The organism is Streptomyces chryseus, from assembly GCF_014650755.1.
GTDB classification, from domain to species: domain Bacteria; phylum Actinomycetota; class Actinomycetes; order Streptomycetales; family Streptomycetaceae; genus Streptomyces; species Streptomyces chryseus.
Genome location: NZ_BMVO01000014.1, coordinates 1 through 114056, shown reverse-complemented (window position 1 = coordinate 114056; position 114056 = coordinate 1). Strand labels below are relative to the sequence as shown.

At 72.0% G+C, this 114056-nt stretch carries 99 protein-coding genes and 2 pseudogenes (1 of these 101 running past the window's edge); 62 read left to right on the top strand and 39 right to left on the bottom strand.

The window, feature by feature from the left end; genetic code table 11:
* On the top strand, positions 1-281 hold the final stretch of the coding sequence (locus tag IE185_RS21170; RefSeq protein WP_138898366.1) for a calcium-binding protein. Its footprint begins 553 nt before the window's first position; only the last 281 of its 834 coding nucleotides appear in the window; its start codon lies off the left edge, out of view; its stop codon occupies positions 279-281.
* A gap of 22 nt (positions 282-303) precedes the next feature.
* On the opposite strand, the gene IE185_RS21165 is transcribed toward IE185_RS21170, so the two are convergent.
* Both IE185_RS21165 and IE185_RS21160 read right to left on the bottom strand, forming a co-directional pair.
* Positions 304-2694 carry a cation-translocating P-type ATPase gene (locus IE185_RS21165; RefSeq protein ID WP_189715736.1) on the bottom strand — a complete coding sequence of 797 codons (2391 nt, stop codon included), beginning with the start codon at positions 2692-2694 and terminating at the stop codon, positions 304-306.
* Between the two features lie 194 nt (positions 2695-2888).
* Complete coding sequence (locus IE185_RS21160; protein WP_189715734.1) at positions 2889-3176, bottom strand: DUF2530 domain-containing protein; 288 nt, start codon at positions 3174-3176, stop codon at positions 2889-2891.
* Positions 3177-3403: 227 nt separating this feature from the next.
* Between IE185_RS21160 and IE185_RS21155 the strand changes: the two genes are divergently transcribed.
* The gene (locus IE185_RS21155) at positions 3404-4861 is read left to right on the top strand and encodes an NCS2 family permease (RefSeq protein ID WP_138898142.1); all 1458 of its coding nucleotides are present in this window, start codon (positions 3404-3406) and stop codon (positions 4859-4861) included.
* Between the two features lie 42 nt (positions 4862-4903).
* Here the strand turns inward: IE185_RS21155 and IE185_RS21150 are convergent, their stop codons facing one another.
* Positions 4904-5086 carry a toxin-antitoxin system HicB family antitoxin gene (locus IE185_RS21150; protein ID WP_069930621.1) on the bottom strand — a complete coding sequence of 61 codons (183 nt, stop codon included), beginning with the start codon at positions 5084-5086 and terminating at the stop codon, positions 4904-4906.
* Positions 5087-5206: 120 nt separating this feature from the next.
* On the opposite strand from IE185_RS21150, the gene IE185_RS21145 reads away from it, so the two are divergent.
* Both IE185_RS21145 and IE185_RS21140 read left to right on the top strand, forming a co-directional pair.
* Positions 5207-5644 (top strand): MarR family winged helix-turn-helix transcriptional regulator, encoded by a 438-nt coding sequence (locus tag IE185_RS21145; protein ID WP_138898141.1) that lies wholly within the window; start codon positions 5207-5209, stop codon positions 5642-5644.
* 31 nt (positions 5645-5675) lie between these two features.
* Positions 5676-7064 carry an MFS transporter gene (locus IE185_RS21140; protein WP_138898140.1) on the top strand — a complete coding sequence of 463 codons (1389 nt, stop codon included), beginning with the start codon at positions 5676-5678 and terminating at the stop codon, positions 7062-7064.
* Positions 7065-7199: 135 nt separating this feature from the next.
* Here IE185_RS21140 and IE185_RS21135 read toward each other — a convergent pair whose 3' ends face one another.
* On the bottom strand, positions 7200-7571 hold the full coding sequence (locus IE185_RS21135; protein WP_138898139.1) for a fic family toxin-antitoxin system, toxin component: 372 nt from the start codon (positions 7569-7571) through the stop codon (positions 7200-7202).
* Positions 7568-7807: a hypothetical protein gene (locus IE185_RS21130; RefSeq protein WP_138898138.1), complete on the bottom strand. Its 240-nt coding sequence runs from the start codon at positions 7805-7807 to the stop codon at positions 7568-7570. Before IE185_RS21130 ends, IE185_RS21135 begins: the two co-directional genes overlap by 4 nt.
* Before the next feature lie 121 nt (positions 7808-7928).
* On the opposite strand from IE185_RS21130, the gene thpR reads away from it, so the two are divergent.
* The gene (gene thpR / locus IE185_RS21125; protein WP_138898137.1) at positions 7929-8498 is read left to right on the top strand and encodes an RNA 2',3'-cyclic phosphodiesterase; all 570 of its coding nucleotides are present in this window, start codon (positions 7929-7931) and stop codon (positions 8496-8498) included.
* A gap of 412 nt (positions 8499-8910) precedes the next feature.
* On the opposite strand, the gene IE185_RS21120 is transcribed toward thpR, so the two are convergent.
* Positions 8911-9909, bottom strand: coding sequence for an aldo/keto reductase (locus tag IE185_RS21120; RefSeq protein WP_138899533.1), 999 nt, complete (start codon positions 9907-9909; stop codon positions 8911-8913).
* Between the two features lie 319 nt (positions 9910-10228).
* Here IE185_RS21120 and IE185_RS21115 point away from each other — a divergent pair, with 319 nt between their 5' ends.
* Entirely contained in the window at positions 10229-11107 is an 879-nt protein-coding gene (locus tag IE185_RS21115; RefSeq protein ID WP_189715731.1) for a class I SAM-dependent methyltransferase, read from the top strand.
* A gap of 131 nt (positions 11108-11238) precedes the next feature.
* Here the strand turns inward: IE185_RS21115 and IE185_RS21110 are convergent, their stop codons facing one another.
* On the bottom strand, positions 11239-12075 hold the full coding sequence (locus IE185_RS21110; RefSeq protein ID WP_229843622.1) for a GDSL-type esterase/lipase family protein: 837 nt from the start codon (positions 12073-12075) through the stop codon (positions 11239-11241).
* Between IE185_RS21110 and IE185_RS21105 the strand changes: the two genes are divergently transcribed.
* The 3 genes from IE185_RS21105 (at position 12074) to IE185_RS21095 (ending at position 15202) form a co-directional block, all read left to right on the top strand.
* Complete coding sequence (locus tag IE185_RS21105; RefSeq protein WP_138899181.1) at positions 12074-13093, top strand: esterase-like activity of phytase family protein; 1020 nt, start codon at positions 12074-12076, stop codon at positions 13091-13093. The genes IE185_RS21110 and IE185_RS21105 overlap by 2 nt on opposite strands.
* Before the next feature lie 96 nt (positions 13094-13189).
* The gene (locus IE185_RS21100) at positions 13190-13381 is read left to right on the top strand and encodes a DUF6381 family protein (protein WP_138899180.1); all 192 of its coding nucleotides are present in this window, start codon (positions 13190-13192) and stop codon (positions 13379-13381) included.
* 531 nt (positions 13382-13912) lie between these two features.
* The gene (locus IE185_RS21095) at positions 13913-15202 is read left to right on the top strand and encodes an ATP-binding protein (protein WP_138899547.1); all 1290 of its coding nucleotides are present in this window, start codon (positions 13913-13915) and stop codon (positions 15200-15202) included.
* 331 nt (positions 15203-15533) lie between these two features.
* On the opposite strand, the gene IE185_RS21090 is transcribed toward IE185_RS21095, so the two are convergent.
* A complete protein-coding gene (locus IE185_RS21090; protein ID WP_138899024.1) occupies positions 15534-16316 on the bottom strand; it encodes a TetR/AcrR family transcriptional regulator C-terminal domain-containing protein in 783 nt (260 codons plus the stop codon).
* Between the two features lie 110 nt (positions 16317-16426).
* Here IE185_RS21090 and IE185_RS21085 point away from each other — a divergent pair, with 110 nt between their 5' ends.
* The gene (locus tag IE185_RS21085; protein WP_138899023.1) at positions 16427-17428 is read left to right on the top strand and encodes an ATP-binding cassette domain-containing protein; all 1002 of its coding nucleotides are present in this window, start codon (positions 16427-16429) and stop codon (positions 17426-17428) included.
* A gap of 107 nt (positions 17429-17535) precedes the next feature.
* Positions 17536-18303 carry an ABC transporter permease gene (locus IE185_RS21080; protein WP_229843625.1) on the top strand — a complete coding sequence of 256 codons (768 nt, stop codon included), beginning with the start codon at positions 17536-17538 and terminating at the stop codon, positions 18301-18303.
* A 98-nt stretch (positions 18304-18401) separates the two neighbouring features.
* Here IE185_RS21080 and IE185_RS21075 read toward each other — a convergent pair whose 3' ends face one another.
* Together IE185_RS21075 and serC are read right to left on the bottom strand one after the other, a co-directional pair.
* Positions 18402-19022 carry a DUF4360 domain-containing protein gene (locus tag IE185_RS21075; protein WP_229843621.1) on the bottom strand — a complete coding sequence of 207 codons (621 nt, stop codon included), beginning with the start codon at positions 19020-19022 and terminating at the stop codon, positions 18402-18404.
* A 413-nt stretch (positions 19023-19435) separates the two neighbouring features.
* Positions 19436-20554, bottom strand: a complete 1119-nt coding sequence (gene serC / locus IE185_RS21070) for a phosphoserine transaminase (protein ID WP_138899579.1) — start codon at positions 20552-20554, stop codon at positions 19436-19438.
* 382 nt (positions 20555-20936) lie between these two features.
* Here serC and IE185_RS21065 point away from each other — a divergent pair, with 382 nt between their 5' ends.
* Positions 20937-23708: an FAD-binding and (Fe-S)-binding domain-containing protein gene (locus tag IE185_RS21065; protein WP_229843624.1), complete on the top strand. Its 2772-nt coding sequence runs from the start codon at positions 20937-20939 to the stop codon at positions 23706-23708.
* Between the two features lie 93 nt (positions 23709-23801).
* On the opposite strand, the gene IE185_RS21060 is transcribed toward IE185_RS21065, so the two are convergent.
* On the bottom strand, positions 23802-24332 hold the full coding sequence (locus IE185_RS21060; RefSeq protein WP_138898422.1) for a hypothetical protein: 531 nt from the start codon (positions 24330-24332) through the stop codon (positions 23802-23804).
* 119 nt (positions 24333-24451) lie between these two features.
* On the opposite strand from IE185_RS21060, the gene IE185_RS21055 reads away from it, so the two are divergent.
* From IE185_RS21055 to IE185_RS21015, 9 genes are all read left to right on the top strand, one after another.
* The gene (locus IE185_RS21055) at positions 24452-25402 is read left to right on the top strand and encodes an EamA family transporter (RefSeq protein WP_138898421.1); all 951 of its coding nucleotides are present in this window, start codon (positions 24452-24454) and stop codon (positions 25400-25402) included.
* Between the two features lie 193 nt (positions 25403-25595).
* Positions 25596-26399, top strand: a complete 804-nt coding sequence (locus tag IE185_RS21050; RefSeq protein ID WP_189715729.1) for a TIGR03084 family metal-binding protein — start codon at positions 25596-25598, stop codon at positions 26397-26399.
* A complete protein-coding gene (locus IE185_RS21045) occupies positions 26396-28132 on the top strand; it encodes an acyclic terpene utilization AtuA family protein (RefSeq protein ID WP_268246670.1) in 1737 nt (578 codons plus the stop codon). The genes IE185_RS21050 and IE185_RS21045 overlap by 4 nt, the downstream gene beginning before the upstream one ends.
* Before the next feature lie 34 nt (positions 28133-28166).
* Positions 28167-29765, top strand: coding sequence for an acyl-CoA carboxylase subunit beta (locus IE185_RS21040; RefSeq protein WP_138898583.1), 1599 nt, complete (start codon positions 28167-28169; stop codon positions 29763-29765).
* An 11-nt stretch (positions 29766-29776) separates the two neighbouring features.
* Positions 29777-31762, top strand: coding sequence for an acetyl/propionyl/methylcrotonyl-CoA carboxylase subunit alpha (locus IE185_RS21035; RefSeq protein WP_189715727.1), 1986 nt, complete (start codon positions 29777-29779; stop codon positions 31760-31762).
* Positions 31759-32922 (top strand): acyl-CoA dehydrogenase family protein, encoded by a 1164-nt coding sequence (locus IE185_RS21030; RefSeq protein ID WP_138898931.1) that lies wholly within the window; start codon positions 31759-31761, stop codon positions 32920-32922. The genes IE185_RS21035 and IE185_RS21030 overlap by 4 nt, the downstream gene beginning before the upstream one ends.
* Before the next feature lie 44 nt (positions 32923-32966).
* A complete protein-coding gene (locus IE185_RS21025) occupies positions 32967-34565 on the top strand; it encodes a 4-coumarate--CoA ligase family protein (protein WP_189715725.1) in 1599 nt (532 codons plus the stop codon).
* Complete coding sequence (locus IE185_RS21020; protein WP_138898529.1) at positions 34562-35296, top strand: enoyl-CoA hydratase family protein; 735 nt, start codon at positions 34562-34564, stop codon at positions 35294-35296. The genes IE185_RS21025 and IE185_RS21020 overlap by 4 nt, the downstream gene beginning before the upstream one ends.
* Positions 35284-35979, top strand: coding sequence for a TetR/AcrR family transcriptional regulator (locus IE185_RS21015; protein ID WP_229843620.1), 696 nt, complete (start codon positions 35284-35286; stop codon positions 35977-35979). Before IE185_RS21020 ends, IE185_RS21015 begins: the two co-directional genes overlap by 13 nt.
* Positions 35980-36100: 121 nt before the next feature.
* Here the strand turns inward: IE185_RS21015 and IE185_RS21010 are convergent, their stop codons facing one another.
* A complete protein-coding gene (locus IE185_RS21010) occupies positions 36101-37201 on the bottom strand; it encodes a citrate synthase 2 (RefSeq protein ID WP_138898528.1) in 1101 nt (366 codons plus the stop codon).
* A 355-nt stretch (positions 37202-37556) separates the two neighbouring features.
* Between IE185_RS21010 and pdxH the strand changes: the two genes are divergently transcribed.
* Both pdxH and IE185_RS21000 read left to right on the top strand, forming a co-directional pair.
* Positions 37557-38183, top strand: a complete 627-nt coding sequence (gene pdxH / locus IE185_RS21005; RefSeq protein ID WP_138898531.1) for a pyridoxamine 5'-phosphate oxidase — start codon at positions 37557-37559, stop codon at positions 38181-38183.
* Between the two features lie 385 nt (positions 38184-38568).
* Positions 38569-39927 (top strand): PAS domain S-box protein, encoded by a 1359-nt coding sequence (locus tag IE185_RS21000; protein WP_138897269.1) that lies wholly within the window; start codon positions 38569-38571, stop codon positions 39925-39927.
* 202 nt (positions 39928-40129) lie between these two features.
* Here IE185_RS21000 and IE185_RS20995 read toward each other — a convergent pair whose 3' ends face one another.
* Positions 40130-40885: an SIS domain-containing protein gene (locus IE185_RS20995; RefSeq protein WP_138897270.1), complete on the bottom strand. Its 756-nt coding sequence runs from the start codon at positions 40883-40885 to the stop codon at positions 40130-40132.
* A 176-nt stretch (positions 40886-41061) separates the two neighbouring features.
* On the opposite strand from IE185_RS20995, the gene IE185_RS20990 reads away from it, so the two are divergent.
* On the top strand, positions 41062-41754 hold the full coding sequence (locus IE185_RS20990; protein ID WP_138897271.1) for an iron-dependent transcriptional repressor DtxR: 693 nt from the start codon (positions 41062-41064) through the stop codon (positions 41752-41754).
* A 501-nt stretch (positions 41755-42255) separates the two neighbouring features.
* The gene (locus IE185_RS20985) at positions 42256-43146 is read left to right on the top strand and encodes an alpha/beta fold hydrolase (RefSeq protein WP_138897272.1); all 891 of its coding nucleotides are present in this window, start codon (positions 42256-42258) and stop codon (positions 43144-43146) included.
* A gap of 99 nt (positions 43147-43245) precedes the next feature.
* Here IE185_RS20985 and IE185_RS20980 read toward each other — a convergent pair whose 3' ends face one another.
* Genes IE185_RS20980 through IE185_RS20970 form a run of 3 tightly spaced genes read right to left on the bottom strand, consistent with a single transcriptional unit; the run spans position 43246 to position 46502 of the window.
* Positions 43246-44952, bottom strand: coding sequence for a transporter (locus IE185_RS20980; protein WP_229843619.1), 1707 nt, complete (start codon positions 44950-44952; stop codon positions 43246-43248).
* Positions 44949-45770: an ABC transporter ATP-binding protein gene (locus tag IE185_RS20975; RefSeq protein ID WP_138897273.1), complete on the bottom strand. Its 822-nt coding sequence runs from the start codon at positions 45768-45770 to the stop codon at positions 44949-44951. The genes IE185_RS20980 and IE185_RS20975 overlap by 4 nt, the downstream gene beginning before the upstream one ends.
* 45 nt (positions 45771-45815) lie before the next feature.
* The gene (locus IE185_RS20970; protein WP_138897274.1) at positions 45816-46502 is read right to left on the bottom strand and encodes a bifunctional DNA primase/polymerase; all 687 of its coding nucleotides are present in this window, start codon (positions 46500-46502) and stop codon (positions 45816-45818) included.
* 322 nt (positions 46503-46824) lie between these two features.
* On the opposite strand from IE185_RS20970, the gene IE185_RS20965 reads away from it, so the two are divergent.
* Both IE185_RS20965 and IE185_RS20960 read left to right on the top strand, forming a co-directional pair.
* Positions 46825-48210: an NsdA family TPR-like regulatory protein gene (locus IE185_RS20965; RefSeq protein ID WP_138897425.1), complete on the top strand. Its 1386-nt coding sequence runs from the start codon at positions 46825-46827 to the stop codon at positions 48208-48210.
* A gap of 186 nt (positions 48211-48396) precedes the next feature.
* Positions 48397-50034 carry a hypothetical protein gene (locus IE185_RS20960; RefSeq protein ID WP_138897426.1) on the top strand — a complete coding sequence of 546 codons (1638 nt, stop codon included), beginning with the start codon at positions 48397-48399 and terminating at the stop codon, positions 50032-50034.
* Positions 50035-50133: 99 nt separating this feature from the next.
* On the opposite strand, the gene IE185_RS20955 is transcribed toward IE185_RS20960, so the two are convergent.
* Positions 50134-51468: an ABC transporter substrate-binding protein gene (locus IE185_RS20955; RefSeq protein WP_138897427.1), complete on the bottom strand. Its 1335-nt coding sequence runs from the start codon at positions 51466-51468 to the stop codon at positions 50134-50136.
* A 171-nt stretch (positions 51469-51639) separates the two neighbouring features.
* Between IE185_RS20955 and IE185_RS20950 the strand changes: the two genes are divergently transcribed.
* Entirely contained in the window at positions 51640-52086 is a 447-nt protein-coding gene (locus tag IE185_RS20950; RefSeq protein WP_189715766.1) for an SCO4402 family protein, read from the top strand.
* Between the two features lie 29 nt (positions 52087-52115).
* Entirely contained in the window at positions 52116-53006 is an 891-nt protein-coding gene (gene purU, locus IE185_RS20945; RefSeq protein ID WP_138897429.1) for a formyltetrahydrofolate deformylase, read from the top strand.
* 81 nt (positions 53007-53087) lie between these two features.
* Here the strand turns inward: purU and IE185_RS20940 are convergent, their stop codons facing one another.
* A complete protein-coding gene (locus IE185_RS20940; protein ID WP_229843618.1) occupies positions 53088-54443 on the bottom strand; it encodes a zf-HC2 domain-containing protein in 1356 nt (451 codons plus the stop codon).
* Positions 54440-55033 carry a sigma-70 family RNA polymerase sigma factor gene (locus tag IE185_RS20935; RefSeq protein ID WP_138897564.1) on the bottom strand — a complete coding sequence of 198 codons (594 nt, stop codon included), beginning with the start codon at positions 55031-55033 and terminating at the stop codon, positions 54440-54442. The genes IE185_RS20940 and IE185_RS20935 overlap by 4 nt, the downstream gene beginning before the upstream one ends.
* A gap of 244 nt (positions 55034-55277) precedes the next feature.
* Here IE185_RS20935 and IE185_RS20930 point away from each other — a divergent pair, with 244 nt between their 5' ends.
* Both IE185_RS20930 and IE185_RS20925 read left to right on the top strand, forming a co-directional pair.
* Positions 55278-55652 carry an STAS domain-containing protein gene (locus tag IE185_RS20930; RefSeq protein ID WP_138897565.1) on the top strand — a complete coding sequence of 125 codons (375 nt, stop codon included), beginning with the start codon at positions 55278-55280 and terminating at the stop codon, positions 55650-55652.
* A gap of 111 nt (positions 55653-55763) precedes the next feature.
* Positions 55764-56312: an EF-hand domain-containing protein gene (locus tag IE185_RS20925; protein WP_138897566.1), complete on the top strand. Its 549-nt coding sequence runs from the start codon at positions 55764-55766 to the stop codon at positions 56310-56312.
* Between the two features lie 18 nt (positions 56313-56330).
* On the opposite strand, the gene IE185_RS20920 is transcribed toward IE185_RS20925, so the two are convergent.
* Positions 56331-57899, bottom strand: coding sequence for a class I adenylate-forming enzyme family protein (locus tag IE185_RS20920; protein WP_138897567.1), 1569 nt, complete (start codon positions 57897-57899; stop codon positions 56331-56333).
* A 144-nt stretch (positions 57900-58043) separates the two neighbouring features.
* Between IE185_RS20920 and IE185_RS20915 the strand changes: the two genes are divergently transcribed.
* From IE185_RS20915 to IE185_RS20900, 4 genes are all read left to right on the top strand, one after another.
* Positions 58044-59282 (top strand): amidohydrolase family protein, encoded by a 1239-nt coding sequence (locus IE185_RS20915; protein ID WP_138897568.1) that lies wholly within the window; start codon positions 58044-58046, stop codon positions 59280-59282.
* A complete protein-coding gene (locus IE185_RS20910; RefSeq protein WP_138897569.1) occupies positions 59282-60445 on the top strand; it encodes an acyl-CoA dehydrogenase family protein in 1164 nt (387 codons plus the stop codon). The genes IE185_RS20915 and IE185_RS20910 overlap by 1 nt, the downstream gene beginning before the upstream one ends.
* Positions 60445-61410, top strand: a complete 966-nt coding sequence (locus IE185_RS20905) for an acyl-CoA dehydrogenase family protein (protein ID WP_189715723.1) — start codon at positions 60445-60447, stop codon at positions 61408-61410. Before IE185_RS20910 ends, IE185_RS20905 begins: the two co-directional genes overlap by 1 nt.
* Positions 61411-61900: 490 nt before the next feature.
* Complete coding sequence (locus tag IE185_RS20900) at positions 61901-62368, top strand: ATP-binding protein (protein WP_229843617.1); 468 nt, start codon at positions 61901-61903, stop codon at positions 62366-62368.
* Positions 62369-62625: 257 nt separating this feature from the next.
* Here IE185_RS20900 and IE185_RS20895 read toward each other — a convergent pair whose 3' ends face one another.
* A complete protein-coding gene (locus IE185_RS20895; protein ID WP_138897349.1) occupies positions 62626-63552 on the bottom strand; it encodes a cyclase family protein in 927 nt (308 codons plus the stop codon).
* An 84-nt stretch (positions 63553-63636) separates the two neighbouring features.
* Between IE185_RS20895 and IE185_RS20890 the strand changes: the two genes are divergently transcribed.
* From IE185_RS20890 to IE185_RS20880, 3 genes are all read left to right on the top strand, one after another.
* Positions 63637-64551 carry an SDR family NAD(P)-dependent oxidoreductase gene (locus IE185_RS20890; protein ID WP_138908823.1) on the top strand — a complete coding sequence of 305 codons (915 nt, stop codon included), beginning with the start codon at positions 63637-63639 and terminating at the stop codon, positions 64549-64551.
* A gap of 201 nt (positions 64552-64752) precedes the next feature.
* Complete coding sequence (locus IE185_RS20885; RefSeq protein ID WP_189715721.1) at positions 64753-65889, top strand: acyl-CoA dehydrogenase family protein; 1137 nt, start codon at positions 64753-64755, stop codon at positions 65887-65889.
* Positions 65886-66941, top strand: coding sequence for a Zn-dependent alcohol dehydrogenase (locus tag IE185_RS20880; RefSeq protein ID WP_138898604.1), 1056 nt, complete (start codon positions 65886-65888; stop codon positions 66939-66941). The genes IE185_RS20885 and IE185_RS20880 overlap by 4 nt, the downstream gene beginning before the upstream one ends.
* A gap of 8 nt (positions 66942-66949) precedes the next feature.
* Here IE185_RS20880 and IE185_RS20875 read toward each other — a convergent pair whose 3' ends face one another.
* Complete coding sequence (locus IE185_RS20875) at positions 66950-67930, bottom strand: GlxA family transcriptional regulator (protein WP_138898605.1); 981 nt, start codon at positions 67928-67930, stop codon at positions 66950-66952.
* Between the two features lie 116 nt (positions 67931-68046).
* Between IE185_RS20875 and IE185_RS20870 the strand changes: the two genes are divergently transcribed.
* Positions 68047-69273 carry an MFS transporter gene (locus IE185_RS20870; RefSeq protein WP_229843623.1) on the top strand — a complete coding sequence of 409 codons (1227 nt, stop codon included), beginning with the start codon at positions 68047-68049 and terminating at the stop codon, positions 69271-69273.
* 96 nt (positions 69274-69369) lie between these two features.
* On the top strand, positions 69370-70683 hold the full coding sequence (locus tag IE185_RS20865) for an MFS transporter (protein ID WP_229843616.1): 1314 nt from the start codon (positions 69370-69372) through the stop codon (positions 70681-70683).
* Here the strand turns inward: IE185_RS20865 and IE185_RS20860 are convergent.
* From IE185_RS20860 to IE185_RS20840, 5 genes are all read right to left on the bottom strand, one after another.
* Positions 70673-71275: a flavin reductase family protein gene (locus IE185_RS20860; RefSeq protein WP_138899111.1), complete on the bottom strand. Its 603-nt coding sequence runs from the start codon at positions 71273-71275 to the stop codon at positions 70673-70675. The genes IE185_RS20865 and IE185_RS20860 overlap by 11 nt on opposite strands.
* Positions 71276-71374: 99 nt before the next feature.
* Positions 71375-72205: an enoyl-CoA hydratase/isomerase family protein gene (locus IE185_RS20855; protein WP_229843615.1), complete on the bottom strand. Its 831-nt coding sequence runs from the start codon at positions 72203-72205 to the stop codon at positions 71375-71377.
* A gap of 151 nt (positions 72206-72356) precedes the next feature.
* Positions 72357-74591 (bottom strand): acetate--CoA ligase family protein, encoded by a 2235-nt coding sequence (locus IE185_RS20850; RefSeq protein ID WP_189715717.1) that lies wholly within the window; start codon positions 74589-74591, stop codon positions 72357-72359.
* A gap of 204 nt (positions 74592-74795) precedes the next feature.
* Positions 74796-75707, bottom strand: a complete 912-nt coding sequence (gene sigJ / locus IE185_RS20845; RefSeq protein WP_138898615.1) for an RNA polymerase sigma factor SigJ — start codon at positions 75705-75707, stop codon at positions 74796-74798.
* Between the two features lie 159 nt (positions 75708-75866).
* Positions 75867-77036, bottom strand: coding sequence for a flavin-containing monooxygenase (locus tag IE185_RS20840; RefSeq protein WP_138898616.1), 1170 nt, complete (start codon positions 77034-77036; stop codon positions 75867-75869).
* 178 nt (positions 77037-77214) lie between these two features.
* On the opposite strand from IE185_RS20840, the gene IE185_RS20835 reads away from it, so the two are divergent.
* The gene (locus tag IE185_RS20835; protein ID WP_138898617.1) at positions 77215-77670 is read left to right on the top strand and encodes a DoxX family protein; all 456 of its coding nucleotides are present in this window, start codon (positions 77215-77217) and stop codon (positions 77668-77670) included.
* Positions 77667-78089 carry a Zn-ribbon domain-containing OB-fold protein gene (locus IE185_RS20830; protein ID WP_138898618.1) on the top strand — a complete coding sequence of 141 codons (423 nt, stop codon included), beginning with the start codon at positions 77667-77669 and terminating at the stop codon, positions 78087-78089. The genes IE185_RS20835 and IE185_RS20830 overlap by 4 nt, the downstream gene beginning before the upstream one ends.
* Positions 78090-78143: 54 nt before the next feature.
* On the opposite strand, the gene IE185_RS20825 is transcribed toward IE185_RS20830, so the two are convergent.
* Positions 78144-78797 carry a pyridoxine/pyridoxamine 5'-phosphate oxidase gene (locus IE185_RS20825; RefSeq protein ID WP_138898619.1) on the bottom strand — a complete coding sequence of 218 codons (654 nt, stop codon included), beginning with the start codon at positions 78795-78797 and terminating at the stop codon, positions 78144-78146.
* 124 nt (positions 78798-78921) lie between these two features.
* On the opposite strand from IE185_RS20825, the pseudogene IE185_RS20820 reads away from it, so the two are divergent.
* Positions 78922-79047, top strand: a pseudogene (locus IE185_RS20820) (type II toxin-antitoxin system VapB family antitoxin); the annotation flags it as partial.
* Here IE185_RS20820 and IE185_RS20815 read toward each other — a convergent pair.
* Positions 79040-80218 (bottom strand): thiolase C-terminal domain-containing protein, encoded by a 1179-nt coding sequence (locus IE185_RS20815; RefSeq protein ID WP_138909141.1) that lies wholly within the window; start codon positions 80216-80218, stop codon positions 79040-79042. The pseudogene IE185_RS20820 and the gene IE185_RS20815 overlap by 8 nt on opposite strands.
* Before the next feature lie 138 nt (positions 80219-80356).
* Between IE185_RS20815 and IE185_RS20810 the strand changes: the two genes are divergently transcribed.
* Together IE185_RS20810 and IE185_RS20805 are read left to right on the top strand one after the other, a co-directional pair.
* Positions 80357-81595 (top strand): acyl-CoA dehydrogenase family protein, encoded by a 1239-nt coding sequence (locus IE185_RS20810; protein ID WP_138898697.1) that lies wholly within the window; start codon positions 80357-80359, stop codon positions 81593-81595.
* Positions 81595-82092, top strand: a complete 498-nt coding sequence (locus IE185_RS20805; protein ID WP_138898696.1) for a nitroreductase family deazaflavin-dependent oxidoreductase — start codon at positions 81595-81597, stop codon at positions 82090-82092. Before IE185_RS20810 ends, IE185_RS20805 begins: the two co-directional genes overlap by 1 nt.
* 202 nt (positions 82093-82294) lie before the next feature.
* On the opposite strand, the gene IE185_RS20800 is transcribed toward IE185_RS20805, so the two are convergent.
* Positions 82295-82942 (bottom strand): TetR family transcriptional regulator, encoded by a 648-nt coding sequence (locus IE185_RS20800; protein ID WP_138898695.1) that lies wholly within the window; start codon positions 82940-82942, stop codon positions 82295-82297.
* 333 nt (positions 82943-83275) lie between these two features.
* On the opposite strand from IE185_RS20800, the pseudogene kbpA reads away from it, so the two are divergent.
* Positions 83276-84073: pseudogene (gene kbpA, locus IE185_RS20795) on the top strand (AfsK-binding protein KbpA); the annotation flags it as partial.
* Between the two features lie 408 nt (positions 84074-84481).
* Positions 84482-86971, top strand: a complete 2490-nt coding sequence (afsK, locus tag IE185_RS20790) for a protein serine/threonine kinase AfsK (protein ID WP_189715713.1) — start codon at positions 84482-84484, stop codon at positions 86969-86971.
* Between the two features lie 40 nt (positions 86972-87011).
* On the opposite strand, the gene IE185_RS20785 is transcribed toward afsK, so the two are convergent.
* Positions 87012-87650 (bottom strand): hypothetical protein, encoded by a 639-nt coding sequence (locus tag IE185_RS20785; RefSeq protein ID WP_229843614.1) that lies wholly within the window; start codon positions 87648-87650, stop codon positions 87012-87014.
* A gap of 194 nt (positions 87651-87844) precedes the next feature.
* On the opposite strand from IE185_RS20785, the gene IE185_RS20780 reads away from it, so the two are divergent.
* Positions 87845-88483 (top strand): hypothetical protein, encoded by a 639-nt coding sequence (locus tag IE185_RS20780; RefSeq protein ID WP_138898384.1) that lies wholly within the window; start codon positions 87845-87847, stop codon positions 88481-88483.
* Between the two features lie 15 nt (positions 88484-88498).
* Here the strand turns inward: IE185_RS20780 and IE185_RS20775 are convergent, their stop codons facing one another.
* From IE185_RS20775 to IE185_RS20765, 3 genes are read right to left on the bottom strand one after another with little or no spacing between them, the layout of a single operon-like run.
* Positions 88499-89284: an enoyl-CoA hydratase/isomerase family protein gene (locus IE185_RS20775; protein WP_138898385.1), complete on the bottom strand. Its 786-nt coding sequence runs from the start codon at positions 89282-89284 to the stop codon at positions 88499-88501.
* Positions 89281-89739, bottom strand: a complete 459-nt coding sequence (locus IE185_RS20770; protein ID WP_138898386.1) for a Zn-ribbon domain-containing OB-fold protein — start codon at positions 89737-89739, stop codon at positions 89281-89283. Before IE185_RS20770 ends, IE185_RS20775 begins: the two co-directional genes overlap by 4 nt.
* 3 nt (positions 89740-89742) lie before the next feature.
* Positions 89743-90891, bottom strand: coding sequence for a lipid-transfer protein (locus tag IE185_RS20765; RefSeq protein WP_189715711.1), 1149 nt, complete (start codon positions 90889-90891; stop codon positions 89743-89745).
* Positions 90892-90986: 95 nt separating this feature from the next.
* Between IE185_RS20765 and IE185_RS20760 the strand changes: the two genes are divergently transcribed.
* Genes IE185_RS20760 through IE185_RS20750 form a run of 3 tightly spaced genes read left to right on the top strand, consistent with a single transcriptional unit; the run spans position 90987 to position 93286 of the window.
* The gene (locus tag IE185_RS20760) at positions 90987-92576 is read left to right on the top strand and encodes a FadD3 family acyl-CoA ligase (RefSeq protein ID WP_189715709.1); all 1590 of its coding nucleotides are present in this window, start codon (positions 90987-90989) and stop codon (positions 92574-92576) included.
* Positions 92577-92615: 39 nt separating this feature from the next.
* Positions 92616-92891 (top strand): hypothetical protein, encoded by a 276-nt coding sequence (locus tag IE185_RS20755; RefSeq protein ID WP_138896919.1) that lies wholly within the window; start codon positions 92616-92618, stop codon positions 92889-92891.
* Positions 92891-93286, top strand: coding sequence for a hypothetical protein (locus IE185_RS20750; RefSeq protein WP_138896918.1), 396 nt, complete (start codon positions 92891-92893; stop codon positions 93284-93286). The genes IE185_RS20755 and IE185_RS20750 overlap by 1 nt, the downstream gene beginning before the upstream one ends.
* Before the next feature lie 166 nt (positions 93287-93452).
* On the opposite strand, the gene IE185_RS20745 is transcribed toward IE185_RS20750, so the two are convergent.
* On the bottom strand, positions 93453-93617 hold the full coding sequence (locus IE185_RS20745; protein ID WP_167518298.1) for a hypothetical protein: 165 nt from the start codon (positions 93615-93617) through the stop codon (positions 93453-93455).
* 220 nt (positions 93618-93837) lie between these two features.
* Positions 93838-96894 (bottom strand): SARP-family global regulator AfsR, encoded by a 3057-nt coding sequence (gene afsR, locus IE185_RS20740; RefSeq protein ID WP_138896917.1) that lies wholly within the window; start codon positions 96892-96894, stop codon positions 93838-93840.
* Positions 96895-97062: 168 nt separating this feature from the next.
* Between afsR and IE185_RS20735 the strand changes: the two genes are divergently transcribed.
* Both IE185_RS20735 and IE185_RS20730 read left to right on the top strand, forming a co-directional pair.
* On the top strand, positions 97063-98283 hold the full coding sequence (locus tag IE185_RS20735; protein ID WP_138896916.1) for an amidohydrolase family protein: 1221 nt from the start codon (positions 97063-97065) through the stop codon (positions 98281-98283).
* 81 nt (positions 98284-98364) lie between these two features.
* The gene (locus IE185_RS20730; RefSeq protein ID WP_138896915.1) at positions 98365-98778 is read left to right on the top strand and encodes a PaaI family thioesterase; all 414 of its coding nucleotides are present in this window, start codon (positions 98365-98367) and stop codon (positions 98776-98778) included.
* Between the two features lie 17 nt (positions 98779-98795).
* Here IE185_RS20730 and IE185_RS20725 read toward each other — a convergent pair whose 3' ends face one another.
* Together IE185_RS20725 and IE185_RS20720 are read right to left on the bottom strand one after the other, a co-directional pair.
* A complete protein-coding gene (locus IE185_RS20725) occupies positions 98796-99647 on the bottom strand; it encodes a helix-turn-helix domain-containing protein (protein ID WP_138896914.1) in 852 nt (283 codons plus the stop codon).
* Between the two features lie 13 nt (positions 99648-99660).
* Complete coding sequence (locus IE185_RS20720) at positions 99661-100413, bottom strand: DUF6879 family protein (protein ID WP_138896921.1); 753 nt, start codon at positions 100411-100413, stop codon at positions 99661-99663.
* A 285-nt stretch (positions 100414-100698) separates the two neighbouring features.
* On the opposite strand from IE185_RS20720, the gene IE185_RS20715 reads away from it, so the two are divergent.
* The 7 genes from IE185_RS20715 (at position 100699) to IE185_RS20685 (ending at position 109378) form a co-directional block, all read left to right on the top strand.
* Positions 100699-101181, top strand: coding sequence for an ATP-binding protein (locus IE185_RS20715; RefSeq protein ID WP_138908404.1), 483 nt, complete (start codon positions 100699-100701; stop codon positions 101179-101181).
* Positions 101182-101250: 69 nt separating this feature from the next.
* Complete coding sequence (locus tag IE185_RS20710) at positions 101251-102198, top strand: LLM class F420-dependent oxidoreductase (protein ID WP_229843613.1); 948 nt, start codon at positions 101251-101253, stop codon at positions 102196-102198.
* A 15-nt stretch (positions 102199-102213) separates the two neighbouring features.
* Complete coding sequence (locus tag IE185_RS20705) at positions 102214-102999, top strand: SDR family NAD(P)-dependent oxidoreductase (protein WP_138898408.1); 786 nt, start codon at positions 102214-102216, stop codon at positions 102997-102999.
* Positions 103000-103093: 94 nt separating this feature from the next.
* The gene (locus IE185_RS20700) at positions 103094-104221 is read left to right on the top strand and encodes an LLM class flavin-dependent oxidoreductase (protein WP_138898409.1); all 1128 of its coding nucleotides are present in this window, start codon (positions 103094-103096) and stop codon (positions 104219-104221) included.
* A gap of 153 nt (positions 104222-104374) precedes the next feature.
* The gene (locus tag IE185_RS20695) at positions 104375-106114 is read left to right on the top strand and encodes an N-acyl-D-amino-acid deacylase family protein (RefSeq protein WP_138898410.1); all 1740 of its coding nucleotides are present in this window, start codon (positions 104375-104377) and stop codon (positions 106112-106114) included.
* Positions 106111-107583, top strand: coding sequence for an aldehyde dehydrogenase family protein (locus tag IE185_RS20690; protein WP_189715707.1), 1473 nt, complete (start codon positions 106111-106113; stop codon positions 107581-107583). Before IE185_RS20695 ends, IE185_RS20690 begins: the two co-directional genes overlap by 4 nt.
* A 226-nt stretch (positions 107584-107809) precedes the next feature.
* Positions 107810-109378 carry an APC family permease gene (locus tag IE185_RS20685; protein ID WP_138898786.1) on the top strand — a complete coding sequence of 523 codons (1569 nt, stop codon included), beginning with the start codon at positions 107810-107812 and terminating at the stop codon, positions 109376-109378.
* Positions 109379-109529: 151 nt separating this feature from the next.
* Here the strand turns inward: IE185_RS20685 and IE185_RS20680 are convergent, their stop codons facing one another.
* A complete protein-coding gene (locus IE185_RS20680; protein WP_138898785.1) occupies positions 109530-111074 on the bottom strand; it encodes a CehA/McbA family metallohydrolase in 1545 nt (514 codons plus the stop codon).
* Between the two features lie 191 nt (positions 111075-111265).
* Between IE185_RS20680 and IE185_RS20675 the strand changes: the two genes are divergently transcribed.
* Both IE185_RS20675 and IE185_RS20670 read left to right on the top strand, forming a co-directional pair.
* Entirely contained in the window at positions 111266-112111 is an 846-nt protein-coding gene (locus IE185_RS20675) for an LLM class F420-dependent oxidoreductase (protein WP_138899577.1), read from the top strand.
* A 119-nt stretch (positions 112112-112230) separates the two neighbouring features.
* Positions 112231-112449: a magnesium transporter CorA family protein gene (locus tag IE185_RS20670; protein ID WP_138909981.1), complete on the top strand. Its 219-nt coding sequence runs from the start codon at positions 112231-112233 to the stop codon at positions 112447-112449.
* The last annotated feature ends 1607 nt before the right edge of the window (positions 112450-114056 follow it).

Genomic DNA, 114056 nt, shown 5'->3' with positions numbered 1-114056 from the left:
CGGTCCGCACGGGCAAGACCGTCACCGTCAAGGGCAAGCTGTCGCGCGCCAACTGGGACGAGCTGAAGTACGCCGGCTACTCGGGCCAGAAGGTCAAGCTCCAGTTCCGCAAGAAGACCAGCACCACGTACACCACCGTCAAGACGGTGACGTCGAACAGCACCGGCAACCTGTCGGCCACCACCACGGCGACGGTCGACGGCTACTTCCGCTACACCTTCGCGGGTTCGTCCACCACCGCGACGGTCACCGCGACCGGCGACTACGTCGACGTGCGCTGAGCACCGTAGGCAACACCTCCCGCTAGGCGGGAAAGCGGCGGCCGACCCAGCGCCACACCAGCTCCAGGGCGGCCGCCGCCACCGCCGAGACGCCCACGGCCAGCCACGGCATCGTCGTGCCGACCAGGCGCAGCGCGAAGAAGTCCTGGAGCCACGGCACCACGAGCACCAGCACGAAGCCCAGGCTCATCGCGGCCACCAGGCCGACCCGCCACCAGGTGTACGGGCGGGCGATGATCGCCAGCACCCAGATCGACACCAGGAAGAGCGTCAGCGTCGCCACGCTCGTCTCGGCGGACAGGGCGTCCGGCCCGGAGTAGTGGGTGCGGGCGAGCAGGTACGTGCAGAAGGTCGCGGACGCGGCGATGATGCCGCCGGGGATCGAGTACCGCATCACCCGGCGGACGAAGTTCGGCCTGGCCCGCTCCTTGTTCGGCGCCAGCGCCAGGAAGAACGCCGGGACGCCGATCGTGAGCGTCGACAGCAGCGTCAGGTGGCGGGGCAGGAACGGGTACTCGACCTGTGAGCAGACCACCAGGATCGCCAGCAGCACCGAGTAGACCGTCTTCGTCAGGAAGAGCGTCGCGACCCGCGTGATGTTGCCGATGACCCGGCGCCCCTCGGCGACCACCGAGGGCAGCGTCGCGAAGCTGTTGTTCAGCAGCACGATCTGCGCGACCGCGCGCGTCGCCTCCGAGCCGGAGCCCATCGCCACCCCGATGTCGGCGTCCTTGAGCGCCAGTACGTCGTTGACGCCGTCGCCCGTCATCGCGACCGTGTGCCCCTTCGACTGGAGCGCGGCCACCATCTCGCGCTTCTGCTGCGGGGTGACCCGGCCGAAGACCGCGTTCTCGTCCAGCGCCTGGGCCATCCGAGGCCGCTCGGCGGGCAGCGTACGGGCGTCGACGGCGTTCGCCGCACCCGGCATGTCGAGCTTGCCGGCCACCGCGCCCACCGACACCGCGTTGTCCCCGGAGATGACCTTCGTGGCGACGTCCTGGTCGGCGAAGTACCGGAGGGTGTCGGCGGCGTCGGGGCGCAGCCGCTGCTCCAGGACGACCAGGGCGGTCGCGCGCGAGCCGTCCTTGACCCCGGGGTCGTCGAGCGCCCCGGTGACGCGGGTGAGCAGCAGCACCCGCAGGCCCTGCTGGTTGAGCAGGTCGATCTCGTCCAGGTACGGGTCCCCCTGCGGCAGCAGCACGTCGGGGGCGCCGAGCAGCCACGAGCTGCTGCCGCCGTCGCCGTCGGTGAAGCTCGCCCCGCTGTACTTGCGGGCCGACGAGAAGGGCAGCGACTGGGTGCAGCGCCAGGAGTCGGTGTCCGGGTAGGCGTTCCTGATCGCCAGAAGGCTGGCGTTCGGGCGGGGGTCGGACTCGCCCAGGGCGCCGAGCACCGTGTGCACGTACGCCTCGTCGGATCCGGAACCGTTCAGCGTCCGGACCTCGGTGACGTCCATGCCGCCCTCGGTGAGCGTGCCCGTCTTGTCCAGGCAGACGACGTCGACGCGCGCCAGGCCCTCGATCGCGGGCAGTTCCTGCACGAGGCACTGCTTGCGGCCGAGCCTGATCACACCGACCGCGAAGGCGACCGAGGTGAGCAGCACCAGGCCCTCGGGGATCATCGGGACGATGCCGCCGACCGTGCGCGCGATCGAGTTCCTGAGCTCGTTCTCCTTGACGACCAGCTGGCTGACGACGAGGCCGATCGAGGTCGGGATCATCAGCCAGGTCACGAACTTGAGGATCTGGTTGATGCCGTTGCGCAGCTCCGAGTGGACGAGCGTGAAGCGGGACGCCTCCTCCGCGAGCTGGGTGGCGTACGCCTCCCGGCCCACCTTGGTGGCGGTGAAGGCGCCGCCGCCCGCGACGACGAAGCTGCCGGACATCACCTGGTCGCCGGGCTGCTTGAGGACCGGGTCGGCCTCGCCGGTCAGCAGCGACTCGTCGACCTCCAGGCCGTCCGCCTCGACGACCTCGCCGTCGACGACGGCCTTGTCCCCGGGCCCGAGTTCCACCAGGTCGCCGAGGACGATCTCGGCGGTGGTCACCTCGGCGGACACCCCGTCACGGCGGACCTTGGGTCTCGCCTCACCGATGACGGCGAGGCTGTCGAGGGTCTTCTTGGCGCGCAGCTCCTGGACGATGCCGATCGCGGTGTTGGCGACGATCACGAAGCCGAAGAGGCTGTCCTGGATCGGCGCGACGAAGAGCATGATCACCCACAGCACGCCGATGATCGCGTTGAAGCGGGTGAAGACGTTGGACCGGACGATCTCGAGCGCGGAGCGCGAACTGCGCACCGGTACGTCGTTGACCTCGCCCCGGGCGACCCGTTCGGCCACCTGGGCCGTGGTGAGCCCGGTGGGCCGTCTCGCTACGGCCCCGTCCGCGTCGATCTCTGCCCGCTGCGTCATGGTTTCGACGGTACGACCGGATGTGCCGATCGACCCGTCGGGTGGCGGAAGATCGGACCGGAGTGTGACGGCGGGGCGGGCGGACGGGCCCTGGGGCGTAGGGGAGCCCCCCGCCTTCCGGGGGGCGGGGCCTCAGGGGGTGGCGGTCGCCGGGGGTGCGGGCGTCAGGCGGGCGGGTGTCCGGTGTGCGGGCGTCAGGGGGTGTCGCGGTGGGCGTCGGTCGGCTCGGCCGCCTGCGCGGCCTGCGCGCGCTTGATCGCCACGTCGCGTCCGCGCACGTACCAGATGCCGATCAGCCCGAGTCCGGCGCCGGCCAGGCAGGTCCACACCCACCCCGCCCAGCCCCGGTCGTCGAACCAGCCGTAGAAGGGGAGCTGCACCAGGAAGAGGACGAACCAGAGAATCGTGCCGCCGACGACGGTGGCGACGACGGGCCCCTCAAGGGGCTCGGGTGCCTCGTGCTGGGGGGTCCACTTCGCCATGGGGACAGTGTAGGCGGGCCGCCCCCCGCGCTCGCCCGGCCCGGGGGGAGCTCTGCCGAGCCCTGCCGGGACAAGGGTCTACGCGCGGAGATAGCGATCTTTCTCTTATGTATTCATACTGAAACGGCTTTGGGCTGACTGATTTTGTTCGTCCGAACGTCCAAGGTCGACCACTTCCGATTCACTCCTTTGGCTTCTGGCTTCCCTTCTTCCGCATGAGGACACGCATGTCTCCCTCGGTCACGGCTCCGGTCGACGACAAGCAGCCGCCGCCCCCCTCGGAGCCGCAGAACGGTCTCGACCGTTTCTTCAAGATCTCCGAGCGGGGCTCCACCGTCGCGCGCGAGATCCGGGGCGGTCTCGCCACCTTCTTCGCGATGGCCTACATCATCGTGCTGAACCCGATCATCCTCGGCAGCGCGAAGGACATGTACGGGCACCAGCTCGACGGCGGCCAGCTGGTCACCGCCACCGTGCTGACGGCCGCGTTCTCCACGCTGCTCATGGGTGTCATCGGCAACGTGCCGATCGCCCTCGCGGCCGGCCTCGGCGTCAACACCGTCGTCGCGCTCCAGCTCGCGCCCCGCATGAGCTGGGCCGACGCGATGGGCATGGTCGTACTCGCCGGATTCGTCGTGATGCTGCTCGTGGCGACCGGGCTGCGGGAGCGCGTGATGAGCGCGGTGCCGCTCAGCCTGCGCAAGGGCATCGCCATCGGCATCGGCCTGTTCATCATGCTGATCGGCCTGGTCGACTCGGGCTTCGTCTCCCGCATCCCGGACGCCGCGCACACCACCGTCCCGCTCCAGCTCGGCGCCGTCGGACACCTCAACGGCTGGCCGGTGCTGGTCTTCGTCCTCGGCGTACTGCTGACGCTCGCGCTGATCGTCCGCAAGGTGCCGGGCGCGATCCTCATCTCCATCGTCGTGATGACCGTGGTCGCCCTCGTCGTCAACGCCGTCGCCGACATCCCGGCCGGCGGCTGGGGGCTGACCACACCCGAGTGGCCCGGCAACCCGGTGGCCTCGCCCGACTTCGGCCTGGTCGGCCAGGTCAGCCTGTTCGGCGGCTTCGAGAAGGTCGGCCTGCTGACCGGCGTCCTCTTCGTCTTCACCGTGCTGCTGTCCTGCTTCTTCGACGCGATGGGCACCATCCTCGGTGTCAGCGACGAGGCCAAGCTGCTGGACGAGAAGGGCAACCTGCCGGGCGTCAACAAGGTGCTGCTCATCGACGGCATCGCGGTCGCCGCCGGCGGCGCCAGCTCCAGCTCCGCCACCACCTGCTTCGTGGAGTCCACCGCCGGAGTGGGCGAGGGCGCGCGCACGGGCCTGGCGAACGTCGTCACGGGCGGCCTCTTCGCCGTGGGCCTGTTCCTGACGCCGCTGGTCACGATGGTGCCGTCGCAGGCCGCCACGCCGGCTCTGGTCGCGGTCGGCTTCCTGATCCTGTCGGGCTCGGTCAAGGACATCGACTGGAGCGACCACACGCTCGCGATTCCGGCGTTCCTGACCATGGTGATGATGCCGTTCACGTACTCCATCACGAACGGCATCGGCATCGGCTTCGTCGCCTTCTGCGTACTGCGGCTGGCGGCGGGACGCGGGCGCGAGGTGCCGGCGGCGATGTACGCGGTGTCGGCGGTCTTCGCCTTCTACTACCTGATGCCGGCGCTCCAGCTCACGTAGGGCGCGCCCGTGGGGCGTGCGCCCGTGGAGTGTGGGGCGGCCTCACGCGAGGCCGTAGAACTTCTCCGTCTCGTCGACCGCCGTCTTGAAGCGTTCGTCGAAGTCGTCGCGAATGAGCGTCCGGACCACATAGTCCTGGACGCTCATTCCGCGTTTCGCGGCATGGTCCCGGAGGCGGTCGTGCAGTTCGCCGTCTATCCGCAGGCTGAGCACTGTCGATCCCATGGGGGACAGGGTGACGTTCCCGTCCCGGGCGGCGCGTCACTTTCCGGAGCTGACTCACTCGTACGGGTGAGGTTGCGAAACGGCTGGTCTTTAGTGTGGGTAATGAGTTAGGCTAAATACATGCCTGACCTGTCGCACGACGGCAACGCTGCCGCTGTGAACTCCCTGCGCTCGGCCGTCATGCGGCTGGGCCGGCGCCTGAAGCATCAGCGCGTCGACGAATCGTTGAGCCCCACCGAGATGTCGGTGCTCGGCACTCTCGCCCGCTGCGGCTCGGCCACCCCCGGTGAGCTGGCCCGCAAGGAGCACGTGCAGCCGCCCTCGATGACCCGCATCGTGGCGCTGCTGGAAGCCAAGGGACTGGTCAGGCTGGAGCCGCATCCTGACGACCGCCGGCAGAAGGTGGTCAGCCAGACCGAGACCGCCGAGGCGATGCTCGAAGAGAGCCGCCGCAAGCGGAACGCCTGGCTGGCCGGTCTCGCCGAAGGTCTGGACGAGGACGAATGGGCGAAGCTGCGCGCTGCCGCCCCCGTCCTGGAGAAGCTCGCCCACCTCTGACCCCGCGCGCCGCCAAGGAGGCGAACCCACTTTGAGTACGGGATCCGGAGCAGACTCCGCCCCCGCACCGAACACCCACCACGAGACTCTCACCAAGGAACACCGCGGGACGACGGGCATGTTCTCGTCCCTGAAGATCCGGAACTACCGGCTCTTCGCCACCGGCGCCGTCGTGTCGAACACCGGCACCTGGATGTCCCGCATCACCCAGGACTGGCTGGTGCTCGACCTGACCGGGTCGGCCGCGGCCGTCGGCATCACGACGGCCCTGCAGTTCCTGCCGATGCTGCTCTTCGGCCTGTACGGCGGCGTCATCGCCGACCGGTACTCGAAGCGCACTCTTCTGCTCTTCAGCCAGGCCGCCCTGGGCCTGTGCGGCGTGGCGCTCGCCGCCCTCACGCTGTCCGGCCACGTACAGGTCTGGCACGTGTACCTGATCGCGTTCCTGCTCGGCATGGTCACGGTCGTCGACAACCCGGCACGGCAGTCGTTCGTGTCCGAGATGGTCGGCCCCGGCCAGCTGCGCAACGCCGTCAGCCTCAACTCGGCGAACTTCCAGTCCGCCCGCCTGATCGGCCCCGCCGTCGCGGGTGTGCTGATCACGACCGTCGGCAGCGGCTGGGCCTTCCTGCTCAACGGCCTGTCCTTCCTCGCCCCGCTCGCCGGCCTGCTGCTCATGCGCACCAGCGAGATGCACAAGGTGGAGAGGGTGCCGCGCGGCAAGGGCCAGCTCCGGGAGGGCCTGCGGTACGTCTCAAGCCGCCCCGAGCTGATCTGGCCGATCGTCCTGGTCGGCTTCGTCGGCACGTTCGGCTTCAACTTCCCGATCTGGCTGAGCGCCTTCGCCGACGGCGTCTTCGACGGCGGCGCCGGGCTGTACTCCTTCTTCAACATCCTGATGGCGGCCGGCTCCCTGGCCGGCGCGCTGCTCTCCGCCCGCCGCCGCTCCTCGCGGCTGCGGATGCTGGTGGCCGCGGCGATGGCCTTCGGTCTGCTCCAGATCACGGCGTCGTTCTCGCCGTCCCTGTGGCTGTTCGCGGTGCTGCTGGTGCCGATCGGCATGCTGGGCCTGACGGTCAACGTCACCGCCAACACGACCGTGCAGATGGCCACCGACCCCGTGATGCGGGGCCGCGTGATGAGCCTCTACATGATGGTCTTCGCCGGCGGTACGCCGCTGGGCGCGCCCCTCCTCGGCTGGGTGACCGACACGTACGGCGCCCGCGTCGGCTTCGCGACGGGCGGCACGATCTCGCTGCTGGCGGGCGCGGGAGTGGCGCTCGTACTGGCGCGCCTCGGGGGCCTGCGCCTGAAGCTGGACCTGCGGCGGGGGCACCAGCACGTGGCGTTCGTCCCCAAGGTCCCGCTCCGGCAGAAGGACGACGGCGTACGCGCGAAGGAACTCACGACGGTGGCGTGACGGGGCGGTGACGCCCGCTCCTGGAGCCCCACGACGTAGCCCCGGACACTCGTGGTGTCCGGGGCGCGGGTGTGTCCGGGGCGCGAGTGTGTGAGGGGCACGGGTGTGTGAGGGGCACGGCTCTGTGCGAGGTGGCTATGGCTGAGCCCAGCGGTGCAGATGCTCACTCAGGGCCCGAACGCCGGCGGCGCCCGGCGCGAGGGAAGCCAGTACCTTCCGCAGTTCGTCTGGGGGCGGCTGGATCCGCAAGCCGTTCGCCCGCATGAACGCGCGGGCCGCGGCGAAGGCGAACGCCTTGTTGCCGCGCTCCAAGGGGGCGAGCAGGGCCAGCGTCTGCATGAGCGCGGCCGCTTTGAGCGGAACCGAGCCGTAGACCTCGTGGTTGAAGGCCCTGGCCTGAGTGCGGGCCGACCCGGCGATCAGGACGCCGAGGTCGTCCGCCTGAGGGTCGCCGGGGACTTGTTCCGCGGTCCACAACAGCTGGCTCAGGTCGAGGTGATGGGTCATGCGGCATCGGCTTGTGTACGGGGCGCAGTGTCGTCCGCGAGATCTGCCTCGGCGAGCACGTCACCGTACAACTCGAATGTCTCCAGCACCGCCGCCTTGTACCGCTCGGCGAACTCGTCTCGCTGGAGCGTTGTGACGACGTACTCCTGGACCGTCATGTCGCGGGCCGCGGCCCGCTCCTTGATCGATTCAAGGGAGGCACTGTCTATGCGCACGCTGAGCATCCTGGTAGCCATGCCGCCATGCTGGCATGGTGTCTGCGCAGGTGAAAGTGGAGGTGCATAGGTGAGTGGGCGACGGCCGCAGTCGATCACCAGTCGATCACCTGAGGATCACCGTGTGCCGGAAACTGTTCGTATGAGACTCTTCGCCGCCGTACTGCCACCCGCCGACGCCGTCGACGAACTCGCCGTCGCCGTGCGGCGCCTGCACGCCCTTCCCGGCCACGACGGCCTGCGCTGGACCGGGCACAGCGGCTGGCACTTCACGCTCGCCTTCCTCGGTGAGGTGGACGACGACCTCCTGCCCGCCGTCGAGGGACGCTTCGGCCGCGCCGCCGCCCGCCAGAACCCCTTCCCGCTGCGCATCCACGGCGGTGGCCACTTCGGCAACCGCGCCCTGTGGGCCGGGGCGGCCGGCGGCCTCGACGCGATGCGGATGCTCGCCGACCGCGCGCACGCGGCGGCCCGGCGGGCGGGGGTGCCGATGGAGGAGCACCGGGCGTACAAGGCCCACCTGACGATCGCCCGGAGCCGCACCGGCTCCGACACCGACCTGCGGCCGTACGCCGACGTCCTCGCCGACTTCGAGGGCACGGCCTGGATGGTGGGTGAGCTTGCTCTCGTACGCAGCAACCCTCCGACCCCCGGTGTGCGGGGCGCACAACCGAGGTACGAGGTGCTGCGGCGCTGGGGGCTGGGGCACTGACGGGCTTGCGGGCGGCTCGCGGCCGGGCGGCGGGCGGGCGGCGGCGAGGGGTGTGCGAGAGGGTGTGCGAGGGGGTGGGCGAGGGGTGTGCCGGGGGGCGGTTACGCTCGATGCGTGGACCCGAAGAGCAGAAACCGGATCATGGCCGGTGTACTTGTGCTGATGTTCGTCGTCGTCGCCGTTGCGGCGGCGTTCGGCGGGTGAGGGGTTGGCGGCGGCCGGGTGTGAGGTCGGTGCCGTTGCGAGCTTGAGCGGCCGAGAGCATGGCTGGGTGACCGGCTGACCGGTGGACCGGCTGACCGGCTGGCTGACCGGTGGACCGGTGGGCCGTGACCGGTGGGCCGTCCGGAGGCCGCCGGGAGGCCGCCGCGGCGGGTGACGCCTGTGGCGGCCGTCCGTACAGCTCTGGTACCTACCAGGCGAAGGCCTCGGGAGACGGTCCCGGCCCCGGGAAGATCTCGTCCAGCGACGCCAGCACCTCCTCCGACAGCTCCAGCTCGACCGCTCGCAGCGCCGACTCCAGCTGCTCCGCCGTACGCGGCCCGACGATCGGTCCGGTGACCCCCGGCCGCGTGAGCAGCCAGGCCAGGGCCGCCTCACCGGGTTCGATCCCGTGCTTGCCGAGCAGATCCTCGTACGCCTGGACCTGCGCCCGTACCGTCGTGTTCGCGAGCGCGTCGGCCGACCGTCCGGCCGTGGAACGCGCCGCCCCGCCCTCGCGCTCCTTGCGCAGTACGCCGCCGAGGAGCCCGCCGTGCAGCGGCGACCACGGGACGACCCCGAGCCCGTACTCCCGCGCGGCCGGAATGACCTCCATCTCGGCGCGACGCTCGGCGAGGTTGTAGAGACACTGCTCGCTCACCAGCCCGTACGACCCGACCCGCCGCGCGGTCTCGTTGGCCTGCGCGATGTGCCAGCCTGCGAAGTTCGACGATCCGGCGTACAGGATCTTGCCCTGCTGGACGAGTACGTCGACGGCCTGCCAGATCTCCTCGAACGGCGTGTGCCGGTCGACGTGGTGGAACTGGTAGATGTCGAGGTGGTCGGTCCGCAGCCGCCTGAGGCTGGCCTCGACGGACCGGCGGATGTTGAGGGCGGAGAGACGGTCGTGGTTGGGCCAGGGCGGGCCGTCGTCGAGCGACATGTTGGCGTACACCTTGGTGGCGAGGACGGTCTTGTCCCGCCGGTCGCCGCCCTTCGCGAACCAGGAGCCGATGATCTCCTCGGTACGGCCCTTGTTGGCGCCCCAACCGTAGGCGTTGGCGGTGTCGAAGTAGTTGACGCCGGCCCCGAGAGCGGCGTCCATGATGCTGTGGCTGTCCGCCTCGCTCGTCTGCGGCCCGAAGTTCATCGTGCCGAGGACGAGGCGGCTGACCTTGAGACCCGTGCGTCCGAGTTGCGTGTACTTCATGGTTGCCAAGCCAACGCCTTCGAGCGCGCTCGAAGCAAGGGGGCGTACCGGGGGCGGGTGGCCCGGAAACACCGGAGAAGACTTGTCCCGGAGCGGCCGCCGCCGGCCCTGTGACGGCCTTGGGCGGGGTCGGTGGCGGGGGAGCGGAGGGGGGTACGGGTGGACTGTTCGCCGTGTGCGGGGGAGTCCGTCAGGCGGCTGTCGGTGGGATCCTGAGGTGGGGTGGGTGAGGCGTCTGACCTGGGCTTTTGTGTCCCTGCGGACCTAGAATCTCCGTACGGGGACGCCCTGTTGGGAGCCTGCCGGGAAAGGGGACCGGATGGATCGCACGGACCGGAACATACGCACGGTGGACGATGTGCTGAAGCTCCTGGACGGCCTGTTCGAGCGGGACGCCGACCGTTGGACGACCGACGCCGCGTCCTGGTGGGACGGCTTCTACGCCGACCGGGACAAGGCGGTGCCGTTCTTCGTTGCGAAGCCGGACGAGAACCTCGTCTCGTACGTCGAGCAGGGCCTGATCATCCCGGGCCGCGCACTGGACCTGGGTTGCGGGCCGGGCCGCAACGCCCTCCATCTGGCGTCGCTGGGCTGGGAGGTGGACGCGGTCGACTTGTCCCCACGGGCCATCGCTTGGGCGGAGGAGCGGGCCCGGGAGGTGGGAGCCGACGTTCGGGTTGATGCCAGGGCTGCTGTCCGGGCTGATGTCCGGTTCCTTTGTGGGGACGCCTTCGCCCTCACGGAGGCCGAACTGGCCGAACAGGGCGGCCCGTACGACCTCATCTACGATTCCGGCTGCTTCCACCACCTGCCGCCGCACCGCCGCATCAGCTACCTCGCGCTGCTGGACCGAGCGCTGGCACCGGGCGGCCATTTCGCTTTGACGTGCTTCGCAGCGGCGGGTGAGGCGGGGGAGGCCGGTGAGGTGGGCGAGGCCAGTGGGGTGGGCAAGTTGGGCATGGGGTCGGAGGTGCCCGACGCGGAGCTCTACCGCGACTCCCGGCTCCATGGCGGCCTCGCGTACACACCGGAGTCACTGCGGTGGATCTTCTCGGACCTTCACGACTTCCGCGGGGCCGGGGGGCGTGGCGGCCTGCGAGAGGTGGAACTGCGCCGCATGCACGACGAACCGGCGGAGTCCCCGACCTTCGGCGAACCCTTCCTGTGGACGGCGCTGTTCCGCCGCGAGGACGGGTAAGGCGCGCTGGGCCGAGCTGCGGGCCCCTGGTGGGGCGGGCGGGCGGGCGGCGGCGGGCGGTGGTGAGGTACGTCGCTACAGCGGCCGGCCCGCCCCAGGCCGCCAGCCGCCGCGCACAGTCGGTGCGTGCCCTACCCCCGGCTACCCAGAGCAGCCACTTCCGCTCCCGGGCCCGCTCCCACTCCCGCCGTCACCGGTGCGGAAGGTGCGGCATCCTCACCGTCCGCCGAGGCGTACGGTGCGCCCAAACCCCAGCTCGCGTGCATCGCGTCCGCGAATGCCGCCGCCAGTTTGTGTTCGCCCGTCGGGCCCGGGTGCGTGCCGTCGTACGTGTCCTCGTGGATGTCGTACGTCGCATGGCGCGCTGCCAGCACCAGCGGGGACGCGCCGGGAGCGTCGAGGTTCGCCACCGCCTTCGCCAGCAGCTCGTTGAAGCGGTCGCACTCGGCGGCGAAGGGCGCGTCCGACTCCGCCCGCACGTTCGGGATGACCGGATGGATCACCATGCGTACGCGTGGATTCGCCGCGCGGGCCTCCGCGATGAAGCGTTCCGCGTTCTCGGCGGTCTGGCCGGCGTCCGTGTAGAAGCCGAGGTCGATCAGGCCCAGCGAAATCAGCAGCACGTCCGCCTTCGTCGACGCGACCGTCTCCCCGATCACAGGCGCCATGTGCAGCCACCCCTCGCCCCACCCCGACAGGTGGCGTCGGGCGTGTTCCGGGAAGGCCGGGTCGGCGTACTGGTACGACAGCGGGGCGTTGGCGCCGGTGTCGTACAGCTCGGTGCGGGGGCCGACGATCCGGAACGGTTCGCCGTACGACGCCACAAGGTGCTGCCACATGCGATAACGCCACGTGAAGTCGCCGGCGCGCCCGATGGTCATGGAGTCGCCGACGAACAGGAAGCGCATGGCGTCATCATCCCGGATCACTGCCGTGGCCTGCGACGTGATGATGAACACTTGGGCCATGCGCCCGCTCTCATACGTCGTCGCCCCCAGTGCCGCAGCCGTCCTGCTCCTGCTCGCGTCCGGTGGCACCGCCGTCGCCGACGACGGCTTCACCATCAAGGACCCGCGGATCACCGAGTCCAGCGGCCTGGCCGCCAGTCGCCTTCACCCCGGCATCTACTGGACGCACAACGACAGTGACGACGGGGCGTTCGTCTACGCCGTCGACTCCAGAAGCGGCGAGACCGTCGCGACCCTCACTCTGCGCGGGATCGGCTCCCCCCGCGACGTCGAAGGCATCTCCGTCGGGCCGGACGGGAACGTGTACGTCGGCGACATCGGCGACAACCTCGACGGCAGTTGGAGCCATGTGTGGATCTACCGCTTCCCCGAGCCCAAGCAGCTCGGGAACACCACGGTCGACGCCGCCCAGTTCACCGTGAAGTACGCCGACGGCCCCCGCAACGCCGAGGCGCTAATGGTGCATCCGAAGACCGGCCGCGTCTACATCGCCAGCAAGAACGAGGACGGCGGCGGCCTCTACGAAGGGCCGGCCCGGCTGTCGGCCGGCGGTACGAACGTCTTCCGGCGGGTGGGCGAGGTGCCGTGGGTGACGGACGGGGCGTTCTCGCCCGACGGGAAGGAACTCGTACTGCGCTCCTACTTCAGCGCCCGCGCGTACGAGTGGAAGGACAACGGGCGGCTGGGTGCCGACCGAGCGGTGAGCGCGCCGTTCCAGGGGCAGGCCGAGTCCGTTACGTTCACGGCTGACGGCACGGCCATGCTGTTCGGCTCGGAGGGCGTCGGCAGCGACGTCCAGCGGGTTGCTGTGGAGGGGCGGCGTGGTGACGCAGGGGGCTCCGGCAAGTCGCCGTCTTCCGGTGGCGGTTCGGGAGAGGGCGGCAAGGGGAGCGACGGAAGCGGTGGCGACGGTGACGGCGCCGGGGGTGGTGACGGGAAGGTCACCCTCGGGCTCGTGGTGATCGGAGGCGTCCTCGCCGCGTACCTGGGGCTGAAGCGGCTGATGCGGCGGTCATAGGCGTGTGCGTTACGGAGAGTGATCGTTCGGCGTGCGAGGGTGACGAAGCCCTGGTTCGCTGAAGGGGACCGCTCTCCCTAGCGTCAAGGAGTGACGATGAGCGTTGCAGGCGAATCCAGTGGCCGTGTGCAGCAGATGCGCGAGAAGGCCGAGCAGCTGAAGCAGGCGGCGGAACGTGCGACCGATCCGCAGGAGCGTCAGAAGCTGCAGGAGAAGGCACAGCGGCTGCAGGAGCAGAGCCGGCAGGAAGGCTCGATGGGTAACCAGCAGGGGTTCCTGCCCGAGTAGTCGGACCGACCGTCCGACCTCGGCACGACCTCGGCACCATCACGAGCCGATGGCCCTCCGTACCGCGTGAGCGAACGGAGGGCCATCGGCCCGTTCCGTTCCGGGGAGCGCCTATCGGCCGTTCCGGGGAACGCTCGTCGGCCGTTCCCGGGAAGGCTCACTTGCTGGTCCCTGGAACGCCCGTCGGCTGTTCTCAGGAGGGCTCCCAACCGTTCCCTGGAGCGCGTGCTGACGGCTCTCGGGAACGCTGGTCGGCTGTTCGCGGGAACGTGCCCCAACGTCACCGGGGAACGCCCGTCGGCCGTTTCCCGGAACCGACCGCCGATCTTCTCGGGTACGCGCTTCGGCTGTTCCCGAGAACGCACCCCCGCACTTCCCCAGAGCACCCCGCACCCCCACCCACCCCGCACCCCCGCAACCGACGGATCGGCCGACTTCGCCTCGCGCTTTGTGCACCGTGGCGCAGGACCCGTCGCACCGGCGCCCCTAGCCTCACCGGAACAGCACCAGCACCTACGAGGGGCGGTATCGGTGAACTGGCTCATCCACGACTACCGCGAGAGCGATCTCGCGGCAGTGGTCCACCTGATCGACACCACGGCCGAGCTCGGGCAGGAGTCGGTGTTCTCGCTCGCCGAGTGCATCGGTGCGCTCACGTCGCGGCAGCCCGCCGTCGTGGCCGTGCACCAGGGCGTCCCCATCGGCGCGGCGCTCGCCTGCGTCGCCGGGGAGCGCGCCTGGGTGATGCGCATCGCGATCTCCTCGGCGTGGCGCGGACGCGGCCTGGCCAGTGCGCTGCTCGTGGAGCTGGAGCGGCGGCTCGTCGCCGCCCGCGTGGGGCGTATCGCGTACGTGCTGCCCGAGGAGGACCTGCTCGGCGAGGGCCTGCTCAACGCGGGGTACACGCGCCAGCCCGCCGTGGCGTACTTCGAGAAGGTGGAGCCGCTCCACGGCCCGTCCGCCAACCTCCTGGAGGACCTCGGCGGCCGCTTCCTGCCCAGCGACCTCTGGGCGAAGGTGGCCGGCATGGAGGCGGAGAAGGATCTGATCGAGCGGCGCGTCGTACTGCCGCTCGCGCAGCCGGAACGGGCCGCCCGGCACGGTGTGCGTCCGCCGCGCGCTGTCGCGCTCTTCGGGCCTCCCGGGACCGGCAAGACGACGTTCGCGAGAGGCATCGCGTCGAAGCTCGGCTGGCCGTTCGTCGAGCTGCTGCCGTCGCGGCTGGCCGACGAGGGCAACCTCGCGGCAGCGCTGCGGGACGCGTTCGCCCGTATCGCGGAACTGGAGCGGGTGCTGGTCTTCATCGACGAGGTCGAGGAGATCGCTCCCGTACGGACCGAGCCCGCGCAGCCCGGCGGCATGCACGGAGTGACCAATGAGCTGCTCAAGCTCATACCGGGCTTCCGGGAGGGTGACGAGCGTCTGCTGGTGTGCGCGACCAACTCGATCCGGTCGCTCGACCCGGCGTTCCTGCGGCCCGGCAGGTTCGACTACCTGATCCCGATCGGTACGCCGGACACGGCGGCCCGGGCAGCGATCTGGGCCCGCTACACGGACGGCAGGGCGGACGTGGACGTGGCGCGGCTGGTGGAGGCGAGCGAGCTGTTCACGCCGGCCGACATCGAGCACGCGGCCCGTATCGCGGCCCAGGCCGCGTTCGAGCGGGACCTGGAGGAGATCGGAGCCGGTACGGGCGATCCGCGCGCGCTCGGCGCGAGCACGGAGGACTACCTGGCGGCCATCGGGCAGTGCCGGCCGACGGTGACGCCCGCGATGATCGACCAGTTCGACGCCGACATCACGGCGCACGCCCGCTTCTGAGACGGCGCGCGGCAGCCCCCGCCGGCAACAACGCGGCAGCGACCCTCCGGGGGCACAGCGGCAGCGGCCCCCCGGGTGGCGCAACGGCAGCGGCCCCCGGTGGCACAGCCGCAGCGGACCCCGGGTGGTACACCGTCGGCGCCCCCCGCCCCCTCGGCGCGCCGTTCAGCGCCTGGGCCGCGCCGGTAATGCCGGGCGCGGGGATCATGCGGCGAGCACGGGGGTCATGGCGGCGAGCGTGGTGTTCATCCTGAACGCACGGGTGGCGCGGCGGGACGAGGGGCCGGAGCCGGCCGTGGCGGCCGGCACGCCCTGAGGCCGTGCCGCCCGGTCACTGCCTCCCCGCGCGCTCCGCGACCAGGACCTCGAACCCCGCGATCAACCGGCGGAGCCCGAACGCGAAGTGGTCGAAGCCGGTGTCGAACGCGTCCTCGTCCAGCCCCGCGACCAGTGGGAACTCCCCACTGGCCATGGCCCGCTCCAGGTACGGCATCTGGTTCCCCCAGAACTCCTCGTGGCTCAGCCCCGTCTCCTTGGCCGCCTCGTCGGCCTCGGCCTCCATCCGGGCGATGCCGACGACGAAGCTCTGGACCGCGATGATCGAGGAGATCAACTCCTGGTCGCGGAGCCCCATGCCCCGGAGCCCGGCCACTGACACTTCGAGGCTGCGCACCGCGCTCGGCCCGAGGACCGTGCGCGCCTGGTTGATCTTCAGCAGCCAGGGATGGTGCCGCAGCAGAGCGAGATGCGTACGGGCCATGGACTCCATGGCCGTCCGCCAGTCCACCGGCTCCCGGGCGTCGACGGCGTCGAGCGGCTCGCCCTGTACGCGGTCGAGCATGAGGTCGAGCAGTTCGGCCTTGCCCGGTACGTAGCGGTACAGCGACATGGTGCCCGTGCCGAGGTCGGTCGACAGGCGGCGCATCGACACCGCGTCGATGCCCTCGGCGTCCGCGATCGCGATCGCGGCGGCGACGATGCGGTCGAGCGTGAGGCCGGGCTTGGGGCCACGGCTGGGGCGTTCGCCCGTACCCCAGAGCAGTTCCAGGCTGCGGCCGATGTCGCCGCTGCCACTGGTGGTGCTGGTGTCGCCCGGCCCGGTCGTCTTCTTCATGGGCTCACTCTAAATCCGTTCCGCGCGAACTGAGTACGGTGTACTCTCAATCGGGTACGCCGTACTCAGTTACTCGATCGTCAGTGTGCCGTGAGCGAAGGGATCCCTGGGTGAGTGCCACCGATTACGCCGTGCGGGCGGAAGGCCTGCGGAAGCGGTACGCCGAGAAGAAGACGGCCGGGGGTGGCAGGGGCGGTGCGTACAAGCTCGCCCTCGACGGCTTCGACCTCGCCGTCCGCGCCGGTACCGTCCACGGCCTGCTCGGCCCCAACGGCGCCGGCAAGACGACCGCCGTACGCGCCCTGGCCACGCTCCTGAGGTTCGACGGCGGCCGGGCGGAGGTCGCGGGCGTGGACGTGGCCCGCGATCCCCGGCTCGTACGCCGCCGGATCGGCCTCACCGGCCAGTACGCGGCGGTCGACGAGGTCATGACCGGGCGGCAGAACCTCGAGATGTTCGGCCGCCTCTTCCACCTGGGCGGGAAGCGCGCGAAGGTGCGGGCGGGCGAACTCCTGGAGCGGTTCGACCTGGTGGACGCGGCCGACAAGAGCGTGGGCGCGTACAGCGGCGGGATGCGGCGCCGCCTGGACCTCGCCGCGTCGATGATCCTCGCCCCGCGCGTGCTCTTCCTCGACGAGCCGACCACCGGGCTCGATCCGCGCGGTCGGGGCGAAGTGTGGGACGCGGTACGGGCTCTGGTGGCGGGCGGGACGACCGTACTGCTGACGACCCAGTACCTGGAGGAGGCCGACAAGCTGGCCTCGCGCATCACCGTCATCGACCGGGGGCGGGCCATCGCAGACGACACCCCGGACGGCCTGAAGAACCGGGTCGGCGGCGACCGCGTCGAAGTCGTCGTCGCCCGGGCGGCGGACCTGGCCGCGGCCGCCAAGGTGATCGCTCGCGTCTCGGTCACCGAACCGGAGACGGACGAGGTGACACTGCGGGCGCACGCGCAGGTCGACGACCGGGTGGCGGCGCTGACGGAGGTGGCGCGGACCCTCCAGGACGAGGGGATCGCGGTGGAGGACATCGGGCTGCGCAGGCCGAGCCTCGACGACGTGTTCCTGCGCCTGACCGGACACCGTGCGGAACTGGAGGCAGCGGCGTGAGCACCGTGAAGACCGAGAACCACCCGGGCGCCGCGGAGCCGAACGCCGCCGACGCGTACGCGGAGGATGGGAACCCCTCCGGGCCCGAACGGCGGCTCTACTGGGCCCTGGCGGACTGCTGGAACGTCACCCGGCGCACCCTCACCCACTATCAGCGCCAGCCCGTCACCATCGTCTGGCAGCTCGGCTTCCCGATCGTCTCCGTGCTGCTGTACGGATTCGTCTTCGGCGAGGCGATGGCGGTGCCCGGCGACGGGGACTACCGGGAGTTCCTGATGCCCGGGATGTTCGCCTCGACCATGGCCTTCGGGTTCATGGGCACGACGATGGCCGTGGTCACCGACTCCACGAAGGGCGTCATCGACCGCTTCCGCTCGATGCCCATGGCGCCGTCGGCGGTGGCGGCCGGGCGCGGTGTGTCCGATCTGCTGGTGGCCTGCGCCGAGTTGACGATCCTGGGGGCGACGGCCCTGCTCATCGGCTGGGAGGCCGAGGGAGGAGCGCCCGCCGCCGTGGGGGCCTTCGGGCTGCTTCTGCTGCTGCGCTTCAGCCTGATCTGGGTGGGCGTCTGGCTGGGGCTGCTCGTCCCCAACGCGGAGGCGGCCGGCGGGCTCTACGCGGTGGCCTTCCCGCTGACGATGATCTCCAGCATCTTCGTGGCGCCGTCCCTGATGCCGAGCTGGCTGGGGCCGGTCGCGGCCTGGAACCCCGTGTCGTCGACGGTCACCGCGACCCGTGAGCTGTTCGGGCAGCCGGTGAGCGGCGGCTCGTGGATCGAGGAGAACGCGGTGCTGATGGCGGTGGTCTGGCCGCTGGTGATCACAGCGGTGTTCCTGCCGCTGGCGGTACGCCGGTTCCAGGCACTGAGTCGCTGAATCGCGGTGGCTGAGCGGTCTCCGGTTGAGTCGCAGAGCCGCTGACGCGGAACCGGAGGGGTGGGCCCGGGAGGGGGGCGGACCCACCCCGGTCGCGACTAGGCCGGGCACTCCTTCCAGGCCAGCCGGTAGATGGTCTTGATGTCGCCGTCCGTCGAGTCCATGGCGATGAAGCTGTTCGTGCGGGTCGGGTCGGACGTGCCGGCGTTGACCCGCAGCTCGGTGTTGATGTTGAAGTTCCGCTTCACCCCGCAGGGTGCCCAGACCAGCTGTCCCCAGTCGGTCTCGTCGGTGGCCTGCCAGTTGTTGTCGTACGGCCCGGCGTACGGGTGGCTCCTCGACGCGGTGTCGGGCGAGCCCTGGAAGTAGTACGACGCCTTCTGTACGGCGGTGGCGCCCGGCTGGAGGCGGGCGTAGCCGCGGTAGTCGGCGCTGGCGACGGCGTACGTGAAGCCGTGCGGGACGTGCACGATCAGGTTGAGCTGGCAGTTCTTGCGGAAGTCGGTCGGCTTCGCGCCGAGACCCACTTGGGCGAGGTAGTCGCTGTACGTGACGGTGAAGGCCGTGTTGTCCGGGGAGACCGCGATGGCGGCCGTTCCCTGGCGACAGCCCGAACCGTTGACGGTCGCTATCTCGATGACGATCTTGTCGGGCGGCGCGACGATCCCTTGCTCCGTCGTCGCCGAGGCGCTCTGTGCGGTCAGGGTGGAAGCGAGCATCGCGGCGGCCGCACCGCCGACGAGTAACGCTCGCTGCCGTCTTGTGCGTCTGGGCATGGTGCTCCGATCGGTCGTCGGGCGAACTTGGGGGGTCCAACCGAAGGAACTGTGACGTGGCGCGTGTCCTTGATCGCCGGCACTACTGGCGTGTGCATGTCAAACATTCAAGCGGTTCGTCCGGCCGTTGGCCGAGGCGCCGGAACCCTTGGGACTGTAGGCAGCGGGGCCCGGCCTGGGTAGAGCGGATATCGGCCGCGAACGGAACGGGGTGTCCGATACCCGGGGTTCGGCCGGTGTGGGGCGTCCGGGCCGGTGCGCGCGGCGCGGTGGGGCGTACGGGCGGGGGGCGGTACGGCGAGAGGCCCGGCGACAGTGTCGTCCGGGCCCCTCGCCGACTGCTCGTCGGCGTACCGCTACAGCTTCTCGATCACGTAGTCGACGCAGGCGGTCAGCGCCTGGACGTCGGCCGGGTCGATCGCCGGGAACATCGCCACACGCAGCTGGTTGCGGCCCAGCTTGCGGTACGGCTCGGTGTCGACGATGCCGTTGGCGCGCAGCGCCTTGGCGACCGCCGTGGCGTCGATCTCGTCGGAGAAGTCGATCGTGCCGATGACCTGCGAACGCTTCGCCGGGTCGGTGACGAACGGCGTCGCGTACTTCGACTCGTCGGCCCAGCCGTACAGGTTGGCCGCGGAGGTCGCGGTGCGGCGGGTCGACCAGTCGAGACCGCCCTGCGTGTTGATCCACTTCAGCTGGTCGTCCAGCAGGAAGAGGGTCGCGAGCGCGGGGGTGTTGTACGTCTGGTTCTTGAGGGAGTTGTCGATCGCCGTGGGGAGGCTGAAGAACTCCGGGACGTGGCGGCCGGACGCGTGGACGCGCGCGGCGCGCTCCAGGGCGGCGGGGGAGAAGACCGCGATCCACAGGCCGCCGTCTGAGGCGAAGGACTTCTGCGGGGCGAAGTAGTAGACGTCGGTCTCGGCGATGTCGACCGGCAGGCCGCCCGCGCCGGAGGTGGCGTCGACCAGGACGAGGGAGCCGGCGTCGGCGCCCTCGACGCGCTTGATCGGGGCCGCGACGCCGGTCGAGGTCTCGTTGTGGGTGAAGGCGTAGACGTCGACACCCGCCTCGGCCCGCGGGTCCGGGTGCGTGCCGGGGTCGGAGGCGATCACGGTCGGGTCGTCCAGCCAGGGCGCCAGCTTGGCGGCCTTCGCGAACTTCGACGAGAACTCGCCGAAGTTCAGGTGCTGGGACTTGCGCTCGATCAGGCCGTGGGTCGCGATGTCCCAGAAGGCGGTGGAACCGCCGTTGCCCAGGATCACCTCGTAACCCTCGGGGAGCTGGAAGAGGTCGCGTACGCCGTCACGCACCGAGCCGACCAGGTTCTTGACCGGGGCCTGGCGGTGGGACGTACCGAGGAGGGAGGTGCCGGTGGCGGCCAGGGCGTCCAGCGCCTCCGTACGCACCTTGGAGGGGCCCGCGCCGAAACGGCCGTCGGCGGGCTTCATGTCAGCGGGAATCTGGATCTCAGCCACGAGCCGGAGCGTAGCCGGTCGCGGGAGGTGCCGGAGACGGACGTCCGGCGAGTGAGACGCGGGCTCCGGCCCGTGAGATGCAAGACCTCCCCTGCTTTTCAGCCCCTCCGGCGTTTGAGGAGCGGGGTCTGGGGCGGAGCCCCAGTTCGGGAAGGGGCGGGGAGGGAAAATGCGCCGCAGGCACCCCGGGCCCCGTTGCTCCTGCGCCGAGCTTCACCCCTTCGGCGTACCGAGCCCGAGCGCGCGTCTGCGGTCTCGCGGGGAGTAGTGAGTCATCGGCATCCTTGAGCGCATGGCTGAGCAGCGGAACGGGCGGGACAGGCAAGGCAAAACGCGGCCCAGGAACGACACGGCGGCGCTGGCGCGCGAGTTGCGCGGTGCCATGCGCGGGGAGGTCGCCTTCGACGCCGCGGCGCGCGCCCTGATGACGATGGACGCCTCCAACTACCGGCGCGTGCCGCTCGGTGTCGTCGCCCCGTACGACGCCGCCGACGTGGCCGCCGCGCTCGCCGTCTGCCGGGCGCACGGCGTGCCCGTCGTGCCGCGCGGCGGCGGCACGTCGATCGCCGGCCAGGCGACCGGCACGGGCGTCGTCCTCGACCTCACCCGCCACATGCGCGCCATCACGGACCTGGACCCCGAGGCCCGTACCGCCGTGGTGCAGCCCGGTGTCGTGCTCGACGACCTGCGCGTCGCCGCCGGCGTGTACGGACTGACCTTCGGACCCGACCCGTCCACGCACAGCCGCTGCACGCTCGGCGGCATGATCGGCAACAACTCCTGCGGCTCGCACTCGGTGGCGTGGGGAACGACGGCCGACAACATCGCTCGCCTGACGGTCGTCGGTTACGGCGGCGACGTGCTGCGCCTGGAGCGGGGCTGGGCGGGAGCACCTGAAGGACTGAGCGTTCTCGTGAACGACAACTTGACGCTCCTGCGCACCGGCTTCCCGGCACTGCCGCGCCGTATCTCCGGCTACGCGCTGGACGCGCTGCTTCCCGAGAACGGCGTGAACCTCGCGCGAGCGTTCTGCGGAAGCGAGGGAACGCTCGGGGTGGTGAGCGAGGCGACCGTTCGCCTGGTGGAAGCACCCCGTGCGCGCGTACTCGCCGTTCTCGGGTACGTCGGTGAGAGCGCCGCCGCCGAGGCCGCGCCCGCGCTCCTTCCGTACGGCCCGCTCACCGTGGAAGGGATGGCCGAAGACCTCGTTCCCGAGAACGAGCGGACGCTGCTCCCGCGCGGCTCCGCGTGGCTCTTCGTGGAGATGGGCGGGGACACGCCCGCCGAAGCGCTCTCGCGCGCCGAGCGGCTGGTGAAGGCCGCCGAGGCGCTTGACGGAACGGTCGTCACGGACGCGGCCGCACAGCGCGCCCTGTGGCGCGTCCGGGAGGACGCCAGCGGCACGGCGACACGGATGCCCGACGGCAGCGAGGCGTGGCCCGGCTGGGAGGACTGCGCCGTACCGCCCGCACGACTCGGCGCGTACCTGCGGGACTTCAGGTCGCTGCTCGCCGGGCACGGCCTGCGCGGCACGCCGTACGGCCACTTCGGCGACGGCTGCATCCACGTCCGCATCGACTTCGACCTGCTCAGCGAAACCGGGGTGCGGCGCTTTCGCGCCTTCTCCGAGGAACAGGCGGAACTCGTCGTCGCGCACGGCGGCTCCCTCTCCGGCGAACACGGCGACGGACAGGCACGCGCGGAACTGCTTCCGAGGATGTACGGGAACGAACTCGTCGCCCTCTTCGGCCGCTTCAAGGACGTGTGGGACCCGGCCGGCGGAATGAACCCGGGCATGCTCGCACGCCCCGCCCGGCTGGACGAGAACCTGCGCTTCGCTGTGCTTCCCCGGGAGCGCGTCGACGTCGCCTTCGCGTACCCGCACGACGACGGGGACTTCTCGGCCGCCGTACGGCGCTGTGTGGGCGTCGCGAAGTGCCGTACCGAGTCGGCGGCGGGGGCGGGCGTCATGTGCCCCTCCTTCCGGGCCACCGGCGAGGAACAGCACTCCACGCGCGGGCGCGCGCGTCTGCTGCACGAAATGCTCGCGGGGGAGGTCGTCACGGACGGCTGGCGGTCGGAGGAAGTACGGGACGCGCTCGACCTGTGCCTGTCGTGCAAGGGGTGCAGGAGCGACTGTCCGGTGGGCGTCGACATGGCGACGTACAAGGCGGAGTTCCTGCACCACCACTACAAGGGCCGGCCGCGCCCCGCGGCGCACTACGCGATGGGGTGGCTTCCCGTGTGGCTGCGTGCGGCGGCTCCGTTCGCGGGTGCGCTGCGGGCCGCTTCCCGGGTACGCCCGTTGACCGCTCTCGTGAAGCGGCTGGGAGGCATCGCCCCGGAACGCGACCTGCCCGTTCCGGCGGTGCGCACGTTCAGGAGCTGGTGGCGGCGGAACAGCCCGGCGGCCGGGGGCGCGGCGAAGCCCGGGGCCGTCACGGTCGTGCTGTGGCCCGACACGTTCACCAACCACCTGTCCCCGGACGTCGGCCGGGCCGCCGCACGCGTGCTGGAAGCGGCCGGTCTGCGGGTCGCGATGCCGCCGCGGCAGCTGTGCTGCGGCCTGACGTATGTGTCGACCGGCCAGCTCGACCGGGCCCGCGCGGTCATGCGCCGCACCCTGGACGGCACGGCAGGCGCCGGGCTGCCCGTCGTCGTCCTGGAACCGAGCTGCGCGGCCGCCCTCAAGGCGGACCTCCCCGAACTGCTGCCGGACGACCCGAGAGCGGCCGCCCTCGCTTCCTCGGTACGCACGTTCGCGCAGGTGCTGGAGGAGTACGCCCCGCACTGGCGGCCTCCCCGGATCGACCGCCCCGTGGCCGGCCAGACGCACTGCCACCAGCACGCCGTACTGGGCGACGCGGCGGAGCGGCGGCTGCGCGAGCGCGCGGGCCTCACCGGCGCCCTGAGCGGCGGCTGCTGCGGCCTGGCGGGGAACTTCGGCTTCGAGCGCGGGCACTACGACGTGTCGGTCGCCTGCGCCGAGGAACAACTGCTCCCGTCGGTGCGCGAGGCCCCCGAGGGGGCACAACTCCTGGCCGACGGCTTCTCCTGCCGTACGCAACTGGACCACCTGGCGGGGCGCAGGGCGCGGCACCTGGCGCAGGTGCTGGCAGACGGTTTGCCGGACCTACGGGACCGCCGCCGCTGATCCGAGGGGGGAGCGTCCGCCGCGGCGTCCCGGGCAGGGCGACCCCCGCAGGGCCGGGGAGGGGTGGCCCCGCCCCGGCCCTGGGGGCCAGGGTCACCACGGCAGAGCTTCGGCTCCCACCTCGACCACGGCCGCCAGGAAGTGCTGCGCGCCGGTGCCGAAGGCCGCGGCCAGGGCGTACCCGACGCTGATGTCGACGGGCCCGGGCTCGACGCCCTCGGACCACTCCGCGAGCACCTGGGCGTCACCGTCCGCCTGGAAGACGGCGAGCCGCGTGCCGTCGCGCAGGAGCCGGCTCTCGGCGAGGGTGTGCGGCACGAGCCGGTAGGTGACGCCGCCGACCGTGGCGTCGACGCGGTAGGACCGTCGGCTGAGGCGGCCCGGCGCCGGCGCGAGCACGGCGGCGGTCCCGCCGACCGTCAGGGACAGGCGGCTCGCGGAGCGGGTGCCCACGGGCGTCACCTCGTCCGTCCGGCGGTCTTCCGGGACGCCGTCGTCGTTCCGCAGGAGGACCGCGTCCGGGACGCCGGGTCCGGAGACCTCCACCCTCCCCCGCCCGGCGTCGAGCGTGACGCTCACGGGGCCCGAACGGCCTTCCTCGGTGACATGGTGCGCGGAGCTCATCGAGCGTGCCTTCTTCGGGGTGGTCGGCCGGGCTTTGCGTTGATCGCAAGATTATGTAGTACGACGGTCGTACAGGGCTGTGAACGGTGGACGATGCTGTTCCGCTTACCGTGGAACGTATGGATCAGCCCACCTCCGCAGCGCCCGCCACCGCCCCCGCGACATCCGACGCCGGATCCGCCGGGGGCGGCGCAGTGCCCGACGGCGGGCGGCTCGGAGCGCGGCTCGGGCCCGTGGCGATGGTGGTGGCCGGCGGGCTGTCGGTGCAGTTCGGGTCCGCCGTGGCAGTGACGATCATGCCGAGCGCGGGAGCGGCCGGTGTGGTGGCCCTGCGGCTCGCCGCCGCAGCCGTGATCCTGCTCGCCGTGTGCCGCCCGCGGGTGCGCGGGTACACGCGCGCCGACTGGTGGACCGTCGTCGCCTTCGGGCTCGCCATGGCCGGCATGAATGGTCTCTTCTACCAGTCGCTGGACCGCATCCCGCTGGGCGTCGCGGTGACTCTCGAGGTACTCGGCCCGCTCGCGCTCTCCGTGATCGCCTCCCGCCGCGCCATGAGCCTCGTATGGGCCGCGCTCGCGCTCGGCGGCGTCGCGCTGCTCAGTGGCGGCGGCTTCGACCGGCTGGATCCGGTCGGCGCGGCGTACGCGCTCGCCGCGGGCGGCTGCTGGGCGGCGTACATCCTCTTCAGCGCCCGGACGGGGCGCAGGTTCCCGCAGGCGGACGGGCTGGCGCTCGCGATGGCGGTCGCCGCACTGCTCAGCCTGCCGTTCGGGGCCGTGGGAGCGGGTGGCGCTCTGCTGGAGCCGCGCACGCTGGCGCTGGGCGTGGCGGTCGCCCTGATGTCGTCCGTGCTGCCGTACACGCTGGAGCTGTTGGCGCTGCGCCGGCTGCCGGCCGCGACCTTCGCCGTGCTGATGAGCCTGGAGCCGGCCATCGCGGCGGTCGCCGGTTTCCTGGTGCTGCACCAGGCGCTGTCGACGACCGACGCCCTGGCGATCGCGCTGGTCATCGGCGCGAGCATGGGAGCGGTACGAAGCCAGGCGCGCCGGCGGCGCCGAGCGCGGTCCTAGCGCGCTGAGGGCGGTCCTGGCGGGGCGAGGGCGGTCCTGGCGGGGCGAGGGCGGTCCGGCCGGGGTGGGTCAGGGGCGGCGGTCGTATCGGGCGGCGAGGGGTACGGCGAGAAAATAATGCAAGCACGCTTGCTTGTTTCCTGGCGGGCTGCCATGCTCCGGACACACCGCCCTACCCCGAGGGGAGCGCACCGTGTCCGATCCGGCAGCCGTGCTCGACGATCTCCGTGCCGAAGGGGACGAACTCGACCAGCTGGTCGGAGGCCTGAGTGAGAAGCAGTGGTCGCTCGCCACGCCCGCGCCGCGCTGGACCGTCGCCCACCAGATCGCGCATCTCGCCTGGACGGACACGGCGGCGCTGCTGTCCGTCACCGACCCCGAGGGCTTCGCGGCGGAGGCGCGGGAGGCACTGGCCGCGCCCGAGCGGTTCGTCGACGACGGCGCCGAGGCGGGAGCCGAACTGCCGGTCGGCGAACTGCTGGCGTGGTGGAGGGACGGGCGCGAGCAGCTCCAGCGGGCACTGCGTGCGGCGCCGGACGGGGTGAGGTTCCCCTGGTACGGGCCGCCGATGAGCGCCGCTTCGATGGCGACCGGGCGGCTCATGGAGACCTGGGCCCACGGCCAGGACGTCGCGGACGCGGTGGGCGTACGCAGGGAGCCGACGGCACGGCTGCGGCATGTGGCCCGGATCGGTGTGCGGGCGCGCGGGTACGCCTTCGCGGTGCGGGGACTCACGCCGCCCGGCGAGGAGTTCCGGGTCGAGCTGACCGCGCCGGACGGGTCCGGGCTGTGGACGTACGGTCCCGAGGACGCCCGGCAGCGGGTGACCGGGCCGGCGCTCGACTTCTGCCTCCTGGTGACCCAGCGGGCCCACCGCGACGACGTGGCGGTACGGGCCGAGGGCGCCGACGCCGACCGGTGGCTGGACATCGCCCAGGCGTTCGCCGGGCCGGCGGGCGCGGGACGGGAGCCGAAGCGGGACGGGGGAGGCGCGTGAGCGCCGGGGGCGAACGGGGCGGGGAACGCGGCCGGCGACCCCTGCGGATCGGCAACGCCTCGGGCTTCTACGGCGACCGTTTCGACGCCATGAGGGAGATGCTCACCGGCGGCGAACTCGACGTGCTCACCGGGGACTACCTCGCCGAGCTCACTTTGCTCATCCTCGGGCGCGACCGGCTCAAGGACGCCCGCCTCGGATACGCAAAGACCTTCCTGCGGCAGCTGGAGGAGAACCTCGCCCTGGCGCACGAGCGCGGGGTACGGATCGTGGCGAACGCCGGCGGACTGAACCCGGGAGCGCTCGCCGACGCCGTACGGGAACTCGCCGAGCGGGTCGGCGTTCCCGTGCGCGTCGCTCACGTGGAGGGCGACAGCCTGCCGCTGCCCGAGCGGGCGCTGACCGCCAACGCCTACCTGGGCGGCGGCGGCATCGCGCGGTGCCTGGGCGCGGACGCGGACGTGGTGGTGACCGGGCGCGTCACGGACGCGGCTCTGGTCACGGGACCGGCCGCGTGGTGGTTCGGGTGGGGCCCGCAGGAGTACGACCGGCTCGCGGGGGCGGTGGTCGCCGGGCATGTGCTGGAATGCGGGACGCAGGCGACGGGCGGCAACTACGCGTTCTTCGCCGATGTTTTCGGCCGTTCCCGGGAACGGCCGAAAACGCGCCTCGGTTTCCCGCTCGCGGAGCTGCACGCCGACGGGACGGCGGTCATCACGAAGCACCCGGGAACGGCCGGCCGCGTCGACACGGGAACGGTCACCGCGCAACTGCTGTACGAAACGGGCCCGCCCCGGTACGCCGGCCCCGACGTCACCGCGCGGCTCGACACCGTACGGCTGACCGGGGAAGGCCCCGACAGGGTGCGGATATCGGGCGTACGCGGAGAAGCCCCGCCGCCCACCCTCAAGGCCGGAGTGACACGGGTCGGCGGGTGGCGCAACGAGGTCGTGTTCGTCCTGACGGGCCTGGACGTCGAAGCGAAGGCCGCGCTCGTACGGGAACAGCTGGAGGACGCGCTGTCGGCCGCCAGGAGTCGTCCCGCCGAGGTCCGCTGGGAACTGGTGCGCACCGACCGCCCGGACGCCGACACACAGGAACGCGCGAGCGCACTGCTGCGGCTGGTCGTACGGGACCCGGACCCGGCGAACGTCGGCCGCGTCGTCAGCGGAGCGGCGATCGAGGGGGCGCTCGGCAGCATTCCGGGCTTCCACGTGACGGCTCCGCCGGGAAAGGGGGCGCCGTACGGGGTCTTCGAGGCGGTGTACGTGAACGCGTCGGAGGTCGAGCACGTGGCGGTGCTTCCCGACGGCGAGCGCGTACGGGTGCCGCATCCCGCCGTGACGCGCCCCCTGGAGCCGGTCCGTGAGGTTGCCGTCCCGCCACCCGCACCGGACGGCCCGACGCGCAGGGCCCCGCTCGGCACGGTCGCGGGAGCACGCAGTGGGGACAAAGGCGGGGACGCGAACGTCGGCGTATGGGTGCGTTCCGACGAGGCGTGGCGGTGGCTGGCGCACACACTGACCGTGGAGCGCCTGCGGGAACTGCTCCCCGAGACGGCCGCCCTTCCCGTGACGCGGCACGTCCTGCCGAACCTGCGGGCGGTGAACTTCGTGATCGAAGGGCTGCTCGGTGAGGGAGTCGCCTCCCAGGCCCGCTTCGACCCCCAGGCGAAAGCGCTGGGCGAATGGCTGCGCTCCCGCCACATCGACATACCGGAGGTACTCCTGTGACCCGCGCAGCCCCTCTCACCCCGGCGGTGAACCCATGACCGTCCTCCCCACCGCCCTCGACCCGCGCAGCCCCGAGTACGCCGCCAACCGAGCCGCCATGCTCGCCAAACTCGCCGATCTCGACGCCGAGCACGCCAAGGCACTCGGGGGCGGCGGCGAGAAGTACGTCGCCCGCCACCGCGGACGCGGCAAACTGCTCGCCCGCGAACGCGTCGAGCTGCTGCTCGACCCGGACACCCCGTTCCTCGAACTGTCCCCCCTCGCCGCCTGGGGCAGCGACTACGCCGTGGGCGCGTCGATGGTCACCGGCATCGGCGTCGTCGAGGGCGTCGAATGCCTGATCACCGCCACCGACCCCACCGTGCGCGGCGGCGCGTCCAACCCCTGGACCCTGAAGAAGGCGCTGCGGGCCAACGAGATCGCGTACGCGAACCGCCTCCCCTGCATCAGCCTCGTCGAGTCCGGCGGCGCGGATCTCCCGTCCCAGAAGGAGATCTTCATCCCGGGCGGTGCGCTCTTCCGCGACATCACCCGCCTGTCCGCCGCCGGGATCCCCACCATCGCGGTCGTCTTCGGCAACTCCACGGCCGGCGGGGCGTACATCCCCGGGATGTCCGACCACACCGTCATGATCAAGGACCGTTCGAAGGTCTTCCTCGGCGGCCCGCCCCTGGTCAAGATGGCCACCGGCGAGGAGTCGGACGACGAGTCCCTCGGCGGCGCCGAGATGCACGCCCGTACCTCCGGCCTCGCCGACCACTTCGCCGTGGACGAGTACGACGCCCTGCGCCAGGCCCGGCGGATCGTCGCCCGTCTCAACTGGCGCAAGGCACACGCCGACCCGCCCCCGGCCGAGCCGCCGAAGTACGACGAAGAGGAACTCGCCGGCATCGTCCCGGGCGACCTCAAGGTCCCCTTCGACCCGCGCGAGGTGATCGCCCGTGTCGTCGACGCCTCGGACTTCGACGAGTTCAAGCCGCTGTACGGGCCCAGCCTCGTCACCGGCTGGGCGCGCCTGCACGGCCGTCCCGTGGGCATCCTCGCCAACGCGCAGGGCGTCCTGTTCAGCGCAGAGTCCCAGAAGGCCGCCCAGTTCATCCAGTTGGCCAACCAGCGCGACACGCCCCTCGTCTTCCTCCACAACACCACCGGTTACATGGTCGGCAAGGAGTACGAGCAGGGCGGCATCATCAAGCACGGGGCGATGATGATCAACGCGGTGTCGAACTCCAAGGTCCCGCACCTGTCCGTCCTCATGGGCGCGTCGTACGGAGCCGGTCACTACGGCATGTGCGGGCGCGCCTACGACCCCCGCTTCCTCTTCGCCTGGCCGAGCTCCAAGTCCGCGGTCATGGGACCGCAGCAGCTCGCCGGCGTTCTGTCGATCGTCGCAAGGGCGTCGGCCGCCGCGAAGGGCCGACCGTACGACGACGAGGCCGACGCGGGTCTGCGCGCCATGGTGGAGCAGCAGATCGAGTCGGAGTCCCTGCCGATGTTCCTTTCGGGGCGGCTGTACGACGACGGGGTCATCGACCCGCGCGACACCAGGACCGTGCTGGGGCTGTGTCTGTCCGCGATCCACACGGCACCGGTCGAGGGCGCGCGCGGCGGCTTCGGCGTCTTCCGGATGTGAAGGGCCTTGCGATGAGTTCGACGATTTCCTCCGTCCTGGTGGCGAACCGGGGCGAGATCGCGTGCCGGATCTTCCGTACGTGCGCGGACCTGGGCATCACCACGGTCGCCGTGTACTCCGACGCGGACGCCGGAGCGCTCCACGTGCGTTCCGCGGACGCTGCCGTACGCCTCCCGGGAACGTCCCCGGCCGACACGTACCTGCGCGGCGATCTCGTCGTGAAGGCCGCCCTGGCGGCCGGAGCGGACGCGGTGCATCCCGGGTACGGCTTCCTCTCCGAGAACGCCGGGTTCGCCCGCGCCGTCCTGGACGCCGGTCTGGTGTGGATCGGTCCACCGCCCGGCGCGATCGACGCCATGGCCTCCAAGACCCGCGCCAAGGAACTCATGGCGGCCTCCGGAGTGCCCCTCCTGGTCCCCGTGGCCCCTGACAAGGCCACCGACGAGGACCTGCCGCTCCTCCTCAAGGCCGCGGCGGGCGGCGGCGGCAGGGGCATGCGTGTCGTACGGGACCTGGCGGCGCTCCCGGGAGAGCTCACGGCGGCCACCGCGGAAGCGCGCTCGGCGTTCGGCGACGGCGAGGTCTTCGCCGAGCCGTACGTCGAACGCGGCCGCCACGTCGAGGTCCAGGTGATGGCCGACGCGCACGGCACGGTGTGGGCGCTCGGCACCCGCGACTGCTCGCTCCAGCGCCGGCACCAGAAAGTCGTCGAAGAGGCCCCCGCCCCCGGCCTGGACGACGCCCTGCGCACCACGCTGCACGACGCCGCCGTGGCGGCGGCGAGGGCGGTGGACTACCGGGGCGCGGGAACGGTCGAGTTCCTGCTCTCCGCCGAGGGCCGCCCGTACTTCCTGGAGATGAACACGCGCCTCCAGGTCGAGCATCCGGTGACGGAGGCGGTGTTCGGCGTCGACCTGGTGGCTCTCCAGGTACGCGTCGCCGAGGGCGAGGCCCTTCCCGCCGAACCGCCCGTCCCCTCGGGCCACGCCGTGGAGGCCCGCCTCTACGCGGAGGACCCCTCCCGCGCCTGGCAGCCCCAGACGGGCCCCCTGCACGCCCTGCGCGTACCCGAGGCGCCCGGCCTGCGGCTCGACAGCGGGTACGAGGGCGGGGACCTCGTCGGGGTGCACTACGACCCGATGCTGGCCAAGGTGATCGCCCACGCCCCGACCCGCGCCGAGGCCGTACGCAAACTGGCCCGCGCTCTGGAGCGGTCCCGCGTCCACGGCCCGGTGACCAACAGGGACCTGCTCGTACGCTCCCTGCGGCACCCCGACTTCACCGCGGGGCGGCTCGACACCGGCTTCTACGACCGGAACCTGGACGCGCTCACCGAGCCGTCCGCGCACGCTCCGCAGGGCGCGCTCGCCGCGCTCGCCGCCGCCCTGGCCGACGCCGCCGCACGGGGCACGGCCGGAACGCCCGGCGCCCGGCTCGGCGGCTGGCGGAACGTACCGTCCCAGGCGCAGGTGAAGCGCTACCGCACCGAGCCCGACGGCACCGAACACGAGATCCGCTACCGGACCACCCGTGACGGCCGCACCGCGGAAGGCTTTTCGGGCGTTCGCGTGCACGGCGTACGGCGCGATCGAGTGACGCTCGAAACGGACGGCGTGCTCCAGCACTTCCAGGTGCGCGCGTACCCGGGAGGGCGGGTGTACGTCGACGTCTCCACCGGCGGTTCGCACACCCTCACCGCCCTGCCCCGCTTCCCCGACCCCACGGTCCGCGCCGAGCCCGGCTCCCTGCTCGCGCCCATGCCCGGCACCGTAGTCCGCGTCGCCGAAGGGCTCCGCGAAGGCGCGCACGTCACCGCCGGGCAGCCTTTGCTCTGGCTGGAGGCCATGAAGATGGAGCACCGCGTCAGCGCTCCCGCCTCCGGCACGCTCACCGCGCTCCACGCCGTTCCCGGCCGCCAGGTCGAGGTCGGCGCCCTGCTCGCCGTCGTACAGGCCGAAGGGTCTGGCGAAGAGTCCCAGGAGGAACAGCCGTCATGAGCACCGCCGTCGTAGAGACCGAAGAACACACCGCGCTGCGCTCGGCCGTCGCCGCTCTCGGGAAGCGCTACGGACGCGACTACATGACCACCGTCGTACGCGAAGGACGGCACCCCGACACGCTCTGGGCCGAGGCCGCCAAGCTCGGTTACCTCGGTGTGAACCTTCCCGAGGAGTACGGCGGAGGAGGCGGCGGCATAGCGGAGCTGTCCATCGTCCTGGAAGAGCTGGGCGCGGCCGGGTGCCCGCTCCTCATGATGGTCGTCTCGCCCGCCATCTGCGGCACCGTCATCGCCCGCTTCGGAACGGACGCGCAGAAGGCAGCCTGGCTGCCGGGCCTCGCCGACGGAAGCCTCACCATGGCGTTCGGCATCACCGAACCCGACGCCGGGTCGAACTCCCACCGCATCACCACCACCGCCCGCCGCGACGGCGACGACTGGCTGCTCACCGGCCGCAAGGTCTTCATCTCCGGCGTCGACATCGCGGACGCCACCCTCGTCGTCGGCCGCACCGAGGACGCGAGGACGGGCCGCCTCAAGCCGTGTCTGTTCATCGTCCCCCGCGACGCCCCGGGCTTCCAGCGCTCACAGATCGACATGGAACTCCAGGCGCCGGAGAAGCAGTTCGAGCTGGTCCTCGACGACGTGCGCCTGCCCTCCGAAGCCCTCGTCGGAGACGAGGACGCGGGCCTCCTCCAGCTCTTCGCCGGCCTCAACCCCGAGCGCGTCATGACCGCCGCCTTCGCCGTCGGCATGGGGCGTTACGCCGTGAACAGGGCCGTGGAGTACGCCAAGGAACGCACCGTCTGGAAGACGCCCGTCGGCGCCCACCAGGCCGTCGCCCACCCCCTCGCGCAGGCCCACATCGAACTCGAACTGGCCCGCCTGATGATGCAGAAGGCGGCCCGCCTCTACGACGAGGGTGACGACCTCGGCGCGGGCGAGGCCGCCAACATGGCGAAGTACGCCGCCGCCGAAGCGTGCGTGAAGGCGGTCGACCAGGCCGTCCACACCCTGGGCGGCAACGGGCTCACCCGCGAGTACGGCCTCGCCTCGCTCATCACGGCCGCACGGGTGGCCCGTATCGCTCCTGTCAGCAGGGAGATGATCCTGAATTTCGTCTCTCACCAGTCCCTGGGTCTCCCCAAGTCGTACTAGCAGGCGCGATTCTGGCCACCACCCATACCGCGGAGGGGACCGTCATGGCGTTCCAGAGCGAGTACGCGTCCGTAGAGCCCGTCGAGCTGCCCATCCACGAGGCGGTGCTGGGGAGGGCCGCCGAGTACGGCGAAACGCCCGCCCTGATCGACGGGACGAACGGCGACACGATCACCTACGCCCAGCTGGACGTCTTCCACCGGCGGATCGCCGCCGCCCTGGCGGAGGCCGGTCTGCGGCAGGGCGACGTACTGGCCCTGCACAGCCCCAACACCATCGCCTACCCGGTGGTGTTCTACGCCGCGACCCGCGCCGGGGCCTCCGTCACGACCATTCATCCGCTGTCCACGGCGGAGGAGTTCGCCAAGCAGCTCGCCGACTCCTCCGCCCGCTGGATCGTCACCGTCTCACCGCTCCTCGGCGTCGCGCGCAGGGCCGCCGAACTCGTCGGCGGGATCAAGGAGATCTTCGTCTGCGACAGCGCGGAGGGGCACCGGTCGGTCCTCGACATGCTCGCCTCGACCGCACCGGAACCGGCGCTCACCATCGACCCGTCCGAGGACATCGCGGCGCTCCCGTACTCGTCGGGCACCACGGGCGTTCCCAAGGGCGTGATGCTGACGCACCGGAGCATCGCCACCAACCTGGCGCAGCTCGACCCGTTCATCCCGATGGGCCCCGGCGACCGCATCCTCGCCGTACTGCCCTTCTTCCACATATACGGTCTCACCGCACTCATGAACGCGCCGCTGCGCAATGGTGCGACGGTCGTCGTACTTCCGCGCTTCGAACTCGACCAGTTCCTCGGCGCGATACAGAAGCACCGCATCAACGGCCTGTACGTCGCACCGCCGATCGTCCTGGCCCTCGCCAAGCACCCCGCCGTCGCGAAGTACGACCTGTCCTGCCTGGAGTACATCGTCAGCGCCGCCGCCCCGCTCGACGCCGCACTCGCGCAGGCCTGCTCCAGCCGTCTGGGGCTGCCGCCCGTCCTCCAGGCGTACGGCATGACGGAACTGTCGCCCGGTACCCACGTCGTTCCCCGGAACGCTCCCCACCCGCCCCCGGGAACGGTCGGAAAGCTGCTCCCGGGAACGGAGATGCGCATCCTCTCCCTCGACGATCCCGGCAAGGACGTGCCCGTCGGTGAGGAGGGCGAGATCGCGATCCGCGGCCCCCAGGTGATGAAGGGCTACCTCGGCCGCCCCGACGCCACCGCCGCGATGATCGACGCCGACGGGTGGGTGCACACCGGCGACGTCGGGAGGGTCGACGCGGACGGCTGGCTGTTCGTCGTCGACCGCGTCAAGGAACTCATCAAGTACAAGGGCTTCCAGGTGGCGCCGGCCGAACTGGAAGCACTCCTGCTCACCCACGAGGCGATCGCAGACGCGGCCGTCATCGGCGTCCTGGACGCGGACGGAAACGAGGTGCCCATGGCGTACGTCGTCCCGCAGCCGTCCGCCCGCCTCACCGAGGACGAGGTGATGGCGTACGTCGCCGAGCGCGTCGCACCGTACAAGAAGGTCCGCCGCGTGGCGTTCCTCGGAAGCGTCCCCAGGGCGGCCTCCGGAAAGATCCTCAGGCGCGAACTGCGGGACCGGCGCGGCGAGCGAGAGTCGCGCGAAAGGGAGGGCGCATGACCCTGGTACCGGCCGCGCACGAACGCGGGATCACCACCCTGACCCTCGATTCACCGGCGAACCGCAACGCGCTGTCCGCCAGGCTCGTCGCCGAACTCGGCGACGCCCTGTCGGCGTGCGCGAAGGACCCCTCCGTACGGGCCGTGCTGCTCAGCCACACAGGGGGCACGTTCTGCGCGGGCGCCGACCTCAGGTCGCCGCCCGACCCGGCGGCCTTCGTCGCCCTCCTGCGGAGCGTCGTCGCACTGCCCAAGCCGGTCGTGGCGCGGGTGAGCGGGCACGTGCGGGCCGGCGGCCTCGGGCTGCTGGGCGCCTGCGACATCTCCGCGGCGGGGTCGGGCGCGAGCTTCGCGTTCACGGAGTCCCGGCTCGGGCTCGCCCCCGCCGTGATCTCGATGCCGCTGCTGCCCCGCCTGGACCCGCGCGGCGCCGCCCGCTACTACCTGACGGGGGAGCGGTTCGACGCGGCCGAGGCGGCCCGTACGGGACTGATCACCGTCGCCTCCGAGGACGTGGACGAGGCCCTCGCACCCGTCCTCGACGGGCTGCGCAGGGCCTCCCCGCAGGGGCTGGCCGAGTCCAAGCGCCTGGTCACGGCTACAGTGCTCGCAGCCTTCGACCGGGACACGGACACACTCGTCGAGCAGTCCGCGCGCCTGTTCGCCTCACGGGAGGCGGCCGAGGGCGTGACGGCATTCCTCGAACGACGGGACCCCGCATGGGTGCTGTGACCCCGACACCGAGCCAGAACCCGACACCGAGTCGGACCCCGGCGCCGAGCCAGACCCCGGCGCCGGCGTACGGCCCGTCGGCGGCGGCCACCGGCAAGGCCCCCAAGCAGGACCGCTCCCGGGCCACCCGGCAGCGCCTGCTGGAAGCCGCCGTGTCCTGCCTGGCCGAGCGCGGCTGGGCGGGTTCCACGGTGTCGGTCGTCGCGGAACGGGCGGGCGTCTCACGGGGCGCCGCCCAGCACCACTTCCCGACCCGGGAGGACCTCTTCACGGCGGCCGTCGAGTACGTCGCCGAGGAGCGTTCCACGGCGCTGCGCGCCCTGTTCCCGCACGGCGCCACCAACCGCGCCGCTGTCGTCGGCGGCCTGGTCGACCTCTACACGGGACCGCTCTTCCGCGCCGCCCTGCACCTGTGGGTCGCCGCCTCCAACGAGGACCAGCTGGGCGCCCGCGTCACCGAGCTCGAGGCACGCGTGGGCCGCGAGACCCACCGCATCGCCGTGGAACTGCTGGGCGTCGACGAGTCGGTGCCCGGCGTACGCGAGACCGTCCAGGGCCTGCTCGACATGGCACGCGGCCTGGGCCTGGCCAACCTGCTCACCGACGACGCGGCGCGGCGCGACCGCGTGGTGAACCAGTGGGCGGCGCTCCTCGACGGCGCACTGGGCGGCGAACAGGACTGAGGGGCCGGACCCGTGCCCGACCCCTCAACCGACATTCACCACACCCCGGCGTCCACCACCGACCGGCCGACGGTCCGGCGCCGACGACCGGCGTTCACAGGACGCACGGGATCCGCGACGCTCAGCGCGCGATGTCGTCGAAGCCCGTGACGTCGTGCGGGTTGCGCGAGGGAGGACCGACGTACCGCGCGGAAGGCCGCACCAGCCGTCCCGTGCGCTTCTGCTCCAGGATGTGCGCCGACCAGCCGGCCGTGCGCGCACACGTGAACATCGACGTGAACATGTGCGCCGGGACCTCCGCGAAGTCCAGCACGATCGCCGCCCAGAACTCGACGTTCGTCGCCAGCACCCGGTCGGGGCGCCGCGCGTGCAGCTCCTCCAGAGCGGCCTTCTCCAGCGCCTCGGCGACCTCGAAGCGCGGCGCCGCGAGCTCCTTCGCCGTACGCCGCAGAACGCGCGCACGCGGGTCCTCCGCGCGGTACACGCGGTGACCGAAGCCCATCAGGCGCTCGCCCTTGTCGAGGGCCTGCTTCACGTACGCCGTCGCATCACCGGTGCGCTCGATCTCCTCGATCATGCCGAGGACGCGCGAAGGCGCGCCGCCGTGGAGCGGCCCGGACATCGCACCGACCGCGCCGGAGAGCGCCGCGGCCACGTCGGCGCCGGTCGACGCGATGACGCGCGCCGTGAAGGTCGAGGCGTTCATGCCGTGCTCGGCGGCCGACGTCCAGTAGGCATCGACGGCCTTGACGTGCTTGGGGTCGGGCTCGCCGCGCCAGCGCTTCATGAAGCGCTCCACGACGGTGTCCGCCTTGTCGATCTCCCGCTGCGGGACCATCGGCAGCCCCTGCCCGCGCGCGGACTGGGCGACGTACGAAAGCGCCATCACGGCGGCCCGCGCGAGGTCGTCGCGTGCGGTCTGCTCGTCGATGTCCAGCAGCGGTTTCAGGCCCCACACGGGCGCGAGCATCGCGAGCGCGGACTGCACGTCCACGCGGATGTCACCGGAGTGGACGGGGATCGGGAACGGTTCGGCGGCCGGAAGACCGGGGTTGAACGCGCCGTCGACCAGCAGGCCCCACACGTTCCCGAAGGACACGTGCCCGACGAGGTCTTCGATGTCGACACCCCGGTAACGGAGCGCACCGCCCTCCTTGTCCGGTTCTGCGATCTCCGTTTCGAACGCGACGACTCCTTCGAGTCCGGGTACGAAGTCGGACATCAGGCGGCTCCTCATGATGTGTTCGACAGGCGTCGACAAGTGGCAAGCGGCTCATGACCAGCGGTCAGATCCGGTCAGTTCCGGTCAGGTTCCAGGGGCCATCGGTCACCCCGGTGATTCCCCGCACGGCGGGTGGTCACCCCACCGCTCCGGAAGCAGGCACGATATCCCCTGCTGTATGGAGGTCACAGTGCCCGGCGCCCATATTTTGGCGGGTTCCGCCGATGCGGGGAAGCGTGATTACCGGCACACTGCCCCATTTTCCGGCCGAGGATTGATGGCACCGGGTGCCGGGCAGACTGGGACCCTGCGGCAGGATGGCACCGTGCCGAACCGAGATTTCGATCCCGCCGCCATGCGCGAGCACTATCGCAGCGAAGCCTTCACGGAGGCGGAACTCGCAGCCGAGCCCATGGGCCAGTTCGACCACTGGTTCAGGGAGGTGGCCACCGGCGGCCTCCACGAGCCGAACGCCATGATCCTCTCCACGGCCACGTCCGACGGCCGCCCCTCGTCGCGCACGGTCCTGCTCAAGAAGTTCGATCACCAGGGCTTCGTGTTCTTCACGAACTACGCCTCCCGCAAGGCGCGGGAGATCACGTCCAATCCGTACGTCTCCCTGCTCTTCCCGTGGCATCAGGTCGCACGCCAGGTCATAGTCACCGGCACGGCCGTGAGGATCGGCCGCGACGAGACGGCGGCGTACTTCCGGACGCGCCCGCACGGCTCACAGCTGGGGGCCTGGGCGAGTGCGCAGTCGTCCGTGATCGCGTCCCGCGAGGAGCTGCTCGCGCGCTACGACGAACTGGCGACGCGCTACCCGCAGACCGAACGCGTACCGGTGCCGCCGGACTGGGGCGGCTACCGGGTCGTTCCCGAGACGGTCGAGTTCTGGCAGGGGCACGCGAACCGCCTGCACGACCGCCTGCGATACGTCGCCGGGGACGACGGCGCATGGCGCGTGGAGCGCCTCTGCCCGTAGGCGCGCGTGCAGCGCCTTAGGCCGCGTGACCTGCCGGCCGAACGCAGAAACCCGCGGGCTCTGGTTCCTCCGAGGAGGAGCCGGCCGGACTTACCGGCGAGCCCGCGGGTCGGTGACTGCTGGGATTTCGGCCGGCGACCTGCCGACCAGCACTGGCTGCGACGACGGGCGTCAGCCCGCAGTCACCTCACGAGTCCGAAATGACATCACTTCCGAACCACCTCCCTTCACGTGTACTGCAAGCCTAGGAACCCCCCCCGCCCACCACAACCGAATTAAGGGGGAGCATTTTTTCTCCGAACCAGGTGTGGGCTGCATCACGTTCCAGTTGAATGATCCCGGGTTCAGCAGTGCAGCAAAGGCGAACACCTGCAGGGGGTGCCAGGTGAGTGCTTCCCGGATTGGCGAGACCACCGACGCGTTCGGTCCCGACGAGCCAGGGCCCGGGTCCGACGATCTTCTCGCCGCGCTTCTCGACGGCATGGACGCGGCGCTCTGCGCCTTCGACGCGGACGGGGTGGTCACCCACTGGAACCGCGAGGCCGAGCGGATCCTCGGGTGGACCGCCGACGAGGCGGTCGGGCGGACCGGTCTCGCGGGATGGGCGGCGCGGCCGGAGGACGCGGACGACGTGCAGGGCCGCCTGATGTCGGCGATGCACGCGCCGGGCCGGCAGGTGCACGAATTCGCGCTTCTGCGGAAGGACGGCGGGCGCGTTCTCGTACGCACGCAGTCGGCGGGCGTTCCCGGTGCGGAGGGCAAACCCGCGGGGGTGTACTGCGCGTTCAGTGAGGTGCACGCCCAGATCGACCTGGAACGGGCGATCGCGCTGAGCGAGGCGCTGTTCGACGACGCGTCCTGGGGCGTCGTCCTGGTGGACGTGGACCTGCGGCCGACGGTCGTCAACACGCACGCCGCGCGGGCGCTCGGCGTGGGGCGTACGACGCTGCTGGGGCGCCCCCTGGGGGAGCTGATCGTCCAGGGCGTGGAGGAGCTGGAGGGCTCCCTGCAGCACGTACTGGCGGAAGGGACGCCCCCGGCCCCCGCCGAGCTGTGGGTGACGCTGCGCAAGGCGGAGCCGGGCGGGAAGGGGGAGCGGCGGCGGTGCTGGCGCAGCGGCTTCCTGCGACTGGCGTCACCGCTCGCCGAGGAGCCCGTTCCGCTGGGGGTCGGCTGGCTCTTCCAGGACATCACCGAGGCGAAGACCGCGGAACAGGAAGCCGCGCAGTTACGGTTCCGCGGCAACCAGCTGCACCGTGCCGGGCGCGCGGCCGCCGAGTGCGAGGACCCGATGGAGGCCGCGTTGTCGTACCTCGACTTCGCCCTCGCGGGCTTCGCCGACCACGCGCTGGTCGACCTGACCGTGGGGGACCACCCGGCACGTCTGGTGCGGGCCGCGGCCACGCCGTCGGGCGGCTACGGGCCGTGCCTGCCGGTGACCGGGGGCGCCGGCATCCCGGTGCCGTACCCGGCCGGCCATCCGGCGTTCCAGTGCATGGACCGCCTCGGCTCGGTACGGGCGAGCGGCGGCCCGCAGGACTGGGCGGCGCGGCGCCAGTGGCCGCAGGACACCGTGCACGCCCTGTGCACGGTCCTGCGCAGCCGGGGCAGGACGCTGGGGGTGGCCACGTTCCTGCGCGGCCCGAGCCGCGCCGCCTTCGAGCGGCCGGACGCGACGTACGCGGAGAACATCGCGGTGCGGGTGGCGGCGGCGATCGATCTGGCGCAGACGCTCAAGCCGTGACGGGAAGCGGATCGGCGGCAGGCGCGAGAGCGTGTCGTTCCCGGGCACGTGGGGGGAGCGTTCCCGGGAACCGTGGGCGTGCGCTCCCGGGGACGTGCGGGGGCCGTTCCCCGGAACGGCGAGAGAGCGTTCCCCGGGAACGGTGAGAGAGCGTTCCCCGGAACGGAAAGCGGGCGTTCCCGGGAACACCCGCCCGGCGAAATCAGTGCCGGTAGAAGATGCGGTCCCTGTACTCCGTCATCACGCGGCCGTTCCACTCGTGGCCGCCGTCGACATTGCCCGAGCGCAGCAGCGGCGGTTCGATGCCGCGCTCCGCGAGTTCGCCCGCCGCGCTCGCCATGACGGCCTGCATGAGCGCGCTGGTGACGACCGTCGAGGCGGGCGCGAAGGGAGCCTCGATTCCCTCGGCCGTCAGCTCCGCGTCGCCGACCGCGATCTTGCTGTCGAGGACGATGTCGCAGTGGTCCTTGAGGTACGTGCCCGAGGCGTGCCGGGACTTCGTCTCGTTCGTGTACGCCACCGATGTCACCCCGATGACCTTGAGGCCGAGCGCCCGCGCGTTCATCGCCATCTCCACCGGCAGCGCGTTGCGCCCGGACAGCGAGATGATCACCAGTACGTCGCCGGGCTTGGCGGGGCTGCTGTCCAGGACGGCCGCCGCGAGCCCGTCGACGCGTTCCAGGGCGGAGCCCAGGGTGGCCGGCATGACGTCCACGCCGACGGTCCCGGGAACGGCGAGCAGGTTCATCAGCGCGAGGCCGCCGGCCCGGTAGACGACGTCCTGGGCGGCGAGCGAGGAGTGGCCCGCGCCGAAGGCGAACAGCCGCCCCCCGGAAGCCACCGCGTCGGCGACGGCAGTCCCGGCGGCCGCGACGTTCCCGGCCTCCTCGTCGCGGACACGGTGCAGCAGCCCGATCGCGGCGTCGAAGAACTGACCGGCCAGTTTGCTCTCGCTCATCGCGCAGGGCCCCTTCAAGCGGTACGGCGTGCGAACGTCGTGCGACGGTGGCGCGGATCACGTTGCGGTCTGGACCAGTGCCCTGTCAATACGCCTTCCCGTCGGCACGACACGGTTGTCGGCGCTATGCGTCAGAATTGGGGCAGGGCCAGCGCACGAGTAATCGAGGGGCACGTATGTCCGGACTGATCGACACCACGGAGATGTATCTCCGCACCATCCTCGAGCTCGAGGAAGAAGGCGTGGTCCCCATGCGCGCCCGTATCGCCGAGCGGCTCGACCAGAGCGGGCCGACGGTGAGCCAGACAGTGGCGCGCATGGAGCGGGACGGACTGGTGACAGTGGCGGGCGACCGCCACCTGGAGCTGACCGACGAGGGCCGCAAGCTCGCCACCCGCGTGATGCGCAAGCACCGGCTCGCCGAGTGTCTGCTCGTCGACGTGATCGGCTTGGAGTGGGAGCAGGTCCACGCGGAGGCGTGCCGCTGGGAGCACGTGATGAGTGAGGCGGTGGAGAGGCGCGTCCTCGAACTGCTGCGGCACCCGACGGAGTCTCCGTACGGGAACCCGATCCCCGGCCTGGAGGAGCTTGGCGAGAAGGCTGAGGCGGAGTCGTTCCTGGACGACAACATGGTCAGTCTGAACGACCTGGCGCCCGGCCCGGAGGGCAAGACCGTCGTCGTACGCCGGATCGGGGAGCCGATCCAGACGGACGCCCAGCTGATGTACACGCTGCGCCGCGCGGGCGTGCAGCCCGGGTCGGTCGTGAGCGTGACGGAGTCGCCCGGCGGGGTACTTGTCGGCAGCAGCGGCGAGGCCGCGGAGCTCGGCGCCGAGGTGGCCTCCCACGTTTTCGTCGCCAAGCGCTGACGGGGGCGCCCCGGGCGGCACGGTTCGCCGGTCCCACGGTGGTGGGGCCGGTCCGGCGATCCTCCGGAATCCCAGCGACCGGACGAATCGCGTGCCAGTCTGTGACCGAGGCACATGACGTGAGGGCCGCCGACCGGTCCGACGATCGTCGGGGAGGGGCAGGAAATGCGCCCGTCGCGCTGGTATCGCCCGGAGTTTCGGTCTGTTCGATGTGAAAGGGATGGCTCCGGCGCCCTGAGGCGCCGGAGCCCGTCCTCCCCTGTGCCGACCCGGAGCCCCGAGCTCCCAGGGTCGGCCCCCGCGGACCGTTTTCCCCGAGCGGCCCGCCTCCCGCTGAAGATCTCCCCTCGGCGGCGCGAGTCAATCCTTGAGCGTGGTCACTCGAACGAGGGGTGTTGCTCACGGAAACCGAGTTTTCGAATGCGGGTTCGATAGTCTGGCTGGACTCGACCACTCACTCACTGGACGGACCACCGGGGGACGAAGGGGGTGCCAGGACATATGGTGCGGCGCATCGACGTGACCGGAGCCGACGGCGTACGCCTGGCGGCCTGGGAGTTCGCCGACCCTCCCAAGGGGAGCGGGGAAACCGACCGGCCGCCCGGGGTCTTATTGCTCCACGGCCTCATGGGCCGCGCCTCGCACTGGGCGAGCACCGCGCGCTGGCTCTCCGAGCGATACCGGGCGGTGGCCCTCGACCAGCGCGGACACGGCCGCAGCGACAAGCCGTCCGACGGCCCGTACACCCGCGAGGCGTATGTCGCCGACGCCGAAGCCGCGGTCGAGCAGCTGGGCCTCGCGCCCGTCACGCTCATCGGCCACTCCATGGGCGCCCTGACGGCCTGGCAGCTCGCCGCCAAGCGCCCCGATCTCGTCCGTGCCGTCGTCATCTGCGACATGAGGGCGGGCGCGCTCGGCGCGGCGTCCCAGCGCGAGTGGGACGACTGGTTCAAGTCCTGGCCCGTCCCGTTCGCCACGCTCGCGGACGTGCGCAAGTGGTTCGGCGAGGACGACCCCTGGGTTGAACGGCCGAGCCCGGCCCGCGGTGAGTTCTTCGCCGAGGTCATGGCCGAACGGGCCGACGGCTGGCGCCCGCTCTTCTCCCGCCAGCAGATGCTCACGTCCCGCGCGACCTGGGTGTACGACGCCCACTGGGAGGAGCTGGCGCTGGTCCAGTGCCCGACGCTCGTGGTCCGCGGCCTCGACGGCGAACTGGGGCGGGCGGAGGCCCAGGAGATGGTGCGGGTGCTGCCTCGCGGTCAGTACGCCGAGGTGGTCGACGCGGGCCATCTCGTGCACTACGACCAGCCGGAGGGCTGGCGCAGCGCGATCGAGCCGTTCATGGAGGAAACGGCCGAGGAGCAGGTCGAGCCGCCCCTGAGCCGGCCCTGACCCGCACCCGGCCCGCACCGGGCCGGCCCTGAGCCCTACGTTCCGTTCGCCGGACCGGCACCCGTCACGGGAGCCGGCCCGGCGAACTCCGGGCCCCACTCAGCCCTTGCTGACCGCCGAGAGGATCTCCGGAAGCCGCTCCGCAGCCTGCGGCGCGGACCAGCGCACGCCTGCCCAGGTGATCAGCGCGCCGTACGCCGTGCCCAGCGGCAGCACCAGCCACAACCAGCCGTCGGCGTCCGCCACATGGAGCCAGATCGTCAGCGTGATCAACGGAGCGCACAGCAGCGCCGCCGCGATCATGCCGCCGAGGATCGAGATCCAGGCGAGGCCCGCCTGCCCCGGCGCCACGTTCTTGTGGGTGCTGCCCTGCGGGATCGAGTACGGGAAGCGCACGGACGCGACCGCTCCCGTCGCCAGCATCGCGCCGAGCAGCCCGAAGGACAGCCCGAGCGCTTCGGGCAGGGCCTGCCAGTCGCCCACCAGCGCCGCCGTGAGCACGGTGACCAGCACCGAGTACGGCAGGGTGATCACCAGCAGCGCCAGGGCGCGCGCTCGCAGTTCCTCGTACGCGTCGCGCGGCGTCGAAATGGTCATGGCCACCATCCAGAAGGCGGAGGTGTCCTGGCCGAACTGGTTGTACATCTGGATGCCGAGCATCCCTGCCGCGAAGCACGCGAAGTAGATCGTGCCCGTTCCCTGGAGCGCGTTGAACACGGGCACGATCAGCCCGATCACCAGGGAAGTCACCCACGCGGCCTTCGTCTTGGGGTCGCGCCACACGTACCGCAGGCTGCGCTCGATCACGGTGCCCGTACGGCCGCCGGGCAGGTGCCGCCCGCCGAACCCGCGCGACGACTCCTTGCGGGCCGGCTCCGCGGCCTGGAGCGTCGAGCCGTCCGGGGAAGTCATCAGCTTCACCAGGCTGCGTTCCCAGGACCACAGCAGTGCGGCCAGCGCCGCCGCGGCCAGCAGCAGTTGGGCCGCGCCCCGCCCGTACGCCCCGTCGCTCACCGCGTCGACCGCGCCGATCGCCGACGCGGGCGGCACCCAGCTCAGTACGTCAGCGACCGGGTCGAGCTTCGCCAGGCCGCCCGCGTTGCTGAGCCGCTGGGCGCCGAAGTTGACCACCTGGATGCCGACGGCGATCACCAGACCGCTCAGCACGGCCAGGTCGCGTCCCTTGCGGCTGCTCAGCAGCCGGATGTTCGCGGCGGCCACGGCCCGCGCGAGCGCCACGCACAGCAGCAGCGTCAGCGCCACGGCGACGACGCCGACGGCGGCCGCCGCCGCGCCGTGCGCCACGCTGATCACCGATCCCAGCGCCAGGCAGAACGTGAACAGCGGCCCGATGCCGACCAGGGACGCCGTCAGGAGCGCCCGGACCAGCGGGCGGGGTCGCAGCGGCAGCATGACCAGCCGGGTCGGGTCGAGCGTCTCGTCGCCGCTGGGGAAGAACAGCGGCATCACCGCCCAGCCGAGCCCGAGAAGGGCCGTCAGCAGCACCACGACGGTCGTCGCGTGCTCGTTCCCGCGCAGCACGATCAGACCGATCAGCTGAAGCGCCGCGAAGAGCAGCGCGAGCACACCGGAGAGGATGAACGCCGCCCTGCGGCCGGACGACTGGCGCATCCCGTTGCGCAGCAGCGACAGCTTGAGCCGTACGAGGACGGGCGTGATCCCGGGAACGTCCGGCGTGCCGTTCCCGGGAACGCCCGTTGTGCCGTTCCCGGGAACGCCCGTTGTGCCGTTCCCGGGAACGCCCGGTACGCCGTTCCCGGGAACGGTCGTCTCGCCCGCGCTCATCCGGCGCCGCCGCCCAGCCAGTCCAGGCTCTCCCCGGTGTCCCGGCCGTTCGCGCCGACCAGTTCGAGGAACGCGTTCTGCAGGGAGGGTGCGTCGCCGCGCACCTCCGCGAGCGTTCCCTGCGCGCGGATACGGCCCCCGGCCATCACGGCGACCCAGTCGCACAGCGACTCGACGAGCTCCATCACATGGCTGGAGAACACGACGGTCGCGCCCGACAGCGTGTACCGCTCCAGGACGCCGCGAATCGTCTGCGCCGACACGGGGTCGACGCCCTCGAAGGGCTCGTCAAGGAAGAGCACCTGCGGGTTGTGCAGCAGGGCGGCGGCGAGCCCGATCTTCTTCCGCATGCCGGTCGAGTAGTCGACGACCAGCTTGTGCTGCGCGCCCGCCAGGTCCAGCACGTCGAGCAGCTGCGTCGCCCGCTTGTCGACCTCGTCACCGGGCAGCCCCCGCAGCCGGCCGGAGTACGCCAGGAGCTCACGCCCCGAGAGCCGCTCGAAGAGCCGCAGCCCCTCCGGCAGTACGCCGATCCTGGCCTTGACCGCCACCGGGTCGCGCCACACGTCGTGCCCGCCGACGAGGACCGTCCCCGCGTCGGGACGCAGCAGCCCCGTGACCATCGACAGGGTGGTGGTCTTGCCTGCGCCGTTCGGCCCGACGAGGCCGACGAACTTCCCGGCCGGCAGCTCCAGATCGATGCCCCCGACGGCGATCTGCTCGCCGAAGCGCTTCCACAGGCCCTCGATACGTACGGCGGCGGGCGGCGCATTCCGCGCTCCGCCCGCCTGTTCTGGTCCCGCTGTCTCCTCGGGCATGTCGCACAGCCTCCTGGTGTCCCCGTCCCGAATACGGGGCCCACCCTACGGTCGGCGGGTGCGCGCCGCCGCTGCCTCCCGCCCGCAGGAGTAGGCGAGCGGGCTGATCAGCTCCTCAACGTCGGGAAGCCACCGGTTCGCCGGAGTGGGGCGGCGGGCCCACTGGACCGCGCCCATTGCGCCGAGCCGGGTCGGCGGCCCCGCGACGTAGTCGCCCTCGCCGCGTGTGACCAGGTCGATGGCGGTCGGCGTCCAGCCCAACTTGCGTACCAGGTCCGGCACCTTGGCGCCCGCGCCCGGCAGCACGAAGAACAGCATGCGGCGGTCGGGAGTGCAGGTCACCGGGCCGAGCGTCAGCTCCATGCGCTCCATCCGGGCCAGCGCCAGGAAACCGGCGGACTCGGGAACGTCCAGAGCGTCGAAGGAACGGCCCGTCGGCAGCAGGATCGAGGCCCTCGGCTGTTTCGACCACATGCGGCGCGCGGCGGTGGCGCTGCCCGTCGCCTGCGACGCCCAGTCGGCGGTGGCGGGGTGCGCACCGGGCGAGGCGCAGGAGGGGACGCCGCACGAGCAGCGCTCGACGCCCTCGTCCGCCTCCAGCCAGGTGCCCGGGAACACGTCCCAGTGCCGTTCTTCCGCGTACCGCACGGCGCAGTCCAGCAGTTGATCGCCGCGCTGCTTGGGGATCTGGGCGGCATCCGTGACTCCGATGGTCTCTTCCACGATGAACACAACTCCCGCCGTCACCTTGGGTTACGGGCGTGCGGTCCGCTTGCGGAGGAACATCGATCCTGCACGCGGGGCGCACCGGTGCATGGGCGGGGGCGCGCACGGGACCTCGGCACGGGGGTGGGGTAGCCACATGTGTGGAAGCCCGGGAATGGCAGTCAAAAGACCGCCAATACCGTCTCTTCCGGCATGTTCCGCATTCTCTGTATATCTGCCGGGCAGTGATCAGCGGGACCGGCGTGATCAGTTCACGAATCACGGACCACGACCAATGGACCAGGACTCACGGACCATCACCGACCACTGCGGCACCAGGGGGTAGTCAATGGCAGCCAGGCCTCTCGTCGCCCGCCAGCCGAACGAACGGTTGCAGGCGCTCATTCAGGAAGCCGGGTGCTCCAACGCCGGGCTCGCCCGCCGTGTGAACATGTGCGGCGCCGAACACGGTCTCGACCTGCGGTACGACAAGACATCGGTGGCCCGCTGGCTGCGCGGCCAGCAGCCGCGCGGCCGGGCGCCCGGCATCATCGCGGAAGCGATCGGGCGCAAACTCGGCCGGACGGTCACGATCGACGAGATCGGCATGGCCAACGGCAAGAACCTGGCCTCCGGGATCGGCCTCCAGTTCTCGCCGACCGTGCCGGGCGCGATCGAGCAGGTCTGCGAGCTGTGGCGCAGTGACGTGGGGCGCCGCGACTTCCTTTCGGGCTCGACGGTGGCCGCCTCGGCCCTCGTCGAACCGAGCCGCGACTGGCTCATCACGGGTACGGACACCCAGGTCGCCAGGACGGCGGGCGGCGGGCGGGTCGGCGCGTCGGACGTGGAGGCGGTACGGGCGACGACGAACGCCCTCGTGGACCTGGACCACCGCTTCGGCAGCGGGCACGTCAGGCCGATCGTCGTCCACTACCTCAACAGCGTCGTGTCCGGGCTGCTGTCCGGCTCGTACCGCGAATCGGTCGGCCGGGACCTCTTCGCGGCCGTGGCACGCCTGACGGAACTGGCCGGCTACATGGCCGTGGACACGGGGCAGCCGGGGCTCGCCCAGCGCTACTACATCCAGGCGCTGCGGCTCGCCCAGGCGGCGGGTGACCGGGGCTACGGAGGGTACGTACTGGCCGCGTCCATGAGCCACCTCGCGGCGCAGCTGGGCAACCCCCGCGAGATCGCGCAGCTGGCGCGGGCCGCGCAGGAGGGGGCGCGGGGGCAGGTGACGCCCCGCGCGGAGGCGATGTTCTGCGCGGCGGAGGCGCGCGGGCACGCGCTGATGGGCGACGCGCGCGCCTGCAACCAGGTGGCGGGCAAGGCCCTGGCCGCGCTGGAACGCACCGAGGAGGACTCGGGCGACGACCCGGTGTGGATCGCGCACTTCGACCACGCGTACCTCGCCGACGAGCTCGCGCACTGCCACCGCGACCTGGGACAGGGGCAGGCGGCGGCCCGGCGCGCCCAGGACGCGCTGGACGGGCACCCGGAGGGGCGGGCGCGGCGCCGGGCGATCGGGCTCGTCCTGCTGGCCACCGCGCAGGTCCAGCAGCGCGAGATCGAGCAGGCCTGCCACACGGGCACGCGCGCGGTGGAACTGCTGGGCACCTTGCGGTCGAACCGGGGAGCGGAGTATCTGGAGGACTTCCAGCAACGCCTCGCGCCGTTCCGCGACGAGCCCGCCGTACGGGAATTCGGGGCGCGGCTGGAGATGCAGGCGGCGTAGGAGGGGGCGGGGTACGGACCGGCCCTGTAACAGCGCCAGGAGAGCGCATTGTGTTACAGGGCCGCCCGCCGGGGCTCCGGCGGTTTGTGTGGGGACCGTGGGCGCGTGGCAGAGGCCCGTTGTCACCCGGTAGCGTGAACCGACGGTTCCGTAGGTCCACACATACGTCCACACGTAGGAGTCCCGGTGACGCAGAGCGGACAGGGTGACGAGTCGCGGCTTCCCGCCGCGCGGCCGCCCGCGCACGAAGGTGTCGTGCTGCCTGCGGACGGCAGCGGTCCCTGGATACCCGGGGCGCCCGAGGAGCAGGTCGCTCCGGCGGGTGGACAGCCGTGGGGCCAGCCGTGGGGGCCGCAGCAGGCCGCCGACGGGCAGCCGCCGCAGCAGCCGTACGGCTCCCAGCAGCCGCAGCAGCAGCCCCACCCGCAGCAGCCGCAGCAGTACGGTGCGCAGCAGTACGGGGCCCAGCCGCAGCCGCAGCAGTACGGCGCCCCGCAGCCGGGGGCGCCACTGCCGCGACAGCAGCAGCCGGGCGCTCTGCCGCAGCCCGGCGCGCAGCCGCAACAGCAGTACGGCGGGCCTCAGCAGCCCCAGCAGCAGTACGGCGCCCAGCCGCCCGCACCGCAGCAGGCGCAGCCGCAGTACGGCTCCCAGCCCGCACACCAGCAGCCCGGCCAGCAGCAGTACGGGGCTCCCCAGGGCCCCGCGCAGCCGTTGCCGCTGCCTGCGGAGGCCCCGGCCGGAGCCCCCGCCGGCGACGCGGACGCGACGCAGTACCTCCCGTACGTGCCGCCCGTCGGACCCGGCGCGCTGCCGCCCGAGAACCCGGCGGAATCCACGCAGTTCCTCGGCCGGCACCCCGGCGGACCGGCGGCCGCCTCCGCCGGTGACGCCACCCAGTACCTTCCGCCGGTCACGAACGCGCAGGGCGCCCCCGAGGCGCCCGCCGGCGCGCCCTTCGGCATCCGCCCCGGCGCGCCCGAGGACCGGCAGCCGCCGGCGGAGTTCGACAACCTCTTCCGGGCCGACGCCGCCCCGGCGGACCCCACGCAGCAGATGCCGCCCGTCGGCGCGCAGCCGCCGTACCAGCAGCCGCAGTTCGGCGCCGGGACGCAGGGCCGGTCCGCGCGGCACAACGCCGCCTCTCCCGGCGGGCCCGTGGCGCCCGCGTCCTCGGCCGGGGCCGCTCCGCGCAAGCGCAACTCGCCGCTCGTGCTGATCGCCGTCGTGGTCGTCGGCTGTTCCGTGCTGGGCCTCGGCGCGGGCGCGCTCCTGAGTGGTGGCGACGAGGACAAGCCGGAAAGCAGGAAGCCGGTCGCCGCGCACAGTTCGACGGGAGCCGACGCCTCGCCGCAGGCCGCCGCCGACCCCGCCAAGCCGCAGGCCGAGTCGCTCGACGCGCTGCTCGCCGACAGCAACGACAGCCGCGCCTCCGTGATCAGCGCGGTCCAGGCCATCGGCAGCTGCAAGAACCTGCCGAAGGCGGCGAGCGACCTGCGCGCCGCCGCCAAGCAGCGCAACGAGCTGGTGACGCGCCTCGACGGTCTGGCCGTCGACAAGCTGCCGAAGCACGAGGAGCTCTCGGCTTCCCTCACCACCGCGTGGAAGGCGTCGGCGGCGGCCGACAACCACTACGCCGCGTGGGCCGACCAGGTGGGCGGCAAGAAGGGCTGCAAGAAGGGCCAGGCGAGGTCGACGCCGCAGCAGCAGGCGGGCAACCGCGAGAGCGGCAAGGCGTCGCAGGCGAAGAAGGAAGCCGTCGGCATGTGGAACGGCATCGCGAAGCGCTACGGACTGACGGAGCGCGACGCCACGCAGCTCTGACGGCCCCCGCCGACGGACAGCGGACAGCGGGACAAGAAGAGGGGCGGCCGCCCGTACGGCGCCCGCCCCTCTTCCGTAAGTCCCGTGCACTCCAAGCGGTCAGACACCTGAAGGCGCCCGTACCAGCGTGTCGCCCACGTCCACGAAGCCCTCCTTCGCGGACACCAGCTGTCCCTGCCGCACCACTTGGAACGTCACGTCCCTGTTGACGATGCGCGGCAGGTCGCGCGTCGCCAGCATGTGTTCAAGGCGCCAGCTGAGCGACGGGGTGAGGCCCCCCGTCTCCACTCCCTCCAGACGGTTGAGTTCCCCGATCACGTCGGCCGCGGAGACGCTGTCCTTGTCGCCGTCCCCGCCGCCCTGGGCGAGCGACTCCAGCGTCGCCTTGAGGACCGTGTACGCGATCCACGTCGTCTGCACGCCGGGATCGGCCGGATCGATGCGGTTGTCCGCGAAGGCGTGCTCGCGGATCACCTCGCGCATCGGGTTCCAGCGTGTGTCGCTCGCCACCGGGTACCAGCCCGTGACGTACGCACCCTCGAACGGTCCGCTCTTGCCGCCCGTCCGGTCGACGAGCGGCTGGCCGACGCTTCCCAGGACCGACGCGACCCCGACCTTCCGCTCGGCCTCCTCCTCCAGCCTGCGGAACGAGTCGAAGAAGGTCTCCGTACGGTCGCCCAGCACGGCCGTGACGCAGCCCTTCCCGGTCCCGTACGCGTCGAAGGCGCCCGCGCCGGTGAGCGCGTCCCGGGCCCGCGCGGTGTAGTCGCTCGCGTCCTCCGCCGCCCGGATGTCGGTGGGCGCCTTGCGCTCGCCCTCCGCCAGACCGGCGCCGAGGAGCATCGGCAGCGCGTCACCGGCGACGGTGTCGGGACGCACCAGGGAGACCCAGTCGCAGTCGCGGGCGAGCTGCTTGCCGTTGCCCGCGAGGAGGGCCGCCTGGCCGCCGTTCACGGGGTACGAGAGCGGGCTGGCGAACTCGTCGTCGGAGGCGCCGTAACCGCCGATGAACGGGATGCCGGCGACCTCCAGCGGCGCCATGAAGGCGCGGCCGTGCTGGCTGTACGAGCCGACGACCGCGATCGCGCCCTCCCTTACGGCCTGCTTGGCGCACTTGGAGGCGCCGACGGTGCTGTTGTGCTCGTTGCAGGTGATGATCCTGAGTTCGTGACCGGCGAGTCCGCCGTTCGCGTTGGCCCACCGGGCGTAGGCCTGTGCCATCGCGGGCATACCGGGCATGTTCGTGGCCGAGGTGCCCTCCGGCGCCCACGTCATGACGGTCACGGGCTCCCTGGAGCCCCCCGTGGCACCAGGGAGCACTCCGCACCCGACGAGCGACGACGCCCCCACCGCCGTTGCCGTCGCGCATGCGACCGAGGTCGCGATCTTCGAAAGGAAGGGGCGGGTGGTGAAGAGGCTTCGCCGTCCGGTCATGTGCATGCACGATTCCGCCCCATGGGTAACGGGCGAGTGAGCATGTCTCAACACACGGTGACATCGAGGTGAATTACGGGGGGCCGTACGCCCGTGCTGTCAGGGAACGTACGATCTGCAACCGTGCAAGGTTCGGTGAACTCTTCCCGTCGCGGCCGTCGCTCCCCCACCATGGGCGGCATGCCGCTCAATGACATGCCGTGGTGGCGCTGGCGCACGAACGTGCGATCGGCGCTGCACATGCTCTCCGACCCCGTCTTCCAGCAGGAGTGCTGGCTGGCGGGCCTCGAGGGCTACGGAGACGTGACAGACGCCGTGTACCGGCTGGTGGAGGACACCTGGCTGGACAACTGGTCGGCCGAGAAGTACGTCGGCACGATATTCCGGGACGCCCAGGAGGCGTCGCTCGTGGACGTCGCCGTGCTGCGCGTCCTCAAGATCATGCATCAGGTGGGCGCCGACGCGCCGGTATCGGCGTACCTGGAGCACCACGCCTGGCCGGAGGCGGTGCGGGCGGCGCGGGAGGCGCACGTACGGCTCGCGGTGAACGACGGGGAGGACCCGGACAGCGCGCCGCGCACCCTTGAGGTCATCCGGATCCTGACCAGGTCCGCCTGACGCGTGCGGGATGTGGAATCCTCGGGGGCATGAGCGCCCCGCAGCCCGCCCCTTCGGCAGACCGGCCCGTCCCGGACCAGTACGTCCTCACTCTCTCGTGCCCTGACAAAAAGGGCATCGTGCACGCCGTGTCGAGCTACCTGTTCATGACCGGTTGCAACATCGAGGACAGTCAGCAGTTCGGCGACCACGACACGGGCCTGTTCTTCATGCGGGTCCACTTCTCGGCGGACGCTCCGGTGACCGTGGAGAAGCTGCGGGCCAGCTTCGCCGCCATCGGCGACTCGTTCCGGATGGACTGGCAGATCCACCGTCCCGAGGAGCGGATGCGGATCGTCCTCATGGTGAGCAGGTTCGGCCACTGCCTGAACGACCTGCTCTTCCGGTCGCGGATCGGCGCCCTGCCGGTGGAGATCGCGGCGGTCGTCTCGAACCACACGGACTTCGCCGAGCTGGTCGGCTCGTACGACATCCCCTTCCACCACATTCCGGTGACGCGGGACAACAAGCCGGAGGCCGAGGCTCAGCTTCTTGAGCTCGTACGCTCCGAGAACGTCGAGCTGGTCGTCCTCGCCCGGTACATGCAGGTCCTCTCGGACGATCTGTGCAAGCAGCTGAGCGGCCGCATCATCAACATCCACCACTCCTTCCTGCCGAGCTTCAAGGGCGCCAAGCCGTACCACCAGGCGCACGCGCGCGGAGTGAAGCTCATCGGGGCGACGGCGCACTACGTGACGGCCGACCTCGACGAGGGGCCGATCATCGAGCAGGAGGTCGAGCGGGTGGGCCACGACGTGACGCCGGAACAGCTGGTGGCGATCGGGCGCGACGTGGAATGCCAGGCGCTGGCCCGGGCCGTGAAGTGGCACAGCGAGCACCGCGTCCTGCTCAACGGCCGCCGCACGGTGGTCTTCGCGTAGGACGGCGGTACCGGAGGGCGGCTTCCGGGGCGGCAGTACGGCGGGCGGCGGCGCTATGGGCGGCTCACCGGTGCGGCAGCGCTACAGGCGGCTCAGGGACGCCGCCGCGAAGAGTACGTCGCGGATGGCCTCGCGGTCGCCGGTCTGGCCGGCCGCCGCTTCCTCCGGCGGCACATGGCCGGAGGCGAGCTGGCAGAACTCGACCCCGTCCAGCGCCACGTGCGCCACCTGGTGGTCGGGGGAGCCGACCGCCGCCGGGGAGTCCAGCGCGATGTACCAGTCGCCGCCGCCCGCGCCCTCGATCTCCAGGTGCAGCGAGCGGCCGGGCGAACCGGCGGCGACCAGGCTCTTGGACGGGGCCGCGAGCCCGGCCCTGCGACGGGCCGCGAGGGTCGCCGGGATCAGCCGCGCGGCCAGGTCGATCATGCTGTTGAGGTGCGCCGCGGCAGGCGGTTCGTACGGATAGTCCACCGCGTCCGCGATGTCGCCCGCGTGCACCCAGCACTCGAACGCCCGGTCCAGCAGCGCGTCGCGCAGGGGCAGCGCGAAGTCGCCGTACGAGACGGACAGCTCGGCCGCGCCGCGGCCCGCGAACGACGCCGTGCGGATCAGGGCGTGGCTCTGCTCGCGCCAGGGTCCGCGGACCGTGCGGGTGGGCGGGAAGCGGGACCCGCGCCAGTACGACTCGGTGCGGTCCGACGGCGACACGGGCCCTGCGGCGCCCAGCGGATCGTCGAGGCCGAGCGCCTTCGCGACCAGGCCGTCGACGGTCATGAGGTGACCGATGACACCGGCCACCGTCGTCTTGCGGGTGGTCGCCTCCCGGCCCGCGAACCACTTCAGGCGCACCGGCGCGTGCCACTCCGAGTCGCCGATGTCCCGCAGCAGGGCGTCCAGGCGCGCCGTCTCCGCGTCGTACGGAGTGGCCCAGCCCGGGACGGGGATGCGCGCCGGCCTGCGGCCCAGGCAGCCGTCGAGCACGCGGTTGCGCAGCAGCGGGTCGAGGTCCAGGCTGCGCTCGGCGTGCAGGAGGCCGACGGCGTCCCGCAGCCGCAGGGCCTCTTCCGCGCAGGGGGCGCACGCCGTGAGGTGGTCCTCGACGGCCTCCGTCTCGGCGGCGGAGCACGCCGACAGGGCCCAGGCGCCGAGCAACGACTTGAGCACGCCGTGGGACAGGGCCGGCGAGGGCTGCCGCGGGGGCGGCGGCGGAGGAGGGGGTGGCGGCGGTGGCAGGGGCGGCGGCGCCGGCTCCAGGACCTCGCGGTTGTCCGCTGCCGCTCTGGGGGCCGGTATGCGCGGAGCCCTGCCCTCCGGCCGGTCCCGCCCGCCGCTTCCGCCCGGACCACCGCCTTCCGGGCCGCGCGGGCCGTGGGGTCCCTGAGGCCCATGGGGCCCGTGAGGTCCGTGGGGCCCGTTCGCGCCGTGTTCCGCGTTCATCGGCGACGCTCCCCGAAGCCGGGCGGGGACGACAGGCCGTCCTGGTGGGGCGGGTTCGCCGTGGACAGCAGCTGAAGCCCGAGCCGCAGCCGGCGGCGCGCCTCGTCCTCCGTGACCCCCAGGTCGGCCACCGTCTGCCGGTAGTCCCTGCGCTGGAAGTACGCGAGCTCCAGAGCGGCCCGCAGCGGCGCCGGCATCGACGTCACGATGTAGTCCGCGCGGGCGGCGGCCGAGGCCCTGCGGACCTTCTGCTCCAGCTCCTCCGAGGCGCGGCCGCCGTCGCCGCCGTCCGTCAGCTCCGCCGAACCGCTCTGCCGCAGCCGGTGCACGGCCTGTCGGTGCGTGAGTCCGGCCACCCAGGACCTCAAAGATCCCTGCTTCGGGTCGTACGCGTGCGGATCCTCCCAGACCTGGCCGAACACCTCGCGCGTGATCTGGTCGGCCGCCGCGTCGTCGTCGAGCACCCGGTGGGCCAGGCTGTACACGAGCGACGCGAACCGGTCGTACAGCTCTCCGAGCGCCGCCGCCTCGCCGCGCGCCAGCCGCTGCTGCATCCTGCGGTCCCAGCGAGGTGGTGCGTCCTTCGCCATGCGGCCCCCAACCCTGTGCGCCTGCCCACCGTGTGCCCCTCGTCACTTCCTTCGAATGTAGTGCGAGCCGCTGACAACGCATGCCCCTTTACGGTAAGTGCGTCTGGGTTCCGGACCGGGATGATAATGATCCGGTCCCTCGGGGGCGGTGTCTTTCGTTGCGTCGCGTTTGACGGGGGTGCGGTGGGGCAGCCGCGACGTGGAAGGGCAACTTCCGCATCAGCAGAACGAAAGGTCCAGACGCGTGACGCTGAAGGTGATCGAGGCAGAGCACAACGCCTGGGCCGTACTGCACGTCTCCGGGGAGCTGGACCTGGTGACTTCCCCCGCGGTCCGCCAGCACGTCCACGACGCCGTCGCGCACGGCCGCCACCGCGTGGTGCTCGACCTGTCCGAAGTGCTCTTCTGCGACTCCAGCGGGGTCGGCGTCATGATCGCCGCCCGCCGTCTGATGCATTCCTGCGGCGGTGACCTCCGGCTGATCCTGCCCGCGCGCGGCGCCGTCGACGGTTCGCACGTGAACAAGGTGCTCGCCGCCCTCGGCGTACGCCGCCTCTTCGAGGTCTTCCCCGACGTCGCCACGGCCGCCGACGACGAGGCGCAGGCCCTCTCCGCCTGAGGCCCTTCGCGGGAAGGTTCCCGGGAAGGTTCCCGGGAAGGTCGGCGAGAAGGCCCCTGAGAAAACCGGAGAATTCCCCGGTCCGGCCGCCCACGTCGTACCCTCCCCCCTATGGACAGCGCAGAGTACGAGCGCAAGACAGCGGCCCGGTTCGCGAGCTTCGACCAGGACGGCAACGGCTACATCGACCGCGAGGACTTCAGTGCCGCGGCGGCCGCCCTGCTGGCCGAGTTCGACACGACGGCTCGTTGCGACAAGGGGCAGGCGCTCTACATGGGGGCCGAGGCCTTCTGGCAGGGCATGGCGGGCATCGCCGACGTGGACGGAGACCAGCGGGTCAGCCGCGAGGAGTTCGTCACGGGCGCGGTGAAGCGGCTGCGGGACAATCCGCGGCGGTTCGCCGAGATCGCCCGCCCGTTCCTGCACGCGGCGTTCGCCGTCGCGGCCGAGGACGACGGCACGGGAGTCACCCGGGAGGCCGCGGGGCGTGTCCTGCGGGTGCTGGGCGTGGCCGAGGACAGGGCGCAGGAGGCAGCGGCCGCGCTCGACGCGGACGGTGACGGCCTGATCAGCGAGGAAGAGATCCTGACCGCCTTCGCCGCGTACTACACGACGCCCGGCCCCGACACCCCCGACACCCCCGACAGCCCGGACGCCTGAGCCGTCGGACCGGGCGGCCTAGGCCCGGTCCGCCGTGAAGCGCTCGCGCAGCTTGTACTTGAGGACCTTGTGCAACGTCTCGTTGCGCGGCAGCGCGTCCACGAGTTCGAGCTGCTCGGGCAGTTTGTGCACGGACAGCCCCTGCGCCCGCAGATACGCCGTGACCTCCTCCAGGGTCAGCGGCGCGGCCCCGGGGGGCTGTTCGACGACGGCGCACACCCGCTCGCCGCGCGCCGGGTCCGGCAGGCCCACCACGGCCGCGTCGCCCACGCCCGGGTGCCGGTGCAGGAGGTCCTCGATCTCCTTGGCCGAGATGTTCTCGCCCTTGCGGATGATGATGTCCTTCAGCCGCCCGGTGAGCACGAGATGGCCGCTCGCGGTGAGGTGCCCGACGTCTCCGGTGATCAGGAAGCCGTCCCGGTCGAACGCCGCCGCGTTCTGCGACGGGTCCAGGTAGCCCCGGCACACGGCCTCGCCGCGCAGCCGCACTTCCCCGTCGACACCCGTGGGCAGGGGCGTGCCGTCCTCGGCGGTCACGCGTATCTCCATGCCCTCGGGCGGCCGTCCCTCCGTCGTCGCCAGGTTCTCGGCCGTGTCGTCCGGTGAGCCCATGGTGATCATCGGCACCTCGGTCATGCCGTAGCCGTGGGTCAGCCCGCAGCCCATCTCCCGTACGACGGCGTGGTAGATCTCCGGAGGCTTGGGCGCCCCGCCGCCCGCGAGCAGCCGCAGGCTGGGAACGACCTTGCGGGCGGGGTCCTTGCGCTGTTCGGCGAGGAACATCGAGTAGAAGGCGGTGGACCCGCCCGCGACCGTCACACCGTGCCGGCGGTAGCCGTCCAGGGCGGCCGGCATCGCGAAGTGCTCGAAGAGGACGGCGGGAAAGCCGTACAGGAGCAGCATCACCAGGTAGTCGGGGCCGCCGATGTGCGCGTACGGGAACGCGATCGAGCCGACGTCGTCCGGGGACAGCCGCAGGGCGTGCGCCAGACAGGAGCCGCCCGCGATCAGCGAACGGTCGGTGTGCAGGACGCCCTTGGGGTCGGACGTCGTACCCGAGGTCCAGTAGATCCAGCGCACCGCGGTGCCGTCGGAAGGGGGTGGGGGGAGCGTTCCCGGGTCGCCTTCCGGAACGTTCCCGTACGCCTCGAAAACGCCGTGCGCGCCGAGCCGGTGCGCCATCGCCGTGTGGTCGAAGTCGCGCCACCGCCCCGGTACGGCGAAGAAGTCCGCCTTCGACTCCCGCAGCGCGAAACCGACCTCCCGCTCCCGGTAGAAGGGGATGACCGGCGTCTGTACGGCGCCGAGCCGGGCCAGCGCCACCGACAGGAGCACCGTCTCGATCCTGGTCGGCAGCTGCCACGCGACGACGCTCCCGGGGCGCACCCCCTGTCCGTACAGACCGGCCGCGACACGCTCGGCGCGGTCCCTGAGCCCGCCGAAGGTGAGCACGCGGGCGGCGCCGCCGTCCTGGTCCTGGAGCAGTACGGGCTGCCGGGGGGTGAGCGCGGCGCGGCGGTCGACGAGCTCCCAGAGGGTCCGGGAGGCGCCCAGCGCACAAGCGGTGTCGGTCGCGGTGTCGGTCACGGCGGTTCCCCTCACAGCTGACGGACAGTCAGATCGTTGGGAGAGCGTAGGGCGCTGCGCCTTGTCGGTCCAGGGGTGCGGGGCTAGCCTGATATCTGACGGGTCATCAGAAAGTCGGGATCGTGAACGCCGGAGGACACACCCATGGAACTGCCTCGGATCGTCAGCGTCGACGACCATGTGATCGAACCGGCGCACCTCTTCGAGACCTGGCTTCCGGCGAAGTACCGCGACCGCGGCCCCAGGCCGCTGACCGCCGGAATCGGTGAGCTCGCCTACGTGGCGGGCAAGTACCAGATCACGATGGACCCCGACGGCCCGCCCACGGACTGGTGGATCTACGAGGACCTCAGGTTCCCGTACAAGCGCAACATCGCCGCCGTCGGCTTCGACCGCGACGACATGACCCTGGAGGGCATCACCCGCGCGGAGATGCGGCGCGGCTGCTGGGACCCCGTGGCCAGGCTCGCGGACATGGACCTCAACCACGTCGAGGCGTCCCTGTGCTTCCCGACCTTCCCGCGCTTCTGCGGCCAGACCTTCGCGGAGGCGCACGACAAGGAAGTGGCCCTCGCGTGCGTGCGCGCGTACAACGACTGGATGGTCGAGGAGTGGTGCGGCGACAGCGGCGGCCGGCTGATCCCGCTGTGCATCATCCCGCTGTGGGACATCGGCCTGGCCGTCGCCGAGATCAGGCGGAACGCGGCACGCGGCGTACGGGCGGTCACCTTCTCGGAGATCCCGACCCATCTCGGACTGCCGTCGATCCACTCCGGGTACTGGGACCCCTTCTTCGCCGTCTGCCAGGAGACCGGCACGGTCGTCAACATGCACATCGGGTCCAGCTCCCAGATGCCCGCAGCCTCCCCGGACGCCCCGCCCGCCGTGCAGGCCGCCCTCAGCTTCAACAACGCCATGGCCTCGATGATGGACTTCCTCTTCAGCGGCGTCCTGGTGAAGTTCCCCCGCCTCAAGCTGGCCTACAGCGAAGGCCAGATGGGGTGGATCCCGTACGCCCTGGAGCGCGCCGACGACGTGTGGGAGGAGCACCGCGCGTGGGGCGGCGTAAGGGACCTGATCCCGGAGCCCCCTTCGACGTACTACTACCGGCAGATCTTCTGCTGCTTCTTCCGCGACAAGCACGGCGTCGCTTCCCTGGACGTCGTCGGGCGCGACAACGCCACCTTCGAGACCGACTACCCGCACGTCGACTCGACGTTCCCGCACACGAAGGAAGTCGCCCTCGACCACGTGAAGGGCCTCGACGACGAGACCGTCTACAAACTGATGCGCGGCAACGCCATCCGCATGCTCGGCCTCGACCTGGACCGCGACCGCGTCCCGGCCGCAGGACCCGTCGCCGCCGCCGACCGCGCCCGCTGATGGACCTCACGTGCACCGAGGAGGAAGAGGAGTTCAGGGCGCGCCTGCGCGCGTGGCTGGCCGCCACCCTGCCCGGTCTGCCGCCCCGTCCCGACCCGCGGGACTGGCCCGGCAGGCGCGCGTACGACACGGCGTGGCAGCGCCGGCTGTACGACGCCGGGTACGCGGGGCTGCACTGGCCCGCCGACGCGGGCGGGCACGGCGCCACACCCACCCAGCACCTGATCTTCCTGGAGGAGACCGAGCTGGCCGGGGCGCCCTACGTCGGCGCGAACTTCGTGGGCCTGCTGCACGCGGGACCGACGATCGCCGCCGAGGGGACCTTGGCGCAGCGCTCCCGCTGGCTGCCGCCGATCCTGCGCGGCGACGAGATCTGGTGCCAGGGCTTCAGCGAACCGGACGCCGGCTCGGACCTCGCCTCGCTGCGCACCAGGGCGGTGCGGGACGGGGACGCGTACGTCGTCACCGGGTCGAAGATCTGGACCTCGCACGCGGAGGTCGCGGACTGGTGCGAGCTGCTCGTCCGCACGCGGCCCGTGAGCGCGGACGTTCCCGGGCACCGGGGCATCACCTGGCTCGCCCTGCCGATGAACGCTCCCGGGGTGACCGTGCGGCCGCTGCGCACGCTCGCGGGAACGACCGAATTCGCGGAGATGTTCCTCGACGAGGTGCGCGTGCCGGCCGCCCATCGCGTGGGGGAAGAGAACGACGGCTGGCGCGTCACCATGGTCACCCTGTCCTTCGAGCGCGGCACCGCCTTCGTCGGCGAGGTCGTCGCCTGCCGCCGCACCCTGCGCGCGCTCGCCGAGGCCGCTCGCGGGAACGGCCGCTGGGACGACCAGGAAGTGCGCCGCGCCCTGGGACGCCTCAACGCCGAGTTCACCGCTCTGTGGCGGCTCACCCAGTGGAACGTCAGCGAGGCGCAGCGCGCGGGGGGCGTTCCCGGGAACGGCGGTTCGGTCTTCAAGCTGCGCTACTCGCACGCCCGTCAGGAGCTGTACGACACCGCCGCGCGGGTGCTCGGCCCCGGCTGCCTGGACCTGGCACACGACTGGACCACGGACCGGTTGTCGTCGCTGTCGTACACGATCGCCGCCGGTACGTCGCAGATCCAGCGGAACATCGTCGCCGATCGCGTCCTCGGCCTTCCCAAGGGGCGCTGATGGACTTCCGGCTCACCGACGACCAGCGCGCGCTCCAGGAGGGCGTGCGCAAGCTCCTCGAAGGCCGCTTCGGACGGGAGCGGCTGCGGGCCGCCGTCGACGGGCCCGGCGCGGAACCGGTCCCGTCCCTGGACCGCGCGCTGTGGCGGGAGCTGGGCGACGCCGGGTTCTTCGGGCTGCGGCTGCCCGAGCGGGACGGAGGAGTGGGCCTGGGCCTGCCCGAGGCCGTCCTCGCCTTCGAGGAGGCCGGCCGCGCGCTGCTGCCGGGCCCCCTGGTGGCCACGCACCTCGCCGCCGGCACGGTCCCGGGAGCGGCCACCGGCAAGACCGTGGTGGCGCGGGTGGACGGCGAACTGGTGGAGTGGCTGGACGCGGCCGACCACGTGCTCGGGAACGCCGCCGGCGCCGTGCCCGTGCGTTCCGTGGACCCGTTGACGCCGCTGCACCGCGTTCCCGGGGCGGCGGGCGAGCGCGGGGCGGTGACCGGTTCCGGCGTGGTGACCGGCTCGGGGGCGGAGTCCGGTTCTGGGGCGGCTGGTGGGTTCGGGGCGGCCGACGCCGTTCTCGCGGCCCTGCTGACCGCCGCCGAACAGCTCGGCAGCGCCGGGCGGACGACCGAGGCGGCCGTCCGGTACGCGCGTGAACGCGAACAGTTCGGCCGGCCCATCGGCTCCTTCCAGGCGGTCAAGCACCTGTGCGCGCAAATGCTGGTCCGCACCGAGACGGCTCGCGCCGCCGTGTACGGGGCGGCGGTGACCGGGGACGCGGTGGAGATCGCCGGGGCCAAGCTGCTCGCCGACGACGCGGCGGTCCGCAACGCGCGCGACTGCCTGCAGGTGCACGGAGGCATGGGCTTCACCTGGGAGGCCGACGTACACCTGCACCTGAAGCGCGCCTGGACACGGGCCGAGCGGTGGCCCGCGGAGAGGGAGGCGGCCGAGCTGCTGGCGGCGGCGTTGCGGTGAGTGAGCGCTTGTACGGCGCGCGATGCCGTGACCGAGTGTGACGGTAAAGGCCACGTTCCGTGCGTTCCGTGGCCCTTGGTGATCCGCCGGTCACTCCAGCCTGCGACTGGTGAACGATTACGGTCCGTCGATATCGGGTTGTGTCCTACGCGTGACTCGTCACGGGCCGGAGTCGGGGGTGTGCTCCGGTACGCTCCGTGGGATGCGAGTGGTTGTGATGCGCAGCTGTCCCGGCGTTGCCTCGGTGGTGACTCCGGGCCGCGAGATGTGCGCCGCTCGCGCAGTGCGGAGGCGCCGTACGCGCCCCTGTTCGACTCCCCGCAGCGCGCGTCGCACAGTATGCACCACGCGTACTCCTTCGCGTTGGAATATGCCCGAAGCGCTTGTTGCGGTGACTGTACGTCAACCATGCTGTCCCACAAGGGAATCACGTTCCGTGACCCTGTGGAGACGCGAGGCGATGTGTCCGCCGGTTCGGATGGTGTGAGCGGTGCAGGTGCTTCAGGTGCAGTTGGAGGTAGGGGCCGACCCCGCCGAGGTGGGGCGTGCCCGGCGGTGGGCCCGCTCGCGGCTCGCCGGCTCGGGGATAAGGGTCGACGAGCCGCTGGCCGAGACCCTGATCCTGCTCATCTCGGAGCTGGTCACCAACGCGGTGGTGCATACGGGCTGTCCGGCCGTACTGCGCATGCTCTTCGGCACCGCCGACGACGGCACGGTCCGGGTCGAGGTCGCCGACACCAGCGCCCGGCCCCCCAAGCCCCGGCACGCCGAGGGTGACGACACCAACGGGCGTGGCCTGGAGCTGGTCGACGGGCTGGCCGACCGCTGGGGCTGGCAGTCCGAGGGCGCGGGCAAGCGCATCTGGTGCGAGGTGGACCGGGGGGCGCCCGTGGTGGCATCAGGGGCGTACGAGGCGACGGTGTATGAGCCGTCGTGCGCTGTCAGAAATAGCGCGTAAAGGGTAAATAGCCGATCAGGTGTTGACGGTTGGTGAAGGCCTGATGACCCTGGGCTGAGGCGATTCGCTGCGAGGGGACGCCGAGGAACCGAGCCGCGCCGAGGCGGCCCCGCCTCGGCGAACGCGGGTCGTGGTTCGGCGTCGGCTCCTCCGGGGGAAGCGAGAGGGGCAGGGCCTGTACGCCGGAGCCGGGTGGTGGCCCTTGTGCCGCGCTCGGGGCGTGCGGGAGTGCGTCGCCACCCGGCTCGTCCCTGCCTTCAGAGAACTGCCACCGGAGCGACCGGGGTGCCCGTTCCCCCGACGAACGGCTCCGGCATCGCGGAGAGCAGGAAGGCGTACCGCTCCTCCTGCGCACAGGCCGTGGACAGCTCCTCCAGATTCCAGTTCTGGCCCTGGAGCATGCCCATCTCGACCAGATCGAGCGCGTGCACGGGCAGCCACAGGTTCTCGATCTCCGGCGGGAAGATCTCGAAGGTGAGCGTGTCGTTCGCGACCGCCGCGACGTCGCGCGCGTGGAACCACTCGGGCGTGCGGATCGACAGGCCGGGTGACGGATAGCCGTAGGCGTGCTTGTCGCCCGCCAGGCAGGTCTGGATCTGCCCGGTCCGTACGAGAACGATGTCGCCGGCCCGGACCGTCGTACGCGCCAGCTCCTCGGCGGCTTCGAGGTCCTCGGGCGTCACCGCGTGGTCCGCGGCCAGCCGGTCCACCCCGCGCGCACGGGCCACGTCCAGCAGCACCCCGCGCGAGACGACGTGCCGCGCCTTGTCGATGCCGCTGTAACGGGCGCGGGTGTGGGGCGTGATGCTGTCGGCCGGGCGGCCGTTGTAGATCCTGCCCGAGTGCGAGACGTGGGTGAGGGCGTCCCAGTGCGTGGCCGCCTGGAGGCCCATGGTCACTGCGTCGTCGCTGGTGGCGACCGTGCCGGGGCCGAAGAGCTCCTGGTTGATCTGGACCATCGTGTGGAGCGGGTTGACCCGGCCGGGGATCAGCCCTGTCTGTACGCCGTCCTCCTGGAGGGGGAGCGCCAGGGGCACGCGGCGGCCGGTGCGGACGGTTGCGGCCGCGGCGCGCACGACGTCATCGGTGATCAGGTTCAGCGTGCCGATCTCGTCCTCGGCGCCCCAGCGGCCCCAGTTGTTCACGCGCTTGGCGATGTCGTGGAACTCGGCCGGCAGTGACATGGGGGCCTCCTTGGGCTTGTGTCCGGGCGACTGGGTGCGCGTAATATCTAACGGTCCGTCAGAAACCGCGGGAAGGGGCCGGGCGTGGGGAACTTCTTGGCAGGCAAGGTCGTCGCCGTGACGGGAGCGGGGCGCGGCATCGGCCGGGCCGTGGCCCTGGCCTGCGCGGCGGAAGGAGCGCGGGTCGTCGTCAACGACTACGGGGTCTCGATGGAGGGCTCCGCGCCGACGAGCGAGGTCGCCGAGGCGGTGGTGAAGGAGATCGCGGCAGCGGGCGGTGAGGCGGTCGCCGTGGCCGACGACATCTCGACCATGGCGGGCGGCCAGCGGATCGTCGACGTGGCCTTGGCGCGGTACGGGCGGGTCGACGGGGTCGTGTGCGTCGCCGGGATCCTGCGCGAACGGATGCTCTTCAACATGGCCGAGGAGGAGTGGGATCCGGTCGTCGCGACGCACCTGAAGGGGACGTTCACCGTGTTCCGGGCGGCGTCGGCGGTGATGCGGAAGCAGGGGGGCGGGACGCTGATCGGATTCACGAGCGGCAACCATCAGGGGAGCGTCGCCCAGGCCAACTACAGCGCCGCCAAGGGCGGGATCATCTCGCTGGTGCGCAGCGCGGCGCTCGGGCTGCACAAGTACGGGGTGACGGCCAACGCGGTGGCTCCGGTGGCGCGTACGCGGATGTCCGCGAACGTACCGATGGAACTGGCGGAGATCGGCGAGCCGGAGGATGTGGCGGCGCTGGTCGTCTACCTGCTGTCCGAGCGGGCCCGGGACGAGGGGATCACGGGGCAGGTCTACACGGTGGCCGGTCCGAAGATCGCGGTGTGGGCGCAGCCGAGGGAACTTCGGGCGGCGTACGCGCAGGGCGGGGCGTGGACGCCGGAACGGATCGCGCAGTGCCTGCCGGGGACGGTCGGCACCGATCCGATGCCGATGCTGGCGCGGCTGGAGGCGATGGCGGAGGCGGCTGCGCGGGGGGCACGGCCGAATGCGTGACGGGGGCGTTCGGTCGCTGCTGGGCGCCCTTGTTGCCGGGGGCGTTGGGGTCGGTGCCGCGCCGGGGCGTCTCCTCGGGTGTCGAACGTTCGGGTCGGGCTGCGGTTGTGCTGGCTCGTTGCGTTTGTCGCTGGTCGGTCGTCTTCGGTGTGCGCCCTCCCACTTCCGGGGTCGGGCTGTCTGCGTGAGGGAAGGGGCGTCGTGGATTTCGGATTCGGGGCTGGTGACGACGTGTTCAGGGGTGAGGCGCGGGCCTGGCTCGGGGCGCGGGACGGGGGGGACGGGGGGCGGGCGTGGGAGCGGGAGCTCGGGGGTGGGGGGTGGATCGGGCTCGGCTGGCGGGACGGTGGGGCGTACGGCGGGCGGCGGGCCTCGCTGACCCGGCAGGTCGTCTGGGCCGAGGAGTACGCCCGGGCCCGCGCACCCGGCAGAGCCGGCCACATCGGGGAGAACCTGCTGGCGCCGACGCTCGTCGCCCACGGGAGCGAGGAGCAGAAGCAGCGGTATCTGCCCGCCGTCGCCCGTGGGGAGGAGCTCTGGTGCCAGGGGTACAGCGAGCCCGGCGCCGGGTCCGATCTGGCCTCGGTGCGTACCGCCGCCGTACGGGACGGGCGCACGTACCGCGTCACCGGGCAGAAGATCTGGACCTCCCTCGCGCAGGACGCCGACTGGTGCTTCGTCCTGGCCAGGTCCGGCGCGGGCACCGTGCGCCACCACGGCCTTTCGTTCCTGCTGGTGCCGATGGACCAGCCGGGGCGTGTCGACGTACGGCCGATCCGGCAGATGACCGGGACCAGCGAGTTCAACGAGGTGTTCTTCGACGGGGCCGTCGCCCGGGACGTCGTCGGGGGCGAGGGCAACGGCTGGCGCGTCGCCGTGGGGCTGCTCGCGCTGGAGCGCGGGGTGTCCACGCTCGTGCAGCAGATCGGCTTCGCGCGGGAGTTGAAGGAGGTCGTGCGCGTCGCTCTCGCGGAAGGGGGCGCAGGGGACCCCGTCGTACGCGGTCGTCTGGTGCGGCTGTGGGCCGAGCTGCACGTGATGCGGGCGAACGCGCTGCGGACACTGGGGACTTCCGGTGCCGACCCCGGGGGGCCCAGCGTCGCCAAGCTGCTGTGGGGCGGCTGGCACCGGCGCCTCGGTGAACTGGCCGTGCAGGTGCGGGGCGCGGCCGCCACGGTCGGGCCGTACGACTGGGACGAGGAGCGGCCGTACGCACTCGACCCCCTGCAGCGGCTGTTCTTGTCCAGCCGGGCCGACACCATCTACGGCGGCTCCGACGAGATCCAGCGGAACATCATCGCCGAGCGCGTGCTCGGCCTACCGAGGGAGCCCCGATGAAAGGTGTGGTGTTCGACGGCACACAGGCGCAGGTCGTCGACGACCTGGAGATACGTGACCCGGGGCCCGGCGAGGTGCTGGTCGCGATCGCCGCGGCCGGGCTCTGCCACAGCGACCTGTCGGTGATCGACGGGACGATCCCCTTCCCCGTGCCCGTGGTGCTCGGGCACGAGGGTGCCGGGGTCGTGGAGGCGGTCGGCGCGGGCGTCGGCCACGTCGCGCCCGGCGACCACGTCTCGCTGTCCACCCTCGCCAGTTGCGGGGCGTGCCCCGACTGCGGCCGGGGGCGGCCGACGATGTGCCGCAAGGCGATCGGGATGCCGGGGCGGCCCTTCGCGCGCGGCGGGCGGCCGCTCCACCAGTTCGCCTCCAACTCGGCCTTCGCGGAACGGACCCTGGTCAAGGCCGTCCAGGCGGTGAAGATCCCCCGGGACATCCCGCTGACGTCCGCCGCGCTCATCGGCTGCGGGGTCCTCACCGGTGTCGGAGCCGTGCTCAACCGGGCGAAGGTGGCCCTCGGGGACACCGTCGTCGTCATCGGGACGGGCGGGATCGGGCTCAACGTCATCCAGGGCGCCCGGATCGCCGGCGCCTCGGTCGTCGTCGCCGTCGATTCCAATCCGGCCAAGGAGGCGGCCGCGCGGCTGTTCGGCGCGACGCACTTCCTCGGCTCGGCCGAGGGGGACGCCGTACGGGAGATCCTGCCGTCCGGCGCGGACCACGCGTTCGAGTGCGTCGGCAGCACGGCGCTGATCCGCCAGGCGATCGACCTGCTCGACCGGCACGGGCAGGCGGTGCTGCTCGGTGTGCCGGCCGCCACGGCGGAGGCGTCGTTCCTCGTCTCCTCGATGTACCTGGACAAGTCGATCCTCGGCTGCCGGTACGGCTCCTCACGCCCGCAGCAGGACATCGCCCTGTACGCCCGGCTGTACGCGCAGGGCCGGCTGCTGCTGGACGAGCTGGTGACCGAGACGTACCCCGTGGAGGACTTCGCCAAGGCGGTGGACGACGCGCACCACGGGCGGGTGGCCAGGGGCGTGCTGACGTTCTGAGCCGGCCGTCACCCGCTCGGGGCGGTCGTCGCGCGGAACGTGCGGCGGTAGACGCTCGGGGGCACGCCGAGCGCCGCCTGGAGGTGCTGGCGCAGGGAGGTCGCGGTGCCGAAGCCGGCGTCGCGGGCCACCTGGTCGATGGAGAGATCGGTCGATTCGAGCAGGTGGCGGGCCCGTTCGACGCGTTGCTGGGTCAGCCACTGGCCGGGGCTGATCCCGGCCTCCTCGCGGAACCGGCGCGTGAACGTCCGTACCGACATCGACTCCTGCTCGGCCATGTCCCGCAACTGGATCGGCTCGTGGAGGCGGCCCAGTGCCCACGCGCGAGCCGCGGTCGTGGTAGCCAGCTGGGGCTCCGGAACGGGGCGGTGGACGTACTGGGACTGGCCGCCCTCCCGGTGCGGCGGTACGACGGTGCCCCGGGCCACCGCGTTGGCCACACCGCTGCCGTGGTCGCGCCGCACGATGTGCAGGCACAGGTCGAGGCCGGCCGCGACCCCGGCCGAGGTCAGGACGTCGCCGTCGTCGATGAACAGCACGTCCGGGTCGACCCTGACCGACGGGAACAGCCGCTGGAAGTGCTCGGCGGAAGCCCAGTGCGTGGTCGCGGGCCGGTCGTCGAGGTATCCCGCCGCGGCCAGGACGTAGCCGCCGGTGCAGATGGAGACCATGCGGGTGCCGGGGCGGACGAGGGCGAAGGCGGCCCGCAGTTCCTCGGTCAGTACGCCCTGTTCGTGGACGGGGCCGAGCTCGTACGACGCGGGGATCACGACCGTGTCGGCGGTGGCCAGCGCCTCGGGTCCGTGCTCGACGGCGATGGCGAAGTCGGCGTCCGTACGGACCGGGCCCGGCGGGCGCACGGAGCACGTCACGGTCTCGTAGAGCGGGCGGCCGGCTGCGTCCTTCGCGAGGCCGAAGATGCGGTGCGGGATGCCCAGTTCGAAGGGGAGCAGTCCGTCGAGCGCGAGGACGGCGACGCGGTGGGGCATGGCGGGACACTCCTTCGGCACGGGTCGGCTCCCCGTCGTCTTATTCACTGGCTGGTATAGACCTCAAGCTGGTACATGTCTGCGCTGTGACGGAGAAGCGCGCAGCAGCCCAGGACATTCCCGAGACGGCCGGAGCGTCGCGTGAACCCTCCGCGGGCCGATGGAACCGTAACTTCCGGCTCTTCTTCGTGGCCCGTACGGTCGCCGTCTTCGGCGACGGCATGGTCCCCGTGGCCCTGGCGGCCGGTCTGCTCGGCGCGGGCCGCCCCGGCTCCTCGGTCGGTTACGCCCTGGCCGCGTGGATCGGCCCCTTCGCGGTGCTGGTCCTCTTCGGCGGCGTACTCGCGGACCGCTTCACGCCCCGCCGGATGATGATCCTCGCGGACGGTCTGCGCCTGGTCGGCGCCTCGGTGCTCGCCGTGTCCTTCGCGGCCGGCGATCCGTCGGTGTGGGTGGTGTACGGGCTGAGCGCGGTCAGCGGTGTCGGTGCGGCGTTGTTCCAGCCCGGGGTCGCTTCGACCGTCCCGCGCATCGCGCACGACGTACAGCGGGCGAACGCGGTCCTGCGCGTCTGCGAGGCGCTCATGACCATGGCGGGCCCGGCGTTCGCGGGGCTCGTGGTGGGGCTCTCGGGCGGCGCCGGCGCGGTCTTCGCCGCCAACGCCGCGACGTTCGCGGTCAGCGGGATCTGCCTGTTCCTGCTGCGGCTGCCGCCGGCCGGGGAGCCGGTGGAGCGCGGCTCGCTGCTGGCGGAACTGGTCGACGGCTGGCGCGAGTTCACCTCGCGCAGCTGGCTGTGGGGCGTCATCGCGATCTGGACGGTGTACGGGCTGACCGTGGCCGGCCCGATGCTGCCGCTCACCGCCGTCCTGGTGACCGAGACGCACGGCTCGGGCACGTACGGCGTGCTCATGGCGGTCAACGGCGCGGGCAGCGCGGCGGGCGGGCTGCTGGCGATGCGGCTGCGGCCGACGCGTCCGCTGGCGGCGGGCGCCGTGGCGCTGCTCGGGGTCGTGGTCAACCTGCTGGTGCTGGGTCTGGACCTGTCCGTACCGGCCCTGGGGGCGGGCCAGTTCGCCGGCGGCGCGGCCTTCGCGTTCTGGCTGGTGATGTGGTCGACGACGGTCCAGACGCACGTGCCGCCCGACGCGCTGAACCGGCTGCACGCGTACGACGTGTCCGGGTCGCTGCTGATGATGGCGGCGGGCCGCGCGCTGGCGGGCCCGGTGGCGGAGGCGGTGGGCGCGGGACGGGTCCTGCTGGCGGGGGTGGTCGTGATGCTGGGGGTGGTCGGAGTGATGCTGGGGGTGCGGCCGATTCGCGAGCTGCGGCGGGTGGGGTGAGGGCATCGGGGCGCTCGAAGCACGTGTCCCGATCCTTGCGAACCGTGGCTGTCCGGCCACTCGTCCGACGCCTCGACGGGCCCGAAGCTGAGTGACGTGACCCAGACAACCGACGCCGCACCGCAGACGAACCCCCGGGCCACCGGCCCGCGCCGCACCCGCCGGATGCCCCACCGCGCGTGGTTCGTGGCCGCCGTGGCCTTCGTGACGATCACCGGCGGCGCCGCCTTCAACTCCCTCCCCGGCCTGCTGATCGACCCGCTGCACGACCGATTCGGCTGGTCGCGTGGCGAGATCGGCTTCGCCGTCTCCATCGACATGGCGCTGTACGGTCTGACCGCGCCGTTCGCCGCCGCGCTCATGGACCGCTTCGGCATGCGCAAGGTGGTGGTCGCGGCGCTGAGCATGGTCGCCGCCGGCGCCCTGCTCAGCGTCTGGATGACCGCGAGCTGGCAGCTGATGCTCTACTGGGGCCTGCTCGTCGGCCTCGGAACCGGATCGATGGCGATGGCCTTCGCCGCGACGGTCACCAACCGCTGGTTCGTCGAGCGCCGGGGCCTGGTCACCGGCGTACTGACCGCCGCCGGGGCGTCCGGCCAGCTGATCTTCCTGCCGCTGTGCGCCTGGATCGTGGACAACCACGGCTGGCGGCCCGCCTCCGTCACGGTCGCCCTGGCCGCGCTGGTCGTGGTCCCGTTCGTCTGGCTGCTGCTGCGCGACCATCCGGCCGACGTGGGACTCGCCCCGTACGGAGGGGAGTTCGTGCCGAAGCCGGCGCCCCGGAGGGGCGCGGCGAAGCGGACGGTGACCGTGCTTCTCGCGGCGGTGAAGACGGGGCCCTTCTGGCTGCTCGCGGGCACCTTCGCGATCTGCGGCGCGTCGACGAACGGACTCATGCGGACGTACTTCGTCCCCTCCGCCCACGACCACGGCATGCCGATCACCGCCGCCGCCTCGCTGCTCGCCGTCATCGGGGTCTTCGACGTCATCGGCACGATCGCCTCCGGCTGGCTCACCGACCGCTTCGAGGCCCGCCGCCTGCTCGCCGTGTACTACGCCCTGCGCGGTGTCTCGCTGCTCTTCCTGCCGATGCTGATGGCCCCGGACGTCCACCCGCCGATGATCTTCTTCATCGTCTTCTACGGCCTCGACTGGGTGGCGACCGTACCGCCGACCCTCGCCCTGTGCCGTGAGCAGTACGGCGAGGACTCCGCGATCGTCTTCGGGTGGGTGCTCGCCTCGCACCAGGTGGGCGCGGCGGTGGTCGCCTTCGCGGGCGGTGTGGCGCGTGACGTGTTCGGCTCGTACGACGTCGTCTGGTACGCGGCGGGGGCGCTGTGCGCGGCCGCCGCGCTGATGTCCCTGGTCATCCGCAGGAAGCCGGTGCCCCTCGCGGGTCTCACGCGCTGAAGCGGCCGAACCTGCCCCGGTGGAACAGCAGCGGCTCCCCGTCGTCGGACCCGCCCAGCGCCTCGACCCGGCCGACCACGATCAGGTGGTCGCCGCCGGTGTGGACGGCCTGGACGCGGCAGTCGATCCAGGCCGGTACGGAGTCGAGCAGCGGCGACCCGGTGACGGGCGCCGGCGCGTACCCGACGCCCGCGAACTTGTCCGCCCCGCTCAGCGCGAAGCCGCGGCACAGGTCGCCCTGGTCCGCGCCGAGGACGTTGACGCAGAAGACGCCGGCGCGGGCGATGCGGGGCCAGGTCGTGGACGTGCGGGCGACCATGAAGGTGACCAGGGGCGGGTCGAGGGAGAGCGAGGCGAAGGACTGGCAGGCGAAGCCGGCGGGGCCGGCGGGGGTATCGGAACTCGGTGGCGCCGTGACGACCGTGACGCCCGTCGCGAAGTGGCCGAGTACGGCGCGGAACTCGGCCGGGTCGACCGGCAGCCGCTCGTCCGCGCCGACGGCCCGCAGGTCGGGGCGCGGGAGCGGGTCGTAGGGTTCGGCGGCCGTGGGGGCGCCGACCGACCTGAGGTATCGGACGACGGTGGCCGCCATCCCTGCGTGTCCCATCACACCCCCATTGAAACTGACGGGCCGTCAGATGGGAAGCCTCCGACCGGCCCCGCCGGGCCCGGACGACGTCTGCCGCCGGTCCTACAGGCCCCGGTACTTGGGCGTGCGCCGCTCCACGAAGCTCGCCACGCCCTCGTTCGCGTCCGCCGTCGTCATGTTGATCTCCTGTGCGGTCGCCTCGGCGGCGAACGCGGTCGCCCGGTCGACGTCGAGGGAGGCGTTGACCAGCTGCTTGGCGAGGACGATCGAGCGGGTCGGACCGGCCGCCAGGCGCTCGGCCCAGGCCCGCGCGGTCCCGGCCAGTTCCGCGTCCGGCACGACACGGTTGACCAGGCCCAGTCGCTCCGCCTCGGCGGCCGGTACGGTGTCGCCGAAGAACATCAGCTCCTTCGCGCGCTGCGGGCCGACCAGGCGGGGCAGCAGGTACGCGCCGCCGCCGTCCGGGACCAGGCCGCGCCGTACGAAGACCTCGATGAACTGCGCGGATTCGGCGGCCAGCACCAGGTCGCAGGCGAACGCGAGGTGGGCGCCGATGCCGGCGGCGGTGCCGTTGACGGCGGCGATCACCGGCTTCTCGCAGTCCAGTACGGCGCTGATGAGCCGCTGCGCGCCGAGCCGGATCGTACGGGCGACGTCCCCCGCGACCCGGTCGCCGGCGCTCGCCGGCGCCCCGCGCAGGTCCGCGCCCGCGCAGAAGCCCTTGCCGGTGGCGGTGACGACCACGGCGCGGGTGGCGGGGTCGGCGGAGGCGGCGTTGAGCAGCGCGACGACGCGCTCCCGCTGGGGCCAGGTGAGGGCGTTCAGGGCGGCGGGGCGGTTGAGGGTGAGGTAGGCGACGCCGTTGTCGTAGGCGTGCAGCACTGAGGACTCGACGGGCTCGTCGGCCGCGTCGAGGGGGGAGTCGGTCGTCACGTGGCTCGCTCCTGGGGATGGTCGGGGAAGTCCGGTGGGGTGGCGGGGCATGGGGGACGGTGGGGTGGCGGGGTGCGGAGGCCGGTCGGGAGTCCGGTGGGGCGGCCGGGCGCGGAGGCCCGGTCGGTGCGGCTCCGCTACGGGGAGCGGTTCACCGGCACACCGCCAGCGCGTCCAGTGCCACCGCCCCCTGGCCGCGCGGGAGGATCATCAGGGGGTTGATGTCCAGCTCCGAGAGGGTGTCGCCCAGTTCCAGGGCCATGCGCTGGACCCGCAGGACCACTTCCACCAGTGCGTCCACGTCGGCCGGTGGCGCCCCCCGTACGCCCTCCAGCAGGGCGTGGCCGCGCAGTTCGGTGAGCATGGTCCGGGCCTGGTCCTCGCCGAACGGGGGCACCCGTACCGTCGCGTCGCGGAGCACCTCCACCAGGACGCCGCCGAGCCCGACCGTCACCGTCGGACCGAACAGCGCGTCCTGCGTGACGCCGACCATCATCTCGACACCCCGCTCCACCATCTGGCACACCAGGACGCCGTCCAGCTCGATCCCCTCGTACCGCGCGATGTCCGTCAGTTCGCGGTACGCGTCGCGGATCTGACTGGCGGAGGTCAGGCCGACCTTGACCAGGCCCAGCTCGCTCTTGTGCGCGAGGCGGGGCCCGGACGCCTTCATCACCACCGGGTAGCCGACGAGGCCCGCCGCCCGGACGGCCGCCGCCGCGCTGGTCACCAGTTGTTCGCGCGGTACGCGGATGCCGTACGCCCGCAGCAGTTGCTTCGCCGCGTGCTCGCTCAGCTGCTCGCCGGGACGCATCAGCGCCTGTGCCTTGCGGAAGGAGGGGGACGGGGTGCGGGGCGCCTCGTCGAAGGGGGAGCGGTAGGAGGAGGTGAAGCGGTGGTGGGCCAGGTAGGCGCGTACGGCGGAGATGCAGTTGCCGAACGTGCGGAAGGTGGCGACGTGCGACGAGCCGAGCAGGGTCTCGCGGTACGCCGCCTCCGTGCCCACCGGTGAGCCCCACACCACGCACACCAGCTTGTCCGTCGCCTCGGCCGCGTCGGCCAGGTCCTGCGCGAGCCTGTCGCTCATCGGGGGGAAGGGGCCGGTGATCGGGCAGACGAGGACGCCCACCGCCGGGTCGGCCAGGATCGCGTCGATGATCTTGCGGCCGCGCCAGTCGCCGACCGGATGGCCGCCGTTGTCGACGGGGTTGGCGACGCTCAGGTACTCCGGTATCCAGGTGTGCAGCTCGGCCTGCCGGGCCGCCGAGAGCTCCGGCAGCCGGAGCCCCGCCGCCGTCGCCAGGTCCGCGAAGTGGGCGCCCGTACCGCCCGAGATCGAATAGACGACGACGCCGTCGGACACCGGCTTGCGCGCCCTCGCCAGCAGGGCCGCCGTGTCCTGGAGTTCGTCGAGGCCGTCCACCCGGATCACGCCGAACTGCCGCATCGCCGCGTCCACCACCTCGTCCGCGCCGGTCAGCTTGCCGGTGTGCGAGGCGGCGGTACGGGCGCCCCGTTCGGTGCGGCCCACCTTGACCGCGACGACCGGCACGCCCGCCCGTGCGGCCCGGTCGGCGGCGAGCAGGAAGGAGCGGCCGTCCTTGAGTCCCTCGACGTAACAGGCGATCGCGCCGACCTCGGGCCGCTGGGCGAAGTACGAGATGAAGTCGGCGGTCTCCAGGTCGGCCTCGTTGCCGGTGGGCGCCCAGTGGGAGAGGCGGATGCCGAGGTCCTGGAGGGCGTGGACGGGGCGGCCCTGGTGGCCGGACTGGGTGATCAGGGCGATGGCGGGCCCGTCGAGGTCGTCGCGGAACCGCTCGAAGGCGTTGAGGTTGGTGTTCGGCCCGAGCAGCCGTACGCCGGACCGCTCGACCGCGGCGGCCAGCCGCGTCTGGGCGACGGCGCCCGCCTCGCCCGTCTCGGCGAAGCCGGAGGCGAAGGCGACGGCGAACCTGACCTTGGCCTCACCCAGCTCCGCGATCACCGGGACGGGATCGGCGACCAGCAGCACGGCCAGGTCGACCTGTTCGGCCAGGTCGCGGACGGAGGGCACGCAGGGCAGCCCGAAGACGGACGCGCGGGTGGGATGGACGGGGTGCAGCCGGGCGCCGACCCGCTCGGCCCAGGCGATCAGCTGCCGGGTGATCCCGGTGTTGGGCCTGCCCTCCGCGTCGGACGCGCCGACGACGGCCACCGACTCGGGCCGGAAGAACCGGTCGAGGTCGGGGACGTCCGCGTACAGGGGCCGGCCGCTGACGTCGAGGTCGCCGGCCGAGGTGGCGGTGGCAGTCGCCGTGTCGTGGACGGCGGCGTGCGGAACCTCGCCGCAGGCCACGACGCGGGCGCGGAGATCGGTGGTCAGGGTGCCGTGGGTAGATCCAAGCATGTCTCAGCCCGCTCCTGCTCGTCGGCCAACGTAACTGACGCGTAGTCAGATTACTGAACTGACGGCTCGTCAGGAACAGTCCGGCGGGCAAAGCCTCGGGGAAGGGCGCGGGCGGGGGTACGGGCGGGAGCGGAGGGCGGGTACGGACGCCGTGCCCGCCCTTCCCTCTCCCTACCCGGGCCTCGGCCCCGCCAAGACCTGATGTCAGCCGTCGAGGGCGGGCAGTTCCAGCCGGTTCAGGCGGTCGGTGTCGGCGAGGATGTTGATTTCGGCGATCCTCCCGTCCCTGAGGGTGAAGTGCATGACGGAGAACGTCTTCCCGTCCACCGCCGTGACGAGCCCCATCGCCCCGTTGACGAGCGCCGGCCGCGCGTACGGGGAGAACCGGGAGAACGTGAGCGCCTGCTCGACCACGTTCCGCGCGCCCCGCACGATCCTGGAGGCGTGGAGCGGCTTCACCGCCCCGGCGGTCACGAAACCGGTGTCGGCCCGCAGGACGACGTCCGGGTCCAGCAGCGCGAGGAGCGCGTCGAAGTCGCCCCCGCGCGAGGCGGCGAGGAAGGCGTCGACGACCTGGCGCTGCCGGCCGAGGTCGGGTTCCGGCGGCGGAGACGCCTGGACCCGGCGCCGGGCCCGGCTGGCGAGCTGCCGGGTCGCGGCCGGGGTGCGCTCGACGACGGGGGCGATGTCGTCGAACGGCACGGCGAACATGTCGTGCAGGACGAACGCCAGCCGCTCCGCGGGCGGCAGCGTCTCCAGTACGACGAGGAGCGCGAGCCCCACCGAGTCGGCGAGCACGGCCTGGTGCTCGGGGTCGGCCCGGTCGGCCCGGCTGACGACGGGGTCGGGCACCTGTGCGTACTCGTGCACGTCCAACGGGTCCTCGCGCCGTGACGTACGGGAACGCAGCATGTCCAGGCACACCCGCCCCACGACGGTCGTCAGCCAGCCGCCCAGGTTGGCGACCTCGGTGGTGTCGGAGCGGCTGAGCTTCAGCCACGCCTCCTGTACGGCGTCCTCCGCCTCGCTCAGCGAGCCCAGCATCCGGTACGCGACGGCGCGCAGATGCCCTCGGTGGGCCTCGAAGCGCTCCGCCAGAAGTTCGGGGTCGTCCATCGGTCACATTCCTCGGGAGTTCCGTCAATGGAGCAACGAACGGAAAAGCGGACAGACTTGAAGGAGCTCCATCATGCAGGCGCGGTTGCGGGAACCCACCATGGTCAGGTGGCGGGCACGGTCCGGTGGCCGGCGGGCGCAGGGGGCGCGCCGCGCGGATCAGCGGCCGGACCCGCGCCCCTTCGCGATCCGCTTGGCGATCTTCCGGGCGTCGAGGGCCATCTCACGGAACATGCCGCTGATCGGGTTGGTGAACCCCGTGAAGTACAGGCCCGGCGCCTTCGGCGGGGTGCGCGCCCCGTGCACCACGGGCCGGCCCCGCCCGTCCAGCACGCCGAGGTCGCCCACCAGGCCGTCCAGGGCGCGCTGGTATCCGGTGGCCGCGATCACCGCCCGCGGTGAGATCCGGGTGCCGTCCGCCAGGACGACCTTGTCCTGCTCGAAGGACTCGACGGCTGCCACCGGCTCGACGGCCCCGCGCTTCACGGCGGCGATCAGCCCGGCGTCCTGCACCGGGATCGCGCCCTCCCGCACCCGGGAGTAGAGGCCGGTGGACGGACGCGGCAGGCCGTGCGCCGAGAGGTCGGGGACCGCGAGCCGGCCCATCAGGGCGCCGGCCCGGTCCACCAGCCGGACCGGCAGGCGGCGTACGAGGATGCCGGTGGCCTGCGCGGGCCAGCCCGCCGTCGAGCGGCGGACGATGTGCGGGACGGTGCGCACGGCCAGGCGCACGCGCGCCGCGCCACCCTGCGCGAGGTCCACGGCGATCTCGGCGCCCGTGTTGCCCGTGCCGACGACCAGGACGTCCATGCCCTCGTACGGGCGCGGGTTGCGGTAGTGCGCGGCGTGCGTCAGTTCACCGGTGTACGTGTCGCGGCCGGGCCACTCGGGGACGTACGGCGTGTGGTTGTAGCCGGTGGCGACCACCACCGCCGAGCCGGTCAGTTCGCGGCCGCCGGTGGCGTGCAGCAGCCAGCCGCCGTCCTCGCCCGGGGCGGGCTCGACGCGCTCGACACGGGAGACCTCGACGCCGGTGACGATCTCCAGCCCGTGGTGCTCGGCGTACTTCTCCAGGTACCGCACCACGTCGTCCCGCGCCACCCACCGCCCGAACGCGCGCGGCATCGGCAGTCCGGGCAGGCCGGACAGGCGCCGCGTGGTGTGCAGGCGCAGCCGGTCGTAGTGGGCCCGCCAGGATGCTCCGACCGCGTCGGACTTCTCCAGGACGACGGCGCGTACGCCCCGTTCGCGCAGTGCCGCCGCGGCGGCCAGTCCGCCCGGTCCGCCGCCTATGACGTAGACGGGGTGGTCGTGGGTGGTATTGGTCATGATTCGTGAGCCTAACCGCGCACACCGTTGATGGGTCTCGGTCAAGACCGAAATCGGTTGCGAATCGGTCACGGACAGTCGCCGGCCCCTGCCTCTTGCGCGAAGCCCGCCCGATCCGCTGAACTGACGTACCGTCAGATCGGTGGCGCGGGGGCGGACGAAGGGGTGGTGGAACGGGATGCGGACCCTCTGGCTCGACGGCGCGCAATGGCTCGCGGTACTGCGCGTCGGCCTCGGCCTGTGGTGGCTGGAGAGCTGGCGCCACAAGGACAAGAAGGGCTGGTTCGAGCGCGGTACGGGCATCGCCTGGGCGGCGGACGTCGCCGGGAAGCACCGCTGGCCCGCGGTGAAGCGCGGCTTCGACACCGTGGTCGCGCCCCGGCCCCGCACGATGGCGTACGTCGTCGTGTACGCCGAACTCGCCCTCGGACTCGGCCTGGTCTTCGGGGTCCTGACGCCCGTCGCCCTGGTCGGCGGGCTGCTCCTGAACCTCCTCTACCTCGTCCTGATGATCCACGACTGGGCCGAGCAGGGGCAGAACGCCATGATGGCGCTCATCTCGCTCGTCGCCCTCTTCGCCCTGTCCTGGCAGACCTGGTCCCTCGATCACGCGATCGGATGGCTCGGGGCATGAGCGCCGCCGTGCCCGACATCGACGCGTTCACCCGCCCCTACTGGGACGCCGCCGCCGACGGCCGCCTGCTGCTGCGCCGCTGCCGCGCCTGCGGCCGGCCGCACCACTATCCGCGCGAGTTCTGCCCGTACTGCTGGAGCGAGGACGTCGGGTGGGAGCGGGCGAGCGGCCGCGCGACGCTCTACACCTGGTCGGTGGTCCACCGCAACGACCTGCCGCCCTTCGGCGCCCGCGTCCCGTACACGGCCGCCGTCGTGGACCTGGCGGAGGGGCCGCGCATGATGACGGAGATCGTCGGCTGCGCGGAGTCGGAGCTGCGGATCGGGATGCCGCTGACGGTGACCTTCCGGCAGGAGGGCGAAGGGCCGGCGGTTCCCGTCTTCCGGACGGCTCAGCTCTCCGGGGACAGGCAGAGCTGAGCGGCGACCACCTCGTTCAGCGGCCGTTCGCGAAGGCGGCGGGCTGATTGCCGGTCACGGCCAGAGCAGCTCCCGTACCCACGTGTCCCCCTCCCGCCGATAGCGCAGCCGTACGTGCCGTCGCCGCTCGTCGCCCTGGAAGAACTCGACCTCGCGCGGCTCCAGCACGTACACCGTCCAGGTCGCCGATTCGCTGTCCGGTTCGGCCTCTGCCCGTGCCCAGGCCGCCTCGCTCGCCCGCGCCAGCTCCTCCCGCGAGCGCAGCACCTCGCTCTGCCGCCCCACCAGTGCCGACGCCAGCGCCCCCGTCGAGCGGGCGTGCAGGTCGGCGGCGGCCTCCTCGGGCGTGCCCGTCACGACCTGCCCCCGTACCCGGACCTGGCGGCCCTGGACCGGCCAGTAGAAGCCGAGCGCCGCGTGCGGGTCGGCGGCGAGCTGGCGGCCCTTGGCGCTGGTGGCGTGCGAGGCGAAGTGCCAGCCCCGCTCGTCGGCGTCGTGCAGCATCAGCGTCCGCACGTCGGGCAGCCCGTCCGGGTCGACGGTGGCCAGTGACATGGTGTGCGGCTCGCTCTGCCCGGCCTCCGCCGCCGCCACGAACCACTGCCGGAAGAGGGGCAGCGGATCGGCGGGCGCGGTGTCCGGGTCGAAGGCGGGGAGGGCGGTGTCCCATACGCGCAGCGAGCGGAGAGTCTGGTGGAAGGTGGTCACCGAGCCATCATGCGCTCTCCGGTGGCAGCGCCACTCGAAGGGGTGGAGGCGGGCGAGCGACCTGATGCGCACCACTCACGGCGACAGCGTCTTGGGCAGATGCGTATCCAGAGGGGGTATGGCCATGGCGCCCACCGTGATCGACCTGGATGACGAGGCTCTGGAAGAAGCCGCACGCCTTCTGGGCACGACGCCCAAGAGGGACACGGTCAACACCGCCCTCCGGGAGATCGTGGGCCGGCTCACCCGTCCCGCCCCAGCACCACCGTCCCCGACGAGCAGAACCAGCCGCCCGTCCCCGACGCCACCGCCAGCTCCGGCAGGCTGCCGTCCGCCCGGCGGACCTGGCCCTCGCCCGCCTCTCCGCGCAGTTGCCGTACTGCCTCCACCAACAGGAACAGTCCCCGCATCCCCGGATGGCAGGCGGACAGGCCGCCGCCGTCGGTGTTCACCGGCAGCGCGCCGTCGCGCAGCAGCCGGCCCTTCTCGACGAACGCGCCGCCCTCGCCCTTCGCGCAGAACCCGAGGTCCTCCAGCGTCACCAGGGTCATGTAGGTGAAGGCGTCGTAGATCTCGGCGAGGTCGATGTCCGAGGGGCGCACGCCCGCCCGCTCGAAGGCCAGGCGTCCGGAGACGGCGGCCGGGGAGACGGTGAAGTCGTCCCACTCGGACATGGTGGTGTGCGAGACGGCGGTTCCGGAGCCCAGCACCCACACCGGGGCCTTGGCCGCGTCGGGCACGTACTCCTGCGCCACCATCAGCACCGCGCAGCCGCCGTCGCTGCGGACGCAGCAGTGCAGCTTGGTGAACGGGTCGGCGATCACCGGGCCGGACAGTACGTCGTCCACCGTCACCGGGTCGCGGAACATCGCGTCGGGGTTGGTCGCCGCGTTCGCCCGGGCCTGGACGGCGACCTCGGCGAGCTGCTCCAGGGTGGTGCCGTACTCGTGCATGTGGCGGCGGGCGGCCATCGCGTACTTGGCGACGAGCGTGTGCCCGTACGGGACCTCGAACTGGAGGGGGCCGCGCCCGCCGAACGACAGGTTCGAGGTGCGGCGCCCCGCCTTGATGTCGGCGCGGGCCGTCGAGCCGTACACGAGCAGTACGGCGTTGGCGTGGCCGGCGGCGATCGCGTCGGCGGCGTGCGCGGCCATGACCTCCCAGGTGGAGCCGCCGACGCCGGTCGAGTCGACCCAGGTGGGGCGCAGCCCCAGGTACTCGGCGACCTCGACCGGTGCGAGCGTGCCGAGGCCGGCGGAGGCGAAGCCGTCGACGACGGACCGGTCGAGACCGGAGTCGGCGAGGGCGCGGCGGGCGGCCTGGGCGTGGAGGGCGTAGGGAGTGGCCTCGTCGACGCGTCCGCAGTCGGAGAGGGCCGCGCCGACGACGGCCACCTTGCGGGGGGAGCGGGGAGCCAGCATGCATCTGACGGTACATCAGATAACTGTCCCCGCACGGGCTTCGATGTGACGCGAGGGGGAGAGCCGTCGCCCCGCGCCTCTGTGCATCTCGCCTCCCCGCCCCTAACATGACGGCCCGTCAGGCGAGGAGGGAGTTCCATGGACGCCGCCTTCACCGTGGAGCAGGAAGAGATCCGGCGCACGCTGCGCGAGCTGCTGGCCAAGCGGAGCGGTCCCGAGGAGGTGAAGTCGGCCGTACGGACCACCGCCGGGTACGACGACGGCCTCTGGCGGCAGCTCGCCGAGCAGGTCGGGCTGCCGGGCCTCGCCCTGCCCGCCGTGTACGGCGGAGTCGGCTGCGGGACCGTCGAGCTGGCCCTCGCCTGCGAGGAGACGGGCCGGGTCCTCCTGCCCTCACCGCTGCTGGCCACCGCCGTCCTCGCCGCCCCGCTGATCGCCGCCCTCGGCACGATGGCCCAGCGCGAGGCCCTGCTCCCGCCGGTCGCCGACGGCACGCTGACCGCCACCCTCGCCGTACCCGGCGGCGGCCTGTCCGCCGCGCTCGCCCTCACCGGCGACAACACCGGCGGCGAGTGGGCGGGCGGCGGCCGGTCCGGCGGCGTACAGGCCCGGCGTACCGGCTCGGGAGGACGGGACGGCACGTGGACCCTGTACGGGGAGGCCGCGCAGGTGCTCGACGGGCACAGCGCCGGCCTGCTGGTCGTCGCCGCCCACACCGGGGGCTTCGCGCGCGGCCGGACCCTGCTGTTCCTCGTACGGGCCGGGGCGGCGGGGCTGGTCCGCGTACGCCAGACCACCCTGGACGAGACCCGCACCCAGGCCCGCGTACAACTGCGCGAGGTCGAAGCGGAGTTGCTGGGCGCGGACGACGCCGCCGACGTGCCCGGCGCCCTGGCGGACGCCGGGCGCACCGCCGCCGTCGTGCTCGCCGCCGAAGCGGTCGGCGCCGCCTCGTACGCGCTGGAGCGCACCGTCGACCACGTCAAGGCCCGCGAGCAGTTCGGGCGGGCGATCGGCTCCTTCCAGGCGGTCAAGCACCGGCTGGCCGACCTCTACGTACAGGTGCGGGCCGCGCGTTCGGCGGCCTACTACGCGGCCTGGGACCCGGCCACCGGCGGCCTGGCGCTCGCGCAGGCCGTGGAGGCGCTGCGCACGACCACGGCGGAGGCCGTCCAGCTGCACGGCGGGATCGGGTTCACGTGGGAGCACGACGCGCACCTGTACTTCAAGCGGGCGGCGTCGGACGAGCTGCTGTTCGGCCCCGTCCACCGGCTGCGCGACCGCGCGGCACGGGTCGCGGGTCTCTTCGGCGGTACCCGGGAGGAGGACGCGATGGCAGTCGCCGGTCCCGGGGTGGAACGAGAGGTGACGTCCTGATGCGGCCGGGAACGCGCCTCGTGCAGAAGCTGTCCTCGACCCGCGCCTTCGCCCGGATCGCCCCGCACGTCGTCCCCGCCATGGACCGCGCCGTCCACCGTCTGACGCGGGGCAGGGTGCTGCCCAGCGCGCGGATGCTGCCCGGCCTGGTCCTCACGGCGAAGGGCGCCAGGAGCGGCGAGCCGCGCACCACGCCGTTGGCGTGCGTGCCGCTGGGGCCGGGCGGCGGCTGGATCCTCGTCGGCAGCAACTTCGGCAGGCCGGGGCATCCCGCCTGGACCGCCAACCTCATCAAGCACCCGGACGCCCGGATCAGCTGGCGCGGCAAGGACGTCGAGGTGCGGGCACGGCTGCTGGAGGGCGCGGAGCGGGAAGCGGTGTGGGAGGAGGCGCTGAGGTTCTGGCCGCCCTACGCGACGTACCAGGCGAGGGTGGAGCGGCAGATCCGGCTCTTCCGGCTGGAGGAACGGGCGGACGCCGGGCCGGGGGACTCCTGACGACACCGGACCGCTGACGGCGCCCGGACGGCCGAGCGCGCCTGATTCCTCGGGCCGGTGCTCCTGCAGGCGCCGGACGCCGCGCGCGCCGGACGTCTGCCGCTGGAAACGCCGCAGCGGCGGACCGGTGCGGGGCCGCCGCTGCGCAGACAGGACTGGGGGCGACGCCGGCTCCCTCGGAGGGCCGGATCGAGGAGTGGGGTTACTTCGTCGGCTTCTTGCCCGTGATGCCCAGGTGGACCAACAGGGCCAGGTTGGGACGGAGTTCGGTCTGCTTCACACCCCAGGTCTGGAAGCCCTTCTGGTGCGAGGCGACCGCCGCGAGCATCGCGACGAGAGAGCCGGCCATCGCGGCGGGGCTGACGTCCTTGTCCACCTTGCCCTTGGCCTGGAGCTCTTTCACCGTGTCCGTAAGGGAGTTGGTGACCGAGTTCAGGATCTTCATGCGGATCTTGTAGAACCGCTTGTCGCCCTCGGCGGCGCCGAGGTCGACGACACGCAGGATGGCGTCGTTTTTGCGCCAGAAGTCGAGGAAGCCCTCGACAAGTTCCTCGGAGGTCGCCCAGCCCGCCTTGCCGACCCAGGAGCGGCCGGAGACGAGTTCGGTCAACCCGGCGCCCTCCTTGGCCATTTCTTCCGCGATTTCGAGGACGGCGCCCTCCACATCAGGGAAGTACTGGTAGAAAGTCGCGGGTGAAGTGCCCGCCTTCCGGGCCACATCGATGACTTTGACGTCGCGGTAGGGCGAGGAGCTGAGCATCTCGCTGAGGCAGTCGAGCAGCTTCTGCCGCGTCGCCTGACCGCGTCGTCCGGCCACGCGGCCGTCGACGGTGCGTACTTGTCCTGTCATGCCGTCAGCTTACCGAGGGGTGATCGGAGCGCGATTCGGCCGACTGCAAATGGGGAACCGGCCAGCCGCCCCGGCCCGGGCGGCCCCCGCTGCCGCCCCCGTCGGCCCCCTCTGCCACCCCCGTCGACCCCCTTCCGACCGACGCGGACCCGAATAGTCTTATCAACAGCCTGTGGACAACTTTGGTGGACAACCCGGGTCCGGCCTGGCGTGATGCCCCGACATGCGAGCGTTTGTTCGATTCATTTCCCTGCGTGGAGCGCGGGCGGCCGTTAGCTTGAGATGACGGGCGCCACACATCGCCCCGCCCTGCGCGACGGAAGGATCCGGGCCATGGCCGTATACGCGGAAGGCATGCCGTGCTGGGTCGATGTGACGCTGGACGACGTCGAAGCGGGCAAGCGGTTCTACGGCGGGCTGTTCGGCTGGACCTTCGCGGACCCCGGCATCGACGACCGGGCGCGCACGGGCTGGTCGGGCAGGGCGGGTCGGACGGCGTTCGTCAACGCCCTCAGCGGCGGCAAGAAGGTCGCGGCCCTCGCGCCCAAGCGTGACGGCCGCATGCCCACCGCCTGGGGGATCTACTTCGCCGCCGACGACGTCACGGCGCTCGCCGCGCGGATCAGGGAGGCGGGCGGCCAGATGGTGACCGACCCGCTGCCCGTGCCCCCGCTGGGCACGACGGCCGCGGCCGCCGATCCCGGCGGTGCGGTCTTCGGCCTGTGGCAGGCCGGCAGCCATGCCGGGTTCGAGGTGCGGGACCGGCCGGGCTCCTTCTGCTGGACCGAGGTCTACGCGCGGGACAAGACCCGTACCGACCCCTTCTACGAGACGGTCTTCGGCTTCCGGGGCTTCGACCTGGACGAGGCGGGCGAGGACTTCAGGACCTGGTCCCCGGCGGGCGCCGATCCCGGCCCCGACACGGCCATCGGGGGCCGCAGCGTCATGGGGAACGCGTTCCCGGCCGAGATGCCCGACCACTTCCTGGTCTATTTCGTGGTCGGTGACTGCGACGAGGCCGCCGCGCGGGCCGCCGAGCTCGGCGGGCGGGTCCAGGCGGAGCCCTTCGACACCCCGCACGGGCGGATCGCGGTGCTCACCGACGACCAGGGCGCCACGTTCGCCGTACTGGCGGAACTGACGGCGTCGGCGGACGCGGCGGTGCCGACGGACGCTGCAGCCCCTGCGGACGAGGCGTCGTCCGCGGACGCGAGCGAGCCGGCCGCACAGGCGGAGCCGGCCGATGCGGCCGATTCGAACGACTCCTCCGAACGCGCCGATGTGGCCGAAAGTGACGAGACCGGCGAGCGCCCCACCCCCGACGAGCCCCGCGAAACCGCGACGTAGCAGCGCATCACCGACATTTTACGTCTGCTTGACCTGTCCGAATACGGGTGAGACACCCCGGTCCGCCCCCGGGTTCGCCACCATCGCCTCAGACAGGAAGAATCAGGGTGCGCACCGCTGGGTGGTGCCCAGTGGTGAGACGCTTCACGGGGCTGTGTTTGCGGCCTCGTACGGGGAGGTGGCAGGCAAGTTATGGAGCAGCTGACGCAGCACGACCCGCGGCGGATCGGCCCGTTCGAGGTGCTGGCACGGCTCGGGGCCGGCGGCATGGGGCTGGTCTATCTCGCGCGGTCGGCGTCGGGCCGGCGCGTGGCGATCAAGACGGTACGGACCGAACTCGCCGAGGACCAGCTGTTCCGCGTCCGTTTCACGCGCGAGGTGGAGGCCGCCCGGGCGGTCAGCGGGTTCTACACGGCAGCCGTCGTGGACGCAGATCCGCGGGCGGCGGTGCCGTGGCTGGCCACGGCGTACGTCCCCGCGCCCTCCCTCGAAGAAATAGTGAATGAATGCGGGCCGATGCCGGCCCAGGCGGTGCGCTGGCTGGCGGCGGGCATCGCCGAGGCGCTCCAGTCCATCCACGGCGCCGGACTGGTCCACCGCGACCTCAAGCCGTCGAACGTCCTGGTGGTCGAGGACGGGCCGCGCGTCATCGACTTCGGTATCGCCTCGGGCGTCTCCAACACCCGGCTGACCATGACCAACGTCGCCGTCGGAACGCCCGCCTACATGTCGCCCGAGCAGGCGCGCGACTCGCGCAGCGTGACGGGCGCCAGCGACATCTTCTCGCTCGGCTCGACCCTGGTCTTCGCGGCGACGGGGCACGCGCCCTTCCACGGCGCGAACCCGGTCGAGACGGTCTTCATGCTGCTGCGGGAGGGCCCGGACACCGAGGGGCTGCCCGACGAGCTGCGTCCGCTGATCGAGTCGTGCATGCAGAGGGAAGCGGTACGGCGGCCCAGCCCGGCCGACCTCCAGGCGCAGCTCTCGCCGCACCTCTTCGCCTCGGGCGAGGACGACAGCGGTACGGCGTCCGCGTGGCTGCCCGCACGGGCCACCGCGATGATCGAGCAGCGCCGTGGCGGGCGCCCCGCGCTGCCCAGTGCGCCGCAGTCGCGGGCGCACTCCACGCCGCCGAGGCCGCAGGACCCGCCGCCGTTCGCCCCGGTGGCGTCCCGGTCGGAGGGGCCCGCTTCCCCGTCCCCGGCCGCCGCGTACGCGGACGGCCACGCGCCGCAGGGTGCGCACGCCGGCCACCCGGCGCAGGGCGGGCACGGTGGGCAGGCTGCGCACACCGCCCAGCAGGGCGCCCTCAGGCTGCCCGGCTCCAAGGTCCCGATCGGGCCGGGCCCGCGCGTGGCCGACGGCCGTACCGCCGCCGCCGTCGCCGTACCGGGGGAGCAGGCCACCGGGTGGATCAGGCCGCCGGCCGGTCTGGGCGCCGCCGCGAACGGGGCCGACGCCGGTTCCGCGTCCGTGCCCGCCCCGCCGCCCCCGGCCGTTCCGCCGCCCGCCCCGTCGGCGGACGGGGCGGGGCCGTCCGGGGGATGGCGCCCGTGGCGGTTCCGCATGTCGAACGACGTGTGGGGCACCCCGGCCGTCGCCGGCGATCTGGTCTACGTCACCTCCTTCGAGGTGCACGCCCTGGACGTGGCCAGCGGCCGGCGTCAGTTCAAGACGCGTGACGTCGCCTGGGCCATGGCGGTCGCGGGCGGCCGTATCCACGCCTCCGACGGGCCGACGCTGTACGCCCTGGACGCCTCCGACGGCCAGGAGCGCTGGCGGCTGCAGACCGACGCGTGGGTGTACTCCCTCAAGGCCGAACGCGGCACCGTGGTGACCGGCACGCGCGGTGGCGGCGTCCAGGCGTGGGAGGCGTCCAACGGTCAGAAGCTGTGGGAACTCACCGGCGCCCAGAGCGACTTCGAGACCCCGGAGGCGGGTCCGGCCGTACACGACGACACCGTGTACGTGTGGCAGGACGCGCGGCTGCGGGCCCTGGACGCCCGTACCGGCACGGAGCGCTGGTCGTACCCGATCGGCGACGCGGCGTCCTGCGGCGGCGTGCCGCTGCGGCTGACGCCGGCAGCGGACGGCTACGTGTACATCGCCGCCGGTACGCGGGTCCTGGCCGTCGACGCCGTCAGCGGCCGGGTGCGGTGGCACTTCGAGGCCCCGGCGGTCTTCCTGAGTCCGCCCTCCTTCGCGCCGGGCCCGGCCGTCGCGGGCGGTGGCGTCTACCTGGCCGACTACCTCGGCACGGTGTACGCCCTGGACGCCGCCACCGGCAAGGACCGGTGGCGCATCGCCACGGAGTCCCGCCAGTCCATCGAGCCGGTGCTCGTCGTCGCGGGCAACGTCCACGTGGGCAGCGGCAGCGCGCTCTACACCCTGGACGCGGTGACCGGCACCCCGAAGTGGCGCTTCGCGGCGGGCGGCGAGGTCGTGGGCGCACCCGTGGTCTCGGACGGCCGCGTCCACTTCGGGTCGGCGGACCACTGCCTCTACACGCTGGACGCGAGCGGCGGGCAGCTGCGCTGGAAGCTGGCGACGGGCGGCGAGATCACCGGCTCGCCGGTGGCGCAGGGCGGTGTGGTGTACGCGTGCAGCAAGGACCGGTGCGTGTACGCGCTGGACGCGGTCAAGGGCACGGCGACGGGCCGGCAGTCGGGGACGCGCGCCTGACGGGGGGCGGCCGGGGGACGGTGGCGGTAGCGGTGTTCCGCTAGCGGTAGCGGTGGTCCTCCGGCGGCGGCCGGTCGTCCGGCCCGTACGGACCCCCGCGCCCGTTCCCGTGCGGATCGTCGCGCCCGTCGCCGTACGGTCCTCCCCGCCCGTCCGGGCCCTCCGGTCCGCCCTGGCCGGGGCTCCACGGGTAGGGCTGGTCCGGCCCCTCCCGCTGTGCGGGCTCGTACGGGTGGTGGTGGTCGCCGTCCACGCGCCTGCGCCGCCGCGCGCGTCCGGGCAGCAGGACGGCGGCGAGCAGGAGGAGTACGCCGCCGCCGAGGGCCAGCGCGACGCCCACGTCGAGCCCGGTGCCGTCGGTGTCCACCGTCAGGCCGTCCTGCGCTTGGCCCACGCGGACCATCCACAGCATGGTGAACCCGAGCACGACGACGCCGGCGAGAGCGACCGCCGCACGGGAGCGCAGCAGAAGACCGGCCAGGGTCAGCAGGGCGGCGAAGGCGAACGGCAGCAGGAGCGAACCCATGATCGCCGCCCCGCTGTCCGTGATGCCGCCGAAAAGGTCGCCGATGCGGTAGTCGCGCCCGAGACGGCCGTCGTACCAGGTGCGGAAGGGGCTCAGCACGGCGGCCGTCGCTCCGACGAGGGCAAGGATCCAGCCGAGTACGTTGCGGATCATCGCCGCCTCCTTGGGGTGGCTCTCTGTGACGACGCTACGCCCGTGATGCGGCGGTCGCCAGTCGCGGACGGGCCGCCGGGCCCCGGCCCGCCGCCCTCGCACACGCGTTTTTGCGGGCGTGTCGGCGTCCCACTAGGGTGACGTGCGCTCGTCAATCAAGAGCGCACATTCAACGATTCAACGGGGGTTGAAGCGTGAAGCTTCGCCATGTCCGCGCCATTGCCGTCTTCGGTATCGCCGTCCTCGCCCTGACCGGAGCACGGGGCCGTGGCGGAAGCTGCGACGACAGCAGCGGCAGCAGCGGTGGCAGCAGCTTCGGCGGTTCGAGCAGCAGTAGCAGCACCAGCGGCGGTTCGAGCTACGACAGTTCCACGTCCGGCGGTTACACCAGCGGCGACACGTCCAGCGGCAGCACCAGCGGTTACACGACGTCCAGCGGTTACACCAGCGGCGACACCACGTCCACCACCAGCAGCAGCACCAGTGGTTACACCACCGGCTCGTCCACCACCACGGGCTCGACCTCCGGCACCCGCGGCGACACGAACATCACGGACGTCCGCATCGACTCCTGCCAGTACGACCCCTCCCGGGGCATCGTCGCCGCCGTCAGCGCGACCAACACCAGCACGACCGAGAACTACACCTACACCTACACGATCGAGTTCAGCGACCCGAGCGGCGCGACCATCGCGACGCGTCACCCCAGCATGTACATGGTGCTGGCGGGCCGTACCGAGCGGCAGGACGTCGCCACCCCGTACATCGCCAAGCCGGGCGAGACCTCCGGCGGCAAGTGCACGCTCAGCAACGTGCGGCGCATCGCCGGCTGACGCGACGCCGCACGCCTAGCGCGTACGGAAGCCGGGCCGGCGGGCGGTGAAGAGCTCCGCCTGCCGGCCCGGCGGCAGATTGCCGAGCGCCACCAGGTGCGGCGCCTGTGCGAGCGCCCGGCCGCGCGCGGCCTCCGTCGCCGCCCACACCGCCCGCACCGTGCCCTGCACGGCGTCCGTCGGGTACGACGCGATCACCTCGGCCGCCCGCACGGCCGCCGCTACTTCCTCCCCGTCCGGGACGACCTCCGACACCAGCCCCGTCTCGTACGCGCGCCGGGCGGACATCCGTTCCGCAGTCCCCATCAAGGCCATCCGGGCGACCTCGCCGGACGGCATCCGCTGCGCCATGTGGATCGTCTCGTAGGCGCTGACCATCCCGTACGCCGTGTGCGGGTCGAAGAAGGTCGCGTCCTCGGCGGCCACCACGAACTCGGCCTCGCCCAGCAGGTAGAACGCCCCGCCGCAGGCCATCCCCCGTACCGCCGCGATCACCGGCTTCCACAGGTCGTTCGCCTTGGGGCCGACGGTCAGCAGCGGATCGTCGAGCGAGTAGGGCGACGGGGGCTGCGGCACGTCCACCCCCCGGTCGACGCCGCTGCAGAACGCCTTGCCGCCGGCCCCGGTGAGGACGACGGCCCGTACGCTCTCGTCGAACCGGAAATCCCGCCAGACCGAAGCCAGTTGTGCGGCCGCCGCGAGGTCGATGGCGTTGTGCCGCTCGGGCCGGTCGAGGGTGACGACCGCGACGCCGGTCTCCTTGTCCCGCGCGACGCGGACGCCGCCGTCCTCGGTGCTCACGACCGCTCCAGCAGCCACCGGGGCACCGCCCGCCCGTCCGCGTCCTCGGTGAACGCGACCTGCACCTTCGCGCCGATGCGCAGCCGGGCCGGATCGACGGAGTCGAGCGCCGCGTCGGGGCGGGCGACGACATTGCCCACGAGCCGGATGTGCGGGGCGTCGGCCAGTTCCACGACGACCGCGTTGTACGGGGCCTGCACGGCGTACGCGGGCAGGAGGGGCGGGTGGGGCAGGACGTACGACCAGATCCGCCCCTTGCCGCTCATCCGCCGCCACGCGCTGTCGAAGGAGTGGCAGTGCGGGCAGCACGGCCGGGGCGGGAAGCGCAGGGCGCCGCAGCCCGGGGCCGCGCAGGCCTGCACGCGCAGTTCCCCCTGGGCGGCGTACTCCCAGAAGGGGGCGCCGTCGTCGTCGACGACGGGAGAGAGCAGGCCGCCGCTCGTGTTCTCGCTCATCTCTCAGCTCCTCAGCAGCAGGGCCGACGTCGGTACGCCCTCGCCCGCCGTCACCAGGCAGGTGGCGGCTGCGGGCACTTGGGCGGTGCTGGTGCCGCGCAGTTGCCTGACGCCTTCGGTGATCAGGTTGAAGCCGTGGACGTACGCCTCGCTGAGCCCGCCGCCCCCGGTGTTGATCGGCAGCCGCCCGCCGCTCTCCAGGGCGCCGCCCTCGGTGAACGCCGCGCCCTCGCCCCGACCGCAGAAGCCGTAGCCCTCCAAAGACAGCGGGATGAGCGGGGTGAACGCGTCGTAGATCTGGGCGACGTCGACGTCGTCCGGGCCGAAGTCGGCCTGTTTCCAGAGCTGGCGGGCGGCGGTCCAGGCGGGGCCGGTGAGCGGGTCGTCGTTCCAGTAGTTGACCATGCCGTGGTGCTGGGCGGGCAGGCCCTGGGCGACGGAGTGGACGTACACCGGCTTCTGCCGGCAGTCGCGGGCCCGCTCGGCCGAGACGATGACGCACGCCAGGGCGCCGTCCGTCTCCAGGCAGTTGTCGAACAGGCACAGGGGATCGCTGATCCAGCGCGCGTTCATGTACATGTCGCGGGTCAGGGGCCGGTCGTACATCATCGCGGCCGGGTTCTGGTTGGCCCGGTTGCGGCAGGCGAGGGCGACGTTGAACAGGTGGTCGCGGGTGGCGCCGTACTCGTGCATGTACCGGCGGGCCAGCATGCCGATCTCGTCGGCCGGGCGCAGCAGGCCGAAGGGGCGGGTCCACTGGGCGGGGGTGGGGAGTTGCGCGGTGGTGTTCTTCCAGGGCCGGGGCCCCGATCCGCGTTTGCGTGAGCGCCACGCGACGCCGACGCTCGCCTGGCCGGTGGCTATGGCGGCGGCGAGGTGGGCGACGGTGGCGCAGGAACCGCCGCCGCCGAAGCCGACCTTGGAGAAGAAGGTGAGGTCGCCGGCGCCGATGGACTTCGCCACCTCGACCTCGTCGGTCTCCTCCATGGTGTACGAGGCGAGGGCGTCGACCTCGGACGGGGCGATGCCGGCGTCGTCGAGGGCGGCCAGGACGGCCCGGCAGGCCAGGGTCTTCTCGGACTCGGGCAGGCGCTTGGCGAACGGCGTCTGGCCCGTGCCGACTATCGCTGTCGCGTCCTTGAGCGTCGCCACGTCGGGGCACCTCCGCGAGGGTCGTGACTGCTGACAGCGCGTCAGGCTACAGCTAATCTGACGGTTAGTCAGCTAGCAGCGTGGGAGGGCTTGCCATGAGCGACGCAGCGGACAGTGGCGCGGCGGACAGCGGGGACGCGGGTTGGGGCAGCATCCCGGAACTGGTGCGCGGCGCGGCCGAGCGGTACGGCGAGCGGGAGGCCGTGGTCGAGGGCCGCACCCGTGTCTCGTACGCCGAACTGGGCGAGCGCGTCGAACGGGCGGCGGCGGCCTGCATGGCCTGCGGCATCGGGCCCGGCGACCGGGTCGCCGTCTGGGCGCCCAACACGCTCGACTGGATCGTGTCCGCCCTCGGCGCGGTGACGGCCGGCGCGGTCCTCGTGCCGCTGAACACCCGCTTCAAGGGCACGGAAGCGGCGGACGTCCTCGCCCGCAGCCGGGCCAGGCTCCTGTTCATCACCGGCACGTTCCTCGGCACGTCGTACGTCGCGTCCCTGCGCCGCGCGGACATCGAGCTGCCGCACCTGGAACAGGTGGTGGTGCTCGCGGACGGGGCGCCCGACGAGTACCGCACCTGGAAGGACTTCCTGGCGTCCGGCGAGGGCGTCTCCTCGGCGGAGGTGCGGGCACGAGCGGCGTCGGTCGCGGGAAGCGACCCGTCGGACATCATCTTCACCTCCGGCACCACCGGCCGCCCCAAGGGCGCGGTGATCACCCACGCGCAGACGCTGCGGAGCTATGCCATCTGGTCCGACCTGGCCGGCCTGCGCGAGGGCGACCGCTACCTGATCGTGAACCCCTTCTTCCACACCTTCGGCTACAAGGCGGGCATCATCGCCTGCCTGATGCGCGGGGCGACGATGGTCCCGCAACCGGTCTTCAACGTGGACACGGTCCTGGCGAACATCGCGGCGGAGCGCATCTCCGTCCTCCCGGGCCCGCCCACCCTGCACCAGTCGCTCCTGGACCACCCGTCCCGGGACGCGCACGACCTCTCGGCGCTGCGCCTGGTCGTGACGGGCGCCGCGGTGGTCCCGCTGCGCCTGGTCGAGCGCCTGCGCTCGGAGCTGCACATCCCCACGGTCCTCACGGCGTACGGCCTCTCCGAGGCGTCGGGCATCGTGACGATGTGCCGCCGGGGGGACGCCCCGGAGACGATCGCTTCGACCTCGGGCCGGGCGATCCCCGGCACCGAGGTCCGCGTCCGGGCGGAACCCGGCACTCCGGGAGAGGTCCTGGTCCGGGGCTTCAACGTCATGCGCGGCTACTTCGAGGACCCGGCCGGGACGGCCGCCGCGATCACGCCGGACGGCTGGCTGCGTACGGGCGATGTGGGCGTCCTGGACGAGGCCGGCAACCTGCGCATCACCGACCGGATCAAGGACATGTTCATCGTCGGCGGCTTCAACGCGTACCCGGCGGAGATCGAGCAACTGCTGGGCCTGCACCCGGACGTGGCGGACATCGCGGTCATCGGCATACCGGACGCGCGCCTGGGCGAGGTCGGCAAGGCGTACGCCGTCCGCCGCCCCGCGTCCACCCTGACGGCGGACGACCTGATCGCCTGGTCACGGCGGGAGATGGCGAACTACAAGGTCCCCAGGGAGGTCGAGTTCGTCACCGAACTCCCGCGCAACGCCGGCGGCAAGGTCCTGAAGACGGAGCTACGGGCGCGGGGCCGCTGAAGTGGCGGGCTTTGTTCCAGCGGCGGTATGGTCTGAGGTATGGCAACCAAGAAGTACACGGTCACCCTGCCGGAGGAGCTGGCCGAGGAGATCCGTCGCGAGGTGGGTCCCGGAAGCTTCAGCGCCTACGTCACGCAGGCCATAGAGCGTCAGCGCGAGCGGGACCGACTGGGCGAGCTGGTCGAGGACCTGGAGAAGGAGCAGGGCCCCGTCACCGAGGAGGAGCTGGCGGCCGCCGAGGCGGAGCGACGCGACAACGAGCGCTGGTTCGCCGAGCGCAGGGCCGCGTCCGGAAAGCCCTCGCCGGCTGCCTGATGGCCGACTCGTACTACGTGCTCGATTGCGAGGGGTTGTCGCGGGCTGTCCTCGGCGAGCGGGCGATGTCGGCCAGGCTCAAGGACGCGCACCGGGTGGGCATCACGGTGGTGACCAGCTCCATGACCTTGATCGAGGCCTGGCACAGCGAGATCCGACGTCCCGTGTGGGACTGGCGGATGTCTCGCATCGTCGTGGAGCCCGTCACGAGGGAGGTCGCCGACGCGGCGATCGCCCTCCTCGACGACACGGGGCTCCACGGGCACAAGTACGCCCTCGATGCCGCGCTCGCGGTGATCGCGGGACGGCAGCCGGGCGATGTGGTGCTCTACACCTCGGACGAGGACGACTTGAACAAGCTCTGCCATCCGCGGGTGCGGGTCCGGCCGCTGTAGCACCGCGTCAGCCCCGGTGAAACTGTGCAGGCGCCGCTCGCGTGGCAGCCGGTTCCCCCGCGCCCCGGCAGCCGCTCCATGACCTCCACCCCATGCCCCCGGACACGACAGCGGCCGCGGTGGCTCCCCCTCCGGGCCACCGCGGCCGTCCCCCGTCAGTAAGGTCTCAGTTGACCGGCTCGCTCGACATGTGATCGTCCAGCGGCTTCGCGACGCCCTTGTCGGCACCGGACATGTGGTCGTCCAGCGGCTTCAGGATGTCCTCTTCGGTACCGGACATGTGGTCGTCCAGTGGCTTGGGGCTGCCGGTCGGCTGCTTCGTGTCGCTCATCGTCGCTCCAAGGTGTGTCGGCGAAAACGGTCGAGTAAGCCCGCCCGGCAACTCCCCCGAGGGCCGCCGGACGGGCTGGGACCGTACAACCTAGTTGGCCGGTCCTGCGCCGATCCGTCTGCCCCCCGACGCGGCGGATCGATAAGTAAGAGAGTGGCGGGTCGCGATAAACGAACGATGAACGCCTTGGTGGGGGCCGTCCGGCGCCTCCCCGGGACGGCTACGCCGCGTTCACCGTCGACAGCAGCGACCGGACTTCACCGGCCTCCGGGGAACCCAGCCCTTCGAAGATGGCCAGCGCCTCGCCCCAGCAGGCCCGGCTCCGGTCCACCTGCCCCAAGTGGTCGAGCGCCTTGCCGAGCACGGTCAGGACCGTGCCGCGACGCCACTCGCCGCCGATGCCGCGCAGCGCGATCGCCTGCTCGGCATGGGCTGCCGCCAGGGTCGGCCGATGTGCGGCGAGGTGTACTTCGGCGAGCCTGAAGTGGGTCACCCCTTCCCACAGGGGCTGCCGGTTCTCGTGGAAGATCCCCAGGGCGTAGGTGAGCTGATCGAGCGCTTCACCGAACTGGCCCGCCTGCGTAAGGGCGAGCCCCAGCGCGTAACGCCCGTTCGCCAGTCGCAGTGTGAGGCCCTGCTGGTCGTAGATCTCGACGCCCTGCTTGGCCAGCTCCACCGCGCTGGTGGTGCGGCCCATCGCCAGGTGGGCACGCGACAGGTTGCAGAGCGCGCTGGCCTCGCTCGGCCGGTTCCCGTCGGCGCGGAAGTTGTCTATGGCCAGGCCGAGGTACCTCTCCGCCTCGCTGTAGCGCTTCTGGTAGATCGCGATGAATCCCCTGATGTTGGGCGCGTAACCGCCCGGGATGGGGTCGTTGTCCGCCAGGGCCATCGCGGCCTCCGCCTCGGCCTCCGCCTGGTCGAATCGGCCGGCGATGTGGAACACGTGCGTCAGGGCGGTGCGCACCCGGCCCTCCGCCCGGAGGTTCCCCGTCCGCCGGGCCGCGTCGAGGACCAGGTGCGCGGCGTGTTCGTACCGCCGGAAGTTCGCACCGGACTCGGAGAGGTCCTTGGCCGCCAGCAGAAGGTCCACGGCCCGCTGCACGGACGCGGCGTCCGTGGACTGCTGGGCGCAGGCGAGGATGCACTCGGCCTCGGTATGGAGCCAGTCGAGCGCCTCACCGCGGTCGCCGAACGGCAGGCCCGCTCGCCCCGTCGGCTCCAAGTGGTCCACCAGCCGGTCCCCCGGCCGCTCCAGCGCGTACACCGCCGCCGCCGTCGCCAGGTAGAAGTCCAGGAGGCGGGACAGCGCCCGGTCCCGTTCCACCGGGGGTTCCTCGTCGCGTTCCGCGCACGCACGCGCGTAGAGGCGGACCAGGTCGTGGTAGCGGTAGCGGCCGGGGGCCGCCGACTCCAGGAGGGACGTGTCGACCAGGGACTCCAGGAGGTCCTCGGTCTCGCGCAGCGGCTGGTCCAGTACGGCCGCCGCCGCCGCGAGGGAGATGTCCGGGCCGTCCGCGAGGCCCAGGAGGCGAAAGGCGCGGGCCTGCGGCGGCTCCAGCTGGCCGTAGCCGAGCTCGAACGTGGCCTTGACCGCCAGGTCGCCCGCCTGGAGCTCGTCCAGCCGGCGGCGTTCGTCCGCCAGCTTCGCCGCCAGCACCGAGACCGTCCAGGTCCGGCGGGCGGCCAGCCGGGAGGCCGCGATACGGATGGCCAGGGGCAGGAAGCCGCAGGCGCCCACGACGTCCAGGGCCGCCTCGCGCTCGGACGCGACCCGCTCCTCGCCCACGATCTTCGTGAAGAGCCGCAGCGCCTCCTCGGGGGACATCACGTCCAGGTCGACCAGGTGCGCCCCCGCCAGGTCCACCATGCGCACCCGGCTCGTCACCAGCGCCGCGCAGCCCGTCGTGCCGGGCAGCAGCGGGCGGATCTGGGAGGCGTCCCGGGCGTTGTCGAGCAGGATCAGGATGCGGCGGCCGTCGAGGGTCGAGCGGTAGAGGGCCGCGCGTTCGTCCAGGGTGTCGGGGATGGCGGTGTCCGGGGTGCCGAGGGCCCGCAGGAACGCCCCCAGGACCGTTTCCGGCTCCGCCGCCCGCGAGCCCGCGCCCTGGAGGTCCACGTACAGCTGGCCGTCGGGGAAGTGGGAGCGGGCCGCGTGCGCCACGTGCACCGCGAGCGTCGTCTTGCCCACGCCGCCGATGCCGGCCAGGGCCGAGACGGCCATGACGCCGGACTCCGCCCGGGCCAGGCGGTCTCCCAGCTCCCGTACGAACGCCGCCCGGCCCGTGAAGTCCGGCACGGTGGCCGGGAGCTGCGCCGGGCGGACGAGTGCCGGGGCGGCCGACGGCGCCGGTTCCACCGGGCGGGCCAGGTCCGCGTCCGCCTCCAGGATGCGCTGCTGGAGGTGGGTGAGCTCCGGGCGCGGGTCCACGCCCAGCTCGTCGGCGAGCAGGCGGCGCGTGTCGGCGTACACCGCGAGGGCCTCCGCCTGCCGCCCGCTGCGGTAGAGGGCGAGCATCAGCAGCTCGCGCAGCCGCTCCCGCAGGGGGTGGGCCGCCGTCAGCGCCGTGAGCTCCGCGATCGCCTCCGCGTGGCAGCCGACCTCCAGGTCCAGGTCGAGGCGGGTCTCGGTGAGCTGCAGCCGCCACTCCTCCAGGCGCGCCCGCTGGTTCTCGGCGTACGGACCGGGCACCGACGCCAGCGGTTCGCCGTCCCACAGGCCGAGCGCCTTGTTGATCAGCGTGCGGGCCTGGCAGCGGTCGCCGGACGCGCGGGACTTCTCCGCGTCGGCGGCCAGGTCCTGGGCGACGGTCAGGTCGAGGGTGTCCGCGCCCGCCCGGATCGCGTACCCGCCGGACTCGCTGACCAGCACCCCCGGGTCCAGCGCCTTGCGCAGCCGGGAGGCGTACGTCCGTACCGCGGCCAGTGCCTGGGACGGCGGCTCCTCACCCCAGATGCCGTCGATCAGCTCGGCCGCGGTCGCGGTGCGGCCGTCGCGCAGCAGGAGGGCGGCGAGCAGGGCGCGTTGCTGCGGCGAGCCGGTGTTGAGCGATTCGCCGCCGCGCCAGGCGCGGACCGGGCCGAGCACGCTGAAACGCACGGCGTCGAGGGTCTGGTGCCCGCCCCGCTCGTCGTCTCGCCGCTCCCGCGGCTGTTCCTTCGGGCCTGGCTGCTCCTGCCGCCCCCGCTGTTCCTGCCGTCCCCCGTGCCGGGTGCCTTCGTCGGGCCGCGGACCGGAAACCGGAGTCCGCTGCTCCGGTACCCGAGGTACGCCGTCCATCGCACTCCCCCTGCCGTCACTGCTGCCTGCGGTCTGCCCTACCGCCCAGTCGCAACAGCCAGTTTGCCTTGTCCATGCCGAATGCGTCAGCACCGGAAGGTGCCTACCCATTACCCACCCACCGCCCACTAGCTGACGGATCGTCAGATCGGCGCTACCGTGGATCGCATGGAGACCTTCCCGAAGATCATCTCGGTGGACGACCACACGGTGGAGCCCCCTCACGTCTGGCGGGACCGGCTCCCGTCCAAGTACCGGGACTCCGGCCCCCGCATCGTCCGCGCCCCGCTGAAGGAAATGACCTTCCTGGGCGGCAGGTTCGCCCCCGTGATGGGCGCGAAGGGCGACGACGGCCCGATCGGCGACTGGTGGGTGTACGAGGACCTGCACCGCCCCCTGACGCGGCTCGACACGGCCGTCGGCTACGACAGGGACGAGATCAAACTGGAAGTCATCACGTACGAGCAGATGCGGCCCGGGTCCTTCTCCGTCCCCGACCGCCTCGCCGACATGGACGTCAACCACGTCCAGTCGGCCCTCTGCTTCCCCACCTTCCCGCGCTTCTGCGGCCAGACGTTCACCGAGGCCAAGGACCGCGAACTGGGGCTGCTCGGCGTCCGGGCGTACAACGACTGGATGGTGGAGGAGTGGTGCGGTCCGGACGCCGGCGGCCGCCTGATCCCGCTCACCCTCATCCCGCTCTGGGACGCCGAACTCGCCGCCGCCGAGGTCCGCAGGAACGCGGCACGCGGTGTCCGCGCGGTCGCGTTCTCCGAGATACCCCCGCACCTGGGCCTGCCGTCCGTCCACACCGACGCGTGGGACCCCTTCCTGCGCGCGTGCGACGAGACGGGCACGGTCGTCGCGATGCACATCGGCTCCTCCAGCCGGATGCCGTCGACCTCCGCCGACGCCCCGCCGGCCGTCGGCTCGACGATCACCTTCGCCAACTGCTGCTTCTCGATGGTCGACTGGCTGATGAGCGGCAAGTTCGAACGCTTCCCGAACCTCAAGGTCATGTACGCCGAGGGGCAGATCGGCTGGATCCCGTACATCCTGGAGCGCGCCGACGTGGTGTGGGAGGAGAACCGGGGCTGGGGCGGCGTCGCCGAGAAGGTGCTGCGCCCGCCGTCCGAGCTCTTCGCCGAGCACGTCTACGGCTGCTTCTTCGACGACGCGTTCGGCCTGCGCAACCTCGACGCGATCGGGGTGGGCAACGTCCTGTACGAGACCGACTACCCGCACTCCGACTCCACCTGGCCCAGGTCCCGCGAGGTCGGCGAGGAGCAGATGGGCCACCTCGACCCGGACGTGGTGGACCGGATCGTACGGCGCAACGCGATCGAACTGCTCGGCCTGACGGACGAGGGGCTGTGGGCCGGGCCGTGAGCCGGTGACGGGCCGTCCGTCCCCGCGCCGCCTCCGGTCGGCCTCTGGTGGCGGGCGCGGCCGCGCGGGATCATCTCCCGCATGACGCTGACGCTCGCCGAAGCCGAGAAGATCCTCGCCGACCACTTCGCCCCCTGGGTGCTCGACCTGGGGCTCGCCGTCGTCGAGACCGGTGAGCGCCACGCCCTACTGCGGCTGCCCTGGTCGGGCCGGCTGGCCCGGGAGGGCGGGGGCCTGTCCGGGCAGGCGCTGATGGCCGCCGCCGACACCGCGACCGTCATCGCCGTGTCCGCGGCCCGGGGTGCGTTCGTTCCCATGACCACCGTGCAGCAGTCGACGTCCTTCCAGCGCGCGGTCGTCGGCGCGGACGTCCTGCTCGACGCGCGCGTCACCAAGCTGGGCAAACGCATGGCGTTCGCCGACATCACCATGGCGGCGACCGGCTCCGAGGATCCCGCCGCCCGCGCCTCGGCGGTCTACGCCTTGCTGGGCTGACCGCCCCGCGGCCGCCGTCAGTGGCCGTCCAGGGCGCGCCGGGCGCGACCGATCACCGCGTGCGCGTCGGCGCCGTACACGGCGGATGCGCTCAGGGTGGACCACACCTTGGAGTAGACGGCGATGCTCGCGGCGTCATCGATCCAGAGCTCGGCGTGCCAGTCCTCGACGATGGCCAGGCGTTCGTCGAAGATCCAGAATCCGTTGGCGGGTGGGATCCGCAAAGGTGCGGCGAAGGGGACGATGCCGAGCTCGACGGTGTCCAGTCCGATGACCCCTGCCAGCCTGTCGAGCTGTGCGGCCAGTACGGAGGGCGGGCAGACCTGGGCGTGCAGCGCCGCTTCCCACATGACGATGTGGTACTTCGTGCCGGGGCGGTACAAGCTTTCCTGCCACCGCAGCCGCGCTCGTACGGCGTCCTCGGTGTCGCGGGGCGACTGCTGCAGTTCGGAGTACCGGCTGAAGATGTTCCGGGCGTAGTCGGCGGTCTGCAGGGCGCCGACGATCATGGAGTTCTCCCAGGCGCGGAACGTCGTGGACCGCGCGAACTCGGTACTGATCGCGTCCTGCACGGCGCGGTGGCCTGAAGCCAGTTGCCGCCGCCACGAGCGGATGTGGGATTCGAGGCCGGCCAGCCGGGCGAGCAGCTCTTCGGCCGCCTCCGGGTGGCCCGTTCCCTCGGCCCACGCGCGCAGATCCTCGACGGTGGCGGTCTGCCGCCCGTTCTCCAGTTTGCTGACCTTGGAATGCGGCCACCCGAGGGCCTGCGCCAGCCGGGCCCCGGTGAGCCGACCTCCAGAGGAAGATTCGCGCAGTTCCCGAAGGCGCACTCCGAGCGCGGCGCGAGCTTGTTGGAAGTCGGTACTCACCAGGTCTCTCTCGCTACTTCGAGGCGGTCACTGTGGCCGCGAACCTTTCGTACGGTACGGCGTAGTGCCGGGCGGCATCGCGTACTTGAGCGTACCGATTGACCGCTGCGGGCTCAGTGATCAGTTCGACGTCGACCAGGTTGTCGGAATCGTCGAAGCGGAGCAGGGCGACGATCCGGGAGTCGATGAGCCAGAAGTCCTCTTCCGGCAGGTCCAGCCGATCCGCGTCAGCGCGCCGCAGATTGCGGATGTCCTCGCCCACGGAGGAATTCCGCTTGGCGTTGTCGAGCAGGTACAGCTGGCCGGGTGTCGGTGGGTCGTCGACCACGCGGACCCGCTCGAACCGCTTGCCCAGAGCCGTCTGCTCGCGGCGCTCGGCGCACCACTCGGCGTTGGCTCCGTCCCACTCCACGGGTTCGCCGCGCAGGAACTGCGCGTACGTGTCCGAGACTTCGTCGGATGCGTACCTGCGCCGTGTCTCAAGCCGCCATGCGGTGTGCTTGAACGAGGTGAAGAGCTTGTCGAACTCGTCAAGGCCGATGATGTCTGGCACTCGGTCCGCCTCCTTGGGGCCGAAATCGATCAGAAGCTCTCGGGGTACGACGATCGCCGTCTCCCCTTCGGACAAATGCCGCAGCTGAGCTGTGTCGTCGGGATCCGTGAGCGGTGGTCCGTGGACGACGATGTCCCCCGTGTCGAGGTCCTCGTGGATCGACGGACATCCGTTCACGCCGCTGCCTGTTCCGTTGAAGCGCAACCGCCTCATAGGGGTGTCCTTTCGCTCGGGAGTCGGCCCGCTGCTCAGCATCGCGGGGTGTCGGGCGTCGCGCTGCGGCTTGTCGCGGACCTTGTGGGAAAGATCGAGAAAGCGTGCGCACCTTTCGAGAAACCCCGAGAAACTTTCGCGCAGGCGCAAGTGGCTGTCCGTAACGTCCCGTCTCGACCGGCGTAAGCAGCGCGCCGCCCCCCGTTGCCGGCTGAGACGGAACGGGCCCGGCGCGCGTATGAGTCGTATCGGGGTTGCCGAGTGGAACAACCGTGTGAGGCCGTGATGACGGATCCGGGGCAGGGCGTGTACGCGCCCGTCGTGCGCGAGCGCTCCGCCGGATATCCGATGGCGACCGGCGCCGTGCGTCTGACCCGCATACACACCCGTCGGCAGCTCACGCTGTGGGCGTGGCCGGGTGATGTGCAGGACGCCGTGCTGATCGTCTCCGAGCTGGTCACCAACGCCGTCCACCACGGCCGCAAGGCCGGCCACGAGCTGTGGCTGCGACTCGCCGTGCTGGAGGACGCGTCGCTGCTGATCGACGTGTCCGATCCGGTGGAGGCGTTCGCCGGGTTCGGCGCGCACCCGGAGCCGGCGGAGGGCGGGGAACGCGGGCGGGGCCTGCGGCTCGTGCGGGACCTCGGTGGGGAGATCACCTGGTTCCTCCGTCGGCATCGCGGCAAGACCGTCCGCGTACGGCTGGCGCCCGGCGGGCCGGTGCCGCCGCCGGGGCGGGGCGGCGGCGCGTTCCGGCCCCTTGTCTGATGGAACGTCAGGTATGACGATGGCCTTGCCGTCCGACAGTGACGGGTCGTCAGCTCCGGAGGGGTTCTCATGGCACGGGTTCTGCCCGAAGGGCGGCTGTCGTACGGGATGCAGCTGCCGGTCCAGTCGCAGAGCACCCTCTACGCGGAGACGTGGGAGGCGGAGGCCGGGCCCCGGGACCTCGCCGAGGTGGCCCGGGCCGCGGACCGGTCGGGTTTCGCCTACATCGCGAGCTGCGACCACGTGGCGATTCCGCAGCGGCTGGCGGGGGCCATGAGCACCGTCTGGTACGACCCGGTCGCCACGCTCGCGTTCCTCGCCGCCGTCACCGAGCGCGTACGGCTGCTGAGCCACGTGGCCGTCGTCGGGCTGCGGCACCCGCTGGTCACGGCCAAGCAGTACGCGACGCTGGACCACCTGAGCGGCGGCCGGCTGGTCCTCGGGGTGGGCGCCGGGCACGTGCGGGAGGAGTTCGACGCGGTCGGGGCGGACTTCGCCGGGCGGGGCGGCGTACTGGACGAGACGATCGACGCGCTGCGGGCGGCGCTGGGGGAGGAGGAGTACCCGGAGTTCGCCGGCGAGCGGTTCTCGTTCAGCGGGCTCGGACAGCGGCCCCGGCCCGCGCAGCGGCAGGTGCCGGTGTGGGTCGGCGGCTCGTCGCCGGCGGCCGTTCGCCGGGCGGCGGTGCGGGGCGACGGGTGGCTGCCCCAGGGCGACCCGCGCGACCGCCTGCCGGCGCAGATCGCGAAGCTGAGGCGCACCCGGGCGGAGGCGGGGGTCACCGCGCCGATCGAGATCGGCGCGATCACCGAGCCGCTGTACGTCGGCGAGCCGTCCTGGGACGTCGGGCGGCGCACGCTGTCCGGGAAGCCCGCCCGCCTCGCCGAGTCGCTGCGGGCCTACCGGGCGATGGGCGTCGACCAGATCCAGGTGCGCTTCCGCAACAGGAGCCTGGGCGAACTGACCGATCAGATGGCGGCCTTCGGCGGCGAGGTCGCCCCGCACCTCAACGACTGAAGGAGTGGGGACCCCATGGGGAAGCTGGACGGGCGTGTCGTTCTCATCACCGGCGCGGCGCGCGGGCAGGGCGAGCAGGAGGCGCGGCTCTTCGTCGCGGAGGGCGCGAAGGTGGTCCTCACCGACGTACTGGACGACCGGGGCGAGGCGCTCGCGAAGGAGCTGGGGGAGGGCGTGGCGTCGTACGTCCATCTCGACGTGAGCCAGGAGGCCGACTGGATCGCGGCCGTGGCCGCCGCGAAGAGGGCCTTCGGCAAGATCGACGGGCTGGTCAACAACGCGGGGATCCTGCGGTTCAACGAGCTGGTGAACACGCCGCTGGAGGAGTTCCAGCAGGTGGTGCAGGTGAACCAGGTCGGCGCGTTCCTGGGGATCAGGCACACGGCGCCGGAGATCGAGGCGGCGGGCGGCGGGACGATCGTCAACACGGCGTCGTACACGGCTCTCACCGGCATGGCCTTCGTCGGCGCGTACGCCGCCACCAAGCACGCCGTCCTCGGGCTGACCCGGGTCGCGGCCGTGGAACTGGCGGCGAAGAGGATCCGCGTCAACGCCGTGTGCCCGGGGGCGGTGGACACCCCCATGACGAACCCGGCGGCGCTGGACCCGGCGGCCGACCCGGTGGAGTCCGGGGCGGCGGTGGACGGGCTCTACCGCAAGCTCGTGCCGATGGGACGCATCGGGCAGCCGCAGGAGGTGGCGGCGCTGGCGCTGTTCCTGACGGGCGACGACTCGTCGTACATCACGGGGCAGCCGTTCGTCATCGACGGCGGATGGCTGGCGGGCGTCAGCCTTTTCTGACGATGCATCAGCTATTGACGACCCCCAGGGGCAGTGGAACAGTCGTGGGCATCCTCAACTGACGGTGTGTCAGTTTCTCCGAAGGAGAAGTACCGTGGAATTCGGGCTCTTTGTACAGGGGTACGTGCCGGCCGCGCGTGCCAAGGCGGACCCCGAGGCGGAGCACAAGGCGCTGATCGAGGAGACCGAGTACGTCATTCAGGCGGACAAGTCCGGCTTCAAGTACGCCTGGGCCTCCGAGCACCACTTCCTGGAGGAGTACTCGCACCTCTCCGCGAACGACGTCTTCCTCGGATACCTCGCGCACGCGACGGACCGCATCCACCTCGGCTCGGGCATCTTCAACCCGCTGGCGCCGGTGAACCACCCGGTCAAGGTCGCGGAGAAGGTCGCGATGCTGGACCACCTGTCGCAGGGACGCTTCGAGTTCGGCTCGGGGCGCGGGGCGGGCAGCCACGAGATCCTCGGCTTCATGCCGGGCATCACCGACATGAACCACACCAAGGAGATCTGGGAGGAGACGATCTGCGAGTTCCCGAAGATGTGGCTCCAGGACGAGTACGTGGGCTTCCAGGGCAAACACTGGTCGCTGCCCCCGCGCAAGATCCTCCCCAAGCCGTACGGGAAGGCGCACCCGGCGATGTGGTACGCCGCCGGATCGCCCTCGTCGTACGCCATGGCCGGGAAGAAGGGGCTCGGGGTGCTGGGCTTCAGCGTCCAGAAGGTCTCCGACATGGAGTGGGTCGTCGAGTCGTACAAGAACGCGGTGAAGGAGGCGGAGCCGATCGGCGGCTTCGTCAACGATAACGTCATGGTGACGTCGACCGCGATCTGCGCGGAGACCCACGAGAAGGCGGTCGAGATCGCGGTGGGCGGCGGGCTGAACTACCTCCAGTCGCTGCTCTTCCGCTACCACGACACGTTCCCCCGGCCGGAGGGGATCCCGGAGTGGCCGGAGCTGCTGCCGGAGTACACGGCGGAGATCGTCGAGCTGCTCATCGCCGAGGAGCTGATGATCTGCGGGGACCCGGACGAGGTGTTCCGCCAGTGCAAGCGGTGGGAGCAGGCGGGGGCGGACCAGCTGTCGTTCGGGTTGCCGATCGGGGTGTCGCCCGAGGACACGATGACGACGATCAAGCTGATCGGCGAGCACGTGATCCCGAAGATCGACACGGACCCGGTCCACCGGACGACGAGGTTCCGCGACGCTGCGGGGGGCTGAGCGGCTGCCGCCGCGCAGGGTCGCAACGCCGTACGGGCTGGACTTCGCCCTGGGCAGGCGTTCGCGGAGCGGGCCGGCACGGAGCCCCGGTCCGGCCCGCGCCCGCCACCGCCGCCCACGCGCTCCCTCCCCCACTCTCCCGAAGGGACCGCCATGCTCGACCACCTCATCCGCGGAGCCACCGTCGTGGACGGCACCGGCGCCCCCGCGTACGTCGCCGACGTGGGCATCCGCGCAGGCCGTATCGCCGTCGTCGCCGCACCCGGGACCGTCGACGAGCCCGCCCGTTCCACCGAGAACGCCGAGGGTCTCGTCCTCGCCCCCGGCTTCGTCGACCCCCACACCCACTACGACGCCCAGCTCTTCTGGGACCCGTACGCCACCCCGTCCCTCAACCACGGCGTCACCACCGTCGCCGGCGGCAACTGCGGCTTCACCCTCGCGCCGCTGCACCCCGACCGCCCGGAGGACGCCGACTACACGCGCCGCATGATGTCCAAGGTCGAGGGCATGTCCCTGGTCGCCCTCGAAGAGGGCGCCCCCTGGAACTGGCACACCTTCGGCGAGTACCTCGACGCCCTCGAAGGCCGCATCGCCGTGAACGCCGGCTTCATGGTCGGCCACTGCGCCCTGCGCCGCCACGTCATGGGCGCGGACGCCGTCGGCGGGCAGCCGACCGAGCGGCAGATGGAACGCATGGTCCAGCTCCTCCACGACGCGATGGACGCCGGAGCGTGGGGGCTGTCCACCACCCAGTCGTCCACCCACTCCGACGGCGACGGGCAGCCCGTCGCCTCCCGGCACGCCACGCCCGCCGAGCTCATCGCGCTCTCCCGCGCGGTGGGCGAGCACGAGGGCACCCAGCTGGAGGCGATCGTCGCCGGCTGCCTCGACCAGTTCACCGACGCCGAGATCGACCTGTTCGTCGAGATGACCACCGCCGCCGGCCGTCCCCTCAACTGGAACGTGCTGACCATCGACGCGGCCGTCCCCGAGCGCGTCCCGCGCCAGTTGCGGGCGAGCGAACGGGCCCGGCAGGCCGGCGGCCGGATCGTCGCCCTCACCATGCCGATCCTGACCCCGATGAACATGTCCCTCGGCACGTTCTGCGCCCTCAACCTCATCCCCGGCTGGGGCGACATCCTCGCCCTGCCCGTCCCCGCGCGTATCGAGAAGCTGCGCGACCCGGACGTACGCGCCGACATGCTCCGCCGCGCCGACAGCAAGGAGGCCGGCGTCTTCCGCCGCCTCGCCGACTTCGAGCGGTACGTCATCGGCGACACGTACTCCGCCGCCAACGAGGGCCTGAGCGGGCGCGTCGTGCGCGACATCGCCGCCGAACGCGGGCAGGACCCCTTCCACTGCCTCGTCGAGATCTGCGCCAACGACGGACTGCGGACCGTCCTGTGGCCGATGCCGTCCGACAACGACCCCGCCAGCTGGGAACTGCGGCAGCGCACCTGGCAGCACGAGGACGTCCTGCTCGGCGGCTCCGACGCCGGGGCGCACCTGGACCGGATGTGCGGGGCGCCGTACACGACGCGCTTCATCGGCGACTGCCTGCGCGGCCGCAAGCTCGTGTCGCTGGAGCGTGCCGTGCGGATGCTCACCGACGACCCCGCCCAGCTCTTCGGGCTGCGCGAGCGCGGACGTATAGAGGAGGGCTTCCACGCGGACCTGGTCCTCTTCGACCCGGAACGGATCGCGGCGGGGCCGGCCACGCTGGTGCACGACCTGCCGGGCGACAGCCCCCGGCTCGACGCGAAGGCGATCGGAGTGGTGTCGGTACGCGTCAACGGCGTCGAGACGATACGGGACGACCAGGTCACCGGGGCGGTGCCGGGCACGGTGCTGCGCTCGGGCCGGGACACCAGGACGGTGGCGACCAAGTGAGCCCGCACCGGGAGCCGCCCGGCCGGCTGTTCATCGGCGGCGAGTGGACCGAGCCCGACGACGGGCACTACGAGGTGATCGACCCGGCCACCGAGGAGGTGGTGGGGCAGGCCCCCGAGGCGAGCCGCGCGCAGGTGTACGCCGCCGCCTCCGCGGCCTCGGCCGCCTTCCCCGCCTGGTCCCGCACCGCCCCCGGGGAGCGCGCCGCGATCTTCGACCGGGCCGCGGACCTGATCCAGCGCGACGCGGCCGCGCACGCGGGCGTCGCCCGCGCCGAGACCGGCGCCACGGCCGCGACGGCGCTCGGCATGCAGGTCGCCGTCGCCGCCGCCCGCTTCCGGCGGTACGCGCGCGGGGCGCTGGAACCCGTGGAGACCGGGCTGCCGCCGCAGGTCAACCCGGCGGGGCCGATGGGCGGGGCCGGGGTCATCGGGGCGTTGGCGGTGCGCCAGCCGGTGGGCGTCGTCACCTGCGTCACGTCGTACAACAACCCGTGGGCCAACGCGGCGGGCAAGGTCGCGCCCGCGCTCGCCATGGGCAACACCGTCGTCGTGAAGCCGGCGCCCCAGGACCCCCTGTCCGTGTACCGGATGGCGGCGGCGCTGGCGGAGGCCGGAGTGCCGCCGGGGGTCGTGAACGTCGTGACCGGGTCGTCGCCCGCCGCGGGCGAGGCCGCCGTCGACGCGCCGGAGGTCGACATGGTCAGCTTCACCGGGTCGACAGCGGTCGGGCAGCGCATCGCGGAGGTCTGCGGGCGCGGCATGAAGCGCCAGCTCATGGAGCTGGGCGGGAAGGGCGCGGCGGTCGTGTTCGACGACGCCGACCTCGACTCGGCGGTGCGGGGCATCGGCACGACCTTCTCGTTCTACAGCGGGCAGATCTGCACGGCGCCGACGCGCGTGATCGTCCAGCGGGCGGTCCACGACCGGCTCGTCGAGAAGCTGAGGGCGTACGCCGGTTTCCTTAAGGTCGGCCATCCCGGCGCGCCGGACACGGTGGTCGGCCCGGTGATCTCCGCCGCCCACCGCGACCGCGTCGAGGCGTACGTCGAGCTGGGCCGCAAGGAGGGCGCCCGGCTGGTCGCGGGCGGCGACAGGCCGTCGTACGACAAGGGCTTCTACGTCGCCCCCACCCTCTTCGCGGACTGCACGAACGACATGCGGGTGGTCCGCGAGGAGATCTTCGGCCCCGTTGTCGTGGTCGTGCCCTTCGACGGCGACGAGGAGGAGGCCGTCGCGCTCGCCAACGACAGCGACTACGGACTCATCGACTACGTCTGGTCAGGAGACGTCGCCCGGGCCTTCCGGGTCGCGCGGCGGCTGCGCGCGGGCGGGGTCGGGGTGAACACCGTGGGGCGGAACATGGAGGCGCCGTTCGGCGGCTTCAAGAAGAGCGGAGTGGGGCGGGACGTGGGCTCGTACGCGCTGCACGCGTACAGCGAGACGCAGGCGATCGTCTGGACCGGATGAGCCCTTCCGAAAGACGTACGGGAAACTTTGGAATCCGGCAAAACGGACAGCGTTGCGGTTTCCGCAGCTCGGAAGTTTCCTTCCCCGCCTGCAAATGATCGCGCCGACGGCGCAGAGAACCTTCAATCCTCAACCGGTGGGTGGCGTGACCCCATCGATTGCAAGGATCTTTGAGGCGGAGTCCAGTGCTCCGGATGTGGAAAACGCACCGGTTAACGTCCCGTTCATGACTCAGGTGGATACGCGGCCCCAGGCCGGAGACACGGTAAGGGGCGTCCACGCCCCGGACGGCGCAGGCGTACGTGACAAGGGCCTCAGCAGCAAGTCTGTCGGCCTCGTGGGCAGCGCCGTCATCGGCATCTCCACGGTCGCCCCCGTCTACTGCCTCACGTCGACCCTCGGCTCGACCGCCGGCGAGGTCGGCCTCCAGATGCCCGCCGTCTTCCTGGCCGGGTTCCTGCCGATGCTGCTGGTCGCGTTCGCGTACCGGGAGCTCAACCGCGTCATGCCGGACTGCGGCACCTCCTTCACCTGGACGGTGAAGGCGTTCGGGCCGCGCGTCGGCTGGATGTGCGGCTGGGGCCTGGTGATCGCGACGATCATCGTGCTCTCGAACCTCGCGGGCGTCGCCACCTCGTACTTCTGGCTGCTCGCCGGTCAGCTCACGGGCAACGACGCGATCAGCGCCCTGGACGACAACAAGGCCGTCCACATCCTCACGTGCCTCGTCCTCATCGCCATCGCGACGGCGATCAGCTACCGGGGCATGACCGCCACCAAGGGCGTGCAGTACGCCCTGGTCGGCCTGCAGCTCGTGGTGCTCGCCATCTTCGTGACGATGGCCTTCCAGAAGGCCGGCAGCGGCTCCTTCGACACGGGCCTGGACTTCTCCTGGTCCTGGATGAACCCGTTCGCCGTCCAGTCCTTCGCCGCCTTCACGGCCGGCCTCTCCCTGTCGATCTTCATGTACTGGGGATGGGACGCCTGTCTGACCGCGAACGAGGAGACCGCCGGCAGCGAGAAGACCCCCGGCCGCGCCGCCCTCATCGCCATGCTCGTCCTGGTCGCCGCCTACCTGGCCACCGGCATCGCCGCCCAGATGGCCGTCGGTTCCGGCGACAAGGGCCTCGGCCTCGCCAACCCGGACAACTCCGACAACGTCTTCGCGGTGCTCGGTGAGCCCGTCATGGGCCTGATCCTCGGCATCTTCCTGTCCCTCGCGGTGTTCGCCTCCGCGGCGGCCAGCCTCCAGACCACGTTCATCCCCGTCGCCCGCACGGTCCTGGCCATGTCCGCGTACGAGGCCCTCCCGGCGTCCTTCCGCAAGGTCCACCCGCGCTTCAAGTCCCCGGGCCGCGCGACGGTCATCGCGGGCATCAGCACCGGCGTCTTCTACTCGGTCATGACGCTCCTCAGCGAGAACGTCCTGATCGACACGATCTACGCCCTCGGCCTGATGATCTGCTTCTACTACTCGATCACCGCGTTCGCCTGTGCCTGGTACTTCCGCCACGAGCTGCTGCGCTCGGCGCGTGACTTCGTCTACAAGGGCCTGTGCCCGGTCCTCGGTGGCGTCCTGCTGACGGCGGTCTTCGGCAAGACGCTGTACGACATGTGGGACCCGGCGTACGGCAGCGGCTCCGCCGTCGGCGGCGTCGGCTCGGTCTTCGTCATCGCCGTCGGACTGCTGCTGCTCGGCGTGGTCCTGATGCTGGCGATGCAGCGCCGCAGCCCGGCGTTCTTCCGGGGCGAGGTGCTGACGAAGGAGACGCCGGCGCTGGTCGTCGAGGACTGACCGACGGCGTACTGCTGACCAACCGCGTACCGACGACGATCGACCTGAGTCTGAGAGGGCCGGGGAAGCCGAACAGGCTTTCCCGGCCCTCTTGTCCTTTCGCGTGCGTTCAGCCACTCGCCTTTCGCCCGCGCGTTCAGCCTCGGCCGGTTCAGCGCCGGCCGGTCCCCAGGAACACGGGGTTGGTCAGGGCGGCCAGTGCCCCAGGCAGGCTTGGGACCTGCGGGGCGTGGCGGACCTCGGCGCGTACGTACGTCGCGTACCGGGGCGTCGTACGCCACTCCACCGCACCCGCGCCGGACTCCGGCAGCGGCGCGGTGTGGAGCGTGCCCTGGTCGGTGACGAAGTGCGCCGTGCACCCCGGGGCGCCGGTGACCTCCAGCCTTACGGCGACCGGGGTCTCGTCCCCGACGTCCAGCCGCTCCCCGATGCCGGCGTGGCGGCCACGGCCGCCGGTGGCGCCGAACACGAGCGACACGGCGGAGGACTCGGCGACGTACGAGCGGCCGGCGCGGATCCCGTCGAGGACGGCGTCACGGGTCAGGTCCTCGGCCAGCACCACCGTCTGCGGCGTGCCGACGAGCTGCGGCTCGCGGTGGGCGTCGCTGCTGCCCATGGCCGGGGTCCAGCCGCGCCCGGCGGTGGCCAGGGTGCTGTCCCAGGACGCGAGGGCGATCTCGTCGTCGGGGGTGTACGGCCCGTTCCAGACCTCCACGGCGTCGGCGTCCCCGAACCCGAACTTCCAGTTGCACCCGATGCAGGTGGCGTGCGGGTGCGCGGGGACGACCAGCCCGCCCGCGCGCCGGATCTCGCGGGCGAAGTGCCCGAAGCGGTTGTCGCGGGCGCGGTAGCGCCAGTCGACGAAGGTGCCGGGGTCGGTGCCGACGGCGACGACGTGACCGTTGCGGGTGGTGACCTCCTCACCGGTGAGGATCAGCAGCTCGCCGCCGGGGTGGGGACCCCACAGGCCCTCCCAGGCGCTGTGCGCCGCGTGGGTGTTGTGCTCGCTCGTGTTGATGAAGTCGAGCCCCGCCGCACGGGCGGCCGCGGCGATCTCGGCCGGGGTGCGCTTCCCGTCGGAGTACACGGAATGGAGGTGGCAGTCGCCCCGGTACCAGGCACGGCCCCGCCCCCTGGCGCGCTCGGGAGGATAGACGGGGGCGGGAGTCCGGCCGGACGCGCCGTACCGGAGCGTGACGGTCACCGTGTACGGCAGCCCACCGGGGGCGGTCGTGTACGGCCCCAGCGCGATGTTCCAGGTGCCCGCACGGACGGGGCCCGCGAGGTAGCCGGGCGTCGCGGCGTCGGCGCGGATGAAGAACTCCGACCGCGCCCCGCCGGACCAGCCCCGGAAGCCGCGCCCGCCGAGGGCGGTGCCGCGCTCGTCGAAGATGCCGATGTCGAGGGCGTTGCCCTGGGTGCCGGGGGGAACGGGAGGCTTCTCGTACGTGTACGAGACGGCCAGCTCGCGTACCCCGCGCGGTACTTCGACCGGCAGGTAGACGTAGTCGGGCGACCCCGGCGGAAGGGTGCCTCGTACGGTCCTGCTCTCCTCGCCACCGGGAGGCGCGGCATTCGCGAAGCTCACGCCGCCCAAGGTAAACGCGGCGGCGGCGCCGGTCACGAACAGCCCGCGCCGGCCGAGAGGCCTGTCGGATCCGCTGGTGGTCGGTTCACTGGCCGGTCGTCCAGTCATGTCGGCATCTCCGGGGGAGAGGGAGGGGGTGGGAGAGGGGAGGGGGCGGGAGAGGGGAGAGGAGGAGAAGGGGCTCCCCAGGGGAGGCGTACTGAGACCCTGGTATTGAGCCGTGAACTCTCCCGCAACGGAAGGGGAGCGGCAGCGGTTCGGCAGCCAACTTCCGCGCCACGACGACGAGGAGCTCCCGTATGCGGATCGCCACCACGATCTTTCTCACCGACGAGACGATCACGCCGGTACGGCTCGCCCGCGAGCTGGAGCAGCGCGGCTTCGCCGGCCTGTACCTGCCCGAGCACACCCACATCCCGGTGTCGCGCGAGTCGACGTACCCGGCGGGGGGCGAACTGCCGCGCGAGTACGGCCGTACGCTCGACCCCTTCGTAGCTCTGGGGCAGGCCGCGGCGGTCACCGAACGGCTCGGTCTCGGCACGGGCATCACGCTCGTGGCGCAGCACGACCCGATCGATCTGGCGAAGCAGATCGCGACCCTGGACCACCTGTCCGGCGGCCGTTTCACGCTCGGCGTGGGCTACGGCTGGAACAAGGAGGAGGCCGCCGACCACGGCGTGGAGTGGGCGACGCGTCGGGAACGGACGCGGGACCGCCTGGCGCTGATGCGGGCGCTGTGGGCGGAGGAACCGACGGCGTACGAGGGGGAGTTCGGCGCGGTGCGGGCGTCGGACGCCCATCCGAAGCCGGTGCAGAAGCCGCGCGGCCCGGTGAGCGGGCCGCGCACGCTGGTGGGCGGGGCGGCCGGCCCGAAGCTGTTCGCGCACATCGCGGAGTACGCGGACGGCTGGCTTCCGATCGGCGGCCGGGGCCTGACGGAGTCGGTGCCGGTGCTGCGTACGGCATGGCAGGAGGCGGGCCGCGACCCGGAGGCGCTGCAGGTGGTCCCGTACGCGGTGCGGCCCAGCGCGGGGAAGGTGGCGCACTACGCGGACCTGGGAATCAAGGAGCTGGTGCTGCAACTTCCGCCGGCGGGGGAGGCGGAGGTGCTGCGCGTGCTGGATGAGTACGCGATGTTTATCTGACCAGTTGTGACCAGTACGGTCCTGACCTCTGTGCCGGGCGGCCGGGCACCGCTACCTTTGCCATTCGGCATGGTGAGCGCCCGGCCGTTCGGCCGGCACCTCGGGGGAGAGGAACGCACGTGCAGAAAAGCCCGTTCAGTATCGTCGCGATCGTTTTCGGCGTGGTAGCACTCTTCTTCTGCCCGCCTCTGTTCGGCGTCCTCGGCCTGGTCTTCGGCGGGATCGCCAAGTCGAAGGACGAGCCGCTCGCGGTAACGGCCCTGATCGTCGCGGCAGTCGGCCTGGCCGTCGGCATGCTGCTGGGGTTCGTGGTGTTCAGCTCGATGTCGACGCCGTGACGCGTCGGGTGTGATGTAACGGGGGGGTGTGCGGGGGGCGGGTCTTGGGGCGTACCGCTTGTTGCTTCTGGGGGGTGTGACTGGGGGCGTAGCACTGGTTGTTCGGCGGGGTGGTTCTCGTCCGTACCACTGGTTGTTCGGCGGGGTGGTTCTTGGGCCGTCCCTGGCGCTTCAGGGTCGGTGGGCCGGGGTGGTGCGTCAAGGGCGCTCCTGCGTCGCGTCGCCTTCGGCGATTGCGCTTCGCTCCACCCTTGACCCACCACCCCGGCCCACCGCTGACGCTCAACAGGGGACGGCCCAAGAAGAAACGCCCAGCACGCCATGTCGCATGCGATGCGGGCCGGCTCAGTGGCTGTCGGGTGTGTGGGTGGGGCGCGGCAGCTTCCGGGGGTGGTGCGGCCCCAGTCTCAGCGGGTGCGGCGACGGTTGTTGGTGCGACACCACCATTCCCACGCACACATGCACCCAGGCCGGTGGGCGGCCGGGCTATCGGGGCGACCTGTGGATCGTGCTGTCTGCGGGTGGGGCGCGGTAGTGGAATGGGGTGACTCGGGTGGTGTGGCGTCCACCCCCACCGGAGACCGCCCGGAGCGCAGGCACGGTGCTGGGGTGAGTGGGCGGAAGGGCACCCGGGGAGTGGAAGTTGGGAGGGGCCTGCCGACGGCCAAAGGGGCGAGTCGGCCGAGGGCCGCCGGTCGAGCAGCGCCAGCGGGGCGGTTAGCCGCCCCCTGCGCGGGTGTGATGAACCGAAACCAGCAGAAGACGAACCCCGACGCCCACTATGCCCGACTTACCCCCATCATGGATGGGTGGGTGTGCGGCGACTGTCGGGCTAGCTCCACACGAGCCCCTCAACACGGCTCGACACTCCTCGACAGGGCGTGAGCCGCCCCGCCCGACAGGACGGGCGGGCATTCCGGCCGCCACATCCACCACACCCGCCCCACCGGACGCCCGGGTGTCGAAGATGACCGCTGTCCGTCCTGCCGTCGCACCGCGCGACGGCAGGGCAGGTGGTCGTGGTCGCTTCAACGGTTGTCGCAGAGAGCCGAAATGGACTCAACCCGACAGTTGATGAAAGCCGACGCCTCTCCCACCCCGTCAGTCACACCCGTACTGCTTCCGTTCGTCATCTGTGGGTTTTGGTTCATCACGGCACAACGGCACAACGGCACAACGGCTCCACGGCTCCACGGGGCGGCGGTTTGATGACCCTCCGCGCCGCCGTGCGACCACGCCCCGTCACTGCCCGCCGCCCCCAAGCGCTGCCCACTACTCCGATGCCGCCGGTGCGGGTGGCGGTGGCTCTCCACCCACTCACCCCAGCAACCAGCCTGTGGTCCGGGCGGTCTCCGGTGGGGGTGGACGCCGAACCAGCCCGAGTCACCCCATTCCACTCTCGCGCCCCACCCGCAGACAGCACGATCCGCAGGTCGCCCGGCAAGACCGGCCGCCCACCGGCCGGGGTGTCGGTGTGCGTGGGAATGGTGGTGTCGCACCAACAACCGTCGCCGCAAGTCGCTGAGACTGGGGCCGCACCACCCCTAGGCCGACCGCGCCCCCACCCCACACCCGCCGCCCGGCGACGGCGCGCGACCACTCCCCGA

Excerpts from the sequence above, each read along its gene's own strand:
- IE185_RS21075 (WP_229843621.1), bottom strand. The coding sequence starts at position 19,022 with ATGCTCGCTTCCACCCTGACCGCACAGAGCGCCTCGGCGACGACGGAG.
- IE185_RS21010 (WP_138898528.1), bottom strand. The coding sequence starts at position 37,201 with ATGTCCGACTTCGTACCCGGACTCGAAGGAGTCGTCGCGTTCGAAACG.
- IE185_RS21055 (WP_138898421.1), top strand. The coding sequence starts at position 24,452 with ATGGATCAGCCCACCTCCGCAGCGCCCGCCACCGCCCCCGCGACATCC.
- IE185_RS20955 (WP_138897427.1), bottom strand. The coding sequence starts at position 51,468 with ATGACCGGACGGCGAAGCCTCTTCACCACCCGCCCCTTCCTTTCGAAG.
- IE185_RS20910 (WP_138897569.1), top strand. The coding sequence starts at position 59,282 with ATGGACCTCACGTGCACCGAGGAGGAAGAGGAGTTCAGGGCGCGCCTG.
- IE185_RS21025 (WP_189715725.1), top strand. The coding sequence starts at position 32,967 with ATGGCGTTCCAGAGCGAGTACGCGTCCGTAGAGCCCGTCGAGCTGCCC.
- IE185_RS21015 (WP_229843620.1), top strand. The coding sequence starts at position 35,284 with ATGGGTGCTGTGACCCCGACACCGAGCCAGAACCCGACACCGAGTCGG.
- IE185_RS20985 (WP_138897272.1), top strand. The coding sequence starts at position 42,256 with ATGGTGCGGCGCATCGACGTGACCGGAGCCGACGGCGTACGCCTGGCG.
- IE185_RS20880 (WP_138898604.1), top strand. The coding sequence starts at position 65,886 with ATGAAAGGTGTGGTGTTCGACGGCACACAGGCGCAGGTCGTCGACGAC.
- IE185_RS20840 (WP_138898616.1), bottom strand. The coding sequence starts at position 77,036 with ATGACCAATACCACCCACGACCACCCCGTCTACGTCATAGGCGGCGGA.
- IE185_RS21090 (WP_138899024.1), bottom strand. The coding sequence starts at position 16,316 with ATGAAGAAGACGACCGGGCCGGGCGACACCAGCACCACCAGTGGCAGC.
- IE185_RS21145 (WP_138898141.1), top strand. The coding sequence starts at position 5,207 with ATGCCTGACCTGTCGCACGACGGCAACGCTGCCGCTGTGAACTCCCTG.
- IE185_RS20755 (WP_138896919.1), top strand. The coding sequence starts at position 92,616 with ATGGCAACCAAGAAGTACACGGTCACCCTGCCGGAGGAGCTGGCCGAG.
- IE185_RS20935 (WP_138897564.1), bottom strand. The coding sequence starts at position 55,033 with ATGGCGAAGGACGCACCACCTCGCTGGGACCGCAGGATGCAGCAGCGG.
- IE185_RS21105 (WP_138899181.1), top strand. The coding sequence starts at position 12,074 with ATGCGCCCGCTCTCATACGTCGTCGCCCCCAGTGCCGCAGCCGTCCTG.
- IE185_RS20805 (WP_138898696.1), top strand. The coding sequence starts at position 81,595 with ATGCGGCCGGGAACGCGCCTCGTGCAGAAGCTGTCCTCGACCCGCGCC.
- IE185_RS20715 (WP_138908404.1), top strand. The coding sequence starts at position 100,699 with ATGACGGATCCGGGGCAGGGCGTGTACGCGCCCGTCGTGCGCGAGCGC.
- IE185_RS20720 (WP_138896921.1), bottom strand. The coding sequence starts at position 100,413 with ATGAGGCGGTTGCGCTTCAACGGAACAGGCAGCGGCGTGAACGGATGT.
- IE185_RS20895 (WP_138897349.1), bottom strand. The coding sequence starts at position 63,552 with ATGTCACTGCCGGCCGAGTTCCACGACATCGCCAAGCGCGTGAACAAC.
- IE185_RS21165 (WP_189715736.1), bottom strand. The coding sequence starts at position 2,694 with ATGACGCAGCGGGCAGAGATCGACGCGGACGGGGCCGTAGCGAGACGG.
- purU (WP_138897429.1), top strand. The coding sequence starts at position 52,116 with ATGAGCGCCCCGCAGCCCGCCCCTTCGGCAGACCGGCCCGTCCCGGAC.
- IE185_RS21155 (WP_138898142.1), top strand. The coding sequence starts at position 3,404 with ATGTCTCCCTCGGTCACGGCTCCGGTCGACGACAAGCAGCCGCCGCCC.
- IE185_RS20830 (WP_138898618.1), top strand. The coding sequence starts at position 77,667 with ATGAGCGCCGCCGTGCCCGACATCGACGCGTTCACCCGCCCCTACTGG.
- IE185_RS20710 (WP_229843613.1), top strand. The coding sequence starts at position 101,251 with ATGGCACGGGTTCTGCCCGAAGGGCGGCTGTCGTACGGGATGCAGCTG.
- IE185_RS21030 (WP_138898931.1), top strand. The coding sequence starts at position 31,759 with ATGAGCACCGCCGTCGTAGAGACCGAAGAACACACCGCGCTGCGCTCG.
- IE185_RS20785 (WP_229843614.1), bottom strand. The coding sequence starts at position 87,650 with ATGATCCGCAACGTACTCGGCTGGATCCTTGCCCTCGTCGGAGCGACG.
- thpR (WP_138898137.1), top strand. The coding sequence starts at position 7,929 with ATGAGACTCTTCGCCGCCGTACTGCCACCCGCCGACGCCGTCGACGAA.
- IE185_RS20875 (WP_138898605.1), bottom strand. The coding sequence starts at position 67,930 with ATGCCCCACCGCGTCGCCGTCCTCGCGCTCGACGGACTGCTCCCCTTC.
- IE185_RS21120 (WP_138899533.1), bottom strand. The coding sequence starts at position 9,909 with ATGAAGTACACGCAACTCGGACGCACGGGTCTCAAGGTCAGCCGCCTC.
- IE185_RS20995 (WP_138897270.1), bottom strand. The coding sequence starts at position 40,885 with ATGAGCGAGAGCAAACTGGCCGGTCAGTTCTTCGACGCCGCGATCGGG.
- IE185_RS21110 (WP_229843622.1), bottom strand. The coding sequence starts at position 12,075 with ATGGCCCAAGTGTTCATCATCACGTCGCAGGCCACGGCAGTGATCCGG.
- IE185_RS20705 (WP_138898408.1), top strand. The coding sequence starts at position 102,214 with ATGGGGAAGCTGGACGGGCGTGTCGTTCTCATCACCGGCGCGGCGCGC.
- IE185_RS21035 (WP_189715727.1), top strand. The coding sequence starts at position 29,777 with ATGAGTTCGACGATTTCCTCCGTCCTGGTGGCGAACCGGGGCGAGATC.
- IE185_RS20735 (WP_138896916.1), top strand. The coding sequence starts at position 97,063 with ATGGAGACCTTCCCGAAGATCATCTCGGTGGACGACCACACGGTGGAG.
- IE185_RS20815 (WP_138909141.1), bottom strand. The coding sequence starts at position 80,218 with ATGCTGGCTCCCCGCTCCCCCCGCAAGGTGGCCGTCGTCGGCGCGGCC.
- IE185_RS20695 (WP_138898410.1), top strand. The coding sequence starts at position 104,375 with ATGCTCGACCACCTCATCCGCGGAGCCACCGTCGTGGACGGCACCGGC.
- IE185_RS20940 (WP_229843618.1), bottom strand. The coding sequence starts at position 54,443 with ATGAACGCGGAACACGGCGCGAACGGGCCCCACGGACCTCACGGGCCC.
- IE185_RS20770 (WP_138898386.1), bottom strand. The coding sequence starts at position 89,739 with ATGAGCGAGAACACGAGCGGCGGCCTGCTCTCTCCCGTCGTCGACGAC.
- IE185_RS20760 (WP_189715709.1), top strand. The coding sequence starts at position 90,987 with ATGAGCGACGCAGCGGACAGTGGCGCGGCGGACAGCGGGGACGCGGGT.
- IE185_RS20680 (WP_138898785.1), bottom strand. The coding sequence starts at position 111,074 with ATGACTGGACGACCGGCCAGTGAACCGACCACCAGCGGATCCGACAGG.
- IE185_RS20975 (WP_138897273.1), bottom strand. The coding sequence starts at position 45,770 with ATGCCCGAGGAGACAGCGGGACCAGAACAGGCGGGCGGAGCGCGGAAT.
- afsR (WP_138896917.1), bottom strand. The coding sequence starts at position 96,894 with ATGGACGGCGTACCTCGGGTACCGGAGCAGCGGACTCCGGTTTCCGGT.
- IE185_RS21115 (WP_189715731.1), top strand. The coding sequence starts at position 10,229 with ATGGATCGCACGGACCGGAACATACGCACGGTGGACGATGTGCTGAAG.
- IE185_RS20685 (WP_138898786.1), top strand. The coding sequence starts at position 107,810 with ATGACTCAGGTGGATACGCGGCCCCAGGCCGGAGACACGGTAAGGGGC.
- pdxH (WP_138898531.1), top strand. The coding sequence starts at position 37,557 with ATGCGCGAGCACTATCGCAGCGAAGCCTTCACGGAGGCGGAACTCGCA.
- IE185_RS20905 (WP_189715723.1), top strand. The coding sequence starts at position 60,445 with ATGGACTTCCGGCTCACCGACGACCAGCGCGCGCTCCAGGAGGGCGTG.
- IE185_RS20965 (WP_138897425.1), top strand. The coding sequence starts at position 46,825 with ATGGCAGCCAGGCCTCTCGTCGCCCGCCAGCCGAACGAACGGTTGCAG.
- IE185_RS20980 (WP_229843619.1), bottom strand. The coding sequence starts at position 44,952 with ATGAGCGCGGGCGAGACGACCGTTCCCGGGAACGGCGTACCGGGCGTT.
- IE185_RS20990 (WP_138897271.1), top strand. The coding sequence starts at position 41,062 with ATGTCCGGACTGATCGACACCACGGAGATGTATCTCCGCACCATCCTC.
- IE185_RS20675 (WP_138899577.1), top strand. The coding sequence starts at position 111,266 with ATGCGGATCGCCACCACGATCTTTCTCACCGACGAGACGATCACGCCG.
- IE185_RS20835 (WP_138898617.1), top strand. The coding sequence starts at position 77,215 with ATGCGGACCCTCTGGCTCGACGGCGCGCAATGGCTCGCGGTACTGCGC.
- IE185_RS20800 (WP_138898695.1), bottom strand. The coding sequence starts at position 82,942 with ATGACAGGACAAGTACGCACCGTCGACGGCCGCGTGGCCGGACGACGC.
- IE185_RS21100 (WP_138899180.1), top strand. The coding sequence starts at position 13,190 with ATGAGCGTTGCAGGCGAATCCAGTGGCCGTGTGCAGCAGATGCGCGAG.
- IE185_RS21040 (WP_138898583.1), top strand. The coding sequence starts at position 28,167 with ATGACCGTCCTCCCCACCGCCCTCGACCCGCGCAGCCCCGAGTACGCC.
- IE185_RS20950 (WP_189715766.1), top strand. The coding sequence starts at position 51,640 with ATGGGCGGCATGCCGCTCAATGACATGCCGTGGTGGCGCTGGCGCACG.
- IE185_RS21130 (WP_138898138.1), bottom strand. The coding sequence starts at position 7,807 with ATGGCTACCAGGATGCTCAGCGTGCGCATAGACAGTGCCTCCCTTGAA.
- IE185_RS21060 (WP_138898422.1), bottom strand. The coding sequence starts at position 24,332 with ATGAGCTCCGCGCACCATGTCACCGAGGAAGGCCGTTCGGGCCCCGTG.
- IE185_RS21150 (WP_069930621.1), bottom strand. The coding sequence starts at position 5,086 with ATGGGATCGACAGTGCTCAGCCTGCGGATAGACGGCGAACTGCACGAC.
- IE185_RS20810 (WP_138898697.1), top strand. The coding sequence starts at position 80,357 with ATGGACGCCGCCTTCACCGTGGAGCAGGAAGAGATCCGGCGCACGCTG.
- IE185_RS20925 (WP_138897566.1), top strand. The coding sequence starts at position 55,764 with ATGGACAGCGCAGAGTACGAGCGCAAGACAGCGGCCCGGTTCGCGAGC.
- IE185_RS20730 (WP_138896915.1), top strand. The coding sequence starts at position 98,365 with ATGACGCTGACGCTCGCCGAAGCCGAGAAGATCCTCGCCGACCACTTC.
- IE185_RS20750 (WP_138896918.1), top strand. The coding sequence starts at position 92,891 with ATGGCCGACTCGTACTACGTGCTCGATTGCGAGGGGTTGTCGCGGGCT.
- IE185_RS20745 (WP_167518298.1), bottom strand. The coding sequence starts at position 93,617 with ATGAGCGACACGAAGCAGCCGACCGGCAGCCCCAAGCCACTGGACGAC.
- IE185_RS21020 (WP_138898529.1), top strand. The coding sequence starts at position 34,562 with ATGACCCTGGTACCGGCCGCGCACGAACGCGGGATCACCACCCTGACC.
- afsK (WP_189715713.1), top strand. The coding sequence starts at position 84,482 with ATGGAGCAGCTGACGCAGCACGACCCGCGGCGGATCGGCCCGTTCGAG.
- IE185_RS20860 (WP_138899111.1), bottom strand. The coding sequence starts at position 71,275 with ATGGCGGCCACCGTCGTCCGATACCTCAGGTCGGTCGGCGCCCCCACG.
- IE185_RS21065 (WP_229843624.1), top strand. The coding sequence starts at position 20,937 with ATGCGCGGGGAGGTCGCCTTCGACGCCGCGGCGCGCGCCCTGATGACG.
- sigJ (WP_138898615.1), bottom strand. The coding sequence starts at position 75,707 with ATGGACGACCCCGAACTTCTGGCGGAGCGCTTCGAGGCCCACCGAGGG.
- IE185_RS21135 (WP_138898139.1), bottom strand. The coding sequence starts at position 7,571 with ATGACCCATCACCTCGACCTGAGCCAGCTGTTGTGGACCGCGGAACAA.
- IE185_RS20850 (WP_189715717.1), bottom strand. The coding sequence starts at position 74,591 with ATGCTTGGATCTACCCACGGCACCCTGACCACCGATCTCCGCGCCCGC.
- IE185_RS21160 (WP_189715734.1), bottom strand. The coding sequence starts at position 3,176 with ATGGCGAAGTGGACCCCCCAGCACGAGGCACCCGAGCCCCTTGAGGGG.
- IE185_RS20915 (WP_138897568.1), top strand. The coding sequence starts at position 58,044 with ATGGAACTGCCTCGGATCGTCAGCGTCGACGACCATGTGATCGAACCG.